Source organism: Meiothermus sp. Pnk-1 (assembly GCF_003226535.1).
Classification (GTDB): domain Bacteria; phylum Deinococcota; class Deinococci; order Deinococcales; family Thermaceae; genus Allomeiothermus.
Window position 1 is genome coordinate 1 of the sequence record NZ_QKOB01000006.1, and the last position, 114,070, is coordinate 114,070.

Annotated in this window: 99 protein-coding genes (1 of these 99 cut by a window edge); 50 read left to right on the forward strand and 49 right to left on the reverse strand. The window is 65.4% G+C overall.

The genetic code is table 11. The features are described from left to right. The first annotated feature begins 152 nt into the window (after nt 1–152). Both DNA98_RS09340 and mnmD read left to right on the forward strand, forming a co-directional pair. The gene (locus tag DNA98_RS09340) at nt 153–1,580 is read left to right on the forward strand and encodes a pyridoxal-dependent decarboxylase (protein WP_110529538.1); all 1,428 of its coding nucleotides are present in this window, start codon (nt 153–155) and stop codon (nt 1,578–1,580) included. Between the two features lie 4 nt (nt 1,581–1,584). Beyond that, the gene (gene mnmD, locus DNA98_RS09345) at nt 1,585–2,259 is read left to right on the forward strand and encodes a tRNA (5-methylaminomethyl-2-thiouridine)(34)-methyltransferase MnmD (RefSeq protein WP_165363967.1); all 675 of its coding nucleotides are present in this window, start codon (nt 1,585–1,587) and stop codon (nt 2,257–2,259) included. On the opposite strand, the gene DNA98_RS09350 is transcribed toward mnmD, so the two are convergent. The 4 genes from DNA98_RS09350 to DNA98_RS09365 all read right to left on the reverse strand — a co-directional run bounded on the left by DNA98_RS09350 (nt 2,162) and on the right by DNA98_RS09365 (nt 6,513). Next, nucleotides 2,162–3,355 (reverse strand): polysaccharide deacetylase family protein, encoded by a 1,194-nt coding sequence (locus tag DNA98_RS09350; RefSeq protein WP_174720010.1) that lies wholly within the window; start codon nt 3,353–3,355, stop codon nt 2,162–2,164. The two genes, mnmD and DNA98_RS09350, sit on opposite strands and share 98 nt — an antisense overlap. Beyond that, complete coding sequence (locus DNA98_RS09355; RefSeq protein WP_110529543.1) at nt 3,352–4,524, reverse strand: MFS transporter; 1,173 nt, start codon at nt 4,522–4,524, stop codon at nt 3,352–3,354. The genes DNA98_RS09350 and DNA98_RS09355 overlap by 4 nt, the downstream gene beginning before the upstream one ends. Further along, complete coding sequence (locus DNA98_RS09360; RefSeq protein ID WP_110529546.1) at nt 4,525–5,232, reverse strand: glycosyltransferase family A protein; 708 nt, start codon at nt 5,230–5,232, stop codon at nt 4,525–4,527. It lies immediately after the preceding gene. A gap of 93 nt (nt 5,233–5,325) precedes the next feature. Next, on the reverse strand, nt 5,326–6,513 hold the full coding sequence (locus tag DNA98_RS09365; RefSeq protein WP_110529549.1) for a glycosyltransferase: 1,188 nt from the start codon (nt 6,511–6,513) through the stop codon (nt 5,326–5,328). 230 nt (nt 6,514–6,743) lie between these two features. Between DNA98_RS09365 and trpB the strand changes: the two genes are divergently transcribed. From trpB to DNA98_RS09420, 11 genes are all read left to right on the forward strand, one after another. Further along, a complete protein-coding gene (gene trpB / locus DNA98_RS09370; RefSeq protein ID WP_110529552.1) occupies nt 6,744–7,976 on the forward strand; it encodes a tryptophan synthase subunit beta in 1,233 nt (410 codons plus the stop codon). Then, a complete protein-coding gene (trpA, locus tag DNA98_RS09375; RefSeq protein ID WP_110529555.1) occupies nt 7,973–8,752 on the forward strand; it encodes a tryptophan synthase subunit alpha in 780 nt (259 codons plus the stop codon). The genes trpB and trpA overlap by 4 nt, the downstream gene beginning before the upstream one ends. 435 nt (nt 8,753–9,187) lie before the next feature. Next, nucleotides 9,188–10,042, forward strand: a complete 855-nt coding sequence (locus DNA98_RS09380) for a site-specific DNA-methyltransferase (RefSeq protein WP_110529559.1) — start codon at nt 9,188–9,190, stop codon at nt 10,040–10,042. Between the two features lie 10 nt (nt 10,043–10,052). Next, complete coding sequence (locus DNA98_RS09385; RefSeq protein ID WP_110529562.1) at nt 10,053–10,910, forward strand: MBL fold metallo-hydrolase; 858 nt, start codon at nt 10,053–10,055, stop codon at nt 10,908–10,910. 189 nt (nt 10,911–11,099) lie between these two features. Next, on the forward strand, nt 11,100–11,468 hold the full coding sequence (locus DNA98_RS09390; protein WP_110529565.1) for a PleD family two-component system response regulator: 369 nt from the start codon (nt 11,100–11,102) through the stop codon (nt 11,466–11,468). Between the two features lie 17 nt (nt 11,469–11,485). Then, nucleotides 11,486–11,944, forward strand: a complete 459-nt coding sequence (locus DNA98_RS09395; protein WP_110529568.1) for a chemotaxis protein CheW — start codon at nt 11,486–11,488, stop codon at nt 11,942–11,944. Between the two features lie 23 nt (nt 11,945–11,967). After that, a complete protein-coding gene (locus DNA98_RS18080) occupies nt 11,968–14,238 on the forward strand; it encodes a methyl-accepting chemotaxis protein (protein WP_233493166.1) in 2,271 nt (756 codons plus the stop codon). 54 nt (nt 14,239–14,292) lie between these two features. Next, complete coding sequence (locus DNA98_RS09405; protein ID WP_233493167.1) at nt 14,293–16,191, forward strand: methyl-accepting chemotaxis protein; 1,899 nt, start codon at nt 14,293–14,295, stop codon at nt 16,189–16,191. Between the two features lie 9 nt (nt 16,192–16,200). Next, entirely contained in the window at nt 16,201–18,987 is a 2,787-nt protein-coding gene (locus DNA98_RS09410; protein WP_110529575.1) for a response regulator, read from the forward strand. 1 nt (nt 18,988) lies between these two features. Then, the gene (locus DNA98_RS09415) at nt 18,989–19,720 is read left to right on the forward strand and encodes a DUF4388 domain-containing protein (protein ID WP_110529578.1); all 732 of its coding nucleotides are present in this window, start codon (nt 18,989–18,991) and stop codon (nt 19,718–19,720) included. Nucleotides 19,721–19,724: 4 nt separating this feature from the next. Beyond that, the gene (locus tag DNA98_RS09420; protein WP_110529581.1) at nt 19,725–20,516 is read left to right on the forward strand and encodes a response regulator; all 792 of its coding nucleotides are present in this window, start codon (nt 19,725–19,727) and stop codon (nt 20,514–20,516) included. On the opposite strand, the gene paaZ is transcribed toward DNA98_RS09420, so the two are convergent. From paaZ to pdhA, 3 genes are read right to left on the reverse strand one after another with little or no spacing between them, the layout of a single operon-like run. Beyond that, nucleotides 20,506–22,545, reverse strand: coding sequence for a phenylacetic acid degradation bifunctional protein PaaZ (paaZ, locus tag DNA98_RS09425; RefSeq protein ID WP_110529584.1), 2,040 nt, complete (start codon nt 22,543–22,545; stop codon nt 20,506–20,508). The two genes, DNA98_RS09420 and paaZ, sit on opposite strands and share 11 nt — an antisense overlap. A 43-nt stretch (nt 22,546–22,588) precedes the next feature. Further along, a complete protein-coding gene (locus tag DNA98_RS09430; RefSeq protein WP_110529587.1) occupies nt 22,589–23,587 on the reverse strand; it encodes an alpha-ketoacid dehydrogenase subunit beta in 999 nt (332 codons plus the stop codon). After that, nucleotides 23,584–24,621 (reverse strand): pyruvate dehydrogenase (acetyl-transferring) E1 component subunit alpha, encoded by a 1,038-nt coding sequence (gene pdhA / locus DNA98_RS09435; protein WP_110529589.1) that lies wholly within the window; start codon nt 24,619–24,621, stop codon nt 23,584–23,586. The genes DNA98_RS09430 and pdhA overlap by 4 nt, the downstream gene beginning before the upstream one ends. Before the next feature lie 131 nt (nt 24,622–24,752). Between pdhA and DNA98_RS09440 the strand changes: the two genes are divergently transcribed. Then, a complete protein-coding gene (locus tag DNA98_RS09440; protein ID WP_110529592.1) occupies nt 24,753–25,220 on the forward strand; it encodes an Hsp20/alpha crystallin family protein in 468 nt (155 codons plus the stop codon). Between the two features lie 94 nt (nt 25,221–25,314). On the opposite strand, the gene DNA98_RS09445 is transcribed toward DNA98_RS09440, so the two are convergent. The 10 genes from DNA98_RS09445 to DNA98_RS09490 form a co-directional block, all read right to left on the reverse strand. Beyond that, nucleotides 25,315–26,439: a pyridoxal phosphate-dependent aminotransferase gene (locus DNA98_RS09445; protein WP_110529595.1), complete on the reverse strand. Its 1,125-nt coding sequence runs from the start codon at nt 26,437–26,439 to the stop codon at nt 25,315–25,317. A gap of 23 nt (nt 26,440–26,462) precedes the next feature. Continuing rightward, nucleotides 26,463–27,215, reverse strand: a complete 753-nt coding sequence (gene tpiA, locus DNA98_RS09450) for a triose-phosphate isomerase (RefSeq protein ID WP_110529597.1) — start codon at nt 27,213–27,215, stop codon at nt 26,463–26,465. 136 nt (nt 27,216–27,351) lie between these two features. Then, on the reverse strand, nt 27,352–28,539 hold the full coding sequence (gene pgk, locus DNA98_RS09455) for a phosphoglycerate kinase (protein WP_110529600.1): 1,188 nt from the start codon (nt 28,537–28,539) through the stop codon (nt 27,352–27,354). Between the two features lie 58 nt (nt 28,540–28,597). Further along, the gene (gap, locus tag DNA98_RS09460) at nt 28,598–29,590 is read right to left on the reverse strand and encodes a type I glyceraldehyde-3-phosphate dehydrogenase (protein ID WP_110529603.1); all 993 of its coding nucleotides are present in this window, start codon (nt 29,588–29,590) and stop codon (nt 28,598–28,600) included. 167 nt (nt 29,591–29,757) lie between these two features. Beyond that, nucleotides 29,758–31,023, reverse strand: coding sequence for an ABC transporter substrate-binding protein (locus tag DNA98_RS09465; protein ID WP_110529606.1), 1,266 nt, complete (start codon nt 31,021–31,023; stop codon nt 29,758–29,760). A 99-nt stretch (nt 31,024–31,122) separates the two neighbouring features. Continuing rightward, nucleotides 31,123–32,343, reverse strand: a complete 1,221-nt coding sequence (locus tag DNA98_RS09470) for a carbohydrate ABC transporter permease (RefSeq protein ID WP_110529609.1) — start codon at nt 32,341–32,343, stop codon at nt 31,123–31,125. After that, complete coding sequence (locus DNA98_RS09475) at nt 32,333–33,493, reverse strand: carbohydrate ABC transporter permease (RefSeq protein WP_165364078.1); 1,161 nt, start codon at nt 33,491–33,493, stop codon at nt 32,333–32,335. The genes DNA98_RS09470 and DNA98_RS09475 overlap by 11 nt, the downstream gene beginning before the upstream one ends. Nucleotides 33,494–33,604: 111 nt before the next feature. Then, nucleotides 33,605–33,967, reverse strand: coding sequence for a DUF4870 domain-containing protein (locus tag DNA98_RS09480; RefSeq protein WP_110529615.1), 363 nt, complete (start codon nt 33,965–33,967; stop codon nt 33,605–33,607). A 32-nt stretch (nt 33,968–33,999) separates the two neighbouring features. After that, entirely contained in the window at nt 34,000–35,274 is a 1,275-nt protein-coding gene (gene hisS, locus DNA98_RS09485; RefSeq protein ID WP_110529618.1) for a histidine--tRNA ligase, read from the reverse strand. Between the two features lie 64 nt (nt 35,275–35,338). Then, a complete protein-coding gene (locus tag DNA98_RS09490) occupies nt 35,339–35,683 on the reverse strand; it encodes a hypothetical protein (protein ID WP_110529621.1) in 345 nt (114 codons plus the stop codon). 98 nt (nt 35,684–35,781) lie between these two features. On the opposite strand from DNA98_RS09490, the gene DNA98_RS09495 reads away from it, so the two are divergent. From DNA98_RS09495 to DNA98_RS09535, 9 genes are all read left to right on the forward strand, one after another. Further along, the gene (locus tag DNA98_RS09495) at nt 35,782–36,810 is read left to right on the forward strand and encodes a tyrosine-type recombinase/integrase (RefSeq protein ID WP_110529624.1); all 1,029 of its coding nucleotides are present in this window, start codon (nt 35,782–35,784) and stop codon (nt 36,808–36,810) included. Between the two features lie 127 nt (nt 36,811–36,937). Further along, on the forward strand, nt 36,938–37,276 hold the full coding sequence (locus DNA98_RS09500; RefSeq protein WP_110529628.1) for a helix-turn-helix transcriptional regulator: 339 nt from the start codon (nt 36,938–36,940) through the stop codon (nt 37,274–37,276). Then, nucleotides 37,273–39,060: a proton-conducting transporter membrane subunit gene (locus DNA98_RS09505; RefSeq protein ID WP_110529631.1), complete on the forward strand. Its 1,788-nt coding sequence runs from the start codon at nt 37,273–37,275 to the stop codon at nt 39,058–39,060. Before DNA98_RS09500 ends, DNA98_RS09505 begins: the two co-directional genes overlap by 4 nt. Beyond that, a complete protein-coding gene (locus DNA98_RS09510; RefSeq protein WP_233493168.1) occupies nt 39,057–40,028 on the forward strand; it encodes a respiratory chain complex I subunit 1 family protein in 972 nt (323 codons plus the stop codon). The genes DNA98_RS09505 and DNA98_RS09510 overlap by 4 nt, the downstream gene beginning before the upstream one ends. Nucleotides 40,029–40,069: 41 nt before the next feature. After that, nucleotides 40,070–40,651: a hypothetical protein gene (locus DNA98_RS09515; RefSeq protein ID WP_110529634.1), complete on the forward strand. Its 582-nt coding sequence runs from the start codon at nt 40,070–40,072 to the stop codon at nt 40,649–40,651. Between the two features lie 2 nt (nt 40,652–40,653). Beyond that, a complete protein-coding gene (locus tag DNA98_RS09520) occupies nt 40,654–42,075 on the forward strand; it encodes a proton-conducting transporter membrane subunit (RefSeq protein ID WP_110529637.1) in 1,422 nt (473 codons plus the stop codon). 104 nt (nt 42,076–42,179) lie between these two features. Continuing rightward, entirely contained in the window at nt 42,180–43,595 is a 1,416-nt protein-coding gene (locus DNA98_RS09525; RefSeq protein WP_370444445.1) for a nickel-dependent hydrogenase large subunit, read from the forward strand. Continuing rightward, entirely contained in the window at nt 43,592–44,458 is an 867-nt protein-coding gene (locus DNA98_RS09530; protein WP_110529639.1) for an NADH-quinone oxidoreductase subunit B, read from the forward strand. The genes DNA98_RS09525 and DNA98_RS09530 overlap by 4 nt, the downstream gene beginning before the upstream one ends. A 19-nt stretch (nt 44,459–44,477) precedes the next feature. Next, entirely contained in the window at nt 44,478–45,182 is a 705-nt protein-coding gene (locus DNA98_RS09535) for a hypothetical protein (protein WP_110529642.1), read from the forward strand. On the opposite strand, the gene DNA98_RS09540 is transcribed toward DNA98_RS09535, so the two are convergent. Genes DNA98_RS09540 through smpB form a run of 4 tightly spaced genes read right to left on the reverse strand, consistent with a single transcriptional unit; the run spans nt 45,174 to nt 50,744 of the window. Beyond that, nucleotides 45,174–48,389, reverse strand: a complete 3,216-nt coding sequence (locus DNA98_RS09540; protein ID WP_110529645.1) for a chromosome segregation SMC family protein — start codon at nt 48,387–48,389, stop codon at nt 45,174–45,176. The two genes, DNA98_RS09535 and DNA98_RS09540, sit on opposite strands and share 9 nt — an antisense overlap. Nucleotides 48,390–48,420: 31 nt before the next feature. Continuing rightward, nucleotides 48,421–48,957 (reverse strand): GerMN domain-containing protein, encoded by a 537-nt coding sequence (locus tag DNA98_RS09545; protein WP_110529648.1) that lies wholly within the window; start codon nt 48,955–48,957, stop codon nt 48,421–48,423. Beyond that, nucleotides 48,954–50,267, reverse strand: a complete 1,314-nt coding sequence (locus DNA98_RS09550) for an N-acetylmuramoyl-L-alanine amidase (RefSeq protein ID WP_110529651.1) — start codon at nt 50,265–50,267, stop codon at nt 48,954–48,956. The genes DNA98_RS09545 and DNA98_RS09550 overlap by 4 nt, the downstream gene beginning before the upstream one ends. Before the next feature lie 45 nt (nt 50,268–50,312). Beyond that, nucleotides 50,313–50,744, reverse strand: a complete 432-nt coding sequence (gene smpB / locus DNA98_RS09555) for an SsrA-binding protein SmpB (RefSeq protein ID WP_110530647.1) — start codon at nt 50,742–50,744, stop codon at nt 50,313–50,315. Nucleotides 50,745–50,891: 147 nt separating this feature from the next. On the opposite strand from smpB, the gene aspS reads away from it, so the two are divergent. The 5 genes from aspS (at nt 50,892) to DNA98_RS09580 (ending at nt 56,155) form a co-directional block, all read left to right on the forward strand. Beyond that, a complete protein-coding gene (gene aspS, locus DNA98_RS09560) occupies nt 50,892–52,634 on the forward strand; it encodes an aspartate--tRNA ligase (RefSeq protein WP_110529654.1) in 1,743 nt (580 codons plus the stop codon). A gap of 106 nt (nt 52,635–52,740) precedes the next feature. Next, a complete protein-coding gene (locus tag DNA98_RS09565) occupies nt 52,741–53,646 on the forward strand; it encodes a PhzF family phenazine biosynthesis protein (protein ID WP_110529657.1) in 906 nt (301 codons plus the stop codon). Nucleotides 53,647–53,686: 40 nt separating this feature from the next. Beyond that, nucleotides 53,687–54,526, forward strand: coding sequence for an HAD family hydrolase (locus DNA98_RS09570; RefSeq protein WP_110529660.1), 840 nt, complete (start codon nt 53,687–53,689; stop codon nt 54,524–54,526). 11 nt (nt 54,527–54,537) lie between these two features. Then, on the forward strand, nt 54,538–55,353 hold the full coding sequence (locus DNA98_RS09575) for an HAD family hydrolase (protein WP_110529663.1): 816 nt from the start codon (nt 54,538–54,540) through the stop codon (nt 55,351–55,353). Further along, nucleotides 55,340–56,155 carry a serine hydrolase gene (locus tag DNA98_RS09580; protein ID WP_110529666.1) on the forward strand — a complete coding sequence of 272 codons (816 nt, stop codon included), beginning with the start codon at nt 55,340–55,342 and terminating at the stop codon, nt 56,153–56,155. The genes DNA98_RS09575 and DNA98_RS09580 overlap by 14 nt, the downstream gene beginning before the upstream one ends. 5 nt (nt 56,156–56,160) lie before the next feature. Here the strand turns inward: DNA98_RS09580 and DNA98_RS09585 are convergent, their stop codons facing one another. The 3 genes from DNA98_RS09585 to DNA98_RS18085 are packed head-to-tail and all read right to left on the reverse strand — an operon-like array spanning nt 56,161 to nt 58,825. After that, complete coding sequence (locus DNA98_RS09585) at nt 56,161–56,781, reverse strand: response regulator transcription factor (RefSeq protein WP_110529670.1); 621 nt, start codon at nt 56,779–56,781, stop codon at nt 56,161–56,163. A gap of 2 nt (nt 56,782–56,783) precedes the next feature. Further along, the gene (locus DNA98_RS09590) at nt 56,784–58,244 is read right to left on the reverse strand and encodes a sensor histidine kinase KdpD (RefSeq protein ID WP_233493170.1); all 1,461 of its coding nucleotides are present in this window, start codon (nt 58,242–58,244) and stop codon (nt 56,784–56,786) included. Between the two features lie 23 nt (nt 58,245–58,267). Beyond that, a complete protein-coding gene (locus tag DNA98_RS18085; RefSeq protein WP_233493171.1) occupies nt 58,268–58,825 on the reverse strand; it encodes a hypothetical protein in 558 nt (185 codons plus the stop codon). Nucleotides 58,826–58,977: 152 nt separating this feature from the next. On the opposite strand from DNA98_RS18085, the gene DNA98_RS09605 reads away from it, so the two are divergent. From DNA98_RS09605 to DNA98_RS09625, 5 genes are all read left to right on the forward strand, one after another. After that, nucleotides 58,978–59,070, forward strand: coding sequence for a potassium-transporting ATPase subunit F (locus DNA98_RS09605; protein ID WP_110529676.1), 93 nt, complete (start codon nt 58,978–58,980; stop codon nt 59,068–59,070). Nucleotide 59,071: 1 nt separating this feature from the next. Continuing rightward, the gene (gene kdpB, locus DNA98_RS09610) at nt 59,072–61,135 is read left to right on the forward strand and encodes a potassium-transporting ATPase subunit KdpB (protein WP_174719998.1); all 2,064 of its coding nucleotides are present in this window, start codon (nt 59,072–59,074) and stop codon (nt 61,133–61,135) included. Between the two features lie 107 nt (nt 61,136–61,242). Continuing rightward, nucleotides 61,243–62,946 (forward strand): potassium-transporting ATPase subunit KdpA, encoded by a 1,704-nt coding sequence (gene kdpA, locus DNA98_RS09615; protein ID WP_110529679.1) that lies wholly within the window; start codon nt 61,243–61,245, stop codon nt 62,944–62,946. 11 nt (nt 62,947–62,957) lie between these two features. Then, nucleotides 62,958–63,545: a potassium-transporting ATPase subunit KdpC gene (gene kdpC / locus DNA98_RS09620; RefSeq protein WP_110529682.1), complete on the forward strand. Its 588-nt coding sequence runs from the start codon at nt 62,958–62,960 to the stop codon at nt 63,543–63,545. Nucleotides 63,546–63,550: 5 nt separating this feature from the next. Beyond that, the gene (locus DNA98_RS09625; protein ID WP_110529685.1) at nt 63,551–64,663 is read left to right on the forward strand and encodes a sensor protein KdpD; all 1,113 of its coding nucleotides are present in this window, start codon (nt 63,551–63,553) and stop codon (nt 64,661–64,663) included. Nucleotides 64,664–64,729: 66 nt separating this feature from the next. Here the strand turns inward: DNA98_RS09625 and DNA98_RS09630 are convergent, their stop codons facing one another. The 6 genes from DNA98_RS09630 to DNA98_RS09655 all read right to left on the reverse strand — a co-directional run bounded on the left by DNA98_RS09630 (nt 64,730) and on the right by DNA98_RS09655 (nt 69,800). After that, nucleotides 64,730–65,638: an IS110 family transposase gene (locus DNA98_RS09630; protein ID WP_110529688.1), complete on the reverse strand. Its 909-nt coding sequence runs from the start codon at nt 65,636–65,638 to the stop codon at nt 64,730–64,732. A gap of 281 nt (nt 65,639–65,919) precedes the next feature. Further along, on the reverse strand, nt 65,920–66,849 hold the full coding sequence (locus DNA98_RS09635) for a zonular occludens toxin domain-containing protein (protein ID WP_110529691.1): 930 nt from the start codon (nt 66,847–66,849) through the stop codon (nt 65,920–65,922). Further along, nucleotides 66,846–67,274 (reverse strand): hypothetical protein, encoded by a 429-nt coding sequence (locus tag DNA98_RS09640; protein WP_110529694.1) that lies wholly within the window; start codon nt 67,272–67,274, stop codon nt 66,846–66,848. The genes DNA98_RS09635 and DNA98_RS09640 overlap by 4 nt, the downstream gene beginning before the upstream one ends. A 218-nt stretch (nt 67,275–67,492) precedes the next feature. Further along, complete coding sequence (locus DNA98_RS09645) at nt 67,493–68,947, reverse strand: hypothetical protein (protein WP_110529697.1); 1,455 nt, start codon at nt 68,945–68,947, stop codon at nt 67,493–67,495. Between the two features lie 14 nt (nt 68,948–68,961). After that, nucleotides 68,962–69,183 carry a hypothetical protein gene (locus DNA98_RS09650; protein ID WP_110529700.1) on the reverse strand — a complete coding sequence of 74 codons (222 nt, stop codon included), beginning with the start codon at nt 69,181–69,183 and terminating at the stop codon, nt 68,962–68,964. A 326-nt stretch (nt 69,184–69,509) separates the two neighbouring features. Continuing rightward, entirely contained in the window at nt 69,510–69,800 is a 291-nt protein-coding gene (locus tag DNA98_RS09655) for a hypothetical protein (RefSeq protein WP_110529703.1), read from the reverse strand. 1,402 nt (nt 69,801–71,202) lie between these two features. Here DNA98_RS09655 and asnS point away from each other — a divergent pair. Then, nucleotides 71,203–72,528 (forward strand): asparagine--tRNA ligase, encoded by a 1,326-nt coding sequence (gene asnS, locus DNA98_RS09670; protein ID WP_110529712.1) that lies wholly within the window; start codon nt 71,203–71,205, stop codon nt 72,526–72,528. 20 nt (nt 72,529–72,548) lie between these two features. On the opposite strand, the gene pdxT is transcribed toward asnS, so the two are convergent. The 5 genes from pdxT to fsa form a co-directional block, all read right to left on the reverse strand. Continuing rightward, complete coding sequence (gene pdxT / locus DNA98_RS09675) at nt 72,549–73,121, reverse strand: pyridoxal 5'-phosphate synthase glutaminase subunit PdxT (protein WP_110529715.1); 573 nt, start codon at nt 73,119–73,121, stop codon at nt 72,549–72,551. Nucleotides 73,122–73,262: 141 nt separating this feature from the next. Beyond that, entirely contained in the window at nt 73,263–74,174 is a 912-nt protein-coding gene (pdxS, locus tag DNA98_RS09680) for a pyridoxal 5'-phosphate synthase lyase subunit PdxS (RefSeq protein ID WP_110529718.1), read from the reverse strand. A 110-nt stretch (nt 74,175–74,284) separates the two neighbouring features. Continuing rightward, a complete protein-coding gene (locus DNA98_RS09685) occupies nt 74,285–75,484 on the reverse strand; it encodes a peptidoglycan DD-metalloendopeptidase family protein (RefSeq protein WP_233493173.1) in 1,200 nt (399 codons plus the stop codon). A 102-nt stretch (nt 75,485–75,586) separates the two neighbouring features. Beyond that, nucleotides 75,587–76,879 carry a transcription termination factor Rho gene (gene rho, locus DNA98_RS09690; protein ID WP_110529721.1) on the reverse strand — a complete coding sequence of 431 codons (1,293 nt, stop codon included), beginning with the start codon at nt 76,877–76,879 and terminating at the stop codon, nt 75,587–75,589. Nucleotides 76,880–76,881: 2 nt separating this feature from the next. After that, on the reverse strand, nt 76,882–77,535 hold the full coding sequence (fsa, locus tag DNA98_RS09695; RefSeq protein WP_110529724.1) for a fructose-6-phosphate aldolase: 654 nt from the start codon (nt 77,533–77,535) through the stop codon (nt 76,882–76,884). Between the two features lie 509 nt (nt 77,536–78,044). Between fsa and ileS the strand changes: the two genes are divergently transcribed. The 4 genes from ileS to DNA98_RS09715 all read left to right on the forward strand — a co-directional run bounded on the left by ileS (nt 78,045) and on the right by DNA98_RS09715 (nt 83,814). Next, complete coding sequence (ileS, locus tag DNA98_RS09700) at nt 78,045–81,305, forward strand: isoleucine--tRNA ligase (RefSeq protein ID WP_199489386.1); 3,261 nt, start codon at nt 78,045–78,047, stop codon at nt 81,303–81,305. 129 nt (nt 81,306–81,434) lie between these two features. Then, on the forward strand, nt 81,435–82,478 hold the full coding sequence (locus DNA98_RS09705; RefSeq protein ID WP_110529730.1) for a Xaa-Pro peptidase family protein: 1,044 nt from the start codon (nt 81,435–81,437) through the stop codon (nt 82,476–82,478). Then, the gene (locus tag DNA98_RS09710; protein ID WP_110529733.1) at nt 82,475–82,984 is read left to right on the forward strand and encodes a septal ring lytic transglycosylase RlpA family protein; all 510 of its coding nucleotides are present in this window, start codon (nt 82,475–82,477) and stop codon (nt 82,982–82,984) included. Before DNA98_RS09705 ends, DNA98_RS09710 begins: the two co-directional genes overlap by 4 nt. An 11-nt stretch (nt 82,985–82,995) precedes the next feature. Further along, the gene (locus DNA98_RS09715; protein WP_110529736.1) at nt 82,996–83,814 is read left to right on the forward strand and encodes a deoxyribonuclease IV; all 819 of its coding nucleotides are present in this window, start codon (nt 82,996–82,998) and stop codon (nt 83,812–83,814) included. Between the two features lie 2 nt (nt 83,815–83,816). On the opposite strand, the gene DNA98_RS09720 is transcribed toward DNA98_RS09715, so the two are convergent. The 10 genes from DNA98_RS09720 to tkt all read right to left on the reverse strand — a co-directional run bounded on the left by DNA98_RS09720 (nt 83,817) and on the right by tkt (nt 94,032). Further along, nucleotides 83,817–84,494: a site-2 protease family protein gene (locus tag DNA98_RS09720; RefSeq protein WP_165363934.1), complete on the reverse strand. Its 678-nt coding sequence runs from the start codon at nt 84,492–84,494 to the stop codon at nt 83,817–83,819. 19 nt (nt 84,495–84,513) lie between these two features. Next, nucleotides 84,514–85,131 carry a site-2 protease family protein gene (locus tag DNA98_RS09725; protein ID WP_165363936.1) on the reverse strand — a complete coding sequence of 206 codons (618 nt, stop codon included), beginning with the start codon at nt 85,129–85,131 and terminating at the stop codon, nt 84,514–84,516. A 1-nt stretch (nt 85,132) separates the two neighbouring features. Next, on the reverse strand, nt 85,133–87,622 hold the full coding sequence (locus DNA98_RS09730; protein WP_110529745.1) for a CBS domain-containing protein: 2,490 nt from the start codon (nt 87,620–87,622) through the stop codon (nt 85,133–85,135). A 31-nt stretch (nt 87,623–87,653) separates the two neighbouring features. Beyond that, complete coding sequence (locus tag DNA98_RS09735; RefSeq protein WP_110529748.1) at nt 87,654–88,199, reverse strand: NUDIX hydrolase; 546 nt, start codon at nt 88,197–88,199, stop codon at nt 87,654–87,656. Further along, a complete protein-coding gene (gene accC / locus DNA98_RS09740) occupies nt 88,196–89,539 on the reverse strand; it encodes an acetyl-CoA carboxylase biotin carboxylase subunit (protein ID WP_110529751.1) in 1,344 nt (447 codons plus the stop codon). The genes DNA98_RS09735 and accC overlap by 4 nt, the downstream gene beginning before the upstream one ends. Nucleotides 89,540–89,572: 33 nt before the next feature. Continuing rightward, nucleotides 89,573–90,088 (reverse strand): acetyl-CoA carboxylase biotin carboxyl carrier protein, encoded by a 516-nt coding sequence (gene accB, locus DNA98_RS09745; RefSeq protein WP_110529753.1) that lies wholly within the window; start codon nt 90,086–90,088, stop codon nt 89,573–89,575. A 180-nt stretch (nt 90,089–90,268) separates the two neighbouring features. Beyond that, nucleotides 90,269–90,823, reverse strand: coding sequence for an elongation factor P (gene efp / locus DNA98_RS09750; RefSeq protein WP_110529756.1), 555 nt, complete (start codon nt 90,821–90,823; stop codon nt 90,269–90,271). Nucleotides 90,824–90,895: 72 nt separating this feature from the next. Continuing rightward, nucleotides 90,896–91,795 carry a quinate 5-dehydrogenase gene (locus tag DNA98_RS09755; protein WP_110529759.1) on the reverse strand — a complete coding sequence of 300 codons (900 nt, stop codon included), beginning with the start codon at nt 91,793–91,795 and terminating at the stop codon, nt 90,896–90,898. Between the two features lie 25 nt (nt 91,796–91,820). Beyond that, nucleotides 91,821–92,063, reverse strand: coding sequence for a hypothetical protein (locus DNA98_RS09760; protein WP_110529761.1), 243 nt, complete (start codon nt 92,061–92,063; stop codon nt 91,821–91,823). 1 nt (nt 92,064) lies between these two features. Next, nucleotides 92,065–94,032, reverse strand: a complete 1,968-nt coding sequence (gene tkt, locus DNA98_RS09765; RefSeq protein ID WP_174719999.1) for a transketolase — start codon at nt 94,030–94,032, stop codon at nt 92,065–92,067. An 89-nt stretch (nt 94,033–94,121) separates the two neighbouring features. On the opposite strand from tkt, the gene DNA98_RS09770 reads away from it, so the two are divergent. The 7 genes from DNA98_RS09770 (at nt 94,122) to DNA98_RS09800 (ending at nt 102,212) form a co-directional block, all read left to right on the forward strand. Beyond that, nucleotides 94,122–94,229, forward strand: coding sequence for a cytochrome c oxidase subunit 2A (locus DNA98_RS09770; protein ID WP_110529768.1), 108 nt, complete (start codon nt 94,122–94,124; stop codon nt 94,227–94,229). A 3-nt stretch (nt 94,230–94,232) separates the two neighbouring features. Then, entirely contained in the window at nt 94,233–94,715 is a 483-nt protein-coding gene (locus DNA98_RS09775; RefSeq protein WP_110529770.1) for a cupredoxin domain-containing protein, read from the forward strand. A 2-nt stretch (nt 94,716–94,717) separates the two neighbouring features. Then, the gene (locus DNA98_RS09780) at nt 94,718–96,391 is read left to right on the forward strand and encodes a b(o/a)3-type cytochrome-c oxidase subunit 1 (RefSeq protein WP_110529773.1); all 1,674 of its coding nucleotides are present in this window, start codon (nt 94,718–94,720) and stop codon (nt 96,389–96,391) included. A gap of 51 nt (nt 96,392–96,442) precedes the next feature. Next, nucleotides 96,443–97,600 carry an MFS transporter gene (locus DNA98_RS09785; protein ID WP_110529776.1) on the forward strand — a complete coding sequence of 386 codons (1,158 nt, stop codon included), beginning with the start codon at nt 96,443–96,445 and terminating at the stop codon, nt 97,598–97,600. Between the two features lie 115 nt (nt 97,601–97,715). After that, complete coding sequence (gene rpsO, locus DNA98_RS09790; RefSeq protein ID WP_110529779.1) at nt 97,716–97,985, forward strand: 30S ribosomal protein S15; 270 nt, start codon at nt 97,716–97,718, stop codon at nt 97,983–97,985. A 274-nt stretch (nt 97,986–98,259) separates the two neighbouring features. Further along, complete coding sequence (pnp, locus tag DNA98_RS09795) at nt 98,260–100,401, forward strand: polyribonucleotide nucleotidyltransferase (RefSeq protein ID WP_110529782.1); 2,142 nt, start codon at nt 98,260–98,262, stop codon at nt 100,399–100,401. Between the two features lie 74 nt (nt 100,402–100,475). Then, complete coding sequence (locus DNA98_RS09800; RefSeq protein WP_110530655.1) at nt 100,476–102,212, forward strand: ribonuclease J; 1,737 nt, start codon at nt 100,476–100,478, stop codon at nt 102,210–102,212. A gap of 45 nt (nt 102,213–102,257) precedes the next feature. Here DNA98_RS09800 and DNA98_RS09805 read toward each other — a convergent pair whose 3' ends face one another. Both DNA98_RS09805 and treS read right to left on the reverse strand, forming a co-directional pair. Beyond that, the gene (locus tag DNA98_RS09805; protein WP_158531633.1) at nt 102,258–102,767 is read right to left on the reverse strand and encodes a TlpA disulfide reductase family protein; all 510 of its coding nucleotides are present in this window, start codon (nt 102,765–102,767) and stop codon (nt 102,258–102,260) included. 36 nt (nt 102,768–102,803) lie between these two features. After that, nucleotides 102,804–104,450, reverse strand: a complete 1,647-nt coding sequence (treS, locus tag DNA98_RS09810) for a maltose alpha-D-glucosyltransferase (protein WP_233493174.1) — start codon at nt 104,448–104,450, stop codon at nt 102,804–102,806. 81 nt (nt 104,451–104,531) lie between these two features. Between treS and DNA98_RS09815 the strand changes: the two genes are divergently transcribed. The 4 genes from DNA98_RS09815 (at nt 104,532) to DNA98_RS09830 (ending at nt 111,276) form a co-directional block, all read left to right on the forward strand. Further along, complete coding sequence (locus tag DNA98_RS09815; RefSeq protein WP_110529787.1) at nt 104,532–105,239, forward strand: DUF1175 family protein; 708 nt, start codon at nt 104,532–104,534, stop codon at nt 105,237–105,239. A 35-nt stretch (nt 105,240–105,274) separates the two neighbouring features. Next, a complete protein-coding gene (locus DNA98_RS09820; RefSeq protein WP_110529790.1) occupies nt 105,275–109,639 on the forward strand; it encodes an alpha-2-macroglobulin in 4,365 nt (1,454 codons plus the stop codon). Continuing rightward, the gene (locus tag DNA98_RS09825; protein WP_110529793.1) at nt 109,636–110,223 is read left to right on the forward strand and encodes a hypothetical protein; all 588 of its coding nucleotides are present in this window, start codon (nt 109,636–109,638) and stop codon (nt 110,221–110,223) included. Before DNA98_RS09820 ends, DNA98_RS09825 begins: the two co-directional genes overlap by 4 nt. 108 nt (nt 110,224–110,331) lie before the next feature. Continuing rightward, complete coding sequence (locus tag DNA98_RS09830; RefSeq protein WP_110529795.1) at nt 110,332–111,276, forward strand: carbon-nitrogen hydrolase family protein; 945 nt, start codon at nt 110,332–110,334, stop codon at nt 111,274–111,276. 9 nt (nt 111,277–111,285) lie between these two features. Here DNA98_RS09830 and DNA98_RS09835 read toward each other — a convergent pair whose 3' ends face one another. Next, nucleotides 111,286–112,242 carry a peptidylprolyl isomerase gene (locus DNA98_RS09835; RefSeq protein WP_110529798.1) on the reverse strand — a complete coding sequence of 319 codons (957 nt, stop codon included), beginning with the start codon at nt 112,240–112,242 and terminating at the stop codon, nt 111,286–111,288. Nucleotides 112,243–112,378: 136 nt separating this feature from the next. Between DNA98_RS09835 and hemG the strand changes: the two genes are divergently transcribed. Further along, nucleotides 112,379–113,695 carry a protoporphyrinogen oxidase gene (hemG, locus tag DNA98_RS09840; RefSeq protein ID WP_110529801.1) on the forward strand — a complete coding sequence of 439 codons (1,317 nt, stop codon included), beginning with the start codon at nt 112,379–112,381 and terminating at the stop codon, nt 113,693–113,695. A gap of 14 nt (nt 113,696–113,709) precedes the next feature. Here the strand turns inward: hemG and metX are convergent, their stop codons facing one another. After that, nucleotides 113,710–114,070, reverse strand: partial view of a homoserine O-acetyltransferase gene (gene metX / locus DNA98_RS09845; RefSeq protein WP_110530659.1) — the final stretch only. 809 nt of this gene lie beyond the right edge of the window; the window shows 361 of its 1,170 coding nt (coding positions 810–1,170); its start codon lies off the right edge, out of view; the stop codon is at nt 113,710–113,712.

Genomic DNA, 114,070 nt, shown 5'->3' on the forward strand with positions numbered 1-114,070 from the left:
CCCCCGCGTTTAGCGTCTGGCGTTTTGCGTATTGCGTACGACGTAGGACGTATACCAACATACCAACCCCACCCCAGCCCTCCCCCGCTAGGGGAGGGGGTACTCCGCGTCTTGCGTTTGGCGTACGGCGTTTTGCGGATTAGCATATCCCCATGACCCCCGAAGAGTTCAAACGCATCGGCTACCGGCTCATCGACTGGATCGCCGAATACCGGCAGCGGGCCCGAGAATTGCCGGTGATGCCTCAGGTCGAGCCGGGGTTTCTGCGCTCGCAGCTTCCCGACGCCCCGCCCCGGCAGGCGGTGGGATTGGAGGGCATCACCCAGGAGCTGGAAAAGCTCGTCCCCGGCCTGATGGGCTGGCAGAGCCCCAACTTCTTCGGCTACTTCCCCTCTAACGCGCCGCTGCACTCGATCCTGGCCGACATGGTGGCAACCGGGCTGGGGCAGATCGGGCTTTCCTGGCAGGCCGCCCCGGCCCTCACCGAGCTCGAGGAGGTCATGACCGACTGGCTGCGGCAGATGCTGGGCCTGCCCCCCGGGTTCGAGGGCGTGATCCAGGACACCGCCTCCACGGGAACGCTGGTGGCGATGCTCACCGCGCGGGAGCGCTCCACCGCGCACTCGCAGGCCAGGGGTGGGCTTCAGGCCGAGGAGAAGCCGCTGGTGGCCTACGTTTCCGACCAGGCCCACTCCTCGGTGCCCAAGGCGGTGCTCTTGGCCGGGTTCGGGCGCGACAACCTGCGGCTCATCGAGACCGACGAGGCCCACGCCATGCGCTTGGATCTGCTCGAGGCGGCCATCGAGCGCGACCTGGCCGAAGGCCGCCGGCCCTGCGTGGTCGTGGCGGCGGTGGGCACCACCACCAGCACCGCCATCGACCCGGTGCGCCCCATCGCCCTTCTGGCCCGGAAATACGGGCTGTGGCTGCACGTGGATGCGGCCATGGCAGGCTCGGCCATGATCCTGCCGGAGTGCCGCTGGATGTGGGAAGGCATCGAGCACGCCGACTCCATCGTGCTCAACCCCCACAAGTGGCTGGGCGCGGCGTTCGACTGCTCGCTGTACTACGTGCGCGACCCCGAGCACCTGGTGCGGGTGATGTCTACCAACCCCTCCTATTTGCAGACCGCCGCCGACGGGAGGGCTAAGAACTACCGCGACTGGGGCATCCCGCTGGGGCGGCGCTTCCGGGCGCTCAAGCTGTGGTTCGCCCTGCTGGCCGAGGGGGTCGAGGGCTTGCAGGCGCGGCTGCGGCGCGACCTCGAGAACGCCCGCTGGCTCGAGGCCCAGGTGCGCCAGGCCCCCGGCTGGAAGCTGCTCGCACCGGTGCCCTTGCAGACCGTCTGCGTCCGCTACGAGCCCGAGGGCCTTGGCCCGGAAGAACTCGACCGTCACACCCTGGACTGGGTGGGCCGGGTCAACCGCTCCGGCAGGGCCTACCTGACGCCCGCCATCCTCAAGGGCCGCTGGATGGTGCGTGTCTCCATCGGAGCCGAGCTCACCGAACGCCGCCACGTCGAGGCGCTTTGGGCCCTGATGCGACAGGAAGCCGAGAAGGTGCGGCTTGAACGCTCCTGAACCCATGCCCTTCGAGCGCCTGGAAACCGCCGACGGATCGCCCACCGTGGTGCACCCCGTGTTCAAGGAAGCCTATAGCTCGGTGCATGGGGCGCTGATGCAGGCCAGAAAGCTCTACCTCGAGCTCACCCACACCCACCTCGAGCCCAGGCCCAGGGTGCTCGAGGTCGGCTTTGGCCTGGGGGTCAACTTCCGGGTCACGCTGGAGAGCGCCCTGAGCCGGGGGGTGCGGCTGGAGTACCTGGGCTACGAGTTCGCGCCGCTGGAGCGATCCCTGCTGGGGTCGGTGGAGGTGCCCCTCGGCGAGGCGGCGCGGGAGGTTTGGGAGGAGGTGCTAAAGCGCTGGCCCGCTGAGCCCCTGCGGCTACTGGGCGAATGGGGCAGCTTGGAAATCCGCTTCGAGGACGTGGTAAAAGCCCGGCTCCCGCGAGATTGGGCCACGGCGATCTACCTCGACCCCTTCAGCCCCGCGGTCAACCCCGAGCCCTGGAGCCTCGAGGTCATGCGCAAGCTGCACCGGGCTGCCCGGCCGGGGGCTTGGCTGGCGACCTACTCGGTCGCGGGTTCGGTTCGCCGGAATCTCACCCAGGCGGGCTTTGCGGTTGAGCGGGTCCCGGGGATGGGGAAGAGGGCCTGGCTGAGGGCTTGCCGTAGCGCTGGAGGAGCTCCTCGCGGGTGATGCAGGCTAGCTGCACCAGGGGGAGCCCGCGCCTGGGAAGCTCGCCCCGGTAAATCCACATGAACCAGATGTTGGCGATCCCCGTGATGAGCAACTGGCTCAGGGGAACCGGGTAGAGCTTGAAGCCGAAGACCTTCAGGGCCACAGCAGCGTAGCTGATGCCGTAGATCAGCCGGATGTCGGGCTCGTTCTCCAGCTTCTGCGCCAGAAGCTGGAAGCCGTGACGGGTTTGCCGCAGGAGGGTCATGGAAGGAAGGGCCGAACTCCTCACCGAGTCGAGGTGGACCTCGTAGGCTTTCACGCCGGGCTGGGCTTCGGGGACAGGGGGGCCGGGGAAGCGGGTCGGCCCTACAGAGAGGAGGTCGAAAGCCTCCAGGCCCAGCCGCTCGACCTGGTTTTTCTTGAAGTAGCGCTCGTGGTAGCCCTGAAAAGCCCGCTGTAGGCCCTGGCGCACACCCAGGGGCTTTAGCTCCATCTCGTCCATGCGCACCGGTTGGTAGCCCAGCTCGAGCAGCCGGGGCAGGGTGAGCTCGAGGATGTTCGCCGTGACGGGATAGCGGTCGTGAAGCAGCAGGATCGAACCCGGCTTGCACCACAGGATCAGGTATTCGGCCAGCTCCTCGGCGGGCCTGTCCGTCCAATCCTTGGACTCCAGGTCCCACAAGGCCACCTTTTTCCCCAGGAGCCGAGCCAAGAGCCGGGTGAAGGGAGAGTGGGCCCCGAAGGGAGGGCGGTAGAGCTTTCCTTCTACCCGCCGGATATGCTCGGCTTCCTGCCAAGGCCACATCAGGAAAGCCTGGCGGTGCCAGTAGCCGTGCGATTCCACCTGATGGCCGTCGGCCCGCAGGGCTTCCAGCAGCTCAGGGTGCTTCTCCGCCTGGGTGCCGGTGACGAAGAAGGTGGCCTTGACTCCGTAGCGGCGCAGCAGCTCGAGCAGGCGAGGGGTGTGCTCGCTGGGCCCATCGTCGAAGGTGAGGGCGATTTTGGGGCTCGAGCGCAGCCCCCAGGCATACGCCCCGATTCCCATCCAGCGGAAGAGGAGATCGCAGATTCCGTAGACCAGAGCGATCAGAACAAGCGCTTCAGCGATGATCAAACTTTCCTCCGGATAGCAAAGATATAAAACACGGCTACGGCGAGAAAAGCCGCCGCGCTAGCGTAAAAAGGAGCGGTCACCCCCAGCGTGCTCCAAAGGATCCCTCCCACGGAGGGGCCCGCAGCGGTTCCCCAAGCCTCGATCATCATCAGGGTTCCCCAGATTGCGGCGCGGTTGTTTTGCGGCAGCACCCGGACTACCAGGGCGTTCCAACTCGGCACGAACAGGGCGAAACCCATCCCCCCCAAAACCGCGACGGCGAGGAGCTGGAAAAAAGCGAGTTTTTGCGCGATCAGCACCATGGTGGCGCTCATGAGGCAAAGCCCGACGATGAGCGGAGCCTTCGGCCCCCGGCGATCGGGTATGCGGCCCAGCCAGCCCATAGAGGAGAAAGCCACCGCTCCTCCCAGCAGGATCACCGCGCCAAGCTCGAGGAACCCCAGCTTGAGTTCGCTGGTGGCGAACTTCTGGATCAGTTGGCTGACGATGGCGGGAGCGAAGGTTTGGCCGAAGGCCGCCGGGATAAAGAGCACGAGCTGCCGCCAGGGGTAATACTCCTGCTTTGGCAGGGCGATCTTCTCGCGAAAACCTAGCAGCGGTAGGCTCAGCAAGACCACTAGGCTCTGGCCGACCCAAAGGGCGGTATAGGCGCTACCGATATCCCGCGGTACCAGAAAGGCCATCAGCAAAAACCCAACCCCTGCCCAAGGCAGGATCAGGGTGGTGGTGTACGCCAGCGCCCGCCCCTCGCGGCCCGGTCGGGCCAGGCGGCTGGAGAGGGTCATCAGGCCGGGAGAGACCGCGGAGAGGGAAAGCCCCCACAGCAAAGTCAGCCCCCACAGCATCCAAGGGGCGCTGATGTGCGGCAACAAAAGCAAGGCCAAAAGCCCGGCGGCCCCAGCCATGAGCGTGGCCACCCCCAGCCCCAGGCGCTGCACCAGGTAGCCACCCGGTCCTTTGAAGAGGCTTTCAGCCAGAAAATGCGCTGTCCAGGAGGCACCCCATACGGCCGGGCTGAAGCCCAGACTGCTCTTGGAGAAGTTAGGCAGATAAACCGCAAAGAAGCCGCTCCGCACCGCCTCGATGAGCCCCAGGAGCAGCACAAAACTAAACAGCGGCAACAGCCCGGCGGTTTTCCAGGGCAAGAGGCGCGCGATTCTGAGCCGCATCTAACGCTCCCGGTCGGCGTAGTAGTCCTTGCCATAGTTTTCGGGAAGCCCTAGCATGCGCCGCATGATGTTGCTGAAGTGGGTGCCGAAGAACTTCCAGCGCCCTGCCTTGAGCCGCCTTCCCGAGGTGAGTACCCGTGCGGTGGGCAGGTAGACGATCTTTCCCCGCTGCTTGAGCTTGAGCATCAAGTGCAGGTCTTCGCCATAGGGAACGTCGTACCCTCCTACCTCGATCGCCACGCTACGCCGCACGGCGTGATTGCCCCCCGCCGTATTGGGCTGACCCAGCTTGTCGGTAAGGGCGATAAGCAAAGGGTAGCCATAGCGAGAGAACATCCGGTCCAGCCAAGGGGCATCGTAAAACTCAAGCGTTCCGTAGACCTCGACCACCTCGGGGTCGCGGAAAGCCCGGGCGATGGTGGCGATCCAAGCAGGCTGCACGATGCAATCGGCATCGGTGTTGGCGACCACCTCCCCGGTGGCGGCCAGGAGTCCGGTTTGCCGAGCGATATGAAGACCTGGGATGGGCTGATCGATCACCTTGACCCCCGGGTAGCTACGGGCAATCTCGGCGGTACGATCCTTGCTGCCGTTGTTGACCACGATGATTTCGTGGGGCTTGGTCTTCTGGGCGAGGATGGACTCCAAGCAAGGACCGATATAGTCCTCCTCGTTCCTCGCCGGAACCACCACGCTGACCGTTACCATAGGGGCAGGCCCTCCGTGGACCTCGTTGGGCAGTAAGTACAGACGCTAAACATTATGACACTCATCGGGGTACCCTTCTTTCAGCGGCTGGGGTTAAGTCTCGGTGCGGGGAAGGCGCGGAAAGGGAAAGATGAGCCGCTGGGGTTCGGCCCGCAGGATCTCGCTGGCCTCGTCATAGCAGGCTACGATCTCCTCGGCGATGCGGCGGGCGCTGCGCCGGTCGGCGAAGTGGCGGGCAGCCTGGGAGAATTTGCGCCGCTTATCCTCGTCGCGCAATAGCTCGAGCGCTCGCGCGGCCATCCCTTGTGAGTCCCGGGGAGCGACCAAGTACCCACTCTTGCCCTCCTCCACCCCCTCCAGGGTGCCTCCTGCCCCCACCGCCACCACCGGTACCCCTACTGCTTGGGCTTCCCAGAGTACCAGCCCCTGGGTTTCGGTCTCGCTGGCGAACAAAAACAACTCGGCCAGCCGGAAGTACCCCCCCACCTCGCGGTAAGGCACGGCTCCCACCCAGGTGATGTGCTCGAGGATTCCCAGCTCGCGGGCCAACTTTTGTAAAGGCTCCTTTTCGGGTCCCTCCCCTACGTGGGTGAGGTGGGCGTCACAGCCTTGGCGGATCTGGGCGAAGGCCTCGAGCACCACCTCGAAGCTTTTCTCCTTGCCCAGCCTTCCCACCGTAAGCAGCCTGCGCTTTCCGGTAGGCCAGGGCGAGGAGGGCTCGGGGGCAGCTGTCAGGATTTCGGTGTCGATCCCGGTGGGGATGACCCGGATGGGTCGCTCGATGCCGTAGTCCTCGGCCAGGAGCTTGACCGGATGGGTAGGGGCGATCACTACCTCGGCTCGGTTGTAAAACGCCCGCCCCAACCGCCGCATGATCCCGGTGTATTTGTCTAGCACCGAGAGGCCAGGGATGTAATGGGCATACTTCTCGTAGTTGGTGTGAAAGGTCGAGACATGGGGCAACTCGCGGCGCCGGGCGATTTGCATCCCCCACAGGCCCATCCCCAGCGGGGTATGGGTGTGGGTGATCTCGAAGTCGGTGGGGAGCTTGCGCGGGCTGGGAAAGGCCAGCCGGGTCCCCTCGAAGAAGGGATAGGGTATGCTTCTGACCCGCACCACGCCTTCTTCGTGTTCAGGGGCCTGGGGGTCTTGGGGAGCGATCACCCAGGCCTCGTGTCCCATGCGGCGAAGCTCGCGCAAGAGGAGGTAGACGCTGGTGGCGACCCCGTTAGGGCCGGGCAGATACATGTCGGTGAAGAGGCCTACCCGATACAAACGCACCGCAACCATGTTAACACGCCACTCCCGGTTGACCCCTATCTTGGGCTGCGCTAGCATCGTAAGCAGATGCAACGCCCGCGCACCCCCCGCAGCTACAAATGGCACCATCAGCGTTGGTGGTGCTGGTTTGCTCGGTTCGATAGGGAAGCACGGACCTGACCTAGCCTTTTCCCCTATAAGCCGAGCCCCCGACCCCAGACGGGGGTTTTGCTTTTGCCCGGAGGAATGCCATGAACCTACCCAGCTACCCCCTGCCCGACTCCCGAGGCCGCTACGGCGACTTCGGCGGGCGCTACGTGCCCGAGACGCTGATCCCGGCGCTCGAGGAGCTCACCGCCGCCTACCTTCACTTCAAACACGACCCCGGCTTCCTCGAGGAGTACGCCTACTACCTGAAAGAGTACGTGGGCCGTCCCACGCCGTTGTACTTCGCCGAAAACCTGACCCGCCACCTGGGCGGAGCCAAAATCTATCTCAAGCGCGAGGACCTCAACCACACCGGAGCCCATAAAATCAACAACACCCTGGGCCAGGCCCTCTTATGCAAGCGCATGGGCAAGCGGCGGGTCATCGCCGAGACCGGCGCGGGCCAGCACGGGGTCTCGGTGGCAACGGTGGCCGCCTTGATGGGCCTGGAGTGCGTGGTCTATCAGGGCGCCGAGGACGTGCGCCGTCAGGCCTTGAACGTCTTCCGCATGCGGCTGCTCGGGGCCGAGGTGCGCCCGGTAGAGAGCGGCACCAAGACCCTCAAGGACGCCACCAACGAGGCCATCCGCGACTGGGTAACCAACGTGCGCGATTCTTTTTACATCATCGGCTCGGTGGTGGGGCCGCACCCCTACCCGGCCATGGCCCGCGACTTTCAGAGCCTCGTGGGCGAGGAGATCAAGCAGCAGCTACTGGCCAAAGAGGGCCGTGCGACCCCCGACGCGGTGATCGCCTGCGTGGGCGGCGGTTCCAACGCCATCGGGGTGTTCGCGCCCTTCGCTTACCAGGAAGAGCGCCCCCGGCTCATCGGTGTCGAGGCTGCCGGGCACGGGCTGGCCTCTGGGATGCACGCCCTCTCCATCGGCGCGGGCCGCAAGGGGGTGCTGCACGGGGCGATGATGTACCTGCTTTACGACGAGGACGGCCAGATCCAACCGGCCCACTCGGTCTCGGCGGGCCTGGACTACCCCGGGGTGGGTCCCGAGCACTCCTACTTTGCCGAGCAGGGCCTCGCCGAGTACGTAGGCATCACCGATGACGAGGCCCTGGAGGGCTTCAAGCTCCTCGCCCGCCTGGAGGGTATCCTGCCCGCCCTCGAGAGCGCCCACGCCATCGCCTACGCCGCCAAGCTGGCCCCCGAGATGGATCCCGAGCAGCTCATCGTCATCAACCTCTCGGGCCGCGGAGACAAGGACGTGGTGGAGGTGATGCGGGTGCTGGAGGAGCGCCGAGGACCCCAGGAGGTGGCCCGATGACCACCCGCGAAGCCTTCGAACGCGCTGCCGCCGAGGGCCGGGCGGCGCTGATCCCCTACGTGATGGCCGGGTATCCCGACCCCCAGGGGGCCCTCGAGCTCGTACGGCGGGTATTGCCCTTTGCTGACCTGCTCGAGATCGGCTTGCCCTACTCCGACCCCCTGGGCGACGGTCCGGTGATCCAGCGGGCCTCCGAGCGGGCCCTGCGTCAGGGCACCCGCCAGAAGGAGGTGCTCGAGTTCGTGCGCCAGGTACGCGCCCTCACCGACAAGCCGCTGTTCGTGATGACCTACCTCAACCCGGTCATCGCCGCCGGGCCCGAGCGCTTTTTCGAAGCCTTTCGCGCGGCCGGGGCCACCGGGCTGATCCTGCCCGACCTTCCCCCAGACGAAGACCCCGCCTTGGTCGAAAAAGCGCATGTGGCGGGGCTCGAGACCACCTTCCTCCTGGCCCCCACCTCCACCGACGAGCGCATAGAGATCGTAGCCCTCTTCTGCACCGGCTTCGTCTACACCGTCTCCGTCACCGGCGTCACCGGAGCCCGCGACCGCCTGCCGGAGGGCCTCCCGGAATTGGTCCGGCGCATCAAGGCCCACACCAGGGCGCCGGTAGCCATCGGCTTCGGCATCTCGAGCCGCGCCACCGCCGCTCAGGCCGCAGAGGCCGCCGACGGAGCGGTGATCGCCAGCGCCCTCATCCGCGCCCACGAGGAGGGGAGGGCCATAGAGCCTCTGCTGGAGGAGGTGCGGCAGGGTTTGCAAAAGTCCCGAACTTGACCGCCGTTCCAAGGGCAGGAGAGGGATGGAAAGAGAAGGCGCGCGGGGCGGCCTTTTTCTCCTCGACCCTCTTCTGGCGGGACAGGTACACCAGAAGGGCTCGGAGGGTGGCCAAGGGCGGGGGCCTCTGCGCCGGTGGGAGTTTGGATAGACCGGGCTGGCCCTCCGGTAAACCGTACCCCTTCGTAGACCAGGGCTACAGCGGCGGGCAAGCCGAGCAGGCCACTGCGGCGAAGGCATCGAGCTGTGGCCTGGATGTAGCGTTTTGCCAAGACCCGCAAGGGAGTTCGCTAGCAGGCTTTCTCGAGTCCTGGATAGCTTATGTTTGGCTAGCAGGAGTGGGGCTACCCCAAAACCCTCTGTGAGAGAATCCGTATGAAAGGGGATGAGCCCTATAACGCTCGAGCCCGGCTTCCGCTGGGTAGAATCCATGGTGTGAAACGCATCATTCTGGCAGAGAACCTCGCTTATCTCCAAACCTTGCCAGACGGTGCTTTTCCCCTTATCTACATCGACCCGCCCTTCAACACCGGGCGGGTTCAGTCGCGGCGGCGGATCCGGGCTAAATCCGATGTTTGCGGGACTCGAGGTGGGTTTGGGGGTCGCCGCTACCGGGTTGAAGCGCTTCCCTCCCCAGCTTATGCGGATTCCTACCAGGATTTCTTGGCTTTCCTCGAGCCCCGCTTGCGAGAGGGGTATCGGGTGCTCGCCCGGAGCGGGTCATTTTTCCTACACCTGGACTACCGCGAGGTCCACTACGCCAAGGTGCTGATGGATCAGATCTTCGGGCGCGAGTCGTTCATCAACGAGATCATCTGGGCCTATGACTTTGGGGGTAGGCCCAAGAACCGCTGGCCCGCCAAACACGACACCATCCTCTGGTACGCCAAGGATCCCCGGCGCTACACCTTCAACTATGCCGAGATCGACCGCGTCCCCTACATGGCCCCCAACCTCGCCGGGCGGGAGAAGGCCCGGCGCGGCAAGGTTCCCACCGACGTTTGGTGGCAGACCATCGTACCTACCAACTCCAAGGAGAAGACCGGCTACCCCACCCAAAAACCCCTAAAGTTGCTCGAGCGCATCATTCGGGTGCACTCCAACCCCGGTGACATCGTGCTGGACTTTTTCGCTGGTTCCGGCACTACCGGCGAAGCAGCAGCCCGGCTAGGGCGTGGGTTTGTGCTGGTAGACCACCACCCCCAGGCGGTGCAGATCATGGCCCAGCGGTTGGCTTTTGCCGAGCCGGAGCTGATTGGATTTACCCCGCCCCCATGCTTCTTGGGGTAAATTGGCGGAGATGTGCCCTCTAAGCGTTGGACAACTCGAGGTGTACCTGCTTCATGATGGGGAGTTTTGGCTCGACGGTGGAGCCATGTTCGGGGTGGTACCCAAGGCCCTGTGGGGGCGGTTCACCACCCCCGACGAGGAAAACCGCATCCGCCTATGCCTTAGGCCCATGCTGGTGCGAGCGGGGAGACACTGGGTGCTGGTGGAAACCGGACTCGACCGCAAGCCCGGGGAGAAGTTTCGCCGCATCTACGGCATAGGGGAGGTTCACCCGGTCTTGGAGCAGCTCTCCCGACTTGGGCTCGAACCCCGCGACATTGACCTGGTGGTGAACACCCACCTCCACTTTGACCACGCCGGGCTCAATACCCGCTGGCTAGAAGGAAAGCTGGTGCCTGCCTTCCCCAAAGCCCGCTACATCGTGCAGCAACAAGAACTGGAGGACGCCCTGCACCCCCACGAGCGCAGCCGGGCCAGCTACCTCGCGGAGAACATCGAGCCCCTAGTGGACTCTGGCCGTTTCGAAGTCGTGCAGGGCGAGGCCGAGATCCTCCCTGGGGTTCGGGTATTGCCCCTGCCCGGTCACACCCTGGGTCAGCAAGGGGTGGTGCTCGAGTCCGAGGGGGTGCGGCTGGTCTACACCGCCGATCTGTTGCCTACCTTGTGGCACGCTCCGCTGCCTTACATCATGGCCTACGACCTACATCCGCTGATCACCCTCGAGACGCGCAAGCGCTATTATCCGCTTTGGGCCCAGGAGGGTTGCTGGTTGGTCACCCCCCACGACCCACAGCATCCCCTCGGTCGCTTGCGGGTGGGGGAGAAGGGATACCAGGCAGTACCCGTTTCCCCCTCCTCCCCGGCCTAGGGAAAACCGGCGCCCATCGCCCCAGAGAGGGGGGCTCGAGTGCAAATGTCACAATGGCCTATCCCCGCTAGTGTTACAAGCAGAGCGTGGTGCCGGTAGGGGCCGGCCCAGGGTTATAAAGATTGTTTACATTTTTGTTGCAAGATCAGTGACTCGAAAGGTGTTCTCGCGTATAGGAGGAACCTAGCTATGGCAAAAGTAATGATCGTTGACGACTCCATGGCCGATCTCAAGTACGCCGAATCGATCCTCACCGCCGCCTCGCATCGGGTGATGTTGTGCCCGGATGGTGAGGGGATCGAACAACAGGTGGTCTCTAGCAAGCCCGACGTGATCTTGCTCGATATCGTGATGCCTGGGCGTAGCGGGTACGAGATCCTGCGGAGCCTGCGCCGCAGCGAGGAGACCAAAGACATCCCGGTGGTCGTCATCAGCTCCAAAGGACAGCCCACCGACATCGAGTGGGGAAAGCGCCAGGGAGCGGCGGAGTATCTGGTCAAGCCCTATAGCGCGGATGCCCTCAAAGCCGCGGTGGAAAAAGTAGTGGCCCGTAGGTGAGGGGCGCTGGGCTGACCATGAGCAACTCGCCGACAGTCTTCAGGGTCTGTCTGTTCCGCTTGGCCGACCGCGTCTTCGCATTGGATGTCCGCTCCGTGCGAGAGGTGGTGGAAGTGGGCTTGCTTTCCTCCATTCCGCTAGCTCCAGCCGAGGTCTTGGGGCTGTTCTCGGTGCGCGGGGAAATCCTTCCCCTGGTCAGCCTTGCCGCGTTGCTGGGCCTGGCCGGTGCAGCCAGCTCGAGCCGGGCGGTGGTGGTACGCCACGGCGAGCAGCAGGTGGCCCTAGCGGTTTCGGAGGTGCTGGGGCTGGAGGCGTTACCCCTCGAGCCGACCAAAGGGGAGGAAGAGGCCCCCGCGGCGTACGCTGAAGGCGAGTTGATCTGGCGCGGGCAGCGGGTTCCCCTGCTCTCGGCGCAACAGCTGCTCGGGGCGCTGGCCCGGCGGGTAGAGGGCGGGCCTGCAGGGGCTGTCGCCTGAAGCCCACGTGGAAGGAGGGTGATATGGTTCCATCCCAGAAAGCTATAGACCAAGCCGTCCGCCGCGCTCCCCGCTGGCGCAGGGTTGTTCCAGCGGGGAGCGGGAACTGGCTTGGCAACCTCAAGATCGGGCAGAAGCTGGTGCTCATCTCGTTGGCCTTCGTGCTACCCATCGCGGTGGTGGTGGGGCTTTTGGTAGAGGAGCAAAACCGGGGCATCGAAACTACCCTCAGGGAAAAGCGCGGCCTGGAGTACGTAACCTTGCTGCGACAGCTCATGCAGGATATCCAGCTCCACCGCGGTCGGGCGGCTACGGAGCTGGGGGGCGATCCCAGCGCCCGTCAGCCCCGTCTGGAGCTGGCCAACAAGATTGGCGCCGACTTCTCGGCTTTGCTGGAGCTCGATAAGCGCTACGGGGGGGAGTTTGGTACCTCGAGCGCCTTGAGCGACCTGCGCTTGGGATGGGAGAGCCTGCTACAGGACCTCGAGCGGCTCTCGCCGCAAGAGAGCACCCAGCGCCACGACGACCTGATCAACCAGGGCATCCTGAACCTCATGGAGACGGTGGGTAACACCTCCGGCCTCGCGGTGGACGCCGAGCAGGCCAGCGCTTACCTGAGCCGGTTGGCCATTCGAGAGCTGCCCGATGCCATCAACGCCACCGGTCTGGTGCGCACCTTGGGGATCACCGCAGCCAGCCGGGGCTACAACGACGAGGGGCAAAAGGCCGAGCTGCGCCTGCGCTTGGCGCTCGCAGAAGAGCGCCTGGCGCGGGTGTCGCGCTTTATCCAGTTCGTCACCCAGGCCTCGCCCAAGGCCGCGGGCCTGCTCCTGCCGCAAAGCGGCCGCACCGCCGCCGCGGTGGACAAGATGATCTCGGCCTATAAAAGCCGTATCCTCGAGGTGAACCAGGCCACCGTGACCGGCGCGCAATTCTTTCAGCTGGCCTTCGACTCCTTTGAGCAGCAGTACAAGCTCTACGACGCGGTGCTGACCCAACTGGGCCTCGAGCTCAAGAGCCGCCTTGCCCTCCTGGAGCGCAACCGCTTCCTCACCCTCTCCCTCATCCTGCTGACCCTGGCCCTGACCTTCTTGTTGGTAGGGGTGGTGGCGCGGAGCATCACCCGCCCGGTGAACGCCCTCTACCTTGCGGCGCGGCGCCTGAGCGGAGGGGACCTGGAGGTGCAGGTGCCAGAGCGTTCTCACGACGAGCTGGGAACTTTGGCCCGGACCTTCAACGAGACGGTGGTCCAGCTGCGGGCCAAGGCCCAAGCCGACGCCGAGCAGCTCAAGCAGAGCGCTTTGCTCCAGCAGCACATCGGCGAATTCCTCGACGTGGCCATGGAGATCGCTCAAGGCGACCTGACCCGGCGCGGGCGGGTCACCGAGGACGTGCTGGGCAGCGTGGTGGACGCCATCAACCTGGTGCTGGAGGAGATGGGCGGACTGCTCAAGGACGTGCAAAAGGCCGCCGATCTGGTGAACCAGGGGGCGGGGGAGCTGGTCCGTACCTCGGCGGTGATCGTGCAGGGGGCGCAGTCGCAGGCCCAGATCGCCCAACAGGCCCAGGGGCAGGCGGTGGAGGTCTCCGGCGCCATCCGGCAGATGGCCGAACGCGCTGCCCAGACCGCCGAAGCCGCCCGCCGCGCCTTACAGGCCGCCCAGGCCGGTCAGGCCGCGGTGCAGAACACCCTGGTGGGGATGCAGGGGATCCGCCGCGAGGTGTCCAACATCTCCAAGGGGATCAAAGGCCTCTCCGACCGCTCTTTGGAGATCTCGGAGATCATCGAGACCATCTCCGGCTTTGCCGCCCAGACCAACCTCCTGGCCCTCAACGCCGCCATCGAGGCCGCCGGGGCCGGTGAGGCGGGAACCCGCTTCGCCATCGTGGCCGAGGAGGTACGCCGGCTCGCGGAAGACTCGGCTAGGGCTGCCCAGCGCGTCACCACCCTCATCGGAGGCATCCAGGCGGAGATCCAGGCGGTGGTCTCGAGCGTGGAGGCGGGAACCAAAGAGGTGGAAGAGGGGTACCGCATCGCCAACCAGGCCGGGGAGCGCCTCCAGGAGATCGCCCAACTCACCACCCAGTCCGCCCAGTTGGTGCAAGCCATCTCGCAGGCTACCCAGACCCAGGCCCAGCGCGTCGCCCAGGTGGGGCAGGCGGTGCAGTCCATCGCCGCTACCGCCAGCCAGACCCAGGAGCAAAGCCTGAAAGGCCGCCAGGCCGCCGAACAGCTGCGCCAGCTGGCCGAGCAGCTCTCGCGCAACCTGGCCCGCTTCCGCCTCCCGGCTTAGGGGTGAACGATGGACCGTCCGAGTAAAAGGATCGCTTGGCGCCGCTCGAGGACCGTGGCGCAGAAGTCCGCGGCCGCGCGGCGCGGGGGCTGGCTCGAGAACGTACCGTTTTGGGGCAAATTGGCCATCAACGGGGCGGCGTTTGTGCTCACCGGCCTGGTGCTGGTCGGGGCCGGGGCTTGGGGCCTGAACCGGATGAGCCTTAACCTGGAGAACCTCTATCAGGCCACCCTGGTCCCTAGCTTGGCCATCAGCGAGGCCGACAAGCAGTACGCGGACTTGCAGCGTTACCTGCAAACCCTGATCCATCCGAACACCAGCTCCACCCAGCGGTCCACCCTGATAGAGCTGGCGCGGATGGCCGACGAGCAGGCTGATGCCGCCATCGAGCAGTACGGCAGCGAATGGATCAGTACCCGCCGGCCCCAGCTAACCCAGGTGCTGACCCAGCAGGGGCGTACCGATTTGCAAGAGCTGGAAACCGAGACCTACCGCGCCCTCGTAGAGGCGCACCAAGCGGTGGCCCCCCTGCTCCAGCGCCTGTACGACCAGGTGCGCGCGGGGCGGCTCAACCTCGAGCTGGCCCGTCAGGTGGAGGAGGGCTATGCCCAAGTACGCCAAAACCTGCAAAGCCTGATTGAGGTCAACGGGCAGTTCGCCGCTATCTCCAACGCGGCCGCGCAGCAAGACGCCCGCCGGGCTCGTATGATCTCCTGGCTGGCTTTGGTAGCAGGATTGTTGCTAGGCGGGATCCTTACCGCGTTGGTGCTGCGTGCAATCCTACCCCGCCTGCGGGCGCTGCGCGAGGGGGCGGAGGCGCTGCAGCGCGGGGAGTACGGCCACCGGGTGGCGGTCTCGGGGCGCGACGAGGTGGGCGTGGTAGCGGCCACCTTCAACACCGCTGTAGAGCAGCTCCAGCGGTTTATCGCCCAGCAACAGGAGGAGCAGCGCAAAGCGGAGCAACTCCAGCAGAACATCAGGGAATACCTGAGCGTGGCCATGGAAGTCGCCCAAGGCGATCTGACCCGGCGCGGGCGGGTCACCGAGGACGTGCTGGGCAGCGTGGTGGACGCCATCAACCTGGTGCTGGAGGAGCTCGGTTTCCTGCTCTCGGAGGTGCGCTCGGCCGCCCTCAAGGTCAACCAGGGTTCCTTGCTGATGAACCAGATGACCGACGTGGTGCTGCAAGGGGCCCAGACCCAGGCCCAGATGAGCCAGCAGGCCCAGGCCCAGACCCTGGCCGTGACGGAGTCCATCCGGCAGATGGCCCAGCGGGCTGTGCAGACCGCCATCGCCGCCGGCCAGACCCTGACCGCCTCGCAGCAGGGCCAACAGGCTGTGGATCAGACCCTCGAGGGCTTTACCGCCATCCGCCGCGAGATGCAGGAGCTGGCCCAGAGCATGAAGGAGCTCTCCGAGCGCTCCAAGCAGATCGCTGAGGTCAACAAGACCATCTCGGGGTTCGCCTCCCAGACCAACCTCTTGGCTTTGGGCGCCTCGCTCGAGGCCGCCGGGGCGGGCGAGGCCGGGGCCCGCTTCGCGGTGGTGGCCGACTCGGTACGGAAGCTGGCCGACGACTCGGCGCGGGCGGCCAAGCAGGTGGGTTTGTTGATTCGTAGCGTGCAGAACGAGATTCAGACCCTGGTGGAGCGGGTGGAGAGCAGCGCCCAGGAGGTGGACGCCCGCTACGCGGTAGCGACGCGCGCGGGGGAACGCCTTAGGGAAATCGCTGAGCTGGCCAACCAGGTAGCCCGCTTGGTACAGGCCATCTCCAGCACCACCCAGCAGCAGGTGAGGCAGGTCGAGCAGGTGAGCCAGGCGGTGCAGTCCATCGCCGCCACCGCCCAGCAGACCCAGGCCCAAAGCTTGAAAGGCCGCCAGGCCGCCGAGGAGCTGAGCCGCTTGGCCCAGGGGCTAACCCAGAGCCTGGAGCGCTTCCGCCTGCCCGCGTGAGGTCGCACCATGAGGACCCTACCCACCCCCGATATGCTGGAAAGCTTCCTGGGAGAGGCTTGGGAAGCGGTATCTACCCTCGAGCAGGCGCCTGCCCTCCTAGCCCAAGACCCCCAACCCCTGGTGGTGATGGCCCACCGCCTCAAGGGTTCAGCGGGGCTGTATGGTTTCTCTGAGGTATCGCAACTGGGCGGCTTGCTCGAGCGGATCTTCGAGCGGGCCCCCTCCTTTACCGCCTTCCAGCGCGAAAAGGCCGCTGAGTTCTCGCGGCTCGCGGCGGCGTGCCTCTCCGAGGCCCTCGAGCGCATCGCCAGCTCCGGCGAGGAGGGCGAGGTGGGGTTGGCCCTGGGTCAGGCCGGGGGGGCCGGGGTGCTGCTGGACTTGCTGGAGGCCAACCCTACCGCTTTTCGCCCCGCCAGCTTGGCGGGCCAGGCGGACGGCGATCAGCCCAAGGACTACGGCGGCACGGGGTTGCATGACATCCCGGCCCAGCTGCGCCGGTTTCGCCTCGAGAACCCTGAGGTTTGGGAGTACTTCGCTCCCGAGGTGAGCGAGCACCTCGAGGCCATTCACGCTGCTACCGAAGCCCTCTTGGCCTCAGGCGGAGCGGCCGAGCACCTCACCGCCCTCTTCCGCTCCATGCACACCATCAAGGGGGCGGCTTACTCGGTAGGCTGTACCCCCATAGGGACCTTGGCCCACCGCCTGGAGGATCTGCTGGTGGAGGTCCGCGAGGGTTCGCGCCCCTGGGACGCGGCGGTGGCCCGGGTGATTCTCCAGGGCTCGGACACCCTGGGCCTGATGCTGAGCGCCGCTGAAGGCCGGGAGACCCCGCTCATGCCGGCGCTCGAAGAGGCCCATCGCCTCTTGGGAGGGGTGTGGAGCGAAGGGGCAGCCCCCTCCCCGCCGGGGACCAGCGAACCTGTGGCGCAGGGGCAAGTCTCCCCGGCGCCTGTGCCTCGCTCTACGGTGCGGGTCAGCCTCCAGCGCCTGGAAGCCCTGATGAACCTGGCCAGCGACGCCATCGTAAGCCGGGCCCGGCTGGAGCGGCTCGCCGCCCAGCTCGAGGAGGCGAGCCATACCCTGGAGGTAAGCCAGGCCCGTTTCCAGCGCACCGCCGCGGAGTTCGAGGCCCGCTACCTCAACCCCCGCCTGGCGTCCTCGGAGGCCAGACCCCAAGACGGGGCGCGGCCTGCGCTCACGCTCTCGAGCGGGCTCAGCCTCGCTGAGCTCTTCTCCGAGCTGGAGTTCGACCGTTACGACGACCTTTCGATCCTGGCCCGCAGCATAGCCGAGATGAGCGCCGACCTGGGCGAGCTCAAGGGGCAGCTCGGCCAGCTCGCTCGTTCGTTCAAGCGCGAATCGGAGACCCTGAAAAAGCTCACCCGCGACCTGCGCGGCGAGGTGGGCCGGATGCGGCTGGTGCCGATGGGTCGCCTCTACCAGCGCCTCAAGCGCATCGTGCGTCAGAGCGAAGGCAAACAGGTGCGGCTGGAGCTCTCCGGCGAACTGGTGGAGGTGGACAACCTGGTCCTCGAGGGGCTGGCGGACCCCCTGGTTCACCTGGTCAACAACGCCATCGCTCACGGTATCGAGAGCCCGGAGGTTCGGCTGGCCCAGGGCAAGGGCCCAGAGGGCCGGGTGGTGGTGCGCACTTTCCAGCGCGGCAGCTTCGTCTACGTCGAGGTTCAAGACGATGGACGGGGGATTGACCTGGAGGCGGTCAAGCGCCAGGCGGTGCTTCAGGGGCTGCGCCGCCCCGAAGAAGTCCAAAGCCTCACCCCTGAGCAGGCGGTGGAGCTGATCTTCTTGCCGGGTCTTTCCACCAGCGAGACCGTCACCCGCCAGGCCGGGCGTGGAGTGGGAATGGATGTGGTGCTGACCAACCTGCGCCGACTCAAAGGCGACATCGTCGTCCAGACTGAGCCGGGCTTGGGGACCCTGTTCCGTTTGCGGGTCCCGCTGAGCCTCATCGTCTCCGATGTGCTGATGGTAGAGGTGGGAAAGGAGCTGCTGGCCATACCGGGGGAATCCCTGCGCACCCTGCGTACGGTGCGGGCCCAAGATTTGCTAGAGCGGGACGGCCACCCGGCCTTGGAGTTCGAGGGCCAAGCGGTGCCCATCCTCTACTTGCACGAACTGCTCGGCCGCCCGCTTCCGCAAGGGCCACGGCGCTCTTTTGCCATCGTGGAGGCCGGGGAGGGGCGCTTAGCTTTAGGGGTGGATGCTTTTTTGGGCCTCGAGCAGACCGTGGTAAAGTCGCTTGACGAGCCGGTCGGTAGCCTACCGCACCTGGCCGGGGCTACCATCTCCGCCGAGGGACGGGTGATCGTGGTGCTCAACCCGGGCGGCCTGCGCCGCGTAGAGGCCCCCCGCTGGAGCGCTGCGATGGCCGGATCGACCTCGACTCCCCTCGAGCGCGGCCTGAAGATCCTCCTGGCGGACGACTCGCTCTCGATCCGCCGGGTGGTGGGGCAGATGCTCACCCGCTGGGGCCACCGGGTACACACCGCTGGCGACGGCTATGAGGCCCTGGAACTTTTGCAAGATAACCGTTACGATGTGGTCATCACGGATCTGGAGATGCCGCGCGTGAACGGTTTTGAACTGCTGGACGAAGTGCGTCGCCGCCCTGATTTGCGCGAGACCCCGGTCTTTGTGCTCACCTCGCGGGCGGGCGAAAAACACCAAGCTTTGGCCAGCGAACTGGGCGCCAGCGGCTACCTGACCAAGCCGCTGGAGGAAGTCAAGCTCAAAAGCCTCCTCTCTACCGTCAAGAAACGCGCCGAGGTGTAGGGTGAAAGCCTTGGTGGTGATGCCTGCCCAGTACAGTGAGCCCCTAGCCGAAGCTTTCGCCGAGGCCGATTTTGACGTGCGTCATACGGCGAGCGGACTGTACGCTTTGACCCTGATCGAACGGGATCGTCCCCACCTCATCGTGTGCGCCGAGGCCACCGAGGACCTCGCCGGTGCCGAGCTGCTGGAGATCGTTCGCGAGGACCCTCTGCTGCGGGTGGTCAAGTTCATGCTGTTGGTGCAGGACCCCACCGGCCCCCATCCTAAAGCCGATGCCCTGTTGCGCCTCACCTCGAGCCCAAAGGGGGTGGTGCAGACGGCCTGCCACCTTTTAGGGCTTCCCGAACCGGCTACCCTGACCGCCTCCAAGGAGCACAACAGCGCCTTGGAGGAGTCCTGGTACAACGGCAAGGTAGCCCCCGGGGCGGCTTTTCAGCTTTTGGACTGGCTCACCGGGATGGGCGAGTCGGGCTGTTTGGAGATGAATTTTAGTGGGGGTCAGGCCCGGGTACACTTCCTTGAGGGCAAGCCCTTTCACGTGGAGTTCGGCAGCCAATCGGGGGTCGCGGCCCTCCAGGAAATTTTCTTCGCCACCCAGAGCGGCGTGGGCACCTTTAGCTTCGCCCGTAAGCCACCCGCTGAACTGGAGGCCATTCCCCGTACTCTTCACGAGCCGATTCAGAACATACTCTTGCGGGTGGTGACCCAACTTGACGAGTCCCTGCGGAGGTAGATGAATGCCTAAAGTCCTGGTCGTTGACGACAGCGTCAGCGTGCGTAAGGCCCTCGAGCGCATCCTGGCCCCCAAAGCTCTGGTGGTTTCCACGGCGAATTCCGCCGAGCAGGCCCTCGAGCAGATCACCCATGACAAACCCGACCTGATCATCGCCGACGTGATCATGCCGGGCCTCTCCGGCTTCGACCTGTGCGAACTCATCCGCAGAAACCCGGTGTACGGCCACGTCCCGGTGATCCTCATCTCGGGGATCGTAGACGCCGCGGTGCTGCGCCAGGCCGAGGAAGCCGGGGCGTTCTCGGTGGTGCGCAAGCCCTTCACCCCGGAAGACCTGTTGCCCCGGGTGGAAGCCGCGCTGGCCAGGATCGCCCCCGCAGCTCCGGTGGCTCCCGAGCCTGCGAGGTCGAACCCCACCCGCCTCGAGCCCGCCCCCGGTCGCTCCTCTCCGGAGGAATATCTCCGGCCTTTTCTGGAGAAGCCCGAGGTCGGAGCCGCCCTCCTGGTGAGCCGAAAGGCCGAAGTGCTGGGCCAGGTCGGCCAGACCCCGGTCGACCCCGGCGTGGTCGCTACCTATGTTCGCACCCTGGCTTCGATCGCCGGGGCCTTAGGCGAGCACCTCGGTGGAGAAGGGTTGCAAGGGGTCTCGCTCGAGTACCGGGGTCACAGCCTCTTTGTGGCCAAGTTTAATGAGGAGAGCTACTTGGTCCTCCTCGTGCAAAGCGCCACCCTCCCCGGCACGGTGCGCTACCTGGTGCAGAAGGTCGTGGCCCAGCCGGGGGCCCTCAGCCGCTAGGCCGCCGCTCCACCAGGGTAAGGATCTCGTACAGGGCCACGGTCTTGCCCTCCTGGTTGGTGATTTCCACCGCCCAAGTCACCACCCCCGTCGGGCGCTCGCCGGGCTTGGGGTCTTTTTTGGTCTTGCTCTTGACCGTCAGGCGGGCTTGGATGGTGTCGCCGATGCCCACCGGTTCGATAAAGCGCAGCCTCTCGAGGCCGTAGTTGGCCAGCACCGGCCCTGGGGCTGGACTCACGAAGAGGCCCGCCGCCGCCGAGATCAGGAAGTAGCCGTGGGCCACGCGCTTGCCGAAGATCGAGTCCTTGGCCCCGAGCTCGTCCACGTGGGCATAGAAGTAGTCCCCGCTGACCCCCGCGAAGTGGACGATATCGGCCTCGGTGACGGTGCGGCGGTGGGTGAGGAAGCTCTCGCCGATTTGCAGCTCCTCGAAGTATTTGCGGAAGGGGTGGATTCCGTCGCTGTAGGTTTGGGCCCCGCGCACGTACTCGCCCGAGATGAAGCTCAAGGTGGTGGGGTCGGCTTGGATGGCGCTGCGCTGCATGAAGTGCTTGATGCCGCGCACCCCGCCCATCTCCTCGCCCGCCCCGGCCCGGCCCGGCCCGCCGTGGATGAGCTGGGGCAGGGGAGAGCCGTGCCCGGTGCTCTCCTTGGCATTCTCCCGGTTGAGGATCAAGAGGCGTCCGTGCGAGCTGGCGCAGCCGAAGAACAGGGCGCGGGCCTCGGCGCGGTCGTAGGTGACGATGGAACCCGCCAGGCTGCCCCGGCCCATCTTGGCCAGCTCGATGGCCTCGTCGAGGCTGCGGTAGGGCATCACCGTGGCCACCGGGCCGAAAGCCTCGACCTCGTGGGGCTCGCGGGCCTTTAGGGGCTGGTCGCAGTACAACAGCCGGGGGCTCATGAAGCCGCCCTTCTCGGGGTCGCCGCCCCGGAGCTCGAGGGGGGGCTCGAGCACCACCTCACAACTCCGGCGCAGCTCGCCCACGCGCTCCCCCACCTCCTCGCGCTGGGCGGGGCTCACCAGGGGGCCCATCCCCACCTCTTCGCGGCGGGGATCGCCGATGGCGATCCTGGCCAGGCGCTCTTTGAGGGCCGCGATCACCGCCTCCACCTGCTCGGCGGGCACGATCACCCGCCGGATGGCGGTGCACTTCTGCCCGGCCTTGACGGTCATCTCGTTCGCCACCTCGCGCACGAAGAGCTCGAACTCGGGGTCGCCGGGTTCCACGCTCTTTCCCAGGATCGAGCAGTTGAGGCTGTCGGCCTCGAGGTTGAAGGGCACCGAGTGGGCCACCAGGTTGGGGTGGGCCTTGAGCTTGCGCCCGGTGGAGGCCGAGCCGGTGAAGGTCACCAGGTCCTGCTCGCCGAGGTGGTCCAGCAGGTCGCCGGTGCCGCCGCAGATGAGCTGGATGGCCCCCTCGGGCAGGATGCCCGAGTCGATCATGGCGCGAAAAACGGCTTCGGTGAGGTAGGCGGTCTGGGTGGCCGGCTTGACGATGGCGGGCACCCCGGCGATGAGGCCGGGGGCCAGCTTCTCGAGCATCCCCCACACGGGGAAGTTGAAGGCGTTGATGTGCACTGCCACGCCCTCGCGGGGCACCAGGATGTGCCGCCCCAGGAAGGTCCCGGCCTTGGAGATCTGCTGCACCTCGTCCTCGAGGAGGAAATTCTCGTTGGGCAGCTCGCGTCGGGCCAGGCTGGAGTAGGAGAAGAAGGTCCCGATCCCCCCCTCGATATCGATCCAGCCGTCCTTGCGGGTGGCGCCGGTCTTGAAGGAGAGGGCGTAGAAGCTCTCCTTGCGCTCCATGAGGTACTGCGCTAGAGCCCGCAGCATCGCGGCTCGCTCGTGAAAGGTGTAGCGGCGCAGGTTAGGTCCACCCACCTCGCGGGCGTAGCGCACCATCGCGCCGAAGTCCAGCCCCGTGCTGCTTACGTAGGCTACAGGTTCGCCGTAGACGGCCTCCCGAACCTCGGTCCCTCCATCGCTTCCGGTGACCCACTGCCCATAGGCGTAACTGGCTAGCTTCATGCTCCCGATTCTAACGAACGCCCGTTAGAAGCTGCAAACCCGCTCAGTGGCTCAACACCCTGCGCACCGCCTCGAGCACCCGCTTGACGTCGGGCCGGTAGTAGTGTTCCACCGCGCTGAACGGTGGGTAGGGCGCGTCCCAGCCGGCCACGCGGACGACGGGGGCCTGAAGGTAATCCAGGGCCTCCTCGGCCAGGCGGGCGGCGATCTCCGCGCCGAAGCCGCCGGTGCGCATGGCCTCGTAGACCACCACGGCCCGGCCCGTCTTGGCCACCGACTCCACCAGCGTGGGGGTGTCGAGCGGGACCAGGGTTTCCACGTCGATGACCTCGAGCTCCACCCCTTCGCGTGCGGCCACCTCGGCGGCCTTCTGGCACACCTCGACCATGCCGCCGTAGGCGATCAGGCTCGCCGCGCTCCCCTCGCGCACCACGCGGGCCTTGCCGAGGGGTAGGGTGTAGTAGCCCTCGGGCACCTCGGCCTTTACCCCGCGGTAGAGCTTGATGGCCTCGAGGAAGAACACCGGGTCGGGGTCTTCGATGGCCGCGAGCAGCAAGCCCTTGGCCCGTTCGGGACTGCTGGGGATGACCACCTTGACCCCGGGGACGTGGCAGAGGATGGCCTCGGGGCTGTCGGCGTGCTGCTCGGGGGTCTTGACCCCACCGCCGTAAGGCGCGCGGATCACCAGCGGGATGGTGAAGCGACCCCGCGTGCGGTGGCGCATGCGCCCCAGGTGCGAGAGGATCTGGTCTAGGGCGGGGTAGAGGAAGCCCGCGAACTGGATCTCGGCCACCGGGCGCAGCCCGGCCATGGCCATACCGATGGCGAAGCCCACGATGGCGCTCTCGGCCAGCGGGGTGTCGAAGACCCGCCGCTCGCCGTACTTAGGTTGCAGGCCGTCGGAGGCCCGGAACACCCCGCCCATCCTGCCCACGTCCTCGCCGAAGAGCACCACCCGTGGGTCGCGCTCGAGGGCTAAGTCCAGCGCCTCGTTTACCGCCTGGACCAGGTTGATCACCCGGGTGCCGCGCTCGGCGATCATGCCTCACCTCCGTGCAGGTAGTTCCACGCCGCCCGCTGGTCGGGCTGCAGCTCGGCGTAGACCTGCTCGACGATCTCCCAGGGCCTGGGTTCGGAAACCCGGTCGGCCTCTTCCACCGCGGCCAGGAACTCGGCCTCGAGCTCTTCCTCGAGTGCTTTCTCCTTCTCGTCGTCCCACAGCCCCAAGTGCACCAGGCAACCCCGCATCCGATCGATAGGGTCGCGCTTCTTCCAGGCTTCGGCCTCGTCCTCGCTGCGGTAGCGTCCCGGATCGTCGGAGGAGGTATGGGGGGCTACCCGGTAGGTCAGGGCCTCGATCAGGGTGGGGCCTTCCCCGGCGCGGGCCCGGGCCACAGCCTCGCGGGCCACCGCCCAGACCGCCACCAGGTCGTTGCCGTCTACCGTCACGCCGGGGATGCCGTAGCCCTGGGCCTTCAGCGCGATGCGCTGAACCTTCATCTGCTTCTGGGTCGGCACGCTGATGGCCCAGCCGTTGTTCTGCACCACCACCAATAGCGGCGCGTCGAAGACCGAGGCGAAGTTGAGCCCTTCGTGAAAATCGCCCTCCGAGGTTCCGCCATCCCCGATGAACACCGCCGCCACCGCCTCCTTACCCTGCAGCCTGAGGGCGTGGGCCACTCCCGCGGCCTGGGGCACCTGGGTGGCGATGGGGATGTAGAACTGCACCATGTTCACCTCGGGCGGGGCACCCCAGCCGGCGGGGTCGGCCCGCCAGCTCAGGATGAGCTTGCTCAGGGGCATCCCAAAGGTGATGGCCGCCGCCGTCTCGCGGTAGCTCGGCAGCAGCCAGTCGCGCGCGGGCTCCAAGCACAGCGCCACCCCTACCTGTGCTGCTTCCTGGCCGCGAAAGGGCGGGTACACCCCCAGCCGCCCTTGCCGCTGGAGCACCAGCGCGCGTTCGTCAAAGTGCCGGGCCCGCCGCAGGGCTCGGTAGCCCAACAGCAGCTCCTCCGGGAGGAAAGGAAGGTCTCTTTGCGGGGTACCGTCGTCTTCTAAGTAGCGTATGATTTCCACACCGATAGTTTAGCCCGTTCTTCGAGGGAAGACTTGACATAACCACACTCAGGTTTTATATACTTGGATTGCGGGGTCGAAAGACCCTGTGCCCTTCGACCCCAAAAAATACCTGAAAGGAGGTGTCGGCTATGTTGGACATCATGCGCAGGACCAACGATCAACCGGTGCCTTACAGGAGCTGGAACCTAGCCAACGTCGGCGGCTTCAGTGATCTCTTTAGCGAGTTTGATCGGCTGTGGAGGGAAGTGGCCTCCTCCTTCGGGCGCTGGGTTGACAGTTACCCGGTAGACCTCTACGAGACGGGGGAGGAGGTGGTGCTCGAGATGGCGGTTCCCGGCCTTAGCAAAGACGACCTGGACATCAGCCTCGAGGGCCGTCAACTCACCATCCGAGGCAACTTCAACCCGGCCGCCGCTGAAGAGCGGCGCTACTGGCTCCAGGGCATTCCGCGCGGGTCTTTTAGCCGCACCCTAACCCTGCCCGCGGGGGTGGAGGCGGATAAGGTGCAGGCTACCGTGCAAAATGGCCTGCTGCGGATTTCCATGCCCAAGACCTCCGAGGCTAAGGCCCGCAGGATCGCCGTGAAGGCCGAATAAGCGGGGCATCTGGCGCGGGGCGGCCAAGTAGCCGCCCGCGCGGTTTTTAGGTAAACCGTTCACGAGCATATTTTATCGTGAATAAAGTCACTAGCTAGCGCATCGCCGATAGGTAATCCTCCAGCCGCTCCAGGCCCAGCTCGATCTCTTCGGGCCTCTTGCAAAAAGCCAGCCGGAAAAGCCCCTCGGGGGCAGGATGATCTTGATAGAAAGCGGCGGCGGGGATGATTGCGACCCGAGCCTCGCGCACCAAGCTCTCCGCCTCAACCCCAGGGATCTTGGCGGTGAGGAAATAGGTGCCCTGCGGTATGAAAACCTGAACGCCCATCCCCTCGAGCCCCCTGGCCAGCAGGTCGCGCCGGGAGCGGTAGCTCGAGCGCAGCGCCTGGTAAAAACCTTCCTTTCTGGCGATGGGCAGGGCTTCGGCGACGGCAGCTTGCAGCGGGGCCGGGGAACAGAAGCTCGACCACTGGCGCATCCCCGCAATCAGGGGGGCTAGCCCGGGGGGGGTCGCGATCCAGCCCACCCGGTAGCCGGTGGCCTCGAGCCGCTTCCCTGCCGAGCCCACGGTGAAGGTCCGCTCAGGGGCTAGCCGGCGTAGCGGGGTGGGGGCTTCCTCGAAGTAGAGTTCGTCGTAGACCTCGTCGCTTACGATCCATAGGTCGTGTTGGCGGGCCAGGGCCACGATGCGTTCTAGATCTTCGCGCGGGAAGACCGCCCCGGTGGGGTTATAGGGGTTGTTGAGCAAGATGGCTTTGCTGCGGGGGGTGATGGCCGCCGCAAGGGCGGAGAAATCTATCCGCCAGCCCCCCTCGAGCCGCATCGGCACCAGCACCGGGGTGGCCCCGGCGAGCCGGGCTTGGGGGATGTACACGTCGAAGTAAGGCTCCAGCATCACCACCTCGTCCCCCGGGCCGTACAGGGCCTCGGCTAGGGCGTGGAGGGCCTCGGTGGCCCCAGCCGTCACCACCACGTCCTCGGGGGAGACGTCCAGGTCCTCCGCCAGCGCTTCGCGCAAGCGGGGCAGGCCGATCGGGGGGGTGTACTGGTCTACCACGCCGATGGCCCGGCGGGCGGCCTCGAGCAAAAAGGCCGGAGGTGGGTCTGAAGGAAACCCCTGCCCCAGGTTTACCGCGCCGAACTGCTGGGCCAGGCGGCTCATGCGCGAGAAGATGCTCTCCTGGGAGAGCTGGGTACGAGGGTGAAGCTCAGCGGGCATACGTCCAGTCTACGCCGCGGGGCTTACCTGGCGGCCTCGAGGAGCTTTAGGTAGTCGTCGAGCTGCAGACTCGCTCCCCCTACAAGCCCCCCGTCGATGTTGGGTTGGCGGAAAAGGTCCGCGGCGTTGTCCGGCTTGACCGAGCCCCCGTAGAGCACCCGCACCTGTTCGGCAAAGTCCGGGCTGAAACGCCTTGCCAGCCAGCCCCGGATCTCTTTGTGCATGGCCTCCGCGTCCTCCGGCGTGGCCGTTTTCCCGGTTCCGATAGCCCAGACCGGTTCGTAAGCGATGACCAAGCGATCGGGGGAGCCCGGCTCGACCCCCTCCAGGCTGCCCTCGAGCTGGGAAAGCGTATAGGCCACCGCATCGCCCGCCTCGCGCACCGCGATGGGCTCGCCCACGCAGAGGATGGGGGTGATGCCGTGCTCGAGCAGGCGCTTGGCCTTCTGCGCCACCACAGCGTCGGATTCCTCGTGGTACTGTCGCCGCTCGGAGTGGCCCACGAGGGTGTAGCTACAGCCCAGATCCTCGAGCATCCGGGCCGAGACCTCCCCGGTGTAGGCCCCCTCGGGGTGGGCCGAGACGTCCTGGGCTCCGTAGGCTACGCCCCGACCCGCCAGGATCTCCTGAGCTACTGGGAGCGCGGGGAAGGGGACCATCAGCGCGGGCTCTGCCGGGCCAGGGGAGAGTCGGTGCAGCAACCCCTCAAACCAGGCCCTGGCCTCGCTGGGGGTTTTGTGCATTTTCCAGTTGCCTGCAACTAGGGTTTTACGCATAGAGCCTCCTGGTGCTCCCTCCCCTAGCAGGGGAGGGGTGGGTATACGTCCGTACGCCATACGTAATACGCCAGACGCTAAACGCGGGGGTAGATTCCCTTTCGTTTGACGTACGACGTTTGGCGGGTCGGCGCACTTACGACAACGCCTCGATGCCGGGCAAGGTACCCAGCTCGAGCAGCTCCAGGCTGGCCCCGCCCCCGGTAGAGACGTGGCTAAACTTCTCGGCTACGCCCAGCTTGTTGGCCGCCGCGACCGAGTCGCCCCCGCCGATCACCGTGAACGCCCCCGGCAAGTCGGCGATGGCTTGGCCCACCGCTAGGGTTCCCGCGGCGAAGTCCTCCACCTCGAAGACCCCCATGGGGCCGTTCCAGAGCACCGTTTTGGCCCCTTGCAAGGCCTGGGCGAAGGCTTCGCGGGTCTTCGGGCCGATATCCAGGCCCATCCAGCCCTCGGGGATCTGGCCGGCTGGGAAGATCCGCTGTTCAGCCCCCGGCTCGATCTTCTGCGCCGCTACCACGTCGGTGGGGAGCAGGAGCCTCACACCTAAGCCCTGGGCTTTTTGTAGAAGGTTGCGGGCTAGCTCGAGCTTGTCGTCTTCCACCAACGAGCTGCCCACCTGCCCGCCCTGGGCCTTGATGAAGGTGAAGGCCATGGCCCCACCGATCAGCATCCCGTTCACCCGCGGCAGCAGGTTCTCGATCACCCCGATCTTGTCCGAGACCTTGGCCCCGCCCAGCACCACCCAGTAAGGCTTTTCAGGGTGCTCGAGAAGTTTCTTGAGGCTGTTGACCTCCCGCTCCATCAAAAACCCAGCGTAGCTGGGCAAAAATTTAGCCACCCCGGTCACCGAGGCGTGGGCCCGGTGGGCCGAGCCGAAAGCATCGAGCACGAAGGCCTCGCCTAGCCGGGCGTACTTCTGCGCCAGGGCTTCGTCGTTCTTCTCCTCGCCTGGTTCGAAGCGCACATTCTCGAGGAGGGCTACCGAACCTTGGGGGAGGGACCCGACCTGCTCGAGCGTGGCTTCCGAAGCCGGGGTCAGCTCGGGGTTCCCGCCGATGAAGCGGACGGGGTGGCCCAGGTGGGTTTCCAGAGCCTTGGCCACGGGCGCCAGGCTGCTGGCCTCCTCGAAGCCGCCCTTGGGCCTTCCCAGATGGCTCAGAAGCACCAGGGTCGCGCCCTGCTCGAGCAGGTATCGCAAGGTGGGCAGGCTGGCGGTTATCCGGGTATCGTCTTTGACCTGGCCCTCTTTGAGGGGGACATTGTAATCTACCCGTACCAGCACGCGTTTGCCGGCGGCGTTCAAATCTTTGAGTGTTCGCATAGATTACCCCAAACTGGCGGGAGGGGACGTGCCCCCCTCCCGGCCATCCGGTAAAAGTTTACAGCCGCTTGCCTATGTACTGGGCCAGGTCGGCTACCCGGCAGGAGTAGCCCCACTCGTTGTCATACCAGCTCACCACCTTGACCATATTGCCGATCACCAACGTGTCGAGGGCGCTGAAGATGGAGGAGTGGGGGTCGCCCTTGAGGTCGGAGGAGACCAGCGGTTCCTCGGTGTAGGCCAGGATGCCCTTTAGGGGACCCTCGGCGGCCTCCTTCATGGCGGCGTTGATCTCTTCCTTGCTGGCTTCGCGGTGCAAAACTGCCGTGAAGTCCACCACCGATACCGTGCTGGTGGGAACGCGGAAGGCCATCCCGGAGAACTTGCCCTTGAGCTCGGGGATTACCAGCCCCACCGCCTTGGCCGCGCCGGTTTCGGAAGGGACGATGTTGAGCGCAGCCGCCCGGGCGTCGCGGGGGTCGTCCTTCACCGCGTCCACCAGGCTCTGGCTGGCGGTGTAGGCGTGGACGGTGGTGAGGATCCCCTTTTCGATGCCAAACTTGTCGTTTAGCACCTTGGCGACCGGGGCTAAGCCGTTGGTGGTGCAACTGGCGTTGGAGATCACGTGGTGCTTGGCGGGGTCGTACATGTGCTCGTTGACCCCCATCACCACCGTGAGCATATCGCCCTTGCCGGGAGCGCTGATGATCACCTTTTTGGCCCCCGCCTTGAGGTGGGCTTCGGCAGCCTCGAGCTTGGTGAAGCGGCCCGTGGACTCGATCACGATGTCCGCCCCGATCTCCCCCCAAGGCAGCGCGGCGGGATCCTTCTCCTCGTAGACCCGGATGGCCTTGCCATTGACTACCAGGTGCTGCTCGTCGTAGCTGACCGTTCCGGGGAAGCGGCCGTAGTTGGAGTCGTACTTGAACAGGTGGGCCAAGATGGCGTTGTCGGAGAGGTCGTTGATCCCCACGACCTCCACCCCGCGCTCCTCGAGGATACGGAAAACCTGCCGCCCGATGCGCCCGAATCCGTTGATGGCTACTCTCATGTGCTCCTCCTGTGGAACCAATTCCAGCCGAAGCCCACTATAGCGCGTTTGGCCTGGAGTTGTCGCGGTGGCATACCAAGCGGGGCTTTTTTTCACGAGCTGGTTGTATCGTGAAAATAATCACATATACCCGAGCAAAGAAGAGGCCGGAGGAGCCGGCCTCGAGCCTAGCGGGTCCGACCAGCCAACAGGTCCTCCGCCGCCTTCTGTGCTTTGTCCAGCGCAGCCTTGGGCGGCGTCTGGCCCAGCACCGCCTCTTTGATGGCCTGCCCCAGGATGTCGAAGCGAATCTGCTCCCAATCGGAGAGGGCTGGTTCAAACTTGGCGTAGCGGGCCTGAGTAATGGCGACACCGAAGGCCGGGTTCTCCTTGGTGTAGCGGGTCACCAAGGGGTCAACCCCCGAGCCCAGGTTGACCGGCACGTAGTTGGTAGCTACCCCGAACACCGCCTGCGCTTTGGGGGAGATGACGAACCTGAGGAAGTCGGCAGCGATTTTCTTCTCTCTTTCGTCAGCCCCCTTGAAGACCACCAGGTTGGTGCCCTGCACCAGCCCAAAGCCGGGTTGTCGGTTGGTCCGGCCCGGCAGGGTCGCCACGCCTACGTCGAACTTGGCGGCCTGGAGATAGAAGCTGTAGCCGGCGGAGGTGTCGGTGGAGAAAGCGAAGGGCCCCACCCCGAAGTTGGCGTTGATAAAGCCATTGGTAATGGGTCGTGCCCAGCCGTCCTTGACGCCTTGCACCAACAGCTCGAGCGCCTCGAGCGCCTTGGGTGAGTTGAGCACCAGCTTGCCGTTTTGCAGGTAGCTGCCCCCCAGCGTGAAGAACCAGTAGGAAAAGGTTGAAGTATCCGGTTGAAAGAAGTAGACCGGGGCCTTTTCCCCCTGCGAGATCTGCTTGGCGGTGGCCACGAACTCGGCGATGGTGACGGGGACCTTGGCGCCGTACTTCTTGAGCAGGTCGCGGTTGTAGTAGAGGATCTGGATGCTCTTGTTGAACGGCACCCCATAGACCTGCTTGTTGAAGGTGACCGCGTTTACGAAGAGCGGGTTGACCCCCTTGAGCTCTACCCCCAGCGCCGAAATGGGCACCAGGGCATCGGACTCGAGGTAAAGGGCCATATTGTTCTCAAAAGCCTGCGCCATCACCGGCACTTTCCCGCTGGCAAAGGCCGCCTTGATCTTGGTGGAGAGGTCGCGGTAGTTGCCTTGCGAGATGGGCCGCACGCACGCCTGGCCGTTTTGGGTCTTGTTGAACTCCACCACCAGGTTCTCAAGGGCGGTTTTAGGGGCCCCCCCGGTGAAGCCATGCCACAGCTCGGCCACTACCCCGGCCTTCTCGCACTGGCCCTTGATCACGTCTTCGGGTTTCGGCTGGGCCAGCCCCAGGCTCAGGCCCAGCACGGCCAAGGCAGCGATTGTAGCTCTGATGCGCATAGAGTCTCCTTTCGGGCGTGAAGCCACAACCTGTATATCCCCACAACGCTGTCAGCGCACGGTCAAGTCTACGCTACCTCCGGGCACCCCTGTCAAACCCTACTTGATCCCGCTTCGCGCAACGCCTTGGACAAACTGCTTTTGGGCGAAAAAATATCCCACCACGATGGGCAGAATCGAGAGCGTAGAAGCCGCCATCAAAGCCCCGTAGTCGCTTCCGGCTTCCCCGATGAATACCTGCAGCCCCCGCTGGATGGTGTACATCTCGGGTTTATCGGTCACGATCAGGGGCCACAGCAGGGCGTTATAGGCCCCCAAAAACGTGAAGATGCCGTAGGTCACCAGGCCGGGCAGCGATAGCGGCAAGGCCAGGCGCACCAGCTGGGTCCAGTAACTCGCCCCGTCGATCCGTGCGGCGTCAAAGAGGTCGTTGGGCAGGGAGAGGTAAAACTGCCGCAACAAGAAGATCCCAAACACCGAAGCCAGCCAGGGCACGATCAGGGCATAGTAGGTGTTGATCCACCCCAACCTCGAGAGCAAGATGTAGTTAGGGATCAACAGCACCTCACCGGGGATCATCAAAGTCGCCAGGATCAAAAGCCACACCACGCCCTTGCCGGGAAAGGCAATACGCGCCAGGGCAAAAGCGGCCATCGCCGCCAGCAGAAGCCCCACCAGCACCTGGGTTCCTGCGGTGAAGAAGCTGTTGAAAAAATACCGCCCGAAGGGAGCCGCGCTCCAGGCCTCGCGGTAGTTGTGGAAGATGTACCCCAGGGCTCCCGGGGCCACGTTGACCCACTCCAGCCGCCAGTCATCCCCGCTCGAGCGCACCGCGTCGGGGGGCAGCTCGGGCCGGTAGCCGGGGTAGCTTTTGGAGATCGACACCACCACCGGCAGCAGACGAAAGGACTGGCTCGAGGTGTTGGTGAACGAGATCTCCCAGTAACCCTCGGCGTAGCGGGTACGGATTGAGGTGCCCTCGGCCCGGGGGTCGGAGAAGGCCCCCAGGGCGGTGGGGATGCTCACCTGGGGTTTTTGTCCTTGTACCCCGGTGTAGATCCGCAAGATGACCGTCCGACCGGCCCCATATCCCCCCCAGAGAGCGCTGCCGCCCTGGGCCCCCAGCCGGGCGGCGGCCCTCCAGTTGGCCGGCTTGAGCCGCTCGGGAATCCAGATGGGTTGGGTTTGTTGGGCCTCCTGCGGGCTTTTGAGGCTGGTCACCAGCATCCAGTAAAAGGGAAAGGCCATCACCACCGCGCCTGCAGATAAAACCGCATAGACCAGAAAGCGCGCCAAGACAGCGCGGAATTCAAGCCTCATACGTCACCCGCCGCTCCAGGACGCGCTGCTGCACTACCGTCAGGGCCAATATAACCGCGAATACCACCACCGCGATGGCGCTGGCGTAGGAGAAATCCGAGTCACGAAACCCTTTGTTATACAGGTACAAAGCGATGGTCAGGGTGTCCTGCAAAACCCCTCCGGTGGGCGTCATGATGAGCACTTGGGTAAAGACTTGGAAAGCGCCGATCAACCCCAAGGTGGCCAGGAAAAAGGTGGTAGGGGAGAGCAGCGGCCAGGTGATGTAGCGCTGCTGTTGCCACCAGCTGGCCCCGTCGAGTTGGGCGGCCTCGTAGTACTCCTTGGGGATGTTCTGTAGCCCGGCCAGGATCACCACCACCTGGTAGCCCAACAGGTGCCACAGGCTCATCACCATGATGGCCATAAAGGCCACGCTAGGGCCGGCCCAGAAGCCTTGCAGCTTGATGCCCAAGGGGGCCAAGGCCAAGGCGAAGATTCCCTGCGGCATGGAAAGCCAGTCCAAGCCCGGCGTGCCCAAAAGCCAGTTGAGGAAGCCAAAGTGGGGGTTGTAGATCCACTCCCACACCGCCGCCGCGACGGTGAGCGCGGTGACGTAAGGCAGGAAGTACAGCGTGCGGAAGAGCCCCTGCCCGCGCAGCTTCTCGTTGAGCAAGACGGCCACCAAGGTCGCCAGCAAGATCCCTAGGGGAACGGTGAAAACCACGAACCACACGGTGTTGCCCACGGCCTTCCAGAACAGGGGATCGCGGGTGAGCAAGATCTCGTAGTTGAGGAGCCCGGCAAACTTGCTCCGGCCGATGAAGTTAAACCGGTCCAGCAACGACAGCCACAGGGCATACAGGCTGGGTGCGATTTGCCAGACCAAAAGCAGCCCCACCGAGGGCCACACCAGCAACCAGCCCCAGAAAGCCGCCTGCTCACGCTCGGACATCGAGGGGGACCAAACCAGGTAACAGACCCCCACGCTGACCAACGCCAGCAACACCCCGGGAAAGAGGCTGTACCCCAGCCCGGTCCCTACACCCAACAGGACCAGCCCTGGGAGTAGGCCTGGGCGGAAGGCCTTCAGCGCGGCCTCGAGCCCCGCCCCCACGAGCAGCGCCGCCCCCAGAGCATACGCCCCACCGGGGAGCAGCTCGAGCGCCATTCCTAACCGGAGCAACGTCAGCAGCACCGCCGCCCCGAGCAAGAGCGCGGGGCGGTTGCCGGGAGAAGCTGCGCGGTGCCCCCTGGCCAAACCGTGAACCCCCAGGTTGGGTCAGGGCACTAGGCGCAGGATAAGGGCGTAGCTGTACCTCTCCCAGCGTCCTGCCGCCAGCGCGCCCATAACCATGTTCCATAGCGCCAGCACCAGCAGGAGCAGTCCCAAAGGCAGCGCGATCACCACCCCCACGATGGTGAAGGCGAGGAGGAGTAGGACTAGCCCGTAAATGGTATAGCTGATCTGGCCGTTCAGGGATTCTTTGGCATGGGATTGCACGAAAGCGCTTTTGGGGCCCCAAAGGAGGATCGCCAGGGGTAGGAGGATCTGTCCGATGAGGAAGAGGTAGCCCACCAAGGGGGCCAAGTGGGCTACCGCGGCCCAGGTGCGGTCAGATTCGCTCGGGGAGGGAGGTTCCATCTACCCTAGCCTAGCTACCGATCCCTCGGAAATCAACGGGGGAGGGCTTCCTCGAGCGCCTCCCAGCGCACCTCGCGCTGCTCGCCCGAGGCGAGGTGTTTGAGCGCCACCACGCCTTTTTGCCGCTCGGCTTCGCCTAAAAAACCGGCGTAGCGGGCTCCGCGTTTTAGGGCCTCCTCGAGCGCCTTTCCCACCTTCTTGACGCTATAGCCGATCTCCACCCGGAATTTCGGGCGCAGCCGTTCGGCCAGGGAGAGCGCCTCGCCCTTGGCGGCCTCGTCCAGCGGGGCCAGATAGAGGTCAGGGGAGGGGTCGGGTGGGATAGCCACCCCCTCCTCCTCGAGCGCGATCGCCACCCGCTCGATCCCGATACCAAAGCCCACCCCCGGAACCCGGGGCCCCCCCAGCATCTCCGAGAGCCCGTCGTAGCGCCCGCCTCCGCCCAGGGCCGACTTGGCCCCAATCCGGGCGTGGTGCACCTCCCAGGCCGTGCGTACGTAGTAGTCCAGACCTCGTACGAGGCTCGGGTCCACCTGGAAGGGGATCCCGAGCCCCTCGAGGTACCGCTGCACCGCCTGGTGAAAAGCCGAGGACTCCGATCCCAAAAACTCGAGCATCGGCCTGACCTCGAGCTCTTGCAGCAACGCCTGGTCCCCTGGGTCCTTGGAGTCGAGGATGCGCATGGGGTTGCTCTCGAGCCGCGCCTGGGAGTCCTGGCTCAGCCGCTTCGCGTGTGGGCGGAAAAGCTCGCGCAGGTAGGCGTTGTAGCGCGAGCGGTCCTCCGGATCACCCACCGAGCCCAGCTTGACCTCGAGCCCCCGCAGCCCCAGCTCGCGGTAGATCTTGACCATCAAGGCGATGCTCTCGGCGTCTACCAAGGGATCCGCCGAGCCCAGGGCTTCGTAGTCCACCTGGTGAAACTGCTTGTAGCGGCCTTTCTGGTGGCGTTCGGCTCGAAAGATCGGGCCCCAGGTGAAAAGCCGCACCGGCTGGGGCCAGACCTTCATCCCGTGCTCGTTGTAGGCCCGCACCATGGAGGCGGTGGGCTCGGGGCGCAACGCCAGCAGACGCTCGCCGCGGTCCTCGAAGACGTACATCTCCTTCTTGACCACGATGTCTGAGGTCAGGCCCACGCCCTTTTGGAAGACCTCGGCGTACTCGAAGATGGGGGTGTGGATGGGCTGAGCGCCGCTCGAGGCCAGCACTTTTTGGGCGGTCTCGACGATGTGGCGAAACACCGGCTCACGGAAGGCGTATTCCTTGCGCTGGGAGAAAATGTCGTTGGTTCCGGGTACGGACTTCAGCATGCGGTCCTCACTTTACTAAAAGACCCCGCCGGTCGGCTGGCGGGGGAATGGGCGAAAACTCCGCTCAGCCCAGCATGGTCAGGCGGGTTGGGTTGGGGGCGGTCATGGCCTCTTCCTGCTCGACCTTGCTCACCGCGGCCTCGCCGCCTTGTCCCAAAGCCCGCACCAGGCGCTCCCGACTCACGTTGCGGCCCTCCAGCATATAGACCAGCCCCCGGCGCTGGTGGGTGATGACAAAAGGAATCCCGTTGTGGTACCGCACCACCGTGTTATGACGGCGGGCGTGGCGCGACATCTTGGCCAGGGCTCGCACCTTTGCATCCCGCCGATGCTCGCCTACCTTGGGGGCGTACAGCACCAACCCCAGAAGCCCTGCTAGCAGCCCCATCAGCACGACATAGGTGACCATAGGTCAAAGTATAAACGCCCCGTTTACATATTCAACCGGCAATTTCACCAGAAAATTTCCCCTAAGGACAATTAGCGGAAATTTGCTATACTTACCCCATGCTCGTCCCGCTCGCCAACTGGCACAATCCCGGCAAGCGTCGCCTAGAGGCCATTCGAGCCGCCCAAGAGCGCGACGAAGCCGCCTTGCTGGAGCTGCTCGAGGCCTACCTAATCCTCAAGGGGCGCAAACGGGCCAAGCTCTCGCCCAAAACCCTCGAGATCTACCGGCTGGGGGTGCGCGATTTTTTAGCCTGGGCCTGGCCGCCGGATGCACCCGCGCCCCAGGTGCAGATCCTAAAGGCTACCGCAGACGACCTAGACCGCTACATCGCCGACCTTCAGACCGGGGGCAGCCATCTGGTCGGCCACACCCTCAAGCCCAGCAGCATCGCCACCTACCTGGCCGGGGTGCGGGCGCTGTACAAGGCGCTCGAGTGGGCAGGCGCCGCCACCCCTCCGACCGGGGTCACTGCCCCCCGGGATCCCACCCCCGCTTACGAGCGCCGACCCGCGTTGCCGGGTACGCTCTATAGGAGGCTCCTCACCCACCTCGAAACCGGCGAGCCCCACCACCGCCGCGATCGCATCGCTGTCCGCCTCATGGCCGAGGCCGGGTTGCGCATAAGTGAAGTGATTCACTTACAGACCGCCGACGTTCACCTCGAGGAGCGGCTGCTCGAGGTCAAGCGCGGCAAGGGCAGCAAATCCCGCAGCGTACCCATAAGCAAATCCCTGGCGGCGGAGCTCGAGGACTGGCTCAAGCTCCGCCTGGCCTACGCCGCCGCTGGCGAAGGGCGGGTTCTGATCAACCTGGGCGGGCGCAAAGCCAACGGACGAGGCATGACCGCCCGAGGGCTACGGGAGATCCTGAACGGGCACTACCGCGCCCTGGGCTTCCCACCTCGCTACTCAGGCGCTCACCTGCTGCGCCATACCGCGGGGACGAGGTTTTATCAAGCCTCGCGCGACCTTCACGCCACCGCCCGGCTCCTAGGCCACACCAACGTCAACACCAGCGCCATCTACGCCAAGATGGACCTGGAGGGCCTCTTTGAGGTCGTCGATCGCATCGACGAGGGGGATTGAAGGACACGTTCATCTTGTCGGCCCGCCCTCCCTATCTGGGTGCGCTGCCTGAAGGCCTTGCTGCCCTGGGCTACTCCAAAACATTCACATATTGCAATATATTGCTTGATGCATATAATTGAGGTGCATGGAATCCGCCTTGCACCGCTTCAAGGCCGAGTTCTTCAAAGCCCTGGGCCATCCTGTGCGCCTAGCCATCCTCGACGCGCTGCGGGAGGGGGAGAAGAGCGTGGGAAGGCTGGCCGAGGAGCTGGGCCTCGAGCAGCCTAGCGTCTCGCAGCAGCTTGGTGTTCTGCGTCAGCGCGGCTTCGTAGAGGCCCGCAAGGAGGGCACCAGCGTCTACTACCGCACTGCCGACCCCGATGTGTACGCCTTCCTCGACTTAGGTCGCACCATCTTCGAGCGCCACCTAAAAACCCAAAGTGACCTCCTGTCCGAGCTTCAGGAGACCTCAGCCCAACCATGAATCCCTTAACCGACATCACCTTGATCCTCCTGGGGCTGCAAAGCCTCCTGGCCCTGCTGCGTCCACCGGCAATTGGATTCTTGCCGCTGAGCCTGGGGGGCAGCGGGCTGCTGCTTCTGGTGGTGGGCCTTGGGGCCTGGCTTACCGGCGCCCAGGGCACCCCTCTAGACGCTACCGCGGGCTTCTACGTGGCCCTGCTAGGGGCTTTGCACCTAGGGGTGGGGCCCTATCTCCGAGAGTACCTGGCCCACCACGAGCCCCGCCGTGCCCACCTCGGTCAGCCCGTCAGGGCTAGGCTTGTGGCCTTCCTTCTCCCCCTCTTCTCCCTGGCCATGCTTGGGGTCCTTCTCTCCCCACCGGGCTACACCTTTCTCTTTCTCTGGGAGGGCATGGCCCTTTTGGGCTACCTCCTCATCGCCCTGGAAGGCCCGGTGGCCCTGGCGGGCAGCCGGGCCTTCTTCCTGGCCAGCCGCCTCTCGGGGGCCGGGCTGTTTTTGGCCCTGATCCTGCTGACCCGGAAAGAGCCGCTCTCAGGGGGGCTGGAAAACTTGGTCTGGGCCGGGCTCGTACTGGGTTTTGGCACCAAGGCAGCTCTCTTCCCCCTTTCCACCTGGCTGCCCAAGGCCCATCCGGTAGCTATGAGCCCGCTCTCGGCCCTGCTCTCGGGGGGGATGGTCAAGCTGGGGCTCTATGGCCTTTACCGTGCCCGGGATTGGGCAGGCCCGCCTCCAGAGTGGGTAGGCTGGCTCCTGGTGGGGCTGGGACTGGTAGGAGCTGTCTACGCCCTGGTCCGCGGCCTGGCTGAGGAGGATTACAAGGGGGTGCTGGCCTATTCCAGCGTGGAGAACCTCAACCTGCTCCTGGCAGCTTTGGGGGCGTACTTCCTGCTGAAAAGCCCCTTCTTCCTGCTGGCCTTCTTCTTCCACCAGGTCGCCCACGCCCTCTTCAAGGGGCTCTTGTTCCTGGGTTCGGGGGCGCTTCCCGTGCGCGAGATCTCCCGCCTGGGCGGCCTGCACCGGCTGCTGCCGCGCACCGCAGTCTGGAGCTTCCTGGCTGCGCTGGCTGCGGCCGGCCTGCCCCCCTTGGCAGGCTTTCTCTTCGAGTGGTACCTCTACCAGGGCTTCCTCTCGGCCCCCAGGGGTACTGGGGCGCACTCCCTATTGGTGCTGGGGGTCGGGGCGGTGGCCCTGGTGGGAGCGCTCGCGACAGTGTCTTACGTACGCCTCTTCGGCTTGGTCTTTCTAGGCCAGCCGCGGAGTGCTCAGGCCGAGGAGGCCCACGAGATGGGCTGCTTCGGGCAGTTCGGCATGGGAATCCTTGGCGGGTTGCTCATAGGCCTCTCCCTCTTTCCCGCAGCACTTCTGAAGCCGCTCGAGCCCCCCCTGTACCCGGTGCTGCCCCTGTTTCTGGCGCTCGTGGGTTTGGGGGGCGGGCTGACCTACCTGCTGGTCCGAAAGCCCTGGCGGGCCTACGATACCTGGGACTGCGGCTTCCACCCCCTCACCCCCGAGATGCAGCCCCACGCCCTGGGCTATAGCGAGCAGCTCCTGCGGCTCTTCCCCTTTGTCGAGCTCAAAACCCACCTGTCTCGGGAGGGAATGCTGAGCCCCCCTAGGGTGCGCCTCGAGGTCAGGGACTGGTTCCAGGCCCCCCTGGCCCGCCTGGCCCAGGGCTACGCCACCCTCGCCCGCGGGGTGCAGCGCCTGCAGTCGGGCAGCCTGCACCTCTACTTGCTGCTGCAATTCCTGGCCCTGCTCTTCGTTTTGGGGGTGGTCTGGCGATGAGCGCCCTGGTGCTCCTCCTGCTGGCCCCGCTCTTCACCGGCAGCCTCAAGTGGCTCAAGGCCAGGCTGCAAAACCGGCTGGGTCCGGACCCCTTCTACGACTACAAGAACCTCTTCAAGCTCTGGCGCAAGACCTGGATCAGGCCCCGAGGACGATCCCCTTTGGGACCGGGCAGGCCCGGTACACCGGGTGGACGATCCCCTACCCCGCCTACCGGCGGCGAAAGAAGCGTCTCGGGACGGAGCAAGCTCCGTACACCGGGAGGAGCCAGCCCCCTCTTCCTGCTCGCGCCTGTGGTGAGCCTGCTCGGCGTGGGGCTCGCCGCAGCCCTCCTGCCGGTGCTGCCGGGGATTTCCTTCGCCGGGGACTTCCTGGTGCTGGTCTACCTCCTGAACCTGGGCCGCTTCTTCCAGGTCCTGGCCGCGCTGGATACCGGCAGTGCCTTCGGGGGCCAGGGCAGTTATCGGGAGAACCTGGTGGCGGTGCTGGCCGAGCCCGGCACCGTGCTGGCCCTGGGGGCCGCCGGGCTGGCTTCGGGGGGCTTCTCGCTGGCCGCCTTCGCTCCCCTTTCACCGCAGAACGCCCTGGTCTACACCCTGGCCCTGGTGGCCTTATCGTTGGCCCTGCTGGCCGAAGGAGCCCGTATGCCGGTGGACGACCCCACCACCCACCTCGAGCTCACCATGATCCACGAGGCCCAGTTGCTCGATCACTCCGGCCCCCTTTTGGCTCTCTACGAACTCTCGGCGGGGATGAAGCTCTTGGTGTACATCGGCCTCATCGCCCTGCTCCTGCCCTTTGGGGGGTTATCCTTCCCTGCGGCGCTCCTGCTGGCCTGGCTGGCGCTGGGCTACCTGGAGACCTACGGGGTCAAGCTGCGCTACTTGAGGCTCCCCGACCTGATGAGCTACAGCACGCTCACGGGCATCCTGGCCGTACTGGGGGTGGTGTTACGCTTTCGGATCTAGCCCCTAACCTGACGCTGGCCATACTGGCTGCGGGGTTCTTGATGGTGGGCCGCAAGAGCCTGGACGCATGGATCCGGCTCTACGCCCTGCAGAACGTGCTCCTGGCGCTTTTGGCCTTCGTGCTGTCCGATGGGGAGCGGCACTTGGTGGCAGCCGGATTGGCCCTGCTCTTCATCAAGGGGGTGCTCATCCCCCGCTACCTCTTCTGGCTGCTGGAGCGCCTGGGGATCAGCCACGAGGTGGAGTCCTACCTCTCCATTCCCCTATCGCTGCTCCTGGGTGGAGTCTTGGTGGCGGTGGGCTTCCGCGTGGGGAGCAGCTTCGTCCTGGAGGGGGCCCGGCTGCCGGAGGCCGTACCGGTGGCCCTGGGCCTGATCCTGCTGGGGATGCTCTCCATGGCTAGCCGCAAAAAGGCGGTCACCCAGGTGCTGGGATTTCTGGCCCTGGAGAACGGGGTCTTCCTGCTGGCTTTAGCCGAGAGTCGTGGCCTGCCGCTGTTCATCGAGCTGGGGGTGGCCCTCGACGCTTTTGCCGCCGTGGTGCTCGCGGGGGTGCTGATCTTTCGCATCCGGGCCGCCTTCGGCCACATCGATACCGCGCGGATGCGCGACCTAAAGGGGTAACCATGCTCTACTTGCTGCTTTTTCTTCCTCTCCTGCCCGCCCTCTATGCCCTGCGCGAGCGGGAGATCGAGCGGCTCGCGGGTAGCACCGCCGCCAGTGCCGCGCTGTCGTTGGGGCTAGCGCTCCTGGCCCAAAACCAATCTATAGGACCCCTACGGCTCGACGGGGTGGGACTTTTTTACCTGCTGCTGACCGACTGTCTCTTTGCGCTGGTGGCCCTGTACGCCCGGGCTTACTTCCAGGCGGCGCAGGACGGGGAAGCCTGGCGCTTCTACGCTACTGGAAACCTGTTTCTCTTCGCGATGCACGGAGCCTACCTGGCGCACAACCTGGGCCTGCTGTGGATCTTCGTGGAGGGCAGCACCCTGGCCTCGGCCTTGCTGGTCTACCACAAAGGAGGGGCAAGGGCCCTCGAGGCCACCTGGAAGTACCTGATGCTCGGTAGCGTGGGCATCGCCCTGGGACTCATCGGGGTGATTCTGGTCTACGCCCTTTTGGGTGGGGCCACGCTGGACTGGCAGGAAGCCCGGGCGCTGGTCCGGGGAGCCGACCCAGCCCAGCTCAAGCTGGCCTTTGCCTTTTTGCTGGTGGGCTTTGGCACCAAGGTGGGCCTGTTCCCCATGCACCCCTGGCTGCCCGACGCCCACTCCGAAGCCCCCAGCCCGGCCTCGGCCCTGCTCTCGGGAACGCTGCTCAACGTGGCCTTCTACGCCCTCTTGCGCTACGTCGCCCTGCTGGGCAGCGCAGGGTTATTCGACTTTGCCGCGGGGCTGTTGCAGGGCTTCGGGCTGCTCTCGCTGCTGGCCGCGGCCCTTTTCCTCTTTGCCCAGCGGGATTACAAGCGGCTACTGGCTTACTCCAGCATGGAGCACATGGGGTTGGCGGTCTACGGCCTGGGCCTGGGGGTTCCCTGGCTGGCCATGCTGCACACCCTGTTCCATTCCCTGAGCAAGACCGCCGCCTTCCTCTCGGCGGGCAACCTGCTCTTGGCCTACCAGAGCAAACTCATCGCCCGGGTGGGGGCGGCGTGCCGGGCCTGGCCCGCCACCGCTGGGCTTTTGGTTCTCTCCTTGCTTGCCTTAGCAGGCCTTCCCCCCTTCGGGCTCTTCTACACCGAGTTTCAGGCCCTCTTGCGCTCGAGCCCCCTCTCGATGGGGCTCTACCTGCTGGGACTGCTGGGGGCTTTCGCTGGGCTGCTGTGGCCCCTCTCCCGCATGGCCTTCGGGGAGGAGCCTGCGGGGGCGAGCCTCGATACGCGGAAAAGCATGCTGCCACGCGCCCGGACGTTGGTGGTGGTGCCCGCCGTGCTGGTGGCGCTGGCCCTGGTCCTGGGCCTCTTTCCCCCGGTAGGGGTGGTGGAGCGGCTGGCGGAGACGCTTCTTTCGCCGCCGATAGGCGGGGAGGTGCTCGCGTGGAAGCTCTGAAGCAGGCGCTGGGGTCGGGTCGGCTGGTAGCGCTTTGGTACGATGCGCCCTACCTGCGTTATCTGGTCGAAGGGTTCGCTGGGGGCCCCCCACGGGAGTTCCGGGTGGAAGCCCAGGGGAGCTTTCCCAGCCTGGCAGGGGAGTTCCCGGCGCTGGACTGGTTCGAACGGGAGCTGTGGGAAGAGCATGGCCTCGTCCCCGAGGGTCACCCCGGTGTACGGAGCTTGCTCCGTCCCGAGACGCTTCTTTCGCCGCCGGTAGGCGGGGTAGGGGATCGTCCACCCGGTGTACCGGGCCTGCCCGGTCCCAAAGGGGATCGTCCTCCGGCCCCCAAGCCCCTCCGCAACCACCGCCTCCCTTATCCCTTCGAGCGGGTGGAAGGGCTGCACGAGGTGCCCGTAGGCCCGGTGCACGCGGGCATCATCGAGCCCGGCCACTTTCGCTTCAGCGTGCTGGGAGAAAGGATTCTCCACCTCGAGCTCCGCCTGGGCTACCAGCACCGGGGCCTGGAGCGGCTATTCCAGGGGAAACGCCTCGAGCAGGCCCTCTTGCTGGCCGAGCGGGTGGGCGGGGAGCCGGTGGCCCACGCTCTGGCCTTCTGCCAGGCGGTGGAGGCCGCTTTGGGGGTGGAGGTGCCCCAAAGGGCCCGCTGGCTCCGGCGGGTGCTGCTTGAGCTCGAGCGCCTCTTCGGTCACCTGGGCCACCTCGCGGGGCTTTTCACCGATATCGGTTACGCCTACGCCGCCACCCAGGTGGGCAAGGTGCGGGCCCTACTCCAGGGTCAACTCGAGCGCCTGACCGGGCATCGCTATGGCCGCAACGCCCTCACGGTAGGGGGCGTGGGCTTCGATATAGACCCGGAAACTCAGGCCGAGGTGCGGGGGGCGCTCGCCGAGCTGGCCGCCGAGGCCGAAACCCACCTCACCGCAGCTCTAAGGCACCCCATGGTCCTGGACCGCTTTCGTTACGTAGGCCTGGTGACCCAAGCCCAGGCCCAGCTCCTGGGCCTGGTGGGTCCGGCAGCCCGGGCCTCGGGGCTGGGGCGCGACCTGCGCCAGGACGACGCGCTGTACCAGTTGTTCACCTCGGTGACGCGTACTGGGGGTGACGTGCTGGCTCGGGCCCAGGTCTATGCCGAGGAGATCCGGCAGGGCTTTGCCTATCTGGATCGCGTTCTCGCCGAGCTGCCCGCAGGGGCAGTAAGGGCGGATGGGGGCCGGCTCCCCGGTGTACGGAGCTTGCTCCGTCCCGAGACGCTTCCTTCGCCGCCAGTAGGCGGGGTAGGGGATCGTCCTCAAGAGGGAGAACTCCGCGAGGCCTATAGCCGGGTGGAGGCTGGGCGGGGGGAACTCTTCTACTGGGTGCGGCTACGGGGGAATCGGGTAGAACAGGTCAAGATCGTCGATCCCAGCTTCAAGAACTGGCGGGCCCTCGAGCTCGCGGTGCGGGGGATGGGCTTGCCCGACTTTCCCCTCATCAACAAGTCCTTCGACCTCTCCTACGCGGGGTGCGACCTATGAACCCCTTCTGGCAGACCTTGCGTACCGGCCTCCTGACCCGAAGCTTGGAGAAGATCTTCCGCCTGCCCGCCTGGGCCCCCGGCTGGCCTGTGCTGCGGCCTGGGGGGCTTTCCCGGGCGGTGAGGCAGGAACTCCTGGGGCTTTGCCCCAGCGGCGCCTTCGCCGAGGAAGGAGATGAGTTTCGGCTGGATCTGGCGAAGTGCGTCCTCTGCGGGCGCTGTTTCCGGGCCTATCCGCAGGCGATGGGGGAGTTGCGCACCCTGGAGGTGGCGGTGACCCGGCGGGAGGACCTCGTGCAGCGGGTAGACCTGGCTACAGCGAGCTTCGTGGACCCAGGCCCCCCACCCCCCACCCGCGCCGAACTCCACCTGCCTACCCTGGCCTTCCGCGAGGTCTCCGCGGGCAGCACCGGCTTGGACGATACTGAGGTAGCTCTGGCCGGCAACCCCTTCCACGACATGAGCCGCTTCGGCTTCAGCGTGGTGGCCTCGCCCCGTCACGCCGACGCCCTCTTGGTGACCGGACCGGTGAGCCAGAACATGCGGGAGGCCCTCCTGCGCACCTATGAGGCCACCCCGGAGCCCAAGGGGGTGGTGGCGGTGGGCAACGAGGCCATCGGCGGCGAGGTCTTCGCGGAGAGCCCGGAGGTGGTAGGAGGAGTGGACAAGGTGTTGCTGGTGGACGTCTATGTGCCGGGTAGCCCGGCCCGGCCAGCCTCCATCCTGCATGGCCTCTTGCTGCTTAGCGGCCGGGCCCGGCAGGTGCTGGTTGGGGGGCGCGTGGCGCAGGAGGACGACCCGGAGCACGCTCCGTACACCGGGAGGACAGCACCCGGTGAAGCGGGGGTGAGGGAAGATGGCTGAACGGTGGTCAGCAAAAACCATGACAGCGGCACCCACCGACGCCGAACGACTACTGGAGCTGCTGCTCGAGCCCTGCTGCCCCATCTGCACCCTATCCCGCCAGGCCGTGCTGAGCTACCTTGACGAGCAACTGGTGCGCTCCGGTGTATCGGGCCTGCCCAGTCCCCAAGGGGATCGTCTGCCCGGTGTACGGGCTGTTGCCCGTCCCCAAGGGGATCGTCCTCGGCAGGCTTTCCCGATCCCAACAGAGTTGGCCACCGGGGTGCTGTGTAGCCGGCATTGGCGCAAGCTGGTTATGCTCGAGGTTCGGCGCGGGGCCAGAGTGCGGCTGAGTGAGGCGCTGCTGGGCGAACTTCTGGAGGGCGCCGACGCCCCGCGGCCCTGCCCGGCGTGTGAGGTGCAGCAGGCCGCTGCCAGGCACTACCTGGGGATGCTAAGCCGGCTACCCACCGAAACACTCGAGCTGGCCTTGCGACAGGGCGAGGGCTTCGTCTGTCTCAGGCATCTCGCGGCGCTACCCACAGGCCCCCTCAAGGGTTGGCTGCTCGAGCGCGTACACACCCTCACACTCGACCTACCTCGCTTTCAGCAGCGCTATGCTCGCCACCACGGTACTTACGCAGGTGAGCATGCCGCCGGGGACATGTCTGCGAGTCCCAAGGAGGATCCGCAGGCGGCCCTGGCAGCCCTGGCGGCCCTGGAGGGAGAGGGTTGGCTAGCTTAGAGCGGCCTCGCGGCGGATGCTGTAGATTCGGCTCATCCCTCGTTCGCTGGTCACCCCGTAGAGTGCGTCACAGGCCTCCATGGTGCGCTTTTGGTGGGTGACGAGGACGAATTGGGTCTCCCCCTTGAAGCGCTGCAGGAACTCGGTGAAGCGCAGGATATTGGCCTCGTCGAGGGGGGCATCTACCTCATCCAACACCGCCACCGGCAATCCCCTCCCCTCTTCAGAGGCTTCCGATAGGGCGAAAAGAAAGGCCAAAGCCCCCATGGTGCGCTCGCCCATAGAGAGCAGGTTTAGGTCCACCGTGCGCTTTCCTGCAGGCCGCAGCACCAGGCGCAGTCCGCGGTAAGGAAGTAGCTCCAGCCGAGCTTCTGCTCCCAGCAAAGCTTCGGCGTACTCGGCAAACTTGTTCCGGAAACGCCCGTAAGCCGCCTCGAGCCTTCCCTGGTACTCCCGCTCGACCGCTTTGAGCTCGGCCTCGAGCCTGCCCGCTACCTCCTCGGCCTCACGCAAAGCGGTCTGCAAGGCCTCGGCGCGATCCGCGAGGTCCCGCTGCTCGGCCTCGGCCAGGTGGTTGACCGCCCCCAGCGCCGCAAGGGCGGCCTCGGCCTCGGAGAGCTGGCGGGCCAAGGTGCGGGGGCTACCTTTGGGCAGCTCTCCCCCTACCGGAGGAAGCTCGGACCGCTCGGCCTGGAGGGCTTCCAGGGCGGCCTCGCGGCGGGCTTGGGTGATACGGGATTGCTCGAGCTCGGCCAAGAGCGCGTTGGTGCGGGCGAGCAGCCGGGACTCCTCATCGGCCAAGCTGCGGGTGGTCTGGCGGGCCTCGCGCAGGCGGGCCTCCAGCGCGGCGAGTCCCAGTTCCCCTTCTTTTGCGGCCAGTTCGGCTTCCTGAAGGGCGAGTTGAGCCATCCGGGCTTCGATCTGCTCACGCTCGAGGTCCAAGGAGGCTATCCGTTGCGCGGCTTCGCGGATTCGGGATTGCGCTTCCTGGTAGCGGGCCAGCTCCTCGCGGTAGTGCCGCCAGGCCATCTGGACTTCGCGGGCCTCCTGCAACCCCTGGCGCAGCGCCTCGCGCTCGCGGAGGAGGGCCTCCAGCCGGTCGCGGTTGGGCGGTTCTACCGGCTCGGGGGCTTCGGGGGCCGCGACCTTGGGCAGCCGTTCGAGGTTGGCGCCGAGCGAGCGCAGCTCGGCCTGAAGGGTCTGTTCCCGTTGCCGGAGCATGGGGAGGTCGAGCCGTTTCAAGTCCTCGCGGAGGCGCCGGGTTTGCCGGGCCAGCTGGGCCAGCTCGGCCTCGAGCCGCTCGGCCTCCGCCCCTCCCTCGCGCACCCGGCGCCGCAGGGCCAGCATCTGCCCGCCTTTTTGCAGCTTCCCGCCGGTGAGGGCCCCGCTGGGCTCGAGGAGTTCGCCCTCCAGGGTGACCATGCGCGGCGCGTCGGGGTGGCGTTTGGCGAGGGAAAGGGCGGCCTCGAGCGAGCTCAGGATCAGCGTCTCGCCGAACAGGGCGGGACCGACCTGGGGGTAGCCGCGCACTCCCACCAGCTCGCGCGCCAGGCCGAGCACTCCCGGCTCTTGGTCCCAGCCGCGGCGGGGCTTCGGGGCAGGCGGGAGCAGGGTCAGGGGCAAAAAGGTGGCCCGCCCCCCCTTCTGCTTGAGCATCTCGATGGCCTCTTGGGCGGCGTGATCGTCCGCCGTAAGCACCCACTGTAGCCTGGCCCCCAGCGCCACCTCGGCCGCACCCTCCAGCCCCGGGGGGACCTCGAGGAGGTCCGCCACTACCCCCAGGATGCCCTGGAGCCGGGCTTCTTTGACCCGCCGCGGACCCTCACCGAGGTCGGCGCCGGAGCGCAGCAGGGCCTCGAGCCGCTCCACCTCGGCCCTGAGGGCCCGGGCCTCGGCGGTCAACCTTCCCTCCTGGCCCACCAGCCGGTCCAGCTCGGCGCGCAGGGCTTTCTCCCGCGCTTCGGCCTGCTGGCGTTGCTGGGTCGCTTGGGCCAGGTCTTGGGAAAGCTGCTGGACGGTGGCCTCGAGCCGAAGCCGCTCGGCCTGGGCCTGGAGGAAAGCCTGTCGCTGGGCGTCATAGGTAGCTTGGGCCTTCAGGTAAGCCTCGTAGCGGGTTTGGGCCAAGCGCAGGGCAGCTTCGGCCTCTTGCCACTCAACCTCGACGGCCCGCAACCGCTCGGCCCCGGCCAGGCGCTCCTGAAGGCTCTCCTCGGGAATCGGGGGCGAGGCAGGCAGCGGCAAGGCCTCGAGCCGGGCCAGCTCGGCCTCGAGCCGGCTTTTCTCCCGCTCGAGCCGAGCCAAGAGGTCGGCCTGGTGGTTGCGCTCTTGGCGCAACAGCTTCCGCTCTCCGTTTAGGCTCTCGGCCTGGCGCACGGCGCGGGCGTGGTCCGCCTGGAGGGTCTCGAGAAGGGCTTGAAGCTGGGTTTTCCGCGCCTGCAACTGCGCCAGATGCTCCGTAAGGGTGCGCCGTTCGGCCTCGAGCCGGGCGATACGCTCCTCGGCCTGGTGGGCTTCCATGCGGGCTTCCTCGGCCTTGGCCTCGAGCAGGGCGTGGCGCAACAGGAGGATCTGCGCGCTCAGGGCCCGGGCTTGACGGGCGGCCTCGGCTTGGGTGGCTTTTTCCGACAGCGCGCCCTGCAAACGGGCATGCTCGGCTCGCAGGGTCTGCATCTCCTGCACCGCCAACTCGAGCCGCTCATGTGCGGCCTTGGCAGCCAGGGTCACCGCCTTGAGGCCGGCGGCCTCCTCGAGGTAACCCAGGAGCACCTCCGGGCCGGACTGGAGGATGGCCCCAACCTCGCCCTGCCCGATCACCGCGTAGCCGCCCCGCCCCAGCCCGGCTCCCGCCAAGGCCCGCTCCACCGCCCGTAAGGTGGAAGGTTTGTTTCCCAGCCGTACCTCGGCCTCTCCATCGCGATCCAAACGGCGGCTTACGCTAAGCCGCTCGGAGCCGCGGGAAAGCTCGAGGACTACTTCGGCAAAGGGCATGGGGGCTCGGGCCTCCGAGCCGTGAAACAAAAGCGCTTGGGGCTCTTCGCTTCGCAGCTCACGGGCTCGAGCCCCCACCACCCAGCGTAAACCCTCCAGGATATTGCTCTTGCCCGACCCGTTGGGGCCGACGATTCCGGTTACCCCGGGGCCGAACTCGAGCACCGTGCGTTCGCCAAAGGATTTGAATCCTTGCAGGATAAGGCGGTCAATCTTCATTGAAGCAACACCGGTCGGTATGTCGGCCGCGCTATGGCCTACGGATGGGCTCGAGAAGCGACAGATGTCCGAGGGAGTCTATCTCCTTGCCCGCGAGCAGGAAGCGCACCCCCTGCACGTCGGGGAAGTCGAGCAGGGTGTAGGCGATGCCGTATACCAGCATCACCTCACCGGTGGTACCCAACCCCAATCGGCCATAGGCCGCTGGGAGGTCCACGTAGGCCAGATTGTCCCGCAGAAAGACGGTGGGAACCGGTAATCCCGGGGGTACCACTGGGTTCGCTCCTTGGACCTGCGGCCCCTTGAGCAGCTCCGCCAGGGCCCGGTTGTGCGCTTCTTCGTCGGTTTCCATCTCCACCATGCGGGTCTCGACGAGGAATTTTTCTCCGCGGGGGTCGGCGAAGTACAGGTGTAGGGCCTTGGGGCCGGGCTTGGCCTTTTGCGCCTCCGAGGGAAGGTTGACCGCATTGTTGACGACGGTATTGCTGCTGGCCCAGAAAGCCCATAACCCCACCGCCAAGGCCAGGACCCCCAACAGGTTCCACAGGCTTAGCGCGCGGCGGATCACGGATTGCCTCCCGGTTTGGGTTGGGAGCTAGGCGGGGGGTTGCTCCCGGGAGCGCTATTGGTCGGCTGGAGGCGGCCTAGGTATTTGAGGGTCGCGTTCGCCATCGCTTGGGCTAGTTGCTGCCGACCCTGGGGGGTGGAAACGTTGTCGAAACCAAACTCGGCCAACACCGCAGCCCCGCCGCTTTGCGAGAGCACCAGGTAGTCCCCTTCCCCTTGGGCGCTCACCACTCCCACGGCGGAGATCTCTTCGCTCAGCCGCCTGAGCAGATCCGCGCTCGAGCCCTCCGGGGAGACGTAGCCAAGGAGCAACCCCTTGCGCGGCTCGGGGGTACTGGGGAGGAGCTGGCGGCCTTTGCTGAGGAAGAGCAGCTTCCCCTGATTGGGGTTGGTATAGAGGTTCACCCGGTCACCCGGGGCCACGTGCAAGCTCAGCAGCACCTGGGCAAAAGCCCCGGCGTTGGCCCGGTTTTGCAGCGAGAGCGTCTGGTCCCCCTCCCGGGTCAGGCTCACCCGAAGGCCGCTGGAGGTCAGCAGGGCACGCAGGGTCTGGGCTAGGTTGAGGGTCAGGTCTTTCTCGCGAATCCCCGACTGGATAAAGCCTGAGTCCGTCCCGCCGTGGCCGGGGTCGATGACCACCAGGGGAACCCTCGAGCTCTTGGGGTTGCCCCGCTCCACCACCACCTGGCGGGGCAGGAAGTAAAGCCGCGCAGGTCCGCTGCCGGGAAGCCCGACCTCGAGGCCGTAGACCGCTGGGGCAGTCGTCACCCCTTCGGCTCCCCCCCCTGTCACCCCTACCAGCCCTACCCGGTCATCGCCTAAGAGCCGCGCCGGTACGTCGCGGTCGAGCTGCAAGGTGATTCGCTCCACCCCTTCGGACTGGGTCACTACAGCGCCGAGGAGGCGGGCCGGTTTGAGCCCTACCGCCACTCCGTCGTCTCGAACTTCATAGGATAGGTCAAGGAGGCGGGCCAATCGGGGTAGCGGCACCCAGATCCCCCCCGAGCGCTGCCAGGCCCCTTCGCCCGCAACGGCCTGGGCTCCGCTGGGGTAGACGGTAAAACTCGCCACCCGACTGCCGACGCTCAAGCTGAGGCGCCCCCCCTCTTCCAGGTAGCCCAGCCCTAGGGCCTTGGCGAGCTGGGGAGCGGAGGCGTAAGGCACACCCGCGTCCGCGGGGTAAGCCACGTAACTTTGGAGGCTGCCCAGCATTAGCGGGCGCGTTTGCAGCGGCACCGGGGTCTGCGCCAGCCCAACGGCCAGACCCACCAACGCCCCCATCAGCCCCCATCTGGGAATACGCATTCGCATCGTTTGGTATCCTACGGCAGGTTTGGGTGAGGCTGTCAAACCGCCTTACCCATCTTCTAGAGCCCGCCGTACGGCTTGCTTTTTGTCCTCGGCTTTTTTCTGGTACGCCCGCTTACCCCGAGCTAGGCCCAGCAAGAGCTTAGCGTAGCCTCGGTCGTTGAAGTAGATTTTGAGGGGGACCAGGGTGAGCCCTTTTTGCTCCACCCTCGAGCGCAGCTTATCGAGTTCGTGGCGGTGCAGGAGCAGCTTGCGCAGCCGCCGCGGGTCGTGGTTGGTGTAAGAGCCCTTTTCGTAAGGGGCGATGTAGAGGTTCTCCAAGAAGAGTTCCCCCCCCACGAACCGGGCAAAGCTGCCGGTGAAGTCTACCTGCCCGGCCCGCAACGATTTGACCTCGGTCCCCTGCAGGGACAGGCCAGCCTCGTAGGTCTCGAGGATTTCGTAATCATGCCGCGCGCGGCGGTTTTCCATGAAAGCCATAGCAGCGTCCGAACCCGGTTTCGGTCCGGCGTCGCCCATTGTAAGGCAAGCGTACGCGGATAAGTGATTTATTTCACGATACAAATAGCTCGTGACAAATATATCCACCTTCTTGAGCTTTGGCCGGCGAGGCTTAGACTAAGCCTCATGCGCCGTACGCACTACTGTGGCCAAGTCGACGAACAGCTGGTAGGACAAAACGTAACCCTGGAGGGCTGGGTGAATCGGCGACGCGATCTGGGAGGGCTGATCTTCATCGACCTGCGCGACCGCGAGGGCCTGGTTCAGGTGGTGGTGAGCCCGGATAGCCCAGCCTTCGCCGAGGCCGACCGGGTGCGAAACGAGTGGGTGGTGCGTGTACAGGGGGCAGTGCGAGAGCGGCCCGTAGAACAGATCAATCCCAAGCTCCACTCCGGCAAGGTGGAGGTAGTAGCCACATCCCTGGAGGTGCTCTCCGAGGCCCGCACCCTCCCCTTCCAGGTGGACGCCGGCTGGCGCGGGGAAGAAGAACAATACGTAAACGAGGAGGTGCGGCTTAGGAACCGGGTGGTAGATCTGCGGCGCAAGCGCCTGCACCAGAATCTACGGCTGCGCCACCGGGTGATCACGGCCATCTACCGCTTTCTCGACCAGGCCGGCTTCACCAACGTGGAGACCCCTTACCTGACCCGCAGCACGCCCGAAGGAGCCCGCGACTTTTTGGTGCCTTCGCGGCTGGCCCCCGGCCACTTCTACGCCTTGCCGCAATCTCCCCAGCTTTTCAAGCAGATGCTGATGGTGGCGGGGTACGACCGGTACTTCCAGATCGCCCGTTGCTTCCGCGACGAAGATTTGCGCGCCGACCGCCAACCGGACTTCACCCAGCTGGATATGGAGATGTCCTTTGTGGAGCAGGAAGACATCCTCACGCTCAACGAACAGCTCGCCGCTTACGTGGTGAAGGAAGCGCTGGGGGTCGAACTCCCCCTCCCCTTCCCCCGCCTCACCTACCGGCAGGCGATGGATACCTACGGCTCGGACAAGCCCGAGGTGCGCTTCGGCCTCGAGCTCCAGGAGGTGACTGGGCTGTTTGCAGGGGGCGAGTTCCGCGCTTTCGCCGGGGTCGAGACGGTGAAGTGCCTGGTGGCCCCAACCCTGCTTTCCCGCCGGGAGATCGAAGCGCTGGAAGCGGTCGCCAAGTCCAAGGGGGCCGCCGGGCTGGCCTGGGCCAGGTTCGAGGGGGGTGGACTCAGCGGGGGTATCGCCAAATTCATCCCCGCCGCCCTGCTCGAGCAGGTCCGGGTGGCAGAGGGCCAGACCCTGCTCTTCGTGGCCGGCCCCTGGCGCAAGGCGGTGGAGGGCCTGGGGGCCGTGCGGCTGGAGTTGGGCCGGAGGCTAGGCCTGATCAGGCCGGGGTACCGCTTTTTGTGGGTGGTGGACTTTCCCCTGTTGGAATGGGACGAAGAGGGGGGGCGCTGGACCTATATGCACCACCCCTTCACCAGCCCTAATCTGGACGATCTGCCGTTATTGGAAAGCGACCCCGGTAAGGTGCGGGCCTATGCCTACGACCTGGTGTTCAACGGCCTCGAGGTCGGGGGTGGCTCGATCCGCATCCACCGCCGCGATCTGCAGGAACGGATGTTTGCGCTTTTGGGCATCAGCCCGGCGGAAGCCCAGGAGAAGTTCGGGTTTTTGCTCGAGGCCCTTTCCTACGGAGCCCCGCCGCACGGCGGGATCGCCTGGGGGCTGGACCGTTTCATCGCTACCCTGGCGGGGGAGGAATCCATCCGCGAAGTGATCGCCTTCCCTAAAAACAAGGAAGGCCGCGAAACCCTCACCGGAGCTCCCAGCCGGGTCAGTGCGGCACAGCTCACCGAGTTGGGCATCGCGCTCGGACACACGGAGTAGGCTTAAGCTATGTTCTCACTTCGCCTTGAGTTGCACAGCGGCGGGCATTTGGCCGCTAAAGCGTTCGGCATCGGGCGTCTTGCCTCCCGTACCCGGCAGGTCGGCCATGGCCAATAGCCAGCTCCCCTACCTACTGGTGGACGCCTTCACCGATACCCCCGGCGGGGGTAACCGGGTGGCCCTGGTACTGGACGCCCGGGGGATGTCCTCGGGCGAGATGCACCGGATCGCCCAGCGCTTGGCTTACCCGCAGGCGGCCTTCGTCACCGACTGGTTGGGCGGGAGCTACTCGGTGCGGTTCTTCACCCCCAGCGGGGAGGTGGAGTTCGCCGGACACGCCGCGATCGCCCTGGCCCTGACCCTGGCGCGCCAGGGAATGCTCGCGCAGGGGGAAACCCGGCTCTTTCTGCGCACCCCTATGGAGACCCTACCCGTAGAGCTCGAGTACGAGGCTGGGACCCCGATCAAGGCCGTCCTGCGCGGACCTTCGCCGCGCTTTCGTGACCCGCCGCAGTGGAAAGACATCCGGGAGGTGATGGAGGTGCTGGGGGTGGGCGACCGTTACCTGCACCGGGGGTTGCCCTACGGGGTGGCCTTTACCGGGCTGTGGTCGCTTTTTTTACCCTTTGTGGCCCCGGGGTTGGTGGACGAGGTAGAACCGGAGATGGAGCGGCTGGGAGAGCTCTGCGCCCGGCTCGAGGTCGCCACCCTCCACGCCTATGCCCCCTTGGGGCCGCGCACCTTTTACGCCCGCGATTTCGCCCCCCTGTTGGGCATCCCCGAGGACCCCGTGACCGGATCAGCCAACGCCGCGTTGGGAGCGCTGCTGGCCCGGGCCGGGGTGGTTCCCCGGCGAGAGGAGGCGGTGGACCTGACGGTGCTCCAGGGGCATCGCCTGGGAATGCCGGGGACGGTGGAGGTGCGGGTGGAGTTCAGCCCCGGGGGGGAACCCTACCGGGTGTTCATCGGGGGGAAGGCCGTCCAGGTCGAAAGTGGACGGCTCGAGCTGTGAGGCCGGCCCTCGGCTGACGAGCAGGGCATACAATAGCAGGGTGACGGGATTGGTACTGATCGACGTGGACGGAACCCTGTACGGGGCAGACGGAGTCCCCGACTGCGCCTGGAGCGCCGCCGAGCTGGCCCGGGCGGCAGGGATTCGCCTGGCGGTCTGCACCGGGCGACCGGGGCGAGGGTTCGCCCTCGAGTACGCCCGGCGGCTAGAACCCCGGGGTTGGCATATCTTCGAATCGGGGGCGGTGGTGATGGGGAGCAGCGGCCCGGAGCGGGTCTGCGCCCTACCTCAGGGGGCGTATCAACACCTGCTCGAGCTCTCCCGCCGCCACGGCCTTCCCTTCGAGGTCTACACCGCCGAAGGGGGTTTCTACCGCGAGAGCGCGCATCCCGACCTGCTGGCCCACGAGCAGATGCTGGGTTTCCCTGCCGAGGTGCGAGATCTGGAGGGGGTGCCTGGCCCCATCGTCCGCGTGCAGTACGTGGTGAAGTTGGATGGGGGTTGGGAGGCCCTGCGCCCTAGGGTACAAGAAGTCGCCGGGGTAGAGCTGCACGAAGCCACCAGCCCGGGGATGCCCGGGGTGGGCTTCGCCTCGGTGACGGCGCAGGGGGTCTCTAAGGTCTCGGCGGCGCGCTGGGTGGCCGAGCGGTACGGGCTCACCCTGGAGCACGCTGCCATGATCGGGGACGGCGAGAACGACCTCGAGCTGATCCGCTCGGCGGGGTTGGGCATCGCCATGGGCAACGCCCCGGCTTCGGTCAAGGCGGTGGCGCGCTACGTGGTGCCCCGGGTCGAGGAATGCGGCCTGGCCGAAGCCTTGCAGCGGGTGATGAGCGAGAACCGCGCGGGGGCCTCCTCGTTGCGGCGGGGAAGGGATTAAAGGAGGATCGCTTGATCCAGCTCGTCGCGCTCGACCTCGACGGAACCTTCTACGCCGGGCCCCGGCTAGGGGTCCCGGAGAGCGCCTGGGCCGCGATCGAACGCGGCAAACGGGAAGGGCTCCGCTTCGCGGTCTGCACCGGGCGCCCTCAAGGCGGCTACGGGCTAGCGTGGGCTAGGCGGATGGAACCGGAAGGAGCCCACATCTTCAACGACGGGGCCTCGATCTGCGACGCCCTGGGGCGAGCTTTACACTACGAGCCCTTGCCCAATTTCGCCCAGATCGTTGAGCTAGCCCGCAAGCACCGGATCGCTTTCGACGTGTTGACCGAGACCGGAGGGCGCTACTGCCAGGCCGATCTGGTGCCGCCGGGGATCGAGGAGCATGTGGCGGTGGTGGGGGTCCCGGCGCAGCTAGCGGTGCTCGAAGGGCTGCGCGAAACCGTGGTGCGGAGTTGGTGGGTGACCACCGACCCCACCGATTGGGAAGTGGCCAAGCCGGACCTCGAGGCCGTTGCGGGGATCGACATCGCCGAGTACCTCTCTCCTCGGGAGGCCATCGTAGGCATCATCCGCAAAGGGGTCTCCAAAGCCACCGGGCTGGAGTGGCTGGCCCGCTACTACGGGCTGGATCGCCGCGAGATCGCCATGATCGGCGACTCCGATAACGACGTGACGGCGCTGCGCTACGCCGGGCTGGGGATCGCTATGGGCAACGCCGTCGGGGCGGTCAAGGCGGTCTCCGACCACGTCGTAGGGCACGTCCGCGAGAGCGGCTTTGCCGAGGCCATCGAATACATCCTGGAGCACAACTATGCCGCTCGCTGAGGAGATGCAGCAGCTTATCGCTGGCTTTCCCGGGGAGGTAGGGGTGGTGCTGGAAAACTTGGCCAGCGGGGAGCGCTTCGCCCACCAGGAAGCCCGCCCCTTCCCGGCCGCCAGCACCATCAAGCTACCGATGCTGTGCTATGCACTTTCGACCGGAGTCGACCTTGAGCAAAAAATCCCCATCCGACCCGAAACCGTAGCGCTCGGCTCGGGCATCCTCAAGGACCTCTCGCCGGGCCTGGCGTTGCCCTTGCGCGACCTCCTGACGCTGATGATCGTACTGAGCGACAACACCGCCACCAATGTGGTGCTGGACTTCTTCGGACATAAAGCGCCCTTCAACGCCTATTACCGGGCTCGAGGCTGGCTCGAGACCTACACCGCCGGCCTGCTTTCGCTGCCCCAGGACCGGCCCGACCCGAAGCGCGAACAAGGGGACTTCAGCCGGACCAGCGCCCGCGACCAGGCGGCCATCTTGAAGTCGCTGTGGCGGGGGGAGTTACCCCGGGCCCAGACCGCCCTCGATATCCTCTCCAAGCAGCAGCTCACCGGCTTTCTGCGCTACCTCCCGGCGGACCTGGATGATCTTGAAGAGGGGACCACCCCGCTCAAGCTCTACTCGAAGTCCGGCGAGATCCGCTGCTGCCGCCACGACGCGGGGATCCTGGCCAAGGGAGACCAGGCGGTGGTGATCGCCGTCCTCACCGAGAGCGAAGCCGATCCCCGCTTCCATCCCGACCACCCAGCCGTCTTGCTGATCGGGCGGATCGCCGAAATCGCCTACCGCACCTGGCTGACCTGAGCGCCTCACAAAAGCCCCTGGCGCAAAGCCTTGATCGCGGCCTGGGTGCGGTCGGAGGCGGAGAGCTTGGCCAGCAGGTCCTCGATATAGGTCTTGACCGTGCTCAGGCTGAGGCCGAGGGCCTGGGCGATCTCCTTGTTGGAAAGCCCATCGGCGATCAGGCGCAGGACCTCCAGCTCACGTGGCGAGAGCTGGGCCTGGCCCTCGCTGGGCACGCTGAGCTGGCCCAGCACGATGTGGGCGATCTGCGGGTCGAGGTAAGTGGAGCCTATCGCCGCGGCCCGGATGGCCAGCAGGAGCGAGGCCGGGTCGGTGGACTTGAGGCAGTAGGCATCGGCCCCCGCGGTCATCGCGGCCAACACCTCGGCCTCGAGCTGGTGCACGGTGAGCACCACCACCCGCACCCCGAAGCGCTCCTTGACCCGCCGGGTGGCCTCGATGCCGTCCATGCCGGGCAGGCCGATGTCCATCAGGACCACGTCGGCTGGGGTACGCTCGAGCTGTTCGATGGCCTCCTCGGCGCTTCTGGCCTCGCCCACCACCTTCAGGTCCGGCTCGCGCCCCACCGCGACCCGTAGGCCGTCGCGGGTAAAGGCGTGATCTTCAACGATAAACACTCGGGTCATGGCTACTTCGCTTGAAGGGCTTCCTCGAAGGGGACCAGAAGGGGAAGCTCCACCCGGAAGAGGCTACCCCCGCCGGGGCGCTCGAGGTAGCGGATGCTCCCGCCGTGGGACTGGGCGATCTGGCGGGCCAGGTACAGCCCCAGCCCCTTGCCCCCGCCGGCGCGGTGGCTGGAAAAGCGGGTGAAGAGCCGCTCGCGGGCCTCCGGGGGGATGCCCGGACCCCGGTCGGCCACCTCCAGCCGGGCTACTCCTCCCGCCTCCTCCAGCCGCACCTCGACCTCGCTCTCCGGCGGGGCGAACTTGGCCGCGTTGTCCAGCAGGTTTTGCAACAGCCGGCGCAGGTCGCCTTCCCGGCCCGGGACCTCCAGGCGTTCTGGCGCCGATACCCGGATCTCCAGGCGCCGCTCGCGCCACAACCCCTCTAGCCGCTCCACGCCCTCGCGCACCAGCCGAGCCAGATCCACCGGGCGCTTGGGGGGTAGGGCTTCCCCGCTTTCCAGCTGGGCCAGCAAAAGAAGTTCCTCGGCCAACTCGAGCAGGTCCTGGTTGGCCTCGAGGCCGTTGCGCAGGCTTTTCTTGAACTCCTCCGCAAGCTCCCCGTAAGCGCCCTCCAGGGCCAATCGCAAATTCATGGCGTTGGCCATGAGGGGGGTGCGCAGGTCGTGGGAGAAGGCGTAGATGAGGTCGCGGATCACCGCGTTGCGCTGGGCCAGCTTCTCCTGCTGCTCCTGCAGCCGGGCGAAGAGCCGGGCCTTGCCCCAGAGGGCCTGCAAGGGCGGCAGAAGCTCCTGGAGGAAAGCCGCCGCGCCCTCGTGGCGGGGGTGCTCAAAGAGCAGGAGCAGGTCGGGCTGGAGGTGCCCCAGGAGAAAGCTCCTCCCCGAGAGCAACACCTGGCGCACCGGCTGCGGGCTCGAGGCCGGGGCCTCCTGGGGGGCTTCCCAGCCCTTGGGCGTGGCGTAGAGCCGCTCCCCCCAGCGCCCGCCCCGCAGGGTTAGGACCGCGGCGGCGTCGGCCTCGAAGAGGTTCTTGAGCACCCGCGCGGCCCGCTCTAAGAGCTCGGGCGGGGTGAGGGGTCCGGAGAGGTCCTCCACCAGCTGGCGCAGTTGCCGCTCCCGCCGGGCGCGGCGCTCCTCCGCCCGGGCCAGGGCCAGGCGGCTGGAAGACTCCCCGGCCTTGAGCGAGAGCAGCGCCACCAGCAAAAAGGAGAGCGCCGAGAACAGCCGGTTGAGCACGGCGACGCCCTCGAGGCTTCCCGCGGCCTTGGCGTTGAGCAGGCCGGCGAGGAGGTTGGCCGCCAGCGCCAGCAGGGTCATGCCCAGGGTCAGGCGGCGAGAGAGGGCCAGCCCGGTGAGGGCGATGGGCACGTTGTAGAGGATGGCCACCACCAGGGCCTGCGGGGTCAGCACGTCGGCCAGGAACACCCCGCCGATCAAGAGGGCGCTCAACAGCGCCAGGGCGCGCATCGTAACCAGTATAGCCCCCGGCCTCATCCGATCACCACCAGCACGCCCAAAGCCCCCCCGCCGAGCAGGGAGGCCACCCGGCCCGCCCACCCCCAGCGCAGGCCCCGCCGGGGCATCCCCAGGACCACCAAGCCCTGCCGCCGGGCCTCGCGCAAGAAGGCCTGGCTCGAGTACAGCCCGCCCTGGGCCGCCACCCCGGCCCTGCGGGCCCCCTCGAGCGGGCCCTCCAGCGACTGCCAGGCCCGCTCCCGGGCCGCCCGCCACAGGCTTGGGGAGAAGTAGGGGCCCTCCAGGTACCCCGCTTCGGGCGGCCCCTCGACCCAGGCCAAGGTCAGCGGTAGGCCCTGCTGCCGCGCCAGCCAGATCCCCTCCTGCGCCGCCCGGAGGCTGAGGGGCGGGCCCAACCGGACCAGCACCCCTCGGGCCTCCTGAAAGTCTGCGCCCGGGGCGAGGAGCAACGCGGGCCGTTGCAGGCGAGATACCCGCGCCCAGGCCGCGAGGCTCCCCCCGGGCAGCAGGGCGATTCCCCGCGCCCGCAGGGCGGGCTCGAGGCGGGGCTCAGGGGGAAGGGCCAGCGCCATAGCCAAGGTCTCTGCTCATCCTGCGCGGCTACCGGGGTGTGGCCCAGCGGTCAAACGGCCCCGCGGGGTCGGTCACCTGACCGATCCCGGTCGCCAAACGGCGGCTGCCTCATGAGGAAGAGGGGGTCTAGGCTGGGCGCTGGAGGTGTGAGGTGTCGCCGATAGAGTACGCCGTGGTGGGCTTCATCGCCCTGGCGCTCATGGTCTACTTGGTTTACGTGATCGTTTCCCCCAAGAGGTTCTGACATGTCCCTGCCCAAAGCTCAGCGGCCGCGCAACCTGGCGCGCGCAAAAGGCCTGTTTGACCCCGAGCTGTCTCGCCAGGCCCTGGTGGAGGCCTTCCGCAAGCTGGACCCGCGGCGGATAGTAAACAACCCGGTGATGTTCGTGGTGGAAGTAGGGACGGCGCTGGTGCTGTACTTCACCCTGCGCTCGGCCCTCACCCGCTCCCCCGACCTCGGCTACCAGGCCGCGGTGTTCCTCTTGCTCCTCCTCACCCTGCTCTTCGCCAACTTCGCCGAAGGGCTGGCCGAGGCCCGCGGGCGGGCCCAGGCCCAGAGCCTGCGCTCGGCCCGCGCCGACCTCAGGGCCCGGCGGATTACCGAAACCGGGATGGAGGAGGTGGCCAGTACTGCCTTACGGCGCGGGGACCGGGTACGGGTGAAAGAGGGGGAGTTCATCCCCGCCGACGGCGAGGTGGTGGAGGGATTGGCGGTGGTGGACGAGTCGGCCATCACGGGAGAGTCGGCGCCGGTAGTGCGCGAAGCGGGCAGCGACTTCAACGGGGTGACCGCGGGGACCCGGGTGCTCACCGGTGAGATCGTGGTGGAGGTGACCTCCAACCCCGGCGAGAGCTTTCTCGACCGCATGATCGCCCTGGTCGAGGGGGCCAGCCGGCAAAAGACCCCCAACGAGATTGCCCTCACCATCCTGCTGGCCGCGCTCACGGCGGTGTTTCTCATCGTCAGCGCCACGCTGCTTCCCTTCAGCCTCTACGCCGGCCAAGGAGTGGGCCTTACGACCCTGGTCGCCCTCCTGGTCTGCCTGATCCCCACCACCATCGGCGGGCTGCTCTCGGCCATCGGGATTGCCGGGATGGACCGGGCCCTCAGGGCCAACGTGGTGGCCAAATCCGGCAAGGCGGTGGAGGTCGCGGGGGATGTGGACACCCTGCTCTTGGACAAAACCGGCACCATCACCCTGGGCGATCGCCAGGCTACCGAGTTCCACCCGGTGGCCGGGGTCTCCCCGGAGCGGCTGGCCTGGGCGGCCCTGGCGGCCTCGCTCCACGACACCACCCCCGAGGGCAAGAGCATCGTGCGGCTGGCCCGCGAGAGGGGAGCCCGGGTGGAAGAAGCCCTCGCCGCGGGCTCTAAGGGCCTCGAGTTCACCGCCCAAACCCGCATGTCCGGCACCGATCTGCCGGGGGGGGTGCGGCTGCGCAAGGGCTCCCCCGACCGCATGATGGAGCTGGTGGCGCAAGCGGGAAACAAGGTCCCTCCCGACCTCACCCCCTTGGTGGAAGAGGTCGCCCGACAGGGGGCCACCCCGCTGGTGGTGTGCGAGAACGATCAGGCCCTGGGGGTGGTGGCCCTTTCGGATGTGGTCAAGCCGGGGATCCGCGAGCGCTTCGCCCAGCTCCGGCGCATGGGCTTACGCACGGTGATGGTCACCGGCGACAACCCCCTCACCGCCCGGGCCATCGCCGAGGAGGCGGGGGTGGATGAGTTCGTGGCCCAGGCCAAGCCGGAGGACAAGCTCCGGCTCATCCGCGAGGAGCAGGCCAAGGGCCGCTTGGTGGCGATGATGGGCGACGGCACCAACGACGCCCCGGCGCTGGCCCAGGCCGACGTGGGGCTGGCCATGAACTCCGGTACCCAGGCCGCTAAAGAGGCGGCCAACATGATCGACCTGGACTCCGACCCCACCAAGCTATTGGAGGTCGTCGAGATCGGCAAGCAGCTCCTGATCACCCGCGGGGCGCTCACCACCTTCTCCGTGGCCAACGACGTGGCCAAGTTTTTCGCCATCATCCCGGCGCTGTTCGTAACCTCCTACCCCGAGCTGCAAAGCCTCAACGTGATGCACCTGGCCACGCCGCAGAGCGCCATCCTCTCGGCGGTGATCTTCAACGCGATCATTATCCCCCTGCTCATCCCGCTGGCCCTGCGGGGGGTGCGCTACCAGCCGCTGGGAGCCAATGCGCTGTTGCAGCGCAACCTGCTGATCTACGGCCTGGGGGGGCTGGTGGCCCCCTTCATAGGGATCAAGCTGATCGACCTGGCCCTGAAGGCGCTGGGATGGGGGTAGGAGGCGGGATGTTAGACCTAGTGTACGTGTTGCTCAGTGTGCTCTGCTTCGGGTTGTTTGTGCTCTACGTCTACGGCATGGACCGGATTCGCGATTAGGAGGGGTGTGTGTTCGCAGCTATCGAACAAATTGCGCTGGTGCTGCTGGTCATGACCGGGCTGGCCGTGGGGGTGGGGGCCTACTTAGCCCGGGTGTTTACCGCGAAGGGGCACTGGGGGGTGGAGCGGCTAACCTACCGCCTCCTGGGGATTGACCCAGCGGAGGAGATGGATTGGAAACGCTACGCCTTGGCGCTGGTGCTGAGCGACCTGATCATGATGCTCTCAGGCTACGCCCTGCTGCGCCTGCAGGGGCTGCTGCCCCTCAACCCCGCCCACCTGCCCCCGCAAAGCCCCGACCTGGCCTTCAATACCGCCGCCTCCTTCGTCACCAACACCAACTGGCAAAGCTACGCCGGGGAGACCAGCCTCTCCAACTTCAGCCAGATGGCGGTGATCACCTTCCTCATGTTCGTGAGCGCGGCCACCGGCTTTGCCGCCGGGGGGGCCTTCATCCGCGGCCTGAGCCGCACCGGGTTTGGCTGTATCGGGAACTTCTGGGTGGACTTCACCCGGGTGGTTTACCGGGTGATGCTCCCAGCGTGCTTTGTGCTGGCGCTGGTCTACGTGCAACAGGGGGTGCCGCAAACCCTGCAAGCCGACGTAGTAGCGCATACCCTCGAGGGTTCCCCCCGGCGCATCGTCCTGGGGCCGGTGGCCAGCCTCGAGGCCATCAAACACCTGGGCACCAACGGCGGGGGGTTCTTCAACGCCAACGCCGCCCACCCCTACGAAAACCCCACCCCGCTGACCAACGCCCTGCACATCCTGGCCATGCTGCTCATCCCCTCCGCCCTGACCTATACCCTCGGCAGCATGTTGGCTCGCCGGCGGCAGGGCTGGGTTTTCTTCGGCACCTTTTTGGTGATGTTCGTGGGCTTTCTCGCCTTGGTCTATAGCGCCGAGCAGTCGGGTAACCCCCTCTTGGAGCGGGTTGGAGCGGACCAACGCCTCAGCGAGGGCCAAAGCGGGGGGAACCTGGAGGGCAAGGAGGTGCGCTTTGGCATCACCCAAACTAGCCTCTTCATCACCACCACCACCGCCGCCACCACCGGCTCGGTGGACGCCATGCACGACTCCCTCACCCCCCTGGGCGGCCTGGTGCCCCTGGCCCAGATGATGCTCAACGTGGTCTTCGGCGGCAAGGGGGTGGGGCTCATTAACCTGGTGCAGTACGCGATTTTGGCGGTGTTCATCATCGGGCTCATGGTGGGGCGGACCCCGGAGTTCTTGGGGAAAAAGCTCGAGGCCCGCGAGGTCTCCCTCACCGTGCTGGCCTTGCTGGCCCACCCCGCCAGCATCCTGATCTTCACCGCGCTGGCCCTGGTCTGGCCGGGGGCCCTGGCCAGCCTGAACAACCCCGGAGCTCACGGGTTCAGCGAAGTGCTCTACGCCTACACCTCGGGCACGGCCAACAACGGTTCGGCCTTCGCCGGGCTCAACGCCAACACCCCCTTTTACAACACCACTATCGGCTTGGCCATGCTCTTGGGCCGCTTCCTCACCCTCTTGCCGCTGCTGGCGGTGGCTGGCTCGCTGGCCGCCAAACGCTCGGTACCCCAAACGGCGGGGAGCTTCTCCACCGAGACGGGGTTGTTTGGGGGCGTGCTGGTGTTGGTGATCCTGATGGTGGGGGGGCTAACCTTCTTCCCCGCTTTGGCCCTAGGGCCGATCGTGGAGCATTTGCAGATGCTCGCCGGGAAGACCTTTTAGGAGGTGGTGAAATGCAAGCTTCCCTTCGTACGCTGTTGCGGCCTGCGGCAATGCTAACCCTATTGTTCATGCTGCTCACGGGCCTTGCGTATCCCCTGGCCACGGCGCTGGTGGCGAACTTCCTCTTTCCCTACCAGGCTGGGGGCAGCCTCATCCGTCAGGGAGGGCGGGTGGTGGGCTCGAGCCTCCTGGGCCAAGCCTTTACCTCGCCCCGCTACTTCCACCCGCGGCCCAGCGCCACGGCCCCGGAGCCCTACAACGCCGCCCAGAGCGGCGGCAGCAACCTGGGCCCGACCAACGCCAAGCTCGTCCAGGCGGTACAGGAACGGGTGCGGCAGTACCGGCAGGAAAACGGCCTGGCGGAGGGGGTGCCGGTGCCCGTAGACGCGGTCACGGCCTCGGGCTCAGGCCTGGACCCGCACATCTCCCTAGCCAATGCCGAGCTGCAAGCCCCGCGGGTGGCGAAGGCCCGAGGGCTGCCTGTGGAGCGGGTGCGGCAGCTCATCCGTGAGCACACCCAAGGGCGGCAGTTCGGCCTTTTGGGAGAGCCCAGGGTCAACGTGCTGGAGCTCAACCTGGCCCTGGACGGGGTACGCTAGGAGCCGTGGAACCGGCAGCCCCCGACCCAGAGCAGCTGCTCGAGGCCATCCTGAAAAGCGGCCGGGGCCGCCACAAGATCTACGTGGGGGCCGCCGCCGGGGTGGGCAAGACCTACCGGGCCTTGCAGGAGCTGCGCGAGCGCCTGGAGGCCGGGGTGGACGCGGTGGTGGGCTACCTGGAGACCCACGGGCGCCCCGACACCGCCCGCATGGCCGAGGGGTTGCCGGTCTTTCCGCGCAAACAGGTGGAGTACAAGGGGGTGGTCCTGCCGGAGATGGACCTGGAGGGGCTGCTCGCGCGCCGCCCGGCGCTGGTGCTGGTGGACGAGCTGGCCCATACCAACGCCCCCGGCTCCAAGAACGCCAAGCGCTACCAGGACGTGGAGGAACTCTTGCAGGCGGGGATCAGCGTGATCTCCACCATGAACATCCAGCACCTGGAGTCCTTGAACGACCTGGTGGCCCGCCTCACCGGGGTGCGGGTGAAGGAGCGGGTCCCCGACCGGGTGCTCCTGGAGGCCGACGAGGTGATCCTGGTGGACGTGACCCCGGAGGTGCTCCAGGAGCGGCTCCGGGCGGGCAAGATCTACCCCAAGGCCAAGATCGAGCAGGCCCTGGCCAACTTCTTCACCGCGGAGAACCTGGCCGTGCTGCGCGAGCTGGCCCTGCGCAGCGTGGCCGACAAGGTGGAGGAAGACGCCTCGGTGGGGGAGGACTCCCCGGCCCTCAAGGAGCGCATCGCGGTGGCGGTGACCCCCAGCCCCAAAGACGCCCTGCTCATCCGCCGCGGGGCCCGCATGGCCCAGCGGATGCGCGGCGAGCTGCACGTGGTGCACGTGAGAAACCGCCGCCTCTCGCGGGAGGAGGAGCGGGCGCTGGACAGCCACCGCATCATCGCCGAGAGCCTCGAGGGGCGCTTTCATCGCCTCGAGGGCCGCGACGTGGCCCGGGCCCTGGCGGAGTTTGCCAAGGAATACGGCATCACCCAGCTGGTCTTGGGGGAGAACTCCAACCCCACTTGGCGCGACTTCTTCCGCATCTCCATCATCCAGCGGCTGATCTACCTCACCCACGATATCGACATCCATATCATGGACCGGCGCCCCGAGGAATCCTAACGGCAGCCCGGCGACAAAGGGGATGCGATAGACATCCTAAGTTATTTGTCAAGCCTCATTTACAACTCACCTAACACACACAGCCCACGCCGCGCGTGCTAAACGATGCGCCACTGCAACCAGGGCTAGCTTTTTAGGCTTGCCCGAGTCCACAAGGCGGCGATACAAAGCAGCTTGTACGGAGTCGGTACGGGTCGCGGCTGTCGCTGCGAGGTAGTAGCTAGCGCGGAGCATGGGCGGGCCAATGCGGGAGATACGGGCGCTAGCGTCCATCTCTCCAGATTGGTAGATGCGCGGAGTAAGCCCGGTGTAAGCCGCGTACGCCCTCGCCGAGTGGAAGCGCCGCAGATCGCCCGAGTAGGCCAAGAGCTTTAGCGCGAGGGTGGGGCCAATGCCCGGCAGGGTTTGCAGGGCTGAAACCCACGAAGCAGCTAGTGGATATGCCGCAACAATGGCTCGTGCCTCAGCGTACAGGGCAGCGCGTAACGACTGAATCGAATCAGGCACAGACAACGCAAACTCATGCACATGTGGGTGGGCGTAGCGCCAAGCGTGCAAGCGGTTGAGAGAGGCTGTGCGCTGCGTGTTCAGACCCTCGGCAAATCTGACCAGGAGCGAGGCCAGGTACAACGCCTCAGGCAACGGCTCATAAGGTGTGAGATCGGCTCGATATTGAGCCAGAAAGCGGGCGAGTAGGCGAGCGTCCGCCTTATCGGTCTTATTGCGGGTGAGGAGTGATCTAGCGTAAGCCCGAACCTGCAAAGGGTTGACAACGTAAACTGCGAACCCGGCCCGGTGTAAGGCGTAGGCCAAAGGCCGATAGTAGACCCCGGTAGCCTCCATCAGGACAGCCGCATCAGCAGGCAATCGTGAAACTAGCGCAGCTATGCCGTCATACGTGTTTGGAAACTGTAGCAACTCATCTGCTATAGCTACGTCCAAGCGAGAGCGGGAGATGTCAACGCCAACAAACATAAGTAGGGCGCGGGAGCCCTACGGCACTCTTACACGCGACCAAAAAGGCCAACATCCTAAACGCCCATAGGCTAGGCCACGCTATCGCACGACCACGCAGGCCAAGACTCTTGACGACCAAACCCGCGCCCAGCACAGACTAACGCCTGTATCCCCTAGGACGCAACTTGGGTTGATAGGGGCAGGGGCCAGAATAGCGACAGATGCGCCGCCCCTCACGCAGAGCAGCCACCTCAAGGGTATTCAGAGGCTCACGGCAACGAGTACAGCGAACACGGGTATCAGGTTGCAGGGAGCGCCCAGGGCCAGCTAGAGAGCGAATCATCCAGCCTATCCAGAGGATCACCAGCAGGAGCAGGAGCAGGCTCACACGGAGATTCTAACCGCTCACGCAGCAGATCATGCGGTTGTTTGCCCTCACGGTAGGCACTCGCTAGGTCGGAGATGGAGAGATGAGGCATCCCATCCCGAGGCCCCGGAGCATCACGACGGCCCCGGAGCTTGGATGCGTCCCAGGCTAGGCCCATCCGGTCAAAGATGGCCCGCTTTTTCGGGTCTAGCTCACGCTGGAGCCGGACTATAGGCGGCTCAAAAATCGCGTATGTGTCGTAACACGCCGCCGCCATCGGATCGAGGGCCACAACGTCATTACGCGCTACGCCCTCGAAGATGCCCTTGGCCTGACGTTGCATCATGCCGATGGACTCATCCATGATGGACGTGTAGCGCAGAAGTTTCCGCCCGCGCACCCAGGGATACGTAATCACGCGGAGCCAGAACGGAGCCGGACGCGCCCAGAAGACGAAGGCTACCAGATCGCGCACAATCGCATCCACCGAGCCGTAGCGCTGTGTAGCTAGCAGCACGTCCACGCCTGTCTTGCGATGCTGGCTCCAGAACGCGATGACCTCGACCGGGATTAGGTCAAACTGACGCGAGGGAAGCCACATATGGGCCTCGTCAAACAGTAGCAGGCCATCATGGACGTTGAGCAGTTCGTTATAGTCCCGTATCTCCCGGATACTATCAGCCCTCAGAACCGCTTCCCGATGATCCAACTTGGCGCGGAAACGAAGCCAGTAATAGACATTTTCCCTAATAAAGCCGAAATTGGCCCATACGGTACGCCCCCGAGCCAAGGCGTGAAGGCCGCGATGGACGAGCATGTAACTCTTTCCAGAGCCGGGAATGCCGATGTACGCCTCGATCATCTACCCCCCCTGATAAAGGTGATGGCTCGCCAGAGTGCCATGAGCCCGTAAAATCCCGCCCAGGCCGAGCCGAGCGTAAGGGCCTCACTGATCGGCAGTATTTGGTTAGCCGTGTTGAAGGCCCCTATAGCAGTAGAGGCCCAACCAGGCGGGTCGGGGGGCATAGCCGGGAGCAGGCCAACTAGGATACTGAGGAAGCCAGTAACCAGCTTGACCACGCCCGCGATAAGCCAGCCGATGAGCCCTAGGCCCCATTCCAACAACTGATGCAGGAGCCCTAGACCCCAGTTCAAGACGGCAAGGACAAGCCCCCAGACCCAGCCCCAGACCGTTTGAACGATGCCAACGAACCAGCCCGTCAGGGCGGAGAACGTGCCCTGGAACCAATCGAGGATTGAGCGGAGTGCGTTTAGGATTATCTGCATATCTCCCCCCTACTCACATGCTCATTCGCCCGCTGCGCGAGAGTGTACGGTGAGGCCCCGGCCTACGCGCAAGGGTCCGCTTCGCCGCGCCCGCATGTCCAAACCCCGGCTTCCTGCGTGCAGTAAACGTGCGTGATGTGGTGCAGCGTGCGCGCCCTTGCGCTACGGCCACCCCACCGGATAAGGATTGTTGCAGCGGGCGAAAAAATAGCATGTGATTAGCGCTGTACATCCAACCCCCGGCGCACGATGGTAAATCCGAACGTCAGCAAGAGCCCGCCCAGCATGAAGGGGCGTAGTTGCGTTGCGGCTTGCCAGACGGGATTGCCGCAGATGTTGACGGTAGCCGACCACTGACCGATTGTTAGCTGAGGAGCCGGACAGCCCCCGCTATCGCTGGTGGACGGAGTACGGAGCCAGCGCACGACACCAAACGGAAACTTGTCCATAGCTTGCTGCTTGAGTTGCTCTATGGACTCTCGCATAGACTGCATAGCCTGATCCCACGGCGTTTGCTGTAGCTGCGGAGCCTGGAACTGAGGCAATGTGGGATCATTGGGCTTTTGCAGACCCGGCAGGGAAGGAGTGCCCGGAGGCCCCGGCCACGTCAGATCATCCTTAGGTTGCTCATTCGTACACTTCGAGGCTGGATCACGCGGATCCGAGCCGCAGCGTAACTCTTGATCATCCGGAAAGCCGTCCCCGTCGGAATCCGTGCCGGGATCTTTCCCAGGCTTAGAGTTAGGATCATAAGGATCCGTCCCCGCCTGCTTTTCCTCCTGATTCGTGTATCCGTCCCCGTCGTCGTCCCGATTCGGATCAGGATGGGAGTTAGGATCATTGATCCCGTCAGGCCAAGGGCGCTGTTTCTCCATCCAGTCAGGCCAGCCGTCGCCGTCGGTATCCACTGACTTATCGGTATACGGATTATCCGTCCATTGATTCGGATTAGGCACAGGATCGAGGCGCACCCCAGGATAGGGATTAGACGGAGAGCCGGGCGGCGTGTCCTGAATGTAGCGAGCGACAGCCGCTTTGACTCCCTCAGCCGCGTCGGGATGCGACTGCAAAAACTCCGGGAGCGTCTCTGGCGGATGCTTAGGCATCGTTGACTTTTCGACGCGCTCGACTCCATCAGGATAATGCAGCTTAGCGTTGCGTTGCCACTCGTAGCGATAGCCATATTGGGACTTCAGATACTGCTCGCACTGCAACAAGAGTTGCTCCTGAGTCCCGCCGGGGCCGCGAAACGAATGAGTATAGGGCGGATCAGTGGAGCGCACGTAAGGGGTTGCCCCCAGAACAGAACAGCGAACCTCGCCCATTTGCCAATCATAATCAGGAGGGATGTACTGAACTCCGACTATGACGGCTTCCCAGTCATAGAGTAAATGTGACGCCCACGCGTCCAACGACGTCCCAGTTTGCTGCTTGAGGGACTCGTAAAAATAGTTAAGGGCTGTATAAATAAGCGTAGATCCTAGGATTATTGCGCCGCCCCAGCGCACATAGCGCCCGAACGTTGCCTGTTTAGCGAACTGATTGTTACTCCACTGCAAAATCTCGTTATACGTCATCCCCTGCACAGTAGTCCTAACAACATCCTGCACAGGAGCCGCGAACGAAAAGGCCCCGGCGACCAGGGCCAGGGCCAAGAATCGCCGGAGCCGCATAGAAGCCCCCCGGATTAGCCCTTGAGGAACTTCTTGGCGTAGCGCCAAGCCGCGCTGAGGCCGATAGTGAGCGCGAGCACGCCCACGCCAGCAGCAGCGATGCCGCCGATGTAGGTCATGACGCCCGTAGCGACCTGCCCAGCATTGAAGCTGGCATCTTCAGCAAACGCCCCAGCTAGCACGAGAGGAGCAGCCAAGGCAACCGAACGACCGACAAACACGCGCAGTTTCTCCATAGAACACCTCCATTGCCCACGGGCGATGCCCGTTAGAGCCTACGTAACACGGAGCGCAGGACCGAGGCCACCAGGCCAGCCCCTAGCCCCCACCAGAAGGCCTCAGCGATAAAGCGCCAGTCACCCGCAGTCATACACGCCTAAACAGATTGCCGCCGTAGCGATACGCGGCTAAAAACGCGTAGGGAGCCGTGACCAACGCGAGAACCTTGAGGAACCAATCGAAAGGCTCCATTAGAAATCCCCCGCGAGAAGTCCCGCAATCATGCCGAGTCCGAAGGCCCAGACCTTGAAGCACTCGATCATGAAGACGGGATCAAGGGTCATTAGGCTTTCTCCTTTACCGGAGCAAGTGGAGCCACAAACCGTGCCACCGTGACGAATTGTCGCGCGCTGTTTTTCTCGCGGAACCCATCCCTGACGCGCAAATCAATTTGCAGGTCATAGAGGCCCGGAAACGTGGGCATAGTCGCCACTACATCAGGATCCGCGTCAAGTTCAAGCACGTTCATCCCGCGGAACTCCGCATCCGTGGGCGTAGTGGCTACTAAAACCTTGCCAAACCTGCGCCCATCCTTAGCCGTCCTAGCGCTTGCTCCAAGTACCATTAGGGTCATATATCCTCCTATATCGCGTTAGAAGTGCCGATAGGCACGCGATACCTACACAACAGCCCCCGCGTAGCGATGGAACGCCCGAGAGTAGGACTCCCGGAACCGCGCCTTATCCAGTACCGGCAAATCCTCGGGAGCCAAACCGACTAAATAGCGAACACGCCGGAGCCACGCCAGGAGCACAGACGGTGTAGGGGCGTGATGATGCAGGCCGAGCGACGCAGCAGCGGAAACGATGCAACCGATGGCCTGAGTCAACAACTGAGGAACACTAGCCAACGGCGAGCGAGCACAACGGACTACCTGAGCAGTCCCCGAGGAGTCGGGAGCGTCAAAGGCAGACAACACAAGTCGCCAGAGAGGATCAAACGGACGATTGCGGATTGTTTGAGTGTCCGAATCCTCACGCAGAGAGAGCCAAGAGCCCGCCAAATAGCGCCAGATAGCCGGGAGATGTTCCGCGAGGGTGTACCAGTTGCGCAGATCGCCCGCCCCTACATCCATAGTTGACAGAGCATCCGCCCTAATCTGGAACTCGACGCGGATCACGTGCCCGCTGGGGTTGCCGTAGCCCGCAAGAGTGAGCTTAGCGCCGTAATCCGTGCGCGCCTGTATCGTCTTCGAGTAGATACGTGCTAGCAAATCGCCGGAGCCGAAACGAAACCCGGACCAGTTAGGCCCCCGGTAGTGAACCTCAACAGGGTGTACCTCATAGGCGGGTACCTCGTGCATAGCGACCCCCGTGTTACCCCCGTGTTACCCGTAAGGGGGTCGCCGTGGCTGCCCCCACGGCTGGCCGCTGGCGCGCCCAGCGCGTGGGAGCCATCCAGGTAGACCGACCGCGAGCGAGCCCGCGAAACGAAACGCCCTAGGTCATCCAGGCTGAGGGGTGTATCCACCTCGACATCCGCAAACAAGTCAATACGCGACACTTGGACGCGCTCAGGCTCAACTCCGACAAGATAGCTGAGGGTATCGGAAAACATAGCAACCACAGCCATAGGGTCACGGGCGCAAGCCGCCATGTATCGACCCGATACTTCCACGTAGGCGTGTACCTGTCCGGGTTTACAGGTAGTGGGCCGAGGCTGAGTGAGGGAGATCGAGAACATGCCCCCTTGAAACATCAACATCCAGCGGAACTTTCGCCCAGGCCGTACCTGTGCCACCTCGTAGGCGCAGCGCTCGTCATCATCCCCTAGAGGATTCCAAAGCCACATGTAATCGTGAATCCCGAGAAAGTGAGCATCCCCCTCTTCCCGGTACTCGTCTAGCGCCGCATCCAATCGCGCGGTGAAGTCCTCGGGAAGGCGGTAGTTTTGGCCCCAGGAAAGCCAGAAGATAAAGGTGTCTGTTCCGCTGGCTAATAGCTTCATCCTGAGAAATGTGTAAGACTCTTGAAGGTATGCGACGGGTGTTCATCGAGGAGATCAGCCAGCACCAAGGACAGGAAGTGCTCATCCGCGGCTGGGTTACGGGACGGCGCAGCAAGGGCAAGATCCACTTCCTCACCCTGCGTGACGGGACCGGCTTCCTCCAGGCCACGGTGTTCAAAGGAGAACTTCCCGACGAAGAGTTCGAGCAGGCCGACCACCTGCCCCAGGAGGCCGCCCTCGAGGTGGCGGGGCTGGTGCGCTCCGACCCGCGCGCTCCAGGAGGCTTCGAGCTTTCGGTCAGGAGCCTGAAGGTCATCAGCCTGCCCAGCCGGGAATACCCCATCACCCCCAAGGAGCACGGGGTGGACTTTTTGATGGATCACCGCCATCTCTACTTGCGCCACCGCCGCCCTTGGGCCGTGCTACGGATACGCGACGAGCTCGAGCGGGCCATCCACGACTTCTTCCACGCGCGGGGCTTCATTCGCCTCGACGCTCCCATCCTCACCCCCAACGCCGTCGAGGGCACCACCGACCTCTTCGAGGTGGACCTCTTCGACGGGGAAAAGGCGTATCTCTCGCAATCGGGGCAGCTCTACGCCGAGGCCGGGGCCATGGCCTTCGGCAAGGTCTACACCTTCGGCCCCACCTTCCGCGCCGAGCGGAGCAAAACCCGCCGCCACCTGCTGGAGTTCTGGATGATCGAGCCCGAGGTGGCCTTCATGACCCACGAGGAGAACATGCAGCTCCAGGAGGAGCTGGTGGCCTATCTGGTGGGGCGGGTGCTGGAGGAGAAGAAGCTCGAGCTGCAGGTGCTCGAGCGCGACACCACCGTGCTGGAGAGGAGCGCGCAGGGGGGCTACCCCCGTATCCACTACTCCAAAGCCGTGGAGATGGTGAATAAGATCGCCCAGGAGCGACCCGAACTGGGGCTCGAGCCCCTGCCGTGGGGCGACGACTTCGGCGCCCCCCACGAGGCCGCCCTGAGCAGCCAGTTCGACCGCCCGATCTTCGTCGAGAAGTACCCCGCGGCGGTAAAGGCCTTCTACATGCAGCCCGACCCGGAGGACCCCCGGCTGGTCCTGAACGCCGACATGCTCGCCCCGGAGGGGGTGGGCGAGATCATCGGCGGCAGCCAGCGCATCCACGACCCCGAGCTGCTGCGGCAGAAGATCCGCGAGCACGGCCTGCCCGAGGAGGTCTTCGACTGGTACATGGACCTGCGGCTCTTCGGCACGGTGCCTCACTCAGGCTTCGGGATCGGCCTCGAGCGCACCGTGCGCTGGATTTGCGGCATCGAGCACATCCGCGAGGCCATCCCCTTCCCCCGGATGTACACCCGGATGCGGCCTTAGCGCTTTGCCTCGACCGGGGGTTATCCCCTGGCCATCTCCACAAAAAGCCGGTGTAGCCGGCTATCTTCGGTGAGTTCAGGGTGGAAGCTCGAGGCCATCAGTCTACCGCTGCGCACCAGCACTACCCGGTTTCCCTCCCGCGCCAGCACCTCGACCCCTGGGCCCACCCGCTCGATCACCGGGGCCCGAATGAAAACCGCGTGGAAAGGGGTCGTGAAACCTTGGATCTCGAGGGGCTCCTCAAAGGAGTCCACCTGCCGCCCGAAGGCGTTGCGCCGGATGGCGATGTCGAGCAGACCGGCCCGGGGCTGCTCGGGATAGCCGAGGATCTCCTTAGCCAGCCAGATGGCCCCGGCGCAGGTTCCCCAGACTGCCAGGCTCCCCTGCTCGACCCGCTCCCGCACCGCCTGCTCCAGGCCGTACTCGCGGGCCAACTTGCCGATGGTGGTGGACTCGCCCCCCGGTACGATGAGGCCGGAAAGGCCCTCGAGCTGCTCTTGCTTGCGCACCTCGAGGGCCTCCACCCCTAGGCTTTGCAACATCTGTTTATGCTCACGAAAATCGCCCTGAAGGGCAAGAACCCCGATCTTCACGCTCAATATCGTCTAGCGTCCGGGGTCTGGCGTCAAGGGTCAGATTGACAAAAGCCCCTAGCAACCTTGCTACATGATCGGGTCGGGACCCAGGCGGCGGATACACCGCACAAAGCTTAGGTCTCCCTGACCCTGGTTGCGCTACCACCCGCGCTTGGCTAGCTTTTCTTCTTCAGCCAGGTAGTCGAGGTTGATGCCCACCATGGCTTCGCCCAACCCCTTTGACACCTCGGCCAGCACCGCGGGATCGTTGTAGTGGGTAACCGCCTTGACGATGGCTTGGGCGCGGCGGAACCAGGCCTTGGGGCGCTCGGCCTCGGAGAGGTTGGCCGCCGACTTGAAGATGCCCGAGCCTACGAACACCCCGTCCATCCCGAGCTGCATCATCAACGCCGCGTCGGCAGGGGTCGCCACCCCTCCGGCGGCGAAGTTCACCACCGGCAGGCGGCCGTTCTCGTGCACCCACAGCACGAGGTCGTAAGGGGCCCCGTTCTCCTTGGCAAAGGTCATGAGCTCTTCTTTGGGCATGGCCTGGATCCGGCGAATATCGCCCAAAACACTCCTGGCGTGACGCACCGCCTCCACCACGTTGCCGGTTCCGGCCTCGCCCTTGGTGCGGATCATGGCCGCTCCCTCACCGATGCGGCGCAGGGCTTCACCGATGTTGGTGGCTCCGCAGACAAAGGGCACCTTGAACTCCCACTTGTTGATGTGGTAGGCCTCGTCGGCAGGGGTCAACACCTCGGACTCGTCGATGAAGTCCACCCCGATGGCCTCGAGGATCTGCGCTTCTACAAAGTGCCCGATGCGCACTTTGGCCATCACGGGGATCGAGACCGCCTCCTTGATCTTTTCGATCATCTCCGGGTCGGACATCCGGGCTACCCCGCCTTGGGCCCGGATGTCGGCGGGGATACGCTCGAGGGCCATCACCGCAGTGGCCCCGGCGTCCTCGGCGATGCGGGCCTGCTCGGGGTTCATCACGTCCATGATCACCCCGCCTTTGAACATCTCGGCGAAGCCGGTCTTTACACGTAGGGTACCTTTCTCCATCACTTCCTCCCGGTATTGCCCAAGGCAACCGCGTTCTAATCTACCACCCAGCGGAACGAAAAGCACGGCTCGAGGCGACAATGCCAGCCGCCTCACGTAGAGCGCTGAAATCAGGGGAGATACGCCAAGGGGTTCCGGGTTGCCCCGCCCACCCGCACCTCGAAGTGGCAGTGTGGGCCGGTGGACCAGCCGGTGGAGCCCACATAGCCGATGAGCTGGCCACGTTCGACGAACTGGCCCGGCTGCACCGCGATGCGGGACATGTGGCCGTAGAGGGTCTCCACCCCCGAGCCATGATCGATGATCACGTGAAGCCCGTAACCCCAGCTGCTCCACCCGGCGGTCTCTACCTGGCCCGCCTTAGCGGCGTAGATGGGGGTGCCCATGGGAGCGGCCAAGTCTATTCCGGTATGGAAGCGCTGAAAAGCCCCGCGCTGGCCGTAATAGGTGGTGATGACGAAGTTACCCAGCGGCCACTGGAAACCGCTGGTGGCGGCCTCATAGTCAACCCGGCGCACCGTGGGAGATTGCCCGGCCTGGGAACGGTGCGCCACTGCAGCCTGTTGCTGCCGCTGTAGGCGAGCCTGGGCCAGCTGCCGCTGTCGCTGCTGTTCGGCCAAACGACGGGCTTCTTCTTGCCTGCGGCGTTCCTCGGCCAGGCGGCGCTGTTCCTCCTCGCGCTGCCGACGCTCCTCCTCCCGCACAGCCAGCAGCCGATCGTAGGTGGTGCGGGCCTGGATGCCCGGCAGGAGAACTAAATCCCCCGCGCGAAGCTCGAGCGGATTCTTGACTCCATTGGCTTTGGCGATGCTCAGCAGCGGAACCCCAAAACGCTCGGCCAGGTCGGCTAACGTCTGCCCCTTGCCCATCTCTATCAGCAAACCCTTGGTCTGGGTGGGAATGTAAATGACACTGCCCTCCGCCAGACGGTCCAGGCTAGAGAGGCTAGGGTTGGCCGATACCAGGTCCAGCTCGGTCACCCCGAAGCGCCGGGCCAAAGTTTGCAGAGTATCTCCGCTCTGTACCACGTACTCACGCACCCCCGGCGGAATGCGCGCCTCGTGCTCGACCTGAGCGGTGATCGGTATGCGCAGCAGCTGCCCTGGTTTTAGATCGGGGCTGCTGATCCCAGTGGACCAAAGGATGGCTCGAGGATCTACTGCATACCGGCTGGCGATGGCGCTCAGGGTATCTCCGGATTTAACCGTATAAAGCACCCAACCTTTTTTGGCGGGTGCATCCAAGACGACCTCGTTCGAGGGGGCTAGCTCTTTCGGGATGTCCAGCGTGGCCAGAGGCAGGTTGAGCAACGCTCCAGCAAACGCGAGTCTCCACCATTCATTAGGCAAGGTCAAGTCCTCCAGGGATGGCGTTGGCTAGGCTACCCTTTGGGCTACCCTGCGAGAGTATAACTACTTTCCGGCTAAAGTTGCAAGGAACTCTTTGTTGCTCTTGGTGCGCGAGAGCCGAGAGAGCAACATCTCCATCGCCTCGGCGGGGTCCATGTCGGCCAGCACCTTGCGCAAGAGCCACACCTTCTGCAGCACCTCCTCCCCCAGGAGGAGTTCCTCGCGGCGGGTGGAGGACTTGGAAATGTCAATGGCCGGGAAGATGCGGCGCTCCTCCAGGCGGCGGTTGAGCTGTAGCTCCATGTTGCCCGTGCCTTTGAACTCTTCGAAGATCACGTCGTCCATGCGGCTGCCGGTCTCGACCAGAGCCGTGGCCAGGATCGTCAGCGAGCCTCCCCCGCGGATGTTGCGGGCCGCCCCCAAGAAGCGCTTGGGGAAGTGCAGGGCCGCCGAGTCCAAGCCCCCCGAGAGGGTGCGGCCCGTCGGCGGCGTGACCAAGTTGTTGGCCCGCGCCAAGCGGGTGATGGAGTCGAGCAGGATCACCACGTGCCCCCCCTCCTCGACGATGCGGCGGGAGCGCTCGTGCACGAACTCGGCCACCCGGATGTGGTTTTGCGGCGGTTCGTCGAAGGTGCTGGCGATGACCTCGGCTCCATCGACCGACTCACGGAAATCGGTGACTTCCTCGGGGCGCTCGTCGATGAGGAGCACGATCACCTTGACGTCGGGTTCGTTCTTGAGGATAGCCTTGGCGATCTTCTTGAGCAGGGTGGTCTTACCGGCCTTGGGTGGGGCCACGATCAACCCGCGCTGCCCCCGCCCGATGGGCGAGAGCAGGTCGATGACCCGGGTAGACATCTCGTCTGGGGTGGTCTCGAGCCTAAGCTGCCGGTCGGGGAATTGAGGGATCAGCTCATCGAACTTGGGCCTGCGGGCGGCGGCTTCGGGATCTAGGTTGTTGACCGCCTCCACCTTCATCAAGGTGCCGTAGCGCTCATTGTCCCGCGGGGGGCGGGCTTTGCCCACCACATAGTCGCCGGTGCGGAGCTGGTGCTGCTTGATCAGGCCTGCGCTGACGATGACCGAGCGGGTCTCGAGGTTGTAGAGGTTTTCCTGCAAAAAGCCATACCCATCCGGGCTGATCTCGAGATAACCCTTGGCGAGCTTTAGACCCTCCCCGGCCGCTTCCTGCTGCAACAGGGCCATCACCAGGTCATCCTTGCCCATTTTCTTGTAGTCTTCGATGCCCTGCCGGGCGGCGATGAGGTGCAACTCGGGCAGAATCTTGGCGGATAGCTCCTGGTAAGAGAGAGGGGTGGATTCAGCGGCGGCTTTCTTGCTGCGTGCGGTTCTCATGGTTACTTCGCCTTCTCCTTGGATTTTTCCCAGTCGGCTAGGAATTGTTGTAGGCCTTTATCGGTAAGCGGATGTTGGATTAGCTGTTGGAACACCTTGGCGGGCATGGTGGCGATGTCGGCCCCGGCCTTGGCGGCTTGCAGCACGTGGACCGGATGGCGAATCGAGGCCGCCAGTACCCGGGTGCCGATGCCGTGGATATCGAAGATCTGGGCGATCTCGGCCACCAGGTCCATGCCATCCCAAGAGATGTCGTCCAGGCGTCCGGCGAAGGGCGAGACGCACCAGGCCCCGGCGCGAGCCGCCAGAAGAGCCTGGTTGGCGGAAAAGATCAGGGTCATGTTGACCCGGATACCTTCGGCCGAGAGGGCCTTGCAGGCTTTGAGCCCCTCCACGATGGTGGGCAGCTTGACCACCACGTTGGGGTCGATCGCGGCCAGCTTACGCCCCTCGGCGATCATGGCCGCGGCCTCGGTGGCCGTCACTTCGGCGGAAACCGGCCCTTGGACGATCTCGCTGATCTCTCGGATCACTTCCTCGAGGTCACGTCCCGACTTGGCGACCAGGCTGGGGTTGGTAGTGACCCCGGCCAGCACGCCCCAAGAGGCAATTTCGCGGATCTCGCTAACTTCGGCCGTATCCAGGTATAAGTCCATACCTCAAGCTCCTCTGACCGGTTTGTACGGGGGTGACAGCGTGGGCTGCCTAAAACACGGCACGGCTAGCTGTTAAGCAGCCTGGGCTGTTGGCTTCAGGTGCAGTCTACTCTAGCGCCACTCGACATGCAAGCATCTTGCGTTGACTCGCCCTGAGGGACTTGCTAGAGTGTATCTGTCAGCCTAGCCGCCAAATGTGAAGATTAGCACAGGCTAGGCTCGATGTAAAGGCGAGCGCGACAAGCGCCATAGGAAGGGGCCATCACCCTGGAGCCGCGGGAAGAAAGGGATCGAACCCCGAGTAGAACCCGACGGGTGCGCCCGTAACAGCGCTTAAGAGTGCTCGGCACGTCCGAAAGCTCCGATGCCGAGAAGTGCGGTGGTAACGCGGGAGCCCCCTCTCGTCCGCACCTGAGAAGCCCTACCGTGGGGTGAAGGTACGGACGTTTTGTTTTTCCCCGGCTTTAGGGTTTCCAGAAGGAGACCGGAACATGGTAGAGGAAAAGAAGCTGTTCAAAGAGGTGGGGGAAATGAACTTTCCCGCCCTCGAGGTCCAAGTCCTGGAGTTTTGGAAGCGGGAGAACATCTTCCAGAAGTCGGCCACAAAGCCTGCCCCCCAGGGCGAGTTCGTCTTCTATGAAGGCCCCCCCACCGCCAACGGGTTACCGGCGATGCACCACGTGCTGGCACGCAGCTTCAAAGACCTGTTCCCCCGCTACAAGACCATGCAGGGCTTCCACGTCACCCGCAAAGGCGGCTGGGACACCCACGGCCTGCCGGTCGAGATCGCGGTGGAGAAGCGGCTGGGCGTGCTGGGGCGCAAGGCGCTCTCGCGCGAGGAGATCGCCGAGTTCAACGAGACCTGCAAGAAGTACGTCTTCGAGAACATCCAAGACTGGAATTACTTCACCGAGCGACTGGGCTTCTGGGTGGACCTGGAGAACGCCTACATCACCTACACCAACGAGTACATCGAGTCGGTGTGGAACCTCTTGAAACGGCTGTGGGACAGGGGCCTCATCACCCAAGACTACAAGGTGGTGCCCCTCTCCCCGCGCATCTCCACCACCCTCTCGCAAAACGAGATCGCCGACGGCTACCGCGAGGTAGACGACCCCAGCGTCTACGTGCGCTTCCCGCTGAAGCTGGAAACCACCCCTCGAGCGGTGCGCGAGAAGCTCGAGGCCCAGGGGGTGCGGCTGGAAGGCCTGGAGAACCTCGCCATCCTGGTCTGGACCACCACCCCCTGGACCCTGCCCTCCAACACCATGGCCGCGGTGCACCCCCAGATGGACTACGCCCTGGTGCGCTCGCCCTCGGCGGGGCACCTGATCTTCGCGCGGGAGGCGGTGGAGCGGCTGAAGGAGCTGCACAAAGAGGAACTCGAGGTCCTGGCGCAGCTCAAGGGCGCCGACCTGGAGTGGTGGGAGTACATCCCCCCCTTCCCCGAGGTCTGCGTCGAATTGGGGGTGGTGAAGGAGCAGGGTGAGCGGCGGGAGGACGGCAGGCCGGTCATGCACTTCGTGGCCCTGGCCGACTTCGTCAGCGCCGAGGACGGCTCGGGAGTAGCCCACGAGGCCCCGGTCTACGGCGCGGAGGACCTCGAGCTCTCCCGCCAGTACGGCACCCCGCTGCTCTTCGGCACCGATGAGTACGGCGTGATGCGGGTCACCGGGGAGCGGGGCAAGTTCTTCAAGGACGCCGACCGGGGGCTCATCCGGGCCATGAAAGAGCGCGGAGTGCTCTACCACGCGGGCACCATCCGTCACCGTTATCCCTTCCACGACCGCACCGGCGATCCCATCCTCTACTTCGCCAAGCCCTCCTGGTACATCAAGACCTCGCTCTTCCGCGAGCAGCTTTACGCCCGCAACGAGGAGATCAACTGGGTGCCCCCCCACATCAAGCATGGGCGCTTCGGCAACTGGCTCAAGGACAACGTGGACTGGGCCATCAGTCGCGAGCGCTACTGGGGCACGCCGCTGCCCATCTGGGTGGCGGAGGACGGCTCGGAGAAGATCTGCGTGGGAAGCGTGCGGGAGCTCTCCGAGCTGGCCGGGCGCGACCTCTCGGGGCTCGACCTGCACCGCCCCTACGTCGACGACGTCACCTTCGTCAAGGACGGCAAGACCTTCCGCCGGGTGCCGGAGGTGCTCGACGTGTGGTTCGACTCCGGGGCCATGCCCTACGCCCAGTGGCACCTGATGCTCGGCGAAGACGGCCGGCCGCTGCCCGGAACCGAGGCCAACTACGAGCTATTCAAGCGGCACTTCAACGCCGACTTTATCTGCGAGGCCATCGACCAGACGAGGGGCTGGTTCTACTCACTGCACGCCATCGCCACCCTGCTTTACGACCGGCCCGCCTTCAAGAACGTCATCTGCCTGGGCCACCTGGTCGATGAAAAAGGCCAGAAGATGTCCAAGAGCAAGGGCAACGTGGTCGAGCCCCTGCCGGCCTTCGACAAGTACGGGGCCGATGCGGTGCGCTGGTACATGTTCACCGCCAGCGAGCCGGGCGACACCAAGCGCTTCAGCGAGCGGCTGGTGGCCGAGGCCATGCGCGGCTTTTTGGGCACGCTTTGGAATGTCTACAGCTTCTTCGTGCTCTACGCCAACCTCGACCGGCCCAACCTCAAAGCGCGCCCCCCCGTCGAAGGGCGGCCCGAGATCGACCGCTGGCTCTACAGCCGTACCCAAGAGCTCATCGAGGAGGTGACCAAGGCCCTGGATGGCTACGACGCGCGCGGCGGGGCCAGAGCTCTGGAAGGGTTCGTGGAAGAGCTTTCCAACTGGTACGTGCGCCGCAACCGACGCCGTTTCTGGAAAAACGACGACGTGGCCGACCGCGAAGCCGCTTACGCCACGCTGTGGGAGGCTCTGGTGGCGGTGAGCCAGCTCTCGGCCCCCTTCACCCCCTTCGTGGCGGAGGCGCTGTGGCAGAACCTGGTGCGCTCGGTAAACCCGGACGCGCCCGAGTCGGTGCACCTGTCGCAGTGGCCGCAGCCCGAAGCCATGGACCGGAGCCTGCTCGAGTCCATGCACGCGGTGCTCGAGGTGGTGCGTCTGGCCCGCGCGGCCCGCGCCAGGAGCGGGGTCAAAACCCGCATCCCCCTACCGCTGATGCTGGTCACGGCCCCCACCGCCGAGGAGCGGGCGGGCCTGCAGCACTTCGCCTCCGAGATCGCCGACGAGCTCAACGTCAAGGAGCTGCAGGTGCTGGGACCGGAGGAGGAGGTGCTCTCCTACCGGGTGCTGCCCAACCTGCCGCTGCTGGGCCGGAAGTACGGCAAGAAGGTGCCCGCCATCCGGCAGGCCCTCGCCGAGCTGGACGGGAAGTACGTGGCCCAGACCCTCAAGGCCCAGCAGGTGCTGCATCTGGAGATCGAGGGCCAAACCATCGCCCTCTCCCCCGACGAACTGCTGCTCGAGGCCCTCTCCCCTGCCGGCTACGAGGCGCTGGAAGACCGGGGCTACGTGGCGGCCCTGGAGGTACGGGTGGACGAGGAGCTCTTCCTCGAGGGGCTCGCGCGCGAGCTCATCCGGCTGGTGCAGCAGGCCCGCAAGGAGATGGGATTGCAGGTCTCCGACCGCATCCACCTCAGCTACCAGGCCGAGGGCAAGTACGCCGAGGCGCTGGCGAGGTTCGGCCAGCGGCTCGCCGAGGAGACCCTGGCCCTCTCCCTCGAGCCCCGGCCCAACCCCGAAGGGTTCCTGACCCAGCTCGAGGACGAAGAAGGCAAGGTTGCTCTCGGGCTCGTCAAAGCGTGAGGGGCTGGGCCGTGGGGGCGTTGGCCAGGCGCCCCCACCAGGGTTTAAGTGATATATTTCACGATAAACTTGCTCGTGAAAATAGTCTGCTTTAGAAAAGCCAGGTAAACCCGTGTTAGACTTCCTCCCATGACAGATTTCGAAAAGTTGCTGAGCGCTCATGGGTTGGATACCCTGCTCATTTCCAGCCCGGCCAATGTACGGTATCTGTCGGGCTTCACCAACCCCAAAGACGGGCAGGTGATCGTAAACAACACCGGCGCCCTCCTGCTCACCGACGGGCGTTACACGGTACAGGCCGGGCAGGAGTCGCGGCTGCCGGTGCGGATCGCAGGACGCGAGGAGCGCCCTCAGGTGTACGCCGAGCTGCTCCAGGGGCGCATCGGCTTTGAAGCGATGGGGCTTAGTTACGGCCAGCTCGAGGCCTTGCGCCAGCAAGCCCCCGGAGAGTGGGTACCTACCTATGACCTCATCGAGCGGCAGCGGGTGCACAAAACCCCGGAGGAGATCGGACACATCCGGCAGGCCGCGGCCCTGGCCGACCGGGCTTTTGCCCACATCCTGCCCTTCTTGAAGCCCGGGGTACGCGAAATTGACATAGCCCTCGAGCTGGAGTTCTTCCTGCGGAAAAACGGCGCGGAAGGGGTGGCCTTCGATACCGCCGTAGTCTCGGGCCCGCGCACCGCCATGCCCCACGGCTCTCCCAGCGAGCGCGTGTTGCAAGCGGGAGACCTGGTGACGCTGGACTTCGGAGCGGTGATCGAGGGGTACTGCTCGGATATGACCCGCACCGTGGGAATTGGAGCGGTCTCCGAGGAGCTAAAGAGGATCTACGCTGCCGTGCTCGAGGCGCAAGAACGGGCGCTCGAGGCGGTCGCACCCGGCAAGACCGGCCAGGAACTCGACGCCCTGGCCCGGGGCATCCTCGAGGACAGAGGTTACGGCCAGTACTTCAGCCACGGGCTCGGCCACGGGGTCGGACTGCTGATCCACGAGGCCCCCAGCCTGAACAAGGTCTCCCAGGAGGTGCTCGAGGCGGGGATGGTCATCACCATCGAACCCGGGGTCTACATCCCGGACCTGGGCGGGGTGCGCATCGAGGACTTGGTCTTGGTGACCGAGAGGGGCTACGAGGTGCTCTCCCAAACGCCCAAGGCCTGGCTAGAGTTATGAGGGCAGGATACCGGGGTTGGGTCCTGGCCTTGCTCCTGGGGTCGCTGGCCCTCGCCCAGACCCACACCGTCCAAAAAGGCGACACCCTCTACAGCATCGCCCGCAGGTACGGGACCAGCGTGCAGGCCCTTCAACAGGCCAATAACCTATCCGGCGAGGTGATCAAGGTCGGGCAGGTGCTCGCCGTCGCGGGGTCATCGGCCAGGGAAGCTACGGCAAGCGCGACATTTACGGGGCTAGCGGCCTGGTATGGTTCCAAGTTCCACGGCAGAACCACCGCCAGCGGTGAGCCCTACGACATGTACGCCCTCACCGCCGCCCATCGCAGCCTGCCGTTCGGCACCCAAGTGCGGGTGACCAACCCCCGTACCGGGCGAAGCGTGGTGGTGCGGATCAACGACCGGGGGCCCTTTACCCCAGGGTTCATCATTGACCTTTCCTACGCGGCCGCGCAGCGCATCGGCCTGCGCGGCCGCCAGCGGGTGAGCGTGGAAGTGCTGCGCTAGCAGGTAGGCCCATGCTGTCCATCCACTACGGCTTTCACCTCTCGATCGCGGGCAAGCAGGGCGTGGCCGGAGCCGTGAGCGAGGCTCGGCGGCTGGGGCTATCCGGCTTTCAAATCTTCGCCAAGAGCCCCCGCAGCTGGAAAACCCGCCACCTGAGCCCCGGCGAGATCGAGCGTTTCCGCGCCGAGCGGGAGAACCTGGGACACCTCCCGGCGGCCATCCACGCTTCATACCTGGTCAACCTGGGGGCCGTGGGCGAGCTGGGGGAGAAAAGCGTCTTCAGCCTGGCCGACGACCTCAGCAAAGCGCAAATTCTGGGGATCGAGTGGGTGGTGGTACATCCGGGCTCGGGCCAGATCGAGCGCATCCGGGAAGGAGCGCTGCGGGCTTTGGAGCTGGCCCAAGTCGGCAAGCGCGGACCTGGGCTGCTGTTGGAAAACACCGCCGGGGGCGGGGAAAGGGTCGGCTCGAGGTTCGAGGATCTGGCCCGGCTCATCGAGGGGACCCCCTTGGGCGTCTGCTTCGATACCTGCCACGCCTTCACCGCGGGTTACCCCCTCCACCTCGAGCCCGAGCGGGTGATTGAGGGGCTTGACCAGGAAATCGGGCTTGAACGGGTCCCGCTCATCCACCTCAATGACTCGGTGGGGGCTTGGGGCAGCCATATCGACCAGCACGCCAATCTGCGCCAGGGCCGGATCGGAGAAGCGCTGCGGGAGGTGGTGCGCCACCCCCGGCTGCGGGGAAAGCTCTTCGTGATGGAAACCGAGCGCGGCGAAACCCACGACGCCCACAACCTGGCGACGCTGCGGGGATGGCTCGAGGAATGACCCTACCGGCCTAGATTGAGGATCAAATTCAAGAAGATCTCCTGCGCCGCGCCGATAACACGACCGATCGGCCCCCGCAGAACTGTCAGAAACAACACCAGGACCACCACGGCGTAGGTGGGGTTGGCCTCGAGCTGCCAGAAATATCGCTGCAAAGCGGCAGGTAGAACGCTCTGCAAGATCTTGGAGCCGTCCAAGGGCGGCACCGGCAGCAGGTTGAACACCGCCAGGGCCAGGTTGATGGCGAAGGAGAAATAAGCCGCTAACGCCAGCAGCCCAAAGAAGTCCCGCTGCCCGCCGGCAAACGCCGCCCGCACCCCGGCTGGGTCGAGGTCCAAGAGAAAGCGCACCAAAAGGGCAAAGCCCAGCGCCAGCAGTACGTTGACGACGATCCCTGCGATGCTCACCACGAAAAGCCCCAACCGGTAGCTGCGAAAGTTCGGCGGGTGGATGGGTACCGGTCGGGCCCAGCCCACCCCGGCCACCAGGAGCATGATCGTCCCGATAGGGTCGAGGTGCTGGAAGGGGTTGAGGGTGATGCGGCCTTGTGCTTGGGCGGTACGATCCCCCATCCATAGGGCCGCGACCGCGTGCCCTAGCTCGTGGAGCACCAGCGATGAGCTTAGGATCAGGAGGATCAGGAAAAAGAGGGCCGGATCCTGGCCCAAAAGCTGTAACAGCACCTCGGGTTCCTCCCGACTAAAGCCCGATGGCCCGGTAGATCGTCCCCAAAAGCCCCGAGAGGCCGTAGATGACCGCCGAGGTGACCCCGGCGAAGTTGAGCACCAAAAAGATCACCAAAAAGCCCAAAGGGCCGTAGCTCGCGAGCTGATCCATGAACCGCCGCGCCTGGGGGCTCCCCACCGCATAGACCACCCGCGCCCCATCCAGCGGAGGCACCGGGAAGAGAAAGATCGCCGCGTGCAGGAGCATTACCCCCATCGCCCGGCTCAGCCCCTCGGCAAAAGAGCCGGTGGCCCCCCCGCCGAGCAAGGCCGCCAGCAAGCCATAGATGAAGGCCATCAAGAAGAACGCCAGCGGTCCCATCAGAGCCACCTGGGCCTCCTTGGCTCCGTAAAGCCGGAAAGGTACAGGGCGAGGAAAACCAAAGCCCAGCAGGATCAGGAAGATGATCCCTAGCACATCCAGATGCACCCTGGGCTCGAGCGAGAGAAAGCCATAACGGGCTGGGCCATAGTCTTTGTAGCGGTTCGCCAACCAGGCCTGGGCCACGTTGTGCATGACCAACCCAAAAGCGCAAGCCGCAAAGGCCACTAAAAAAGCCAACGGGTCAGCGAGGAGGGAAAGGAGACCGATATTAAGCATCGCTTACCAGTTTACGGGCAAACTCGAGTTCGTCTTCATAGCTCAACACCTCGCCGCGCGAACGGGCCTCAGCCACCTTGCGCAGCACCTCCCCAATCTTCGGCCCGGGGGGCAGGCCCATCTCCAGCAAGTCCCGGCCCATCAGCATCCGCCGGGGAGCGAGGAGCCACAGGGCCCGCTCGGGGTGCAAGGCCCGGAAAGCCTCGGGGAGGCCCACGAACTTGCGGATATCGTCGGGGTCTTCCGGAGGGAAGCGCAGGTGGCGCAACCCCTCAGCATAGCGGCGCGGCAGGTTGAAGCGGGCCAGGAAATTCTCGGGGTCAGGGTGGAAGTAGAGCAGGAGGTAAAGCCGGGCCGCCACCGCAGCCTCGGGGTCGGGGGTAACTTGCAGGATGGGCTCGAGGGCCGCGAAAGCCTCTCGAACCTCGGGGCTCGCGCCCATCCCGAACATCGGCTCGGCCACCCCCAGTTCGGCCAGCAGGCCCAAGGCCCGGGTGGCGGAGGCCTCGCCCAAGGTCAGCAAGAGTTCGTCGCGCAGGCGGCTTTTGGAAGCCTGGGCGAGCACTTTAGCCTCGAGGGCTGAGGGAAGCTGGGCGAGGGCTTCGGGGGCCAAGCGAAGGCCCAGCCGAGCAGCCAGGCGAACCCCGCGCAGGATCCGGCTGGGATCCTCCACGAAGGAAAGCGGATGCAACGGGCGCAATAGGCGGGCCTCGAGGTCGGCCAGGCCGTCGAAGAGGTCTACGATCTCCAAGCTGGGGGCGAGCCGCAAGGCCATGGCGTTGACGGTGAAGTCACGGCGCTCGAGGTCACGGGCGATGCTCGAAGGGCGCACCTGGGGCAGAGCGCCGGGGTGGGGGTAGTACTCCTCGCGGGCTTCAGCCAGGTCTACCGCAAGGCCAAACCCCAGTTTGGCCCGGGCGGTACCAAAGGCCAGGTGCAGCCCAAAACTGCCCCCAAACCAGCCCACCAGGCGGCGGGCCAGCTCTTCCAGGAGGTTGGGCCTGCCGCGGGGCTCGAGCACCAAGTCCAAGTCCGGGCCACTCATCCCCAACAAAGCATCCCGCACGGTGCCGCCTACCGCGTAGATACCTCCCTCGGGGTAGGCCTCCCGCAGGCGCTCGAGGACCTCTTGTACCCCTCTTGGCAGGCGTTCCCAGACCCGCTGGGCCAGGTCCTCCCGGGGGCCCGGACGGAGGGCGCGGTAAAGGTCGGTGCGGGTGAAGATGCCCTCGAGGCGGTACACGTCGTCCCCGAGCGGCTCGCCCACCAACACCCGCCCGGCCCCGCCCTTGAGGGCTTGCTCGGCCTCATGGAGGGGAGTCTGCGGGGGCAGGATCAGCGCGCGGGAAAGAACCCCCCGGACGGGGGCCCCAGCCAAACCGTGGTGCAGGGCCCGCTCCAGATCGCGGCGGCGGGCGATCCCGTGGATGCGGACCGTGCCGGGAAGGTCTCCCGCCGAGACCACCGGCATCCCGCCAAACCCGCGCAGGCGCAACTCTTCCAACGCCTGGGCTACGGTGAGGCCTTCGGGCAAGACTGCCACCGGGCGGCTCATCCGCTCCCGCAGCGTAGGACCGGTGTCGAGGTGGGCCTCGAGGCGCTCCAGCAAAAGCCGCTCGGCGGGCTCGAGCGGCCCCGCCACCTTGGCAAAGGCCGCGCGGGCGTGGCCTCCCCCCCCCACCTCGGCCAGCCAACCGCCCACGTCCAACCGCTCGCGGCTGCGGGCGATGAGGAGGGTTTCCCTGCCCAGCTCGAGCTCCATCAGTACCCCTCCGCTGTCGTAGAGGTCGAGCAAGGTATGGGCTAGGGGGGCCAGGGCGGGCACGTAGCCCTCCTCTTTGGCCGCCGCTATCAAAAGCCGAAAACCGTGCCGCTCTTCTACCCGGCTTTGGCGCAGCAGCTGGTTGAGGAGTTCGCGGGCCTCGGGGCCGTAGCGCTCGCGCACCCACTCCCGTACCCGTTCAGGCTCGCCTCCCCACCGTAACAGCTGGGCAGCAGCCTGGAGGTCTTGGGCGGTAGTACCGGGATAGCTGAACCCCCCGGTGTCCTCCCAGACACCCGCGTAGGCCAAGGTGGCCTCGAGGGGGGAAAGCTCCAGGCCCTGCGCCACCAGCAAAGGCACCAGGAGGCTCACCGTCGAACCCACCGCCTCCACCACCCCCCCAGCCGCCGGGAGGTCCTGGGGGGTGCGGGGATGGTGGTCGTAGACCTGGAAAGGCACCTTCCCCACCAACTCCCCTACCGGCCCGATGCGATCCGCACGGGCGGTGTCCACCACGATCACCTCGCGCACCTGGAGGAGGTCTACCGCGGACACCGGGAGCAACCCCAGGTGATCCTCGTGGAGGGCTACCACCTCTTTGAGGCGACCCTCGAGCCCCCCCACCAAGACCCCTACCGCACCGGGGAACAGCCGCTTGGCCAGCAACAGCGAGCCCAGGGCGTCAAAGTCCAGGTTTTCGTGAGCCACCACCAGCCGCACGTATTAACGTTACCCTACCCGCGCCCGGCGCTCACTGCCCCAACAACCTCAGCTTGAGCCGCAGCACCGCTGCAACGGTGAGCGAATCGGTAATCTCCCCGGCCAAGACCCGGCGGTACACCTCGTCGAAAGATAGCCTTTGTACCTGAAGGGCTTCGGTATCCTCGGGTTGAGGCTCGCCCTGACGCAGACCTTGGGCCAAGTAGACCATCCCCACCTCGTCGGTGACCGAGTTGGAAAGGTGCAGGGTGAGGATGTGTTCCCAGCGGTCGGCCTCGAGGCCGGTCTCCTCGCGCAGCTCGCGCTTAGCGGCCTCTAGGGGGTCCTCCTCGAGCGGCCCACCCCCCTCGGGGATCTCCCAGGAGTAAAGGTGCAGCGGGTAGCGGTATTGACCCACCAAGTAAGTGCACCCCTCCTCGTCCAAGGGAATCACCCCGATGGCCCGGTTCTTGAAGTGGACCACCCCGTAGATGCCGGGGTTCCCACCGGGGTTGATGACCCTGTGCTCGCTGAGGGAGATCCAGCGGTTCTCGTAAACGAGCCGGGAGTCCAGGGTTTTCCAGGGATTTCCCCTCATACTTCGCCCATGCGCTCGGTGATGAAGTTGGTGTAGACCGCCCCCCGCTTGAAGAAGGCGTTTTCCAGCACCTTCTGGTGGAAGGGAATGGTGGTCTTGAGGCCCGGCCCCTCGATGACGGTTTCGCTCAGGGCCCGGCGCAGGCGGGCGATGGCCTGTTCGCGGTCGGGGGCATGGACGATGATCTTGGCGATGAGGGAGTCGTAGTTGGGGGGGATGGAGTAGCCGGCATAGAGGTGCGAGTCCACCCGCACGCCGGGGCCTCCAGGGAAGTGCAGGGTTTCGATCTTGCCGATGGAGGGGCGGAAGTTATGGGCGGGGTCTTCGGCGTTGATCCGCACCTCGATGGCGTGGCCCACCAGGGGGATTTCCTCTTGCCTCAGGGTGAGCTTCTCCCCCGCCGCGATGAGGAACTGCCAGCGCACCAAGTCTATGCCGGTGATCATCTCGGTCACCGGGTGCTCGACCTGGATGCGGGTGTTCATCTCCATGAAGTAGAAGTTGCCCTCGCGGTCCACCAAAAACTCGAGGGTCCCCGCCGAGACGTAGCCGATGTGCTTGGCCAAGCGCACCGCTGCCTCGGCGATGCTTTGGCGCACTTCAAAGGGCAGGACCGAGGGGGCCTCTTCCAAAAGCTTTTGGTGGCGACGCTGAATCGAGCAGTCGCGCTCCCACAGGTGAACTACGTTCTCGCCATCGCCCAGCACCTGGATCTCGATGTGCTTGGGCTCTTGGATGTATTTCTCCAGGTAGACGGTAGGGTTGCCAAACGCCGCACGGGCTTCCTCTTGGGCTTGCTGCACGGCCCGCTCGAGCTCGCTTTCATCGCTCACCAACCGCATTCCCCGCCCCCCGCCCCCGGCGGTGGCCTTGAGGATCACCGGGTAGCCGATCTCGGCGGCGGCTTTCTTGGCGGTTTCCACGTCCTCCAGTTCGTCGGTGCCGGGGGTGGTGGGTACGCCAGCCTCCCGGGCCACCCGGCGCCCGGTGGCCTTATCGCCCAAAGCCCGCATGTTTTCTGGGGTGGGGCCGATAAAGACGATGCCGTAATCTTTGCACATCTCGGCGAACTGGGCGTTCTCGGCCAGAAAGCCGTAGCCGGGATGGATGGCGTCAGCCCCGCTGATGATGGCCGCCGAGAGCAGGTTAGGGATGTTGAGGTACGACTGGGCTGAGGGAGCCGGGCCGATGCAGATGGCCTCATCGGCCAGAAGCACCGGTAGGGACTGGGTGTCGGCTTCCGAGTGGGCCACCACCGTTTTTACCCCCAGCTCCTTGGCCGCCCGAATGATCCGCAGGGCGATCTCCCCACGGTTGGCGATCAGGACTTTTTTGAACATAAAACCTCGCGGAAGGCTACGGGTCCTCGGCCGTCAAGCCGGCTCGATGATGAAGAGGGTTTGGCCGTACTCCACCGGCTCGGCGTCGTTGACCAGGATCTTGCGCACCACCCCGGAGACCTCGGACTCGATCTCGTTCATGAGCTTCATGGCCTCGATGATGCACAGCACCTGCCCCTTCTTCACGCTGTCTCCCTCCTTGACGTAGGGTTCGGCGTCAGGGGCAGGTGCGCGGTAAAAGGTGCCCACGATGGGGGCCTTGACCTCTACCCCTTTGATCTCTTCCTTCTTGTCCTCGGCTTCCCGCCCCGCCACGGCGGGATGGGGGGTGGTTGCGGGGGCAGCGGCTGCGGCAGGCTGCGGAGCAGGCACGGCAGGCTGGGGAGCCGTGACCTGAGGGGTAGCTACCGGGGCAGGGACGTACTGCACCTGCGCGGGCGAGTTGCCCCGTTTGATGTTGAGTTTGTAATCGGGGGTCTCGAGGCTCATCTCCGAGACCTCGTGCTCCATCAGGGCCTGCAAAATCGCTTTGAGTTCTTTAGCGTTCATGCTGCTCCTCCTGGCGATGTCAACTACTTCAGCGCCCCTTCCCGGGGCTTGCGGATTAATCCGCCCGAATCATACCTCAGCAAGCGAGAAAAGCCCCGCCATCCCCTCGAGGCCCGATGTGGGGCTATGCCAACAAAAGCCCGGCGCGAAAGCCGGGCAGGTTCGAGCCTGGCCGGTAGATCAGGCCCGGCTGATGTACTCCCCGGTCCGGGTGTCTACTTTGATGGTCTCACCAGGGTTGACGAACAGAGGTACCTGGACCACCGCACCGGTCTCGAGCGTGGCGGGCTTGGTGCCACCCGAGACGGTATCGCCGCGCACGCCCGGGGGGGTGTCGATAATTTTGAGTTCCACGGTAAAGGGCGGGGTGATGGAGAGCGGGCGGCCTTGGTACATCTCCCCCACCACGGTCATGCCTTCTTTGAGGAACTTGGCGGCCTCGGTGATGCTGCGTGGAACATGAAACTGCTCGTAGGTCTCGAGGTCCATCAGCACCAGCTCGTCCCCCTCGGAGTAGAGGTACTGCAGGTCTTTGGTCTCGACGTAGATATCCTGCAGCTTCTCACCGGAGTTGAAGCTTTTCTCCACGGTCACGCCGGTCTCGAGGTTGCGGAACTTGGCCACCACCTTAGCCCCGCCGCGCCCGATCTTCTGGTGCTGGTACTCTACGCACTGCCACAAGCCGCCGTCCATTTGCACCTTGGTTCCCGAACGCAAATCGGTCACGCTGATCATTCATTCCTCCCAAAAATCAGACAAAGCTCCCAAAAGGAGATTGTACACACTCGGGGTCGCTTAGGTAACCCCTCACAGCTCGGTCAGCTGCGGACGCAGCCCGAGCTTTTCGATGTACTCGAGGTACTCCTGCTCGCTCAGGGGGTACTTGCCCGCCGCCGCCACGAAGAACGCTTCCATCACGTTGGTGCCGAAGCTGCGCCCCTCCAGCCGGGGGGTGGTGGTGATGAGGGTTTTGATCCCCCGGGCGCGCATAAACGTGAGGTCATCCTGGGTGGTGGTGTTGGTCAGGATGATCTTGCCCCGCATGTCTTGGGGCATGTAGCGGCGCATGAAGTGCCAGTCGCCAGCGATCACATCAGCCCAGCGGAAGTACTTCTGCCGCCAGTCGAGCACCTGTTGTTCCTGCTTCTCGCCGGTCGGGTAAAGCCACTTGAAGGGAAGCTGGGTGATGATGGGCAAGAGGATATAGGCCCAGGCCCGCAGGGCCGCGAGGGTGCGCAGCGGGATGTCGAGGCCCAGGGCGTAGATGAAATCTCCGTAGAGCACCTGGGCCCCGGCTTCGCTGAGGGCTTCGGCCAAGCCGAAGCGATCTATAGCGCTCGGGACCAGCACCCTCTTGCCCTTCCAGCCGATCAGGGGCTCGAGGTCTTGGATCGCCTTGCGCTCGAGGGTATGTTTGAGCCCCGAGCCATCGAGCATGGGGGTCTTCTGGGCAGCGCGGGCCAAGCGCAAGGAATCCCGGAAGGTGTAGCGGCGCCTCCCCGCCCACACGTAGAGGTCGGCCCCGCCCAGCCCGAAGGCGTCCACCCTACCGTCCAGGGAACGGACCAGTTCGATGGCCCGCTCCCAGGAGCCGTCGGTGCCGATGCGCTCGAGGATGAAGGTCTCGTTCAGGCTCTCGAGGTGGAGTTCGGCTCGGGCGTTGCGCTTCGATGAACCGATAGAAACGCTGACCACGTGTTTGGGCATAGACGCGCTATTTTACACCGTCCCGCTACCGCCCGACCCAACCCCAAACCGCCAGCAAGGCCCCCACGGCCCAAAGCAGGTAAGCCCAACGGCGGTTGGCCGCCCCTTGGCTGGAAAAGATGTACACCAACCCCCCCACAGCAGCAAAGCCGAGGGCCAGGGTAAACAGCAGCGCCGACGCCTGCTGAAAGACCAAGCCCAGCCCCCGGCCCTCTCCTTGCGCCAAGGCGCTGGGGAAAATCGCCAGCGCAAACCACCCGCCCCGCATCTCAGACCCCTAACAGGGCTTTTACCCTCTCGGCCACGCGCTCCTTGGTAAAGCCCAGGTTGTGGTAGACCGCGGGGTAAGGAGCGCTGGCCCCGAAGTGGTCGATCCCCAGCACCGCGTCGGCGTAGCGCTCCCAGCCCAGGCTGGCCCCGGCCTCCACCGCCAGGGTGGGCAGGGAGGGCGGCAGCACGGAATCCCGGTAGGCTTGCGGTTGCCCCTCGAACGCCTCCCAGCAGGGCAGGCTCACCACCCGCACCGCAATCCCCTCCTGCCAGAGCAGGGCTTGGGCCTCCAGCGCCAAGCTCACCTCGCTTCCGGTGGCCACGATGCAGGCCCGGGGGCTGTCCACGTCGGAGATCACGTAGCCGCCCCGCTCCACCCCGGCTTGGTCCACCCCTTCCAGCACCGGCACCGCCTGCCGGGTCAGGGCCAGGGCGGTAGGTCCCTCCACCCGCTCGAGGGCCATCTTCCAGGCCACCGCGGTCTCGTTGGCGTCCGCCGGGCGGATCACCCACAGGCCGGGAATGGCCCGCAGGCTCATCAGGTGCTCGATGGGCTGGTGGGTGGGGCCGTCCTCCCCCAGGGCGATGGAGTCATGGGTGAAGACGAACACCGTGGGCACCCCCATGAGCGCCGCCAGCCGCACGGCAGGGCGCATGTAGTCGGAGAAGACCAAAAACGTCCCCCCATACGCCCGGTACCCCCCGTGCAGGGTGATCCCGTTCATCGCCGCCGCCATGGCGTGCTCCCGTACCCCGTAGCGGATATACCGCCCGGCAGGATTGGAGCGGCTGAAGTCCTCCATATCCGGGGTGCGGGTGTTGTTGGAGGGGGTGAGGTCCGCCGAGCCTCCTACCAGTTCGGGCAGCGCCGGCACCAGCCGTTCCAGGGTCTTCCCCGAAGCGGCCCGGGTGGCCAGCCGCTCCCCCGCCGCGAAGTGGGGGAGCGCCGAGGTGAGGTCCGGGAGTCTCCCCTCCAGCCGCCGCCGAAACTCCGCCGCGCGCTCGGGTTGAGCTTGCGCTAAGGCCTCGAAGCGGGCCTGCCACTGGGCGTGGGCTTGCTGGCCCCGCTCCAAAGAGCGCCGGTAGTCGGCGTACACCTCCTGCGGGATCACGAAGGGGGGGTACTCCCAGCCCAGCGCCGCCCGGGTGGCCGCTACCTTCTCGGGCCCCATCGCGTCGGAGTGGGCCTTGTGGTTTCCCGCCAGCGGCGAACCGTAGCCGATGATGCTCCGGATGGCGATGATGGAGGGGCGGGGGTCGGCCTGCGCCGCGCGGATCGCCGCGCGGATCGCCGCCAGGTCCTCCCCATCTACCCCCCGGATCACCTGCCAGCCGTAGGCCTCGTAGCGCAGCAGGCGGTCCTCGCTGAAGGCCAGCGCGGTGCTCCCGTCGATGGAGACCTCGTTGTCGTCGTAGAACACGATCAGCTTACCCAGGCCCAGGTGTCCCGCCAGCGAGGAAGCCTCCCCCGTAACCCCCTCCATCAGGTCCCCGTCCGAGGCGATCACGTAGGTATAGTGGTCCACGATCTCCGAACCGAACTCCGCCGCCAGTTTGCGCTCGGCAATGGCCATCCCCACCGCCGTGCTCAGCCCCTGCCCCAAGGGGCCGGTGGTGGTCTCCACCCCCGGGGTATGTCCGTACTCCGGGTGCCCCGGGGTCTTGGACCCCCATTGCCGAAAGCGGCGCAGTTCCTCCAGCGGCAGGTCATACCCGCTCAGGTGTAACAGCCCATACAGCAGCATCGAACCATGTCCCGCCGACAGCACAAAACGGTCCCGATCCGGCCAGCGCGGGTCCTGTGGATCATGCTTGAGAAATTCCGTCCACAGCACGTACGCCGTCGGGGCCATCCCCATCGGCATCCCCGGATGCCCGCTCTTAGCCTGCTCCACCGCGTCCAAGGCCAGCATGCGCAGGGCGTTGATGGAGAGGGAGGAAAGGTCTTTCGTAGCCATGCCTGTCATGATACCTCAGGTCGGGAAGAAAGCAGGGACGTGCCTAGGACACATGTCCTCGGCCAAGACGCGTACATTCAAGCCAGGAGGCGAGCCCTATGGAGGAAAAACGACCCATCGGCGCCATCGGGGTAGTGGCGATCTTGACCATCTTCATCCTGACATTCTGGTTTGTCACCTTTGGCGTCTTCCTATCGCGGGGGTAAACCATGCAGGACAACCACAAAGTGATCGAAGCTTACGAGCGCGGCTGGCTCATCTTCGGGCTGGCGATGATCCTGGTGTTTATCGGCGTCATCGCTTACACCGTGCTGAACCGGGGCGAGACCATCTCGCGGGGCGCTGGGCAGATTGATGTAGCCACAGTACGCACTACCAGCCCCTTCGCCAATCCCCGGGTCGAGCAGGTTGGCGGGGAGTATGTGGCGTATGTCCAGGCTTTCGCCTTCGGCTACCTCCCAGCGGAGATCAAGGTCAAGAAAGGGGTTAAGGTGACCTTCTACATCACCAGCCCTGACGTGCAGCACGGCTTTTACGTAGAGGGCACCAACATCAACCCGCAGATCATCCCGGGCGAGGTGACCAAGCTCGAGTACGTCTTTAAGAAAGCCGGCACCTACCGCATTGTCTGTAACGAGTACTGCGGCATCGGCCACGCCCAGATGTTCGGCAAGATCGTGGTGGAGGAGTGAGCATGGCCGTAAGAACCTTAGCCAACGTAGACGCCTACGCCGAGCACCCGGAGAAGAAGGTCACCCTGTACCTGCTGACGCTGGGCTTCTCGGCCTTGCTCCTGGGCACCCTGTTCGGCCCGTTGCAGGCCCTCAACTATGGTGGGATCGATGCCTACCCGCTGCTCAAGCCATTGGTGCAGTCGTATTACCAGGGCCTCACCCTGCATGGGGTATTAAACGCGATCATATTCACTCAGCTTTTCGCCCAGGCTTTGCTGGTCTATCTACCTGCCCGCGAACTCAGGATGCGGCCCAACATGACCTTGGCCTGGATCTCTTGGTGGATGGCCTTTATCGGGCTGGGTATCGCCGCCACCCCATTATTGGGAAATGCCGCTACGGTGCTATATACCTTCTACCCTCCCCTCAAGGGGCACTGGGCCTTCTACGTGGGAGCCGCCATTTTCGTACTCTCGAGCTGGGTGAGCATCTACTTGGTGCTCGACCTCTGGCGGCGCTGGAAGCGGGCCAACCCCGGTAAGATCACCCCGCTCGTAACCTACCTGAGCCTGACCCACTGGTTGATGTGGTTCCTGGCCAGCCTGGGGCTAGTGGTGGAGGTAGCGGTATTTCTCATTCCCTGGTCGCTGGGGTTAGTCCAGGGGGTAGATCCGCTGCTGGCGCGTACCCTCTTCTGGTACACCGGCCATCCCATCGTCTACTTCTGGCTGCTGCCGGCTTACGTGGTGGCCTACACCATCCTCCCTAGGGTCGCCGGGGGCAAGCTCATCTCCGACCCCCTGGCCCGGCTGGCCTTTCTGCTGTTCCTGCTCTTCTCGGTCCCGGTAGGTTTCCACCACCAGTTTGCCGACCCTGGGATCAGCCCCGGATGGAAGTTTCTGCACACCGTGCTCACCCTGATGGTCGCTGTACCGAGCTTGATGACCGCCTTTACCCTGGCGGCTTCGCTCGAGCGCGCCGGGCGGGCCCGGGGCGGCAAGGGGCTACTGGGTTGGATTCGGGCGCTCCCCTGGGATAACCCGGTCTTCCTAGGCCCGACCTTGGGCCTTATCTCCTTCATCCCCGGCGGGGCTGGGGGTTTCGTCAACGCCAGCTTCCCCCTGAACCAGGTCATCCACAACACCACCTGGATCGTCGGCCACTTCCACCTCCAGGTAGCCACCATGGTCACCATGAGCGCGATGGGGGCGGCTTTCTTCCTGATTCCCCACCTGACCCGTAAACCCCTGGTAGGCATAGGGTATGCCCGGGCTTCGCAGTGGCTGTGGTTCATCGGGATGAACTTGATGGGTTTCGCGCTGCACTGGATGGGGTATCTGGGCGTACCCCGCCGCGCCCATATCTCCGAGGTGGTCGGGCAGTACCAGGGGGCGGCCCCTTTCATGGCCCTCAACGCCATCTCCGGGGTGATCTTGTTCGCCGCGGCAGGCTTCTTCTTCTACGTGCTCTTCGCCACCCTGCTACAAAACCGCCGCCTCCCGGAGGCCCAAACCCCCGAAATCCCGTTCACCGAAGTGGTCTCTGGCCCGGAGGGCAACCGGATAGCACAGCTTACCGACCGGGTGGGGTTCTGGTTCGCGGTCGCGGTGATCTTGATCGTAGTGGCCTACGGGCTGCCCCTTATCCAGATGTTCACCAGCCTCAACCCGGTGCCGGGGATGCGGTTGTGGTAAGCCTGCCCCAAGCGCCCCGCTCCCAAAAGGAGCGGGGCTTAAGCTGGTTCCATGCCTCGCTTGCCTCGAGCTATCTACGCCCTAGGCTGGGTCAGCCTGTTGATGGACATCGCCTCGGAGATGGTCTACCCGCTCTTGCCCCTCTTCCTGACCACGGGGCTGGGGGCCAGCAAGGCCACGGTGGGCCTGGTGGAAGGGGTGGCGGAGGCCACCTCGAGCCTCTTCAAGGTGGTGGGAGGGCGGATCTCCGACCGAATTGCCGCCCGCAAACCCCTGCTGCTGGTGGGGTACGGCGCTCCGGCTTTTTTCCGGCCTATCCTGGCACTGGCCACGGCTCCCTGGCACGTGCTTTTGTACCGGTTTTTGGACCGGGTCGGCAAAGGGGTGCGCACCGCCCCCCGTGACGCCCTGGTCGCCGAGGCCACCCCGCGGGAGCAGTACGGGCGGGCCTATGGGCTGCACCGGGCGATGGACTCCGCCGGAGCCGCCATCGGGCCTTTGCTGGCAGTGGTGCTGCTGCCGTTGGTGGGCTACCGGGGGGTGTTCTGGGTCTCGGCGATCCCAGCCTTACTGGCGGTAGGGGTGATTGTTTTCTTCGTGCGGGAAAAGCCGGGCACCGCCAAACCGCTGCCGCGCTTCCGGTGGCGGGGGTTCTCCTTCGGTTACCGCTGGTTTTTGCTGGTCTCGAGCGTCTTCACCCTGGGGCTATCCTCCAACGCTTTCTTGATCCTGAAGCTCTCGAGCCTGGGCCTTTCCAGCACCCAGACCACCCTGGTCTACACTCTCTATAACCTCCTCTACGCGCTGATCTCTTACCCGCTGGGCTCGCTCGCCGACCGGATTGGGCTGCGCCGCTTGGTGGCGACGGGTTTTGCCACTTACGCCCTGGTGTACCTGGGCTTTGGCCTCTCCAGCGCGATCTGGCAGGGAATCGGGCTATTCTTGCTCTACGCGGTGTACAGCGCCGCCTTCGAGGGCAGCAGCCGGGCCTACCTGGCAACGATCATCCCCGCCGCCGAGAAGGCCAGCGCCATCGGCTTGTACCATACCCTGACCGGGCTTTTGCTGTTTCCGGCGAGCGCCCTGTTCGGCTTTTTGTGGGAGCACGCGGGGCCTGGCACGGCCTTTTTTACCGGCGCGGCCCTGGCGGGAATGGCGCTGGTGCTGTTCGCGCTCGAGCCCAGGGTCTCCCCTCCCGACGCGCGATAGCTTGACGCCTGGCCCTTTCCCCCATACACTGGCCTTTGGCCCCATCGCCGCCAACGGGCGGTGAGGCCAGAGGGCAGGAAGGTCAGCGCACGTTCCTGTTCCCGACGGAGGAAAAATGCCGCTAACCAAAGAAGACAAGGCCCGCATCGCGAGCGAATTTGGCAGCTCCGAAAAGGATACCGGCTCCGCCGAAGTCCAGATCGCTATGCTCACCGAACGGATCAACCGCCTTTCGGCCCATCTCGCCAGCAATAAAAACGACCATCACTCGCACCGGGGGCTGCTCATGATGGTGGGACGCCGCAAGCGGATGCTCAGCTACCTCGAGCGCGTGGACGAAGCGCGCTATAAAGCCCTCATCGAGCGGCTGGGGCTGCGGAAATAGTTGCGCCCAAGGCACGAAAACCAGGCGGAGCCGGTCCCCCGGCCCCGCCGTTTTGTTGGTGGGGGCCCCCCGGGCGTGTTAGAGTGCCTAATGGAGCCGGGCGGCCTCCCGGGATAAATGTGTCTAGCGGCGCACGTTCGCCGCGACCATCTCGGCCAACAATAACTTTAGGCATACACCTCAAACGGAGTCGCTGTGCCGGAATTTATGAAGTACCCCAACCCTTATCAAACGCAAGCGCTCCGTTTGGGGGTAGAGGAAAACAGGAGTGAATATGGCAGAACAAAGTCCTAACGCCCCCCAGGGTTACCGCTATAGCCTCGAGGTTGGCGGGCGCACCCTCTCCATCGAAACCGGCAAATACGCCAAGCAAGTCTCCGGCTCGGTGTGGGTGCGCTACGGCGACACCGTGGTGATGGCCACCGCCCAAGCCTCGGACAAACCGATTGAAGCCGATTTTCTGCCCCTTACCGTGGAGTTCGAGGAACGCCACTACGCCGTAGGCAAGATCCCCGGCTCCTTCATGCGCCGCGAGGGCCGCCCGGGCGAGAAGGCCATCCTCTCGGCCCGGCTGACCGACCGGCCCATCCGCCCGCTATTTCCCAAGGGCTTTCGGCACGAGGTACAGGTCATCCTGACCGTGCTCAGCGCCGATCAAGAAAACACCCCAGACATTCTGGGGCCGATCGCTGCCAGCGCCGCCCTGACCCTTTCCGACATCCCCTGGAACGGGCCCATCGCTAGCGTGCGGGTGGGCTTGCAGGCGGGGCGCTTCGTGCTCAACCCGGTAGCCGCCGAGGAAAGCGACCTCGACCTGGTGGTGGCGGGTTCCAAGGACGCCATCATCATGGTGGAGGCGGGGGCCAGGGAGATCCCCGAGGAGCAGCTAGTCCAGGCCCTCGAGTTCGCCCACCGGGCCATGCAACCCATCATCGAGCTGCAAGAGCGAATGCGGGCCGAGCTGGGCAAACCCAAGTTCACGGTAACCCCTCCCGAAAAGCTCAGCGACGAACAGAGCGAGGCCTTCCGCCGCCTGGCCCTCGAGCGGGGCCTCTCCGCGGTGCTGCTCACCGCCTCCAAGGGCGAACGCAGCCAGGCCCTGGAAGCTTTCCGCGAGGCCATCGTGGCCGAGGCCGCGCCGGGCGAGGGTGAGGAGGTGGAGCGGCAGCGCAAGCTCTACTCCCAAGCCTTCGACGAGGTGGTGAAGCGGGAGTTGCGCCGGCTGATCCTCGAGGAGGGCAAGCGCGCCGATGGCCGCGGCCCCAAGGACGTGCGCAACATCTGGATCGAAGCCGACGTGCTACCCCGAACGCACGGTTCGGCGGTCTTCGCCCGCGGCGAGACCCAGGTGCTGGGGGTGGTTACCCTGGGTACGGGCCGTGACGCCCAACTGGTGGACGACCTCGGCCTAGATACCGAAGACCCCTTCTTGGTGCACTATAACTTTCCCCCTTACTCCACCGGCGAGGTCAAGCGCCTGCGCGGGGTAAGCCGCCGCGAGGTGGGGCACGGCAACTTGGCCAAGCGGGCTTTGCGCCCCGTGCTCCCCAGCCAGGAGGAATTCCCCTACACCATCCGGGTGGTGGGGGATGTGCTCGAGTCCAACGGCTCGAGCTCCATGGCGACAACCTGCGCCGGTTGCCTGGCCCTGATGGACGCGGGCGTACCGATCAAAAAACCGGTGGCCGGCGTGGCCATGGGCTTGGTGAGCGAAGGCGACCGCCACGTGGTGCTCACCGACATCCTGGGCCTCGAGGACGCCCTGGGCGACATGGACTTCAAGGTGACCGGCACCAAAGACGGGGTGACCGCCTTGCAGATGGACATCAAGATCTCCGGCCTCTCGTCCGAGACCCTGCGCCAAGCCCTGATGCAGGCCAGGGAGGCCCGGCTTTTGATCCTGTCCAAGATGGCCGAGGTCCTGCCCGAACCGCGCCGCGAACTCAAGCCGCAGGTCCCGCGCATCCTCACCCTCAAGGTCCCGGTCGAGAAAATTGGAGCCATCATCGGCCCCGGTGGAAAAAATGTGCGGGCCCTGGAGGAGCTGGGTGTCGAGGTGGATATCGAGCAGGACGGCACCGTGCGGCTCTTCTCGGTCAACGCCCAGGCCGCCGAGGAAGCCAGAAGCCGCATCCTGGGCCAGACCCAGGAGGCCCGCATCGGCGAGGTCTACGAGGGCACGGTCTCGAGGATCACCAGCTTCGGCGCTTTCGTGACACTTTTCCCCGGCACCGATGGCCTGTTGCACATCAGCCAGATCGCTCCGGGCCGGGTGGAGCGGGTCGAGGACGTGCTCAAGCTGGGAGACAAGATCCGGGTCAAGGTCAACAAGATCGACGAAAAAGGCCGGGTGGATCTGGTCCGCCCCGAACTCGAGGGTCAAGTCCCCCCGCGTAAACCGCCGGTCAAGCGCTAAACGCACAACGCCCGCCGCGAAGCGCAGCCTATCCCTGGCGCTAGGCGACAGGCACGGAACAAATGGAGTACGACATGAACGACATCCCCAACCGCCCCCCTAACCCACGGGGGCCCCGCAAACGCCGGATGCGCCCCAAGCCCACCGGCCCGCTGATCCTCGCCAAACCCAGCGAGCACGTAGAGATCATCCCGCTGGGAGGCATGGGCGAGATCGGCAAAAACATGTTCGCCTTCCGCTACCACGACGAGATTCTGGTAGTGGACGGCGGCCTGGCCTTCCCCGAAGAGCACATGCCGGGGGTGGACTTGCTGATCCCCCGCATCGACTACCTCCTCGAGCACCAGGAGCTCATCAAGGGCTGGGTGCTCACCCACGGCCACGAGGACCATATCGGGGCCTTGCCCTTCATCATGCCCCAGCTGCCTCGGGTCCCCGTTTACGGGGCCAAGCTCACCCTGGGGCTGGTCAAAGGGAAGCTCGAGGAGTTCGGCCTGCGCGCCGGAGACTTCAACTTCAAGGAAGTCTCCCCCGACGAACGCATTCAGATCGGACGCTTCTTCGTCGTGGACCTCTTCCGCATGACCCACTCCATCCCCGACAACTCGGGGATGATCATCCATACCCCCATCGGCAAAATCGTCCACACCGGAGACTTCAAGCTCGACCCCACCCCCATCGACGGCAAAACCAGCCACCTGGCTAAAATCGCGCAAGCTGGGGCTGAGGGGGTGCTGTTGCTCATCGCCGACTCCACCAACGCCGAGCGGCCCGGCATCACCCCCAGCGAGTCGGAGATCGCCAAGGGCCTCGACGCCATCATCGGCAAGGCCAAGGGCCGTATCTTCGTCACCACCTTCGCCTCGCACATCCACCGCATCCAGTCGGTCATCACCGCCGCGGAAAAGTACGGGCGCAAAGTGGCGATGGAAGGCCGCAGCATGCTGAAGTTCAGCCGGATTGCCCAGGAGCTGGGCTACATGAGCGTGCGCGACCGTATCTACACCCTGGACGAGATCAACCACCTCCCCGATGAGCAAGTCCTGGTGCTCTCCACCGGCTCGCAGGGTCAGCCCGAGGCCGCCCTTTCCCGGCTGGCCTTTGGCGGACACGCCAAGTTCGCCCTCAAGCCCGGCGACACGGTAATCCTCTCCTCGAGCCCCATCCCCGGCAACGAGGAAGCGGTCAACCGGGTCATCAACCAGCTGTATCGGCTGGGGACTTACGTCTACTACCCGCCCACCTACCGGGTGCACGCTTCCGGCCACGCCTCACAGGAAGAGCTCAAGATCATCCTGAACCTCACCAACCCCAAGTTCTTCCTGCCCTGGCACGGGGAAAACCGCCAGCAGACCAACTTCAAGTGGCTGGCCGAGAGCATGGGCCACCCACCCCAACGCACCCTGATCGTGGAAAACGGGCAGCGGGTCAAGCTCACCGCCGACAGCATCAGCGTCGAGGGAGAGGTGCCGGCGGGGGTGCTCTACGTGGACGGTCTGGGGGTGGGCGATATCACCGATGAAATCCTCGAGGACCGTCAACACATGGCCGCCGAAGGGGTAGTGGTCATCACTGCGCTGGTAAGCCGCGAAGCTCCCGCGGTGCAGGTTGTCTCCAAGGGGTTTGTAAAGGCAGGGGAGCGCTTGTTGAACGAGGTTCGCAACCTGGTCTTCGAGGCTATCCACGCGGGGGTGCGGGAGAAAAAGCGGCTCGAGGTCATCCGCGACGACATCTACTACCCGGTGAAGAAATTCCTGCGCAAGGCCACCGGGCGTGACCCGGTCATCATCCCGATGGTGATTGAGGGGTAAGCCCCCTTGCCCCGGATTGTCCCCTGCTAATCGCAGCAGGGGGCATCACTCAAGCCGTCTCAGATACCCCCTCAGCTCTTCTCGGTTGATCTCCCCGAGGTGCCGGGCCAGGAGATTGCCCTTGGCGTCGAAAAACAGCGTGGTAGGCAGACCCTGGATTTGCAAAGCCTCCGACAGGGCAGTCTTTTTGTCCAGCAGCAAATTGGGGATCTCTTTGCGCTTGACCTCGTCCAGGAAGATGCGGATGGCCTCGGGACCTTCGCCCATGTTGACGAAGACAAACTGCACGTCGTGCTGGCGGGCAGCCTCCTCGAGCAGCAACGGCATCTCCCGGCGGCAGGGAGCACACCAGGTAGCCCAGGCGTTGAGCACCACCGGCTTACCCACGAACGCCCGGAGGTTTTGGGGCTGGCCCTGCTCGGTCTCAAGGACAAGATTCGGCAACGGCTGAGCCGCCGGGCGGGAGGTCGGGCGGCCCAACAGGCCGTACACCACCCCCCCTACGGCCAACACCGCCAGGCCCCAACGTAAGAGGTTGGCTCGAGCGGGCGACATCTGCTCTAACCTAGCAAAGGCCCCCGTGAGATGCATCTAGCCGGATGGGTCAAGGCGAAACCAAAAAAAGGCGTGGGGCCCCAAGGTGAGGAGATAGGGCGGTTCGCCGATGGGAGGAAAGGCGGCCTGGCCGATCATCTCCACCGGGGTTAAGCCTTTCCAGGGGGAGAGGTCGAGGGCTACCGGCTGGGCGTGGCGCGAGAGGTTGTGCACCACCAGCGCATGCATCCCGGCATAGCTTCGCATGTAGGCCAGCACCTTGGGGTTGTCTGAGGATAAGAAGCTGATATCCCCTCGCCCAAAAACCGGATACCCCTTGCGCACCTGGATGATCCGGCGGACCCAGTTAAGCAAACTGGTAGGGGTGCGCTCTTGGGCCTCGACGTTCACCGCCTGATAGCTGTAGGGCGGGTCCACGATCACCGGGCTATACAGCCTCGAGGTATCGGCCCGGGAGAAGCCCGCGTTGCGGTCGATGCTCCACTGCATGGGGGTGCGCACCCCGTGGCGGTCGGGCAGGTAGATGTTATCGCCCATCCCGATCTCGTCGCCGTAGTAGAGGATGGGGCTGCCTGGCAGGGTGAGCAAGATCGAGTGCAGCAGCTCGATTTTCCGCCGATCTCCATCCAGCAACGGGGCTAGCCGCCTCCGAATGCCCACGTTCACCTTCATACGCGGGTCCTTGGCGTACTCGGCGTACATATAGGCGCGCTCTTCCTCGGTGACCATCTCCAAGGTCAGCTCGTCGTGGTTGCGCAGGAAAATAGCCCATTGGCAGTCCGGGCGGATCTCGGGCAGGCTGCGCATGATCTCTTCGATAGGCCTCGCCTCCTCGCGGGCTAGGGCCATGAAGATCCGCGGCATCACCGGGAAGTTGAAGCACATGTGGAACTCGGGGCGCTCAGCGGTGCCGAAGTAAGCGACCACATCTTTTGGCCACTGGTTAGCCTCGGCCAACAGTAGCTTGCCCGGAAAGTTCCGGTCGATGAAATGGCGCAGCTCGGCCAGGAAAGCATGGGTCTCGGGGAGGTTTTCGCAGTTGGTTCCCTCGCGCTCAAACAGATAGGGCACCGCGTCTACCCTAAACCCGTCCAGGCCCAGCTCGAGCCAGAACCGCACCACCTCTAACATCTCCTCGCGCACCTTGGGGTTGTCATAGTTGAGATCGGGCTGGGAGGAAAAAAACCGGTGCCAGTAGAACTTGCCTACCCTAGGCTGGTAGGTCCAGTTGGAAATCTCGGTATCGGTGAAGATGATGCGGGCGTCCTTGTATTTTTCCGGGGTTTCCGACCAGACATAGTAGTCGTGGTAGGGGTTACCGGGGCCCTGGAGGGCTTCTTGGAACCAGAAATGCCGATCAGAGGTATGGTTCACCACCAAATCGGCGATGACCCGAATGCCGCGGGCGTGGGCCTCCTCGAGGAAATGCCGAAAATCGTCCAGCGTTCCGTAATCGGGGTTGATCGCCTTGTAATCGGCGATATCATAGCCATCGTCCTTGAGCGGCGAGGGGTAGAAGGGCATCAGCCATAAACAGTCCACCCCCAGGGCCTGCAGGTAATCCAGGCGCGAGGTGAGTCCGGGAAAGTCACCTACGCCATCGGCGTTGGAATCCTGGAACGAGCGCACGTGCAGCTCGTAAAAAACGGCATCCTTGTACCACAGGGTATCGGCAGCGGTCACGCCCACCAAGTTACCATATCCGACCCGCCCCGCCTTTACAGACCCTTGCCAGGGGTCTAGGCTGAGGGCGAAACGGGCACCATGCACAGGTTATGCCCCCTTCTCTTCCTTTGTATCGCCGCTTGGGCCGCCCCGCCCGACGCCTACGGATACCCGCCCGAGGTCCGGATCGTCAGCGCCCAAGACCGCGAGGCCTTTATGCGTTGGTTTGCCGCCATCGCCGAGGCCCAGTACACGGCCCGAAGCCCAACGTGGAAACCCGAAGACCAAGACTGCGCCGGACTGCTGCGCTTCGCCTATGTGGAAGCGCTCAAACCCAAGACCGCCGAATGGTTCGCCCGGTTTCCCTACCTGCCCGAGCGGGCCATCCCCGCGGTGAGGTCGCTAACATACCCCCTTCCCCAAATAGGCCGCAGCGTGTTCCGGGTGGCCCCTGGGGCCTACCGACAGGGCGACGTGGAGGCGGGCCGGCTCGTCGGGCGCACCACCGCTTGGTATTTGATGCGCTATAACACGGTCTTCCTGGGCCGCACCCCGGACAAGGCCCGCCGCGGCGATCTGCTCTTTTTCGTCCACCCTCTGGCCGAGGGTTCGGCCTATCACAGCATGGTCTATCTCGGCGGGGGCATGGTGGTGTACCACACCGGGTTGCGCCCGGAGGAAGGAGGGGAGGTTAGGCTGCTCTCCCTCGAGACCCTGCGGCAACACCCGGAGAAAAGCTGGCATCCGGTGCCGGAGAATCCCGGATTTCTGGGATTTTTTCGCTGGAAGATCCTCGTTGGCCCCTAAGCGGCCAGGCCCTGCTCGACGCCCGAAAGGATGCTATGAAACACTTTCTACAGGGGATTTTATGGACGCTGTTGGTGCTGCCGGTGTTCGCCCAAAGCGGGACGCGGATGGAGCTTTACGGCGGGGGGGTCAAGAGCCCACAGGAGCCGGTCGCCCTCGAGTACTACATCCAGCGCCCGCAGAGTACCCGCCTCGAGCTATTCCGCCTGTATGAGCCAGAAAAGCTGCTGGCCCTGTACGGCCCGCGCGGGGTGCGGGTGGAGGGGCTGGAGCGGCTGAAAAAAACCCGGCTGCGGGTCATTCCGGTCTACCCCGGGGGAAGCGCCTACGGAACCATCCGCATCGGTCGGCTTCCCCCTGGCCTCTACTACGCCCGGATCGGGGGCGGGCTAGGTCGAACGCTGATCCTGGTCACCCGGCTGGGTCTGGTGGTCAAGGCCGAGCCGGGGCAGACCCTCACCTACACCGCGGATCTGGCCAGCGGCAAACCGCGAGCCGCCCGGATCTATCTGCTGGAGCGGGGGGTGGCGAGGCAGGCCACCGCCGATGCGAGCGGGATCGCCCGGCTACCCAGCCCCGCCCACGGCGACGGGGCCGTGGTAGCTGCCCGCTACGGGATGGACTGGGCCTTCAGCCGCCTCTTCTGGAACGGCTGGAGTCTAGTCAAAAATCGGGTCTACCTGGTAACCGACCGACCGGTGTACCGGCCCGGCCACCCGGTGTTCTTCAAAGGCATTGCCCGCAGCGCCGCAGGGCTCAAGCCGCGGGCGGGCCAGCGCCTCGAGGTCCGGGTGGTGAACAGCGACGACGAGGAGATCTTCCAGCAGACCTTCACCACCGACGCCTACGGCAGCTTCTCAGGGGAGTTCCGCCTAGGCCTGGACGCCCCTCTGGGGGATTACCGCCTCGAGGCGCGGCTGGAGGGCGAGACCCACGACACGAGCTTCGAGGTGCAGGAGTTCGTCAAGCCGGAGTACCAGGTGAGCGTGACCCCTAGCCGTCCTACGGCTATTCAGGGGGACCAGGTCCGCTTCACGGTCAAGGGCGAGTACCTCTTTGAGGGCCCGGTGGCGGGGGGCAAGGTGCAGTGGTCGCTGCTGCGCTCGCCCTACTACCGCTATGACCAGGGCCTCCCTTACGAGTTCTACGGCGACGCCGAAGAGGCGTACGGCGACGTGATCCAGCGCGGCGAGGGAACCCTGAACGAACGGGGGGAGCTGGTGGTGGAGGTTCCCCTCGAGCGCCAGGACGACGATTACCGCCTCTCGCTCCAGGCCAGCGTCAGCGACGAGACCCAGCGCGAGCAGCGAGGGGCGGCCAGCCTGGTGGCCTACCGGGCGGGGATCGTGCTGGGGCTCGAGACCGACCGCTACGCTTACCAAAGCGGCGACTCCCTCCTGCTCAACGTCCGCGCCGAAGACCTCCAGGGCAGGCCGGTCGCGGTGCCCTTCACCCTGGTCGCCGAGCGGGAGTTCTGGGTGCGGAGCAAGGGTGTCCGGCGCGAGCAGGTGAGCGCCCGCCAAGGCCAGACGAACGCCAGGGGCGAGGCCACGCTGCACCTTTCCTTCTCCGCGCAGGGCTCGTACCGCTTCACCCTCAGCGCCAAAGACCCCCAAGGCCGCCCCACCCGCGAGCAGGCTTACGTGTGGGTTTCGGGGGATTCCTACTGGTTCTGGGGGTACGAGGGGCTTACGGTGCGCTCCGATAAAAAGGTCTATAAGCCGGGCGAGGAGGCGGTGTTCGTGATCCAGTCGCCGGTCGAGAACGGTTACGCGCTGGTCACGCTGGAGGGCCAGTCCCTGCGAAAAGCCGAGGTGGTGAAGATGAACGGCTCGGCGCTCACTTACCGCCTCAAGGTGACCGAGGCCATGGGGCCCAACAGCTACCTGAGCGTGAGCGTGATCGGCAAGGGGGACTACTACCAGGGCGAGGCCGAGTTCTTGGTGCCGCCGGAGCAGAGGTTTTTGAACGTGGCCATCCGGCCCAGCGCCGAGAGTTTCAAGCCCCAGGACACCGCCACCTACACCCTGCGGGTAACCGACGCCTCCGGCAAACCGGTAAAGGCCCAGGTCACGGTAGGGTTGGTGGACGAGGCGATTTACCTGGTTCGGCCCGAAAACACCCCGGATATCCGCGGTTTCTTCTATCCTCGCCAGAGCAATGTTGTCGGTACGGAGTTGGCGAGCGGATACAGCTTCGGTTTTGATAGCGGGAGGCTCTCCGGGCGACCCCCTATGAGCCGGGCGGTGTTCGCCCAGGCTAAGGAGGGCCTGGCCACCGCCCGGCTGCGCAGCGATTTCCGCGACACCATCCTGTGGTTGCCCGCAGTGGAAACCGACGAAACGGGAGAGGCCAGCCTCGAGGTAAAGTTCCCCGACAACCTCACCCAGTGGCGCCTCACCGCGCGGGCCATCACCCTGGGCCAGGAGGTGGGGCAAGGACGCAACCTGGTCCGCACCACCCTGCCGGTGATCGCCCGGATTGCCGCTCCGCGTTTTTTGGTACGCGGCGATGAGGCCAGGGTGCGGGTCATCGGCCAGAACAACCTGGGCCAGAACCTGCGCGGGCGGCTCAACCTCGAGGCCGAGGGCCTCACCAACCCCAACCCCGGAGGAAAAAGCGTAACCCTGAGCGCCGGGGGCCGCAGCAGCGCAGAATATACCGTGCAGGCGAGGCAAACCGGGTCCGCCAAGCTCAAGGGTTCGGTCCTGACCCCCTCTACCAGCGACGCGCTCGAGGTCACCCTCCCGGTGATCCCCAAGGGCGTGCGTGACGAGATCGGCTGGGCCGCTCAGGTGAAGCCGCTCCAGCAGCCCGGCGATGCCGGTACTCAGGGGAGCGCCCGCTGGAGCTTTACCCTTCCCGATGGGGTAGATCCCGGTTCGGTGCAGGGGGCTCTCATCCTCACCCCCTCGCTGACGGCGGCGGTCGCCCCGGCCCTGCGCTACCTGGCCGGCTACCCCTACGGCTGCTCCGAGCAGACCATGAGCCGCTTTCTGCCCAGCGTACTGGCCAAGCGGTCGGGCGGGTCCGCGCTGCTCCCCGAGGAGATCACGGCCAACCTCGACGAGATGGTCGAACAGGGCCTGGCCCGGCTTTACCGCTTCCAGCACGAGGACGGCGGCTGGGGGTTCTGGGAGAACGACGACTCCTCCCTCTTCATCTCGGCCTACGTGATGGGCGGGCTGCTCGAGGCCCGCGCGGCGGGTTACCGGGTGCGCGAGCGGGTGCTCGAGGGGGGCTTCAAATACCTGCAAGATTACGCCCGCCGGACCGACGTCTCAGCGGATGCCCGGGCGATGGCCTACTTTACCTTGGCCCAAGGAGGGAAGGGAATAAACGGTATCTCGGGCGTCCTCGCCGATAAGAACCTCACCCCCTACGGCCTGGCCCAAGCCGTGCTGGCCCTGGCCGAGGCCGGACAGCAGGATCAGGCTTTGGCAACCCAGAACCGCCTGCTCGCCAAGGTGACCGAGCGGGCTAGCCTCGCCTACTGGGAATCCGGTGCCCCCGACTATGGGTGGAACGACGACCGCGTCGAGACCACCGCCTACGCCCTGATGGGTCTGGCCCGGCTGCGCCCCGACCACCCCATCGTGCCCAAGGTGGTGAACTGGCTCTTGCTCGAGCGCCGGGGGTCCGCCTGGCGCTCGAGCAAGGACACCGCGGCGGTGGTGCGGGCAGCGCTCGAGCTCTCCAAGCGGCAGAGCAGCGCCGAGGCTTGGCGCGAGGTCAGGATTAGCGTCGACGGGCAGGAAGTTGCCACGCAGACCGTCGGCGAGGCCGCGAGCGCCAGCGTTCCAATCCTGAACCTCTCGGCGGGAACCCACGTGCTCGAGGTCGGCGTGAGCGGCGAGGCCCCGCTTTACCTAGGAGCCCGGCTCTCCTACGTCTCCGAGCGGGCCTACAACCGGCCCGAGGGCCGGGGCCTGAGGGTGGCCCGGCAGTTCGAGCGGCTGGTGCCCAAGTACCTCGAGGACCAGGGGCGCTACGTCTACGGCCGATCCCCCCTCACCGGCCCGGTCAGACCCGGCGAGCTGGTCCTGGTGACGATCTCGGTGACCCCCCAGACCAAGGGTGCGCTGCGCTACCTGCTGGTCGAAGACGGCATCCCGGCGGGGTTCAGCGCCGTGGAGGAGGCCGGGATGGAGATCGAGGGGGTAGATACCCCCTACGGGAGCGATTACTACGGCTGGAACTACGGGTACGACGGGCGGGAGTTCCGCGACCAACGGGCCGAGTTTTACTTCAGCTACCTCGACCGGCCCATCACCTTCAGCTACGTGCTGCGGGCCGAGACCCCGGGCCGCTACAGCGCCCTGCCTACCGTGGCCTGGCTGATGTACGACCCGGAGGTGCGCGGGGTAGGGACCGAGCGGGAGGTGCGGGTCGGCGAATGAGGGCCTGTGCCTACTGGACATCACTGCTCCTCATCGGCGGGGCGCCCGTCCAGGCCTGGCAGGCCTACCAAAGCCCCGGCTTCATCGTCCAAATCGCCTCCCCGGCCGACGCCCGGTACCTCCCGCGCCTCTTCCAGAGCCTCGAGCGGGCCCGCAGAGAGCTAAGGGGATGGGGCCTCCGGCCCCCCGATCGGGTCCGGGTGGTGGTGCACCCCACCCTCGGGTCCTACCGCAAGGCCACCGCTCAGCCCTGGTTTGTCCTGGCCCAGGCCGACCGGGCCCAGGGCCGAATTGACCTGCAGCGGCTTTCCGTGGTGGTCGAGCGAGGCGGGCTCGAGGCCGTGTTGCGCCACGAGTACTTTCACCTGGCCCAGCCCGAAGGTTGGGCCAGGTGGCTGGCCGAAGGATCGGCGATGATCTTTGCCGCTCAAAGGCCGAGCGCCAAGGCCCTGGAAGGCGTTTCGACGGCGAGGCTGGAGGAGATCCTGGCCGCTCCACCGCAGCCGCAACTCCTGGCCCGGGCGATGGCGACAGCCTACGCTCGGGCGCAAGCCTACTGGAAAAAGCGCCGACCTGCCCCCTGACCGTGCTGCCCGCCTGGGGATAGGCGCATTTCTGCAGAAGGGTCATCCACCCTGGCGTTTTGCGTTTGACATACGACGGGGGACCTCGGCCCGTGCATAATAACCCTGATGCGCGTCCACCTCGTAGCCGTTCAGGCCGAAATCCAGCCCCCGGCTTACCGGAGTGCGGCAGCCTTCCGGGAGAGGGTCTTGGCCTTGACCCGTTCCGCGGTGGAGGGGCTCCCTGAGGGAGAGCCACGCGTCGTGGCCTTTCCCGAGGCCTTCGCGCTACCGCTTTGCTTCTGGCTCGAGGCCCCCCAAGAGATCCTCCAAGCCCCCTCGGCCACCTCCGCCGCGCTGGCCTTGCTGCGCCGGCGCTGGCCCGAGGCGTTGCGGCTGGCCATCCCTTCTCCGGCGGTGTTTTTTCATCTGCGGGCCATCGAGGTCTGGCCAGTCTACGAGCAGGTATTTCGAGAGGCCGCGCAGATGGGCCAGGCCTATGTGGTGGCGGGTTCTACGTTCAGCCCCCAGGTAGACTGGGAACCGGCACAGGGCTATCACCGCGCCTCGCGGGCGGTACTCAACCAAACCCTGCTCATCTCCCCCCGGGGCACGGTCCTGAGCCGGGTTCCCAAGGTGAACCTGACCCAGGACGAACGCAGGAGCTTTCTCTCGAGCGGCCCGCTCGGCGGCCAGGTCGTGCAGACCCAGATCGGCAAGCTGGGGGTCCTGATCTGCCTCGATGCTTTCCACGAGCGGCTGGTGGAATGGGTGGACGGCCAGGGCGCTTGGCTGTTAGTCCAACCCTCCGCCAACGCCACCCGGTGGGACGGCCCCTGGAGCGCCGATGCCCGGCAGGTCGAGAAGGAGGTCTGGCTGAGGGAAGGGCTGGCGAAGAAACTCGCGGCCCGCGAGAACCTGCGCTACGGCATCAACCCCATGCTAAACGGCAGGTTTTACACCCTGAGCTTCGAGGGGCAAAGCGGAATCTACGGCCCCGGAGCGCCGATAGCGCTAGCCGAAAGCCCCACCGGAGATGCCCTGGTTCGCTACACCATCGACACCACAGGTTGATTTCCAGCCCTAGGGCTGAGCGGAAAGCCCCAGGCGCTCCGGGTAGAGGGTGATCCCGGCACGCTGGCCAATCCGGTTCAGGAGCTTCTCCACAGCCTGCTGCAGCACCGCATCGGCGATGCTCGACTTCACCTCGTCGAACGGGCGCACCGTGCTGGGCTCGATCTTGTTGAGCCGGATGACGTGAAAACCGAACTCGGTGCGCACCGGCTCGCGGCTAGTCTGCCCGACCTTGAGGCGAAGCATGGCGTTTTCGAAAGCGGTCACATACGTCCCGCGGGGCTCACAACCGAGGTCGCCGCCGTTGTCTTTGCTGCCGGGGTCCTGGGAGTAACGCTTAGCTAGCTCAGCGAAGTCAGCCCCCTGGCCTAGCTGGCGGATCAGGGAAATAGCCTCTTGCCCGCTCACCACCAGGATATGCGAGGCGCAGTAGGTCTCCGGGGTGGTAAACTCGGCCTGGGAAAGCCCGTAGATAAGCCGGAGCGCGGATTCGCTGGGTTGGATCTGCCCCTGAAGGCGCTCGAGGTAGGCGTTGTAGGTGAGGGCTTCATACACCAGCATCCGGTAATCGTCGAGGCTGGCGAGGCCCACCTGGTTCAACGCTTGGCCGAAAGCCTCGTCGCTTTCAAAATCCTTGCGGGCCTCGGCCACCTGGTCTTCAACGGCCTCTTTGCTCGCCGCCAAGCCCGCCCGCTCGGCGGCTTTGATGACGGCATAATCCTGGGCTAGGCGCTCGAGGAACTGCGGTTTGAAGCGCTCAAACTGGGACTCCGTCTCCGGCGTGGCGGGCACCCCTTGCCGCTGAAGCGAGGTCTTGACAAAAAACCCCCATTCGAGATCGAAGTAGCTTTTCCTCAGCGCCTGTCCCCCCACCTCCGCCACCACCGGGTCGTCCTGCTGGGGCGACGTCTGCTGGGCCAACGAGAGGGAGAAAAGCGCAAGGAGGCAAATCAAGAATCTAGGCATGTCGCTATGCTAACACGCAGCGCCGACAGTTTCGCTCGTTCCGCCTTCCCAAAGATGGTAGAATCCGCCCCGTGAAGCTCAAGCCTCCCGATCGGGCCGCCCCGCTAGCCCCTCTTGCCCCAACACCAGAGGGGGTATGCCCGCGCGCCTAGCCGTCATCGGTGGGGGGATGGCGGGGTTGGTGGCCGCCTATTACGCCCAGCGAGCCGGGCTCGAGGTTAGGGTGCTCGAGGCCGCCCCCCGCTTTGGCGGGAAGCTCTTCTCGCTGCGCGGGGAGGGGTTCGTGGTGGAAGCCGGGGCTGACTCCCTCCCGGCGACCCCCGAAGTGCTCGAGCTGGCCAGGGAGCTCAACCTCACGAAACGCCTCCTCTCCCCCCACGCCAACTCCAGCTACCTGCTTTACCGGGGTAAGGTCCAGGCCCTCCCCCAAGTCCCCCTGGCCCAGCTCCCCTGGGCCATCCGCCCGCTGCTCTCCCCGGCAGGGCAGCTGCGGCTGGCCTTTGAACGGTTCGTAGGCCCAGCCGCCGACCCCGACGAAGCTTTGGGATCGTTTATCCGTCGCCGCTTCGGAGAGGAGGCCTGGGCGATCCTGGCCCGCCCCCTCAGCCACGCCGTGTACGGGGCCGACCCCGAGGATCTCTCGGTGCGCTCGACCTTCCCGGAGTTGTGGGAAAGCGAGCAGAGGAACGCCTCCGTACAACAACCCGCCGAGGCCATCTCCCTGGAGGACGGAATGGGAACTTGGATCAGCGCGCTGCTGCAAAGCCTCGAGGGAAAGGTGCAGCTCGGCTGTGGGCTCGAGGTGGTAGCGATGGGGCGGGAAGGAGAGGCGTGGCAGATTTTTACCCCCCAGGGTCGGCTCGAGGCCGAGGCAGTGATCCTCGCCACCTCTGCGCAGCGCGCTGCTCGCATCTTGCGCCCCATCTACCCTCAGGCCACCGCTCTGCTCAACCAGGTACCCACCCTCCCGGTCGCGACGGTGGCGCTGGCCTTCCGGGAGGAAGGCTTGCCGAGCCTGCCCGGCCACGAGGTAATCCTGGACGGAAACTATCGAGCCGAGAGCTTTCTTTGGGCGAGTCAGCGTTGGGCGGGGCGGGCTCCTGAAGGCTTCCAGTGGGTACGGGTGAACTTCGCCAAAGAGGCGGCGCGGCTGGGAGATGCCGAGCTGGTGCGCCTAGCCCAGGTCGAGCTCGAGCGCTATGTGGGAAGCGCAAGGATGCCCAAGCCCTTGGCGAGCTGGTCGTTCCGCCTGGGTACGATCCCCATCTATCAAGTCGGCCATAAGCGCCGGGCGGAGGCCATCGAGGGGGCAATAGACCGAATGCCGGGAGTCTACACCGCCGGGTTGGGCCTCCGAGGTCTCAGCTTGGCGGATAGCGTACGGGAGGGGCAGAAGGCGGTCAGGAGGGCCCTCAACTACCTGGCCCTCTCCCCCGCCTCGCCCACCCCCTAGCCGAGGGAAGCCACTCATCCTAGGAAAGGCCGCAAAATCGCCCCTACCTGCCCCGTCTCGATCAAAAAGGCATCGTGCCCGTGAGGGCTTTGGATCTCCTCGTAGCGCCCGCCGGCCAGCTCTGCCGCATCGCGAACCTCCGAAGCGGGGTAAAGCACATCGGTGTCGATCCCTACGAAGAGGGAGGGAATGGGTTGAAGGCGCTCCAAAGCCGCCGCCACCCCGCCCCGGCCCCGGCCCACGTCGTGGGTATCCATGGCCAGCGAAAGGGTTAAGTAGGCGTTGGCGTCGAAGCGGCGGATGAATTTCTCCCCCTGGTAGACCACGTAGCTCTCGCCCCGCTCGGGAGCCTGCCGCCAGCGCTCGGCAAAGGAT

What these genes read in the sequence shown, in the direction of transcription:
- rho (WP_110529721.1), bottom strand. Translation starts at nt 76,879, where the DNA reads ATGAGAACCGCACGCAGCAAGAAAGCCGCCGCTGAATCCACCCCTCTC.
- DNA98_RS09520 (WP_110529637.1), top strand. Translation starts at nt 40,654, where the DNA reads ATGCTCTACTTGCTGCTTTTTCTTCCTCTCCTGCCCGCCCTCTATGCC.
- DNA98_RS09805 (WP_158531633.1), bottom strand. Translation starts at nt 102,767, where the DNA reads ATGTCGCCCGCTCGAGCCAACCTCTTACGTTGGGGCCTGGCGGTGTTG.
- DNA98_RS09440 (WP_110529592.1), top strand. Translation starts at nt 24,753, where the DNA reads ATGTTGGACATCATGCGCAGGACCAACGATCAACCGGTGCCTTACAGG.
- tkt (WP_174719999.1), bottom strand. Translation starts at nt 94,032, where the DNA reads ATGACAGGCATGGCTACGAAAGACCTTTCCTCCCTCTCCATCAACGCC.
- DNA98_RS09410 (WP_110529575.1), top strand. Translation starts at nt 16,201, where the DNA reads ATGAGGACCCTACCCACCCCCGATATGCTGGAAAGCTTCCTGGGAGAG.
- efp (WP_110529756.1), bottom strand. Translation starts at nt 90,823, where the DNA reads ATGATCAGCGTGACCGATTTGCGTTCGGGAACCAAGGTGCAAATGGAC.
- DNA98_RS09430 (WP_110529587.1), bottom strand. Translation starts at nt 23,587, where the DNA reads ATGATCGCCGAGCGCGGCACCCGGGTGATCAACCTGGTCCAGGCGGTA.
- DNA98_RS09470 (WP_110529609.1), bottom strand. Translation starts at nt 32,343, where the DNA reads ATGAGGCTTGAATTCCGCGCTGTCTTGGCGCGCTTTCTGGTCTATGCG.
- DNA98_RS09775 (WP_110529770.1), top strand. Translation starts at nt 94,233, where the DNA reads ATGCAGGACAACCACAAAGTGATCGAAGCTTACGAGCGCGGCTGGCTC.
- fsa (WP_110529724.1), bottom strand. Translation starts at nt 77,535, where the DNA reads ATGGACTTATACCTGGATACGGCCGAAGTTAGCGAGATCCGCGAAATT.
- DNA98_RS09785 (WP_110529776.1), top strand. Translation starts at nt 96,443, where the DNA reads ATGCCTCGCTTGCCTCGAGCTATCTACGCCCTAGGCTGGGTCAGCCTG.
- DNA98_RS09735 (WP_110529748.1), bottom strand. Translation starts at nt 88,199, where the DNA reads ATGAGGGGAAATCCCTGGAAAACCCTGGACTCCCGGCTCGTTTACGAG.
- DNA98_RS09390 (WP_110529565.1), top strand. Translation starts at nt 11,100, where the DNA reads ATGGCAAAAGTAATGATCGTTGACGACTCCATGGCCGATCTCAAGTAC.
- DNA98_RS09530 (WP_110529639.1), top strand. Translation starts at nt 43,592, where the DNA reads ATGAACCCCTTCTGGCAGACCTTGCGTACCGGCCTCCTGACCCGAAGC.
- DNA98_RS09820 (WP_110529790.1), top strand. Translation starts at nt 105,275, where the DNA reads ATGAAACACTTTCTACAGGGGATTTTATGGACGCTGTTGGTGCTGCCG.
- trpA (WP_110529555.1), top strand. Translation starts at nt 7,973, where the DNA reads ATGACCACCCGCGAAGCCTTCGAACGCGCTGCCGCCGAGGGCCGGGCG.
- DNA98_RS09540 (WP_110529645.1), bottom strand. Translation starts at nt 48,389, where the DNA reads ATGAAGATTGACCGCCTTATCCTGCAAGGATTCAAATCCTTTGGCGAA.
- DNA98_RS09475 (WP_165364078.1), bottom strand. Translation starts at nt 33,493, where the DNA reads ATGGCGCTCGAGCTGCTCCCCGGTGGGGCGTATGCTCTGGGGGCGGCG.
- DNA98_RS09465 (WP_110529606.1), bottom strand. Translation starts at nt 31,023, where the DNA reads ATGCGCATCAGAGCTACAATCGCTGCCTTGGCCGTGCTGGGCCTGAGC.
- DNA98_RS09825 (WP_110529793.1), top strand. Translation starts at nt 109,636, where the DNA reads ATGAGGGCCTGTGCCTACTGGACATCACTGCTCCTCATCGGCGGGGCG.
- DNA98_RS09590 (WP_233493170.1), bottom strand. Translation starts at nt 58,244, where the DNA reads ATGCGCGCCCTGGCGCTGTTGAGCGCCCTCTTGATCGGCGGGGTGTTC.
- DNA98_RS09515 (WP_110529634.1), top strand. Translation starts at nt 40,070, where the DNA reads ATGGTGGGCCGCAAGAGCCTGGACGCATGGATCCGGCTCTACGCCCTG.
- tpiA (WP_110529597.1), bottom strand. Translation starts at nt 27,215, where the DNA reads ATGCGTAAAACCCTAGTTGCAGGCAACTGGAAAATGCACAAAACCCCC.
- DNA98_RS09580 (WP_110529666.1), top strand. Translation starts at nt 55,340, where the DNA reads ATGCCGCTCGCTGAGGAGATGCAGCAGCTTATCGCTGGCTTTCCCGGG.
- DNA98_RS09535 (WP_110529642.1), top strand. Translation starts at nt 44,478, where the DNA reads ATGACAGCGGCACCCACCGACGCCGAACGACTACTGGAGCTGCTGCTC.
- DNA98_RS09510 (WP_233493168.1), top strand. Translation starts at nt 39,057, where the DNA reads ATGAGCGCCCTGGTGCTCCTCCTGCTGGCCCCGCTCTTCACCGGCAGC.
- mnmD (WP_165363967.1), top strand. Translation starts at nt 1,585, where the DNA reads ATGCCCTTCGAGCGCCTGGAAACCGCCGACGGATCGCCCACCGTGGTG.
- DNA98_RS09630 (WP_110529688.1), bottom strand. Translation starts at nt 65,638, where the DNA reads ATGTTTGTTGGCGTTGACATCTCCCGCTCTCGCTTGGACGTAGCTATA.
- DNA98_RS09705 (WP_110529730.1), top strand. Translation starts at nt 81,435, where the DNA reads ATGACAGATTTCGAAAAGTTGCTGAGCGCTCATGGGTTGGATACCCTG.
- DNA98_RS09755 (WP_110529759.1), bottom strand. Translation starts at nt 91,795, where the DNA reads ATGCCCAAACACGTGGTCAGCGTTTCTATCGGTTCATCGAAGCGCAAC.
- DNA98_RS09420 (WP_110529581.1), top strand. Translation starts at nt 19,725, where the DNA reads ATGCCTAAAGTCCTGGTCGTTGACGACAGCGTCAGCGTGCGTAAGGCC.
- DNA98_RS09340 (WP_110529538.1), top strand. Translation starts at nt 153, where the DNA reads ATGACCCCCGAAGAGTTCAAACGCATCGGCTACCGGCTCATCGACTGG.
- DNA98_RS09495 (WP_110529624.1), top strand. Translation starts at nt 35,782, where the DNA reads ATGCTCGTCCCGCTCGCCAACTGGCACAATCCCGGCAAGCGTCGCCTA.
- DNA98_RS09780 (WP_110529773.1), top strand. Translation starts at nt 94,718, where the DNA reads ATGGCCGTAAGAACCTTAGCCAACGTAGACGCCTACGCCGAGCACCCG.
- DNA98_RS09800 (WP_110530655.1), top strand. Translation starts at nt 100,476, where the DNA reads ATGAACGACATCCCCAACCGCCCCCCTAACCCACGGGGGCCCCGCAAA.
- DNA98_RS09640 (WP_110529694.1), bottom strand. Translation starts at nt 67,274, where the DNA reads ATGCAGATAATCCTAAACGCACTCCGCTCAATCCTCGATTGGTTCCAG.
- DNA98_RS09635 (WP_110529691.1), bottom strand. Translation starts at nt 66,849, where the DNA reads ATGATCGAGGCGTACATCGGCATTCCCGGCTCTGGAAAGAGTTACATG.
- rpsO (WP_110529779.1), top strand. Translation starts at nt 97,716, where the DNA reads ATGCCGCTAACCAAAGAAGACAAGGCCCGCATCGCGAGCGAATTTGGC.
- DNA98_RS09830 (WP_110529795.1), top strand. Translation starts at nt 110,332, where the DNA reads ATGCGCGTCCACCTCGTAGCCGTTCAGGCCGAAATCCAGCCCCCGGCT.
- DNA98_RS09565 (WP_110529657.1), top strand. Translation starts at nt 52,741, where the DNA reads ATGGCCAATAGCCAGCTCCCCTACCTACTGGTGGACGCCTTCACCGAT.
- DNA98_RS09715 (WP_110529736.1), top strand. Translation starts at nt 82,996, where the DNA reads ATGCTGTCCATCCACTACGGCTTTCACCTCTCGATCGCGGGCAAGCAG.
- gap (WP_110529603.1), bottom strand. Translation starts at nt 29,590, where the DNA reads ATGAGAGTAGCCATCAACGGATTCGGGCGCATCGGGCGGCAGGTTTTC.
- trpB (WP_110529552.1), top strand. Translation starts at nt 6,744, where the DNA reads ATGAACCTACCCAGCTACCCCCTGCCCGACTCCCGAGGCCGCTACGGC.
- DNA98_RS09445 (WP_110529595.1), bottom strand. Translation starts at nt 26,439, where the DNA reads ATGCCCGCTGAGCTTCACCCTCGTACCCAGCTCTCCCAGGAGAGCATC.
- hisS (WP_110529618.1), bottom strand. Translation starts at nt 35,274, where the DNA reads ATGCTGAAGTCCGTACCCGGAACCAACGACATTTTCTCCCAGCGCAAG.
- DNA98_RS09650 (WP_110529700.1), bottom strand. Translation starts at nt 69,183, where the DNA reads ATGGAGAAACTGCGCGTGTTTGTCGGTCGTTCGGTTGCCTTGGCTGCT.
- DNA98_RS09355 (WP_110529543.1), bottom strand. Translation starts at nt 4,524, where the DNA reads ATGCGGCTCAGAATCGCGCGCCTCTTGCCCTGGAAAACCGCCGGGCTG.
- DNA98_RS09815 (WP_110529787.1), top strand. Translation starts at nt 104,532, where the DNA reads ATGCACAGGTTATGCCCCCTTCTCTTCCTTTGTATCGCCGCTTGGGCC.
- DNA98_RS09505 (WP_110529631.1), top strand. Translation starts at nt 37,273, where the DNA reads ATGAATCCCTTAACCGACATCACCTTGATCCTCCTGGGGCTGCAAAGC.
- DNA98_RS09395 (WP_110529568.1), top strand. Translation starts at nt 11,486, where the DNA reads ATGAGCAACTCGCCGACAGTCTTCAGGGTCTGTCTGTTCCGCTTGGCC.
- DNA98_RS09710 (WP_110529733.1), top strand. Translation starts at nt 82,475, where the DNA reads ATGAGGGCAGGATACCGGGGTTGGGTCCTGGCCTTGCTCCTGGGGTCG.
- paaZ (WP_110529584.1), bottom strand. Translation starts at nt 22,545, where the DNA reads ATGAAGCTAGCCAGTTACGCCTATGGGCAGTGGGTCACCGGAAGCGAT.
- DNA98_RS09835 (WP_110529798.1), bottom strand. Translation starts at nt 112,242, where the DNA reads ATGCCTAGATTCTTGATTTGCCTCCTTGCGCTTTTCTCCCTCTCGTTG.
- pnp (WP_110529782.1), top strand. Translation starts at nt 98,260, where the DNA reads ATGGCAGAACAAAGTCCTAACGCCCCCCAGGGTTACCGCTATAGCCTC.
- smpB (WP_110530647.1), bottom strand. Translation starts at nt 50,744, where the DNA reads ATGGCTTTCATGGAAAACCGCCGCGCGCGGCATGATTACGAAATCCTC.
- DNA98_RS09360 (WP_110529546.1), bottom strand. Translation starts at nt 5,232, where the DNA reads ATGGTAACGGTCAGCGTGGTGGTTCCGGCGAGGAACGAGGAGGACTAT.
- DNA98_RS09550 (WP_110529651.1), bottom strand. Translation starts at nt 50,267, where the DNA reads ATGCGAATGCGTATTCCCAGATGGGGGCTGATGGGGGCGTTGGTGGGT.
- accB (WP_110529753.1), bottom strand. Translation starts at nt 90,088, where the DNA reads ATGAACGCTAAAGAACTCAAAGCGATTTTGCAGGCCCTGATGGAGCAC.
- DNA98_RS18085 (WP_233493171.1), bottom strand. Translation starts at nt 58,825, where the DNA reads ATGGCGCTGGCCCTTCCCCCTGAGCCCCGCCTCGAGCCCGCCCTGCGG.
- DNA98_RS09655 (WP_110529703.1), bottom strand. Translation starts at nt 69,800, where the DNA reads ATGACCCTAATGGTACTTGGAGCAAGCGCTAGGACGGCTAAGGATGGG.
- aspS (WP_110529654.1), top strand. Translation starts at nt 50,892, where the DNA reads ATGCGCCGTACGCACTACTGTGGCCAAGTCGACGAACAGCTGGTAGGA.
- DNA98_RS09480 (WP_110529615.1), bottom strand. Translation starts at nt 33,967, where the DNA reads ATGGAACCTCCCTCCCCGAGCGAATCTGACCGCACCTGGGCCGCGGTA.
- DNA98_RS09770 (WP_110529768.1), top strand. Translation starts at nt 94,122, where the DNA reads ATGGAGGAAAAACGACCCATCGGCGCCATCGGGGTAGTGGCGATCTTG.
- hemG (WP_110529801.1), top strand. Translation starts at nt 112,379, where the DNA reads ATGCCCGCGCGCCTAGCCGTCATCGGTGGGGGGATGGCGGGGTTGGTG.
- kdpB (WP_174719998.1), top strand. Translation starts at nt 59,072, where the DNA reads ATGTCCCTGCCCAAAGCTCAGCGGCCGCGCAACCTGGCGCGCGCAAAA.
- DNA98_RS09585 (WP_110529670.1), bottom strand. Translation starts at nt 56,781, where the DNA reads ATGACCCGAGTGTTTATCGTTGAAGATCACGCCTTTACCCGCGACGGC.
- pdxS (WP_110529718.1), bottom strand. Translation starts at nt 74,174, where the DNA reads ATGGAGAAAGGTACCCTACGTGTAAAGACCGGCTTCGCCGAGATGTTC.
- DNA98_RS09760 (WP_110529761.1), bottom strand. Translation starts at nt 92,063, where the DNA reads ATGCGGGGCGGGTGGTTTGCGCTGGCGATTTTCCCCAGCGCCTTGGCG.
- DNA98_RS09500 (WP_110529628.1), top strand. Translation starts at nt 36,938, where the DNA reads ATGGAATCCGCCTTGCACCGCTTCAAGGCCGAGTTCTTCAAAGCCCTG.
- pgk (WP_110529600.1), bottom strand. Translation starts at nt 28,539, where the DNA reads ATGCGAACACTCAAAGATTTGAACGCCGCCGGCAAACGCGTGCTGGTA.
- accC (WP_110529751.1), bottom strand. Translation starts at nt 89,539, where the DNA reads ATGTTCAAAAAAGTCCTGATCGCCAACCGTGGGGAGATCGCCCTGCGG.
- DNA98_RS18080 (WP_233493166.1), top strand. Translation starts at nt 11,968, where the DNA reads ATGGTTCCATCCCAGAAAGCTATAGACCAAGCCGTCCGCCGCGCTCCC.
- asnS (WP_110529712.1), top strand. Translation starts at nt 71,203, where the DNA reads ATGCGACGGGTGTTCATCGAGGAGATCAGCCAGCACCAAGGACAGGAA.
- DNA98_RS09645 (WP_110529697.1), bottom strand. Translation starts at nt 68,947, where the DNA reads ATGCGGCTCCGGCGATTCTTGGCCCTGGCCCTGGTCGCCGGGGCCTTT.
- kdpC (WP_110529682.1), top strand. Translation starts at nt 62,958, where the DNA reads ATGCAAGCTTCCCTTCGTACGCTGTTGCGGCCTGCGGCAATGCTAACC.
- DNA98_RS09385 (WP_110529562.1), top strand. Translation starts at nt 10,053, where the DNA reads ATGTGCCCTCTAAGCGTTGGACAACTCGAGGTGTACCTGCTTCATGAT.
- DNA98_RS09490 (WP_110529621.1), bottom strand. Translation starts at nt 35,683, where the DNA reads ATGGTCACCTATGTCGTGCTGATGGGGCTGCTAGCAGGGCTTCTGGGG.